This is a genomic window from Brevibacillus ginsengisoli (assembly GCF_050113715.1).
Classification (GTDB): domain Bacteria; phylum Bacillota; class Bacilli; order Brevibacillales; family Brevibacillaceae; genus Brevibacillus_H; species Brevibacillus_H ginsengisoli.
The window spans coordinates 288,357-403,699 of sequence record NZ_JBNJQR010000004.1; the positions used below are offsets into that span (position 1 = coordinate 288,357).

The 115,343-nt window shown below is 42.6% G+C and carries 116 protein-coding genes, 1 pseudogene and 1 riboswitch (2 of these 118 cut by a window edge); of the genes and pseudogenes, 30 read left to right on the forward strand and 87 right to left on the reverse strand.

Annotated features, from left to right (window positions below):
- The 10 genes from ACQCN2_RS10775 to ACQCN2_RS10820 all read right to left on the reverse strand — a co-directional run.
- A protein-coding gene (locus ACQCN2_RS10775) for an MATE family efflux transporter (RefSeq protein WP_426928910.1) crosses the window boundary here: on the reverse strand, positions 1-754 show its 5' portion. The gene continues 602 nt to the left of window position 1, outside the view; only the first 754 of its 1,356 coding nucleotides appear in the window; it begins with the start codon at positions 752-754; its stop codon lies beyond the left edge, outside the window.
- Between the two features lie 200 nt (positions 755-954).
- A complete protein-coding gene (locus ACQCN2_RS10780) occupies positions 955-1,467 on the reverse strand; it encodes a ferritin (protein WP_426929052.1) in 513 nt (170 codons plus the stop codon).
- Between the two features lie 103 nt (positions 1,468-1,570).
- Positions 1,571-2,074: a TlpA family protein disulfide reductase gene (locus ACQCN2_RS10785; RefSeq protein ID WP_426928911.1), complete on the reverse strand. Its 504-nt coding sequence runs from the start codon at positions 2,072-2,074 to the stop codon at positions 1,571-1,573.
- Positions 2,075-2,088: 14 nt separating this feature from the next.
- Entirely contained in the window at positions 2,089-2,217 is a 129-nt protein-coding gene (locus ACQCN2_RS10790) for a CcmD family protein (RefSeq protein WP_426928912.1), read from the reverse strand.
- 32 nt (positions 2,218-2,249) lie between these two features.
- A complete protein-coding gene (locus ACQCN2_RS10795) occupies positions 2,250-2,963 on the reverse strand; it encodes a cytochrome c biogenesis protein (RefSeq protein ID WP_426928913.1) in 714 nt (237 codons plus the stop codon).
- Between the two features lie 2 nt (positions 2,964-2,965).
- Complete coding sequence (locus tag ACQCN2_RS10800; protein ID WP_426928914.1) at positions 2,966-3,646, reverse strand: heme exporter protein CcmB; 681 nt, start codon at positions 3,644-3,646, stop codon at positions 2,966-2,968.
- On the reverse strand, positions 3,643-4,347 hold the full coding sequence (gene ccmA / locus ACQCN2_RS10805; RefSeq protein ID WP_426928915.1) for a heme ABC exporter ATP-binding protein CcmA: 705 nt from the start codon (positions 4,345-4,347) through the stop codon (positions 3,643-3,645). Before ccmA ends, ACQCN2_RS10800 begins: the two co-directional genes overlap by 4 nt.
- Entirely contained in the window at positions 4,344-5,312 is a 969-nt protein-coding gene (locus tag ACQCN2_RS10810; protein WP_426928916.1) for a hypothetical protein, read from the reverse strand. The genes ccmA and ACQCN2_RS10810 overlap by 4 nt, the downstream gene beginning before the upstream one ends.
- A complete protein-coding gene (locus ACQCN2_RS10815; protein WP_426928917.1) occupies positions 5,309-7,375 on the reverse strand; it encodes a heme lyase CcmF/NrfE family subunit in 2,067 nt (688 codons plus the stop codon). The genes ACQCN2_RS10810 and ACQCN2_RS10815 overlap by 4 nt, the downstream gene beginning before the upstream one ends.
- Before the next feature lie 26 nt (positions 7,376-7,401).
- The gene (locus ACQCN2_RS10820; RefSeq protein ID WP_426928918.1) at positions 7,402-7,854 is read right to left on the reverse strand and encodes a cytochrome c maturation protein CcmE; all 453 of its coding nucleotides are present in this window, start codon (positions 7,852-7,854) and stop codon (positions 7,402-7,404) included.
- A 231-nt stretch (positions 7,855-8,085) separates the two neighbouring features.
- On the opposite strand from ACQCN2_RS10820, the gene ACQCN2_RS10825 reads away from it, so the two are divergent.
- The 4 genes from ACQCN2_RS10825 to ACQCN2_RS10840 all read left to right on the forward strand — a co-directional run bounded on the left by ACQCN2_RS10825 (position 8,086) and on the right by ACQCN2_RS10840 (position 10,768).
- On the forward strand, positions 8,086-8,580 hold the full coding sequence (locus tag ACQCN2_RS10825; protein WP_426928919.1) for a cytochrome c3 family protein: 495 nt from the start codon (positions 8,086-8,088) through the stop codon (positions 8,578-8,580).
- A 30-nt stretch (positions 8,581-8,610) separates the two neighbouring features.
- Positions 8,611-9,900 (forward strand): ammonia-forming cytochrome c nitrite reductase subunit c552, encoded by a 1,290-nt coding sequence (locus ACQCN2_RS10830; protein ID WP_426928920.1) that lies wholly within the window; start codon positions 8,611-8,613, stop codon positions 9,898-9,900.
- Between the two features lie 155 nt (positions 9,901-10,055).
- A complete protein-coding gene (locus ACQCN2_RS10835) occupies positions 10,056-10,478 on the forward strand; it encodes a hypothetical protein (RefSeq protein WP_426928921.1) in 423 nt (140 codons plus the stop codon).
- A complete protein-coding gene (locus tag ACQCN2_RS10840; RefSeq protein WP_426928922.1) occupies positions 10,466-10,768 on the forward strand; it encodes a YxcD family protein in 303 nt (100 codons plus the stop codon). The genes ACQCN2_RS10835 and ACQCN2_RS10840 overlap by 13 nt, the downstream gene beginning before the upstream one ends.
- A gap of 64 nt (positions 10,769-10,832) precedes the next feature.
- Here the strand turns inward: ACQCN2_RS10840 and ACQCN2_RS10845 are convergent, their stop codons facing one another.
- Positions 10,833-11,510 (reverse strand): MgtC/SapB family protein, encoded by a 678-nt coding sequence (locus tag ACQCN2_RS10845; RefSeq protein WP_426928923.1) that lies wholly within the window; start codon positions 11,508-11,510, stop codon positions 10,833-10,835.
- 181 nt (positions 11,511-11,691) lie between these two features.
- On the opposite strand from ACQCN2_RS10845, the gene ACQCN2_RS10850 reads away from it, so the two are divergent.
- Positions 11,692-12,495 (forward strand): formate/nitrite transporter family protein, encoded by an 804-nt coding sequence (locus tag ACQCN2_RS10850; RefSeq protein WP_426928924.1) that lies wholly within the window; start codon positions 11,692-11,694, stop codon positions 12,493-12,495.
- Between the two features lie 38 nt (positions 12,496-12,533).
- The gene (locus ACQCN2_RS10855; RefSeq protein WP_426928925.1) at positions 12,534-14,684 is read left to right on the forward strand and encodes a YhgE/Pip domain-containing protein; all 2,151 of its coding nucleotides are present in this window, start codon (positions 12,534-12,536) and stop codon (positions 14,682-14,684) included.
- 79 nt (positions 14,685-14,763) lie between these two features.
- Here ACQCN2_RS10855 and ACQCN2_RS10860 read toward each other — a convergent pair whose 3' ends face one another.
- From ACQCN2_RS10860 to ACQCN2_RS10905, 10 genes are all read right to left on the reverse strand, one after another.
- Positions 14,764-15,552 carry an energy-coupling factor ABC transporter ATP-binding protein gene (locus tag ACQCN2_RS10860; RefSeq protein WP_426928926.1) on the reverse strand — a complete coding sequence of 263 codons (789 nt, stop codon included), beginning with the start codon at positions 15,550-15,552 and terminating at the stop codon, positions 14,764-14,766.
- A 2-nt stretch (positions 15,553-15,554) separates the two neighbouring features.
- A complete protein-coding gene (locus ACQCN2_RS10865; RefSeq protein ID WP_426928927.1) occupies positions 15,555-16,394 on the reverse strand; it encodes an energy-coupling factor ABC transporter ATP-binding protein in 840 nt (279 codons plus the stop codon).
- Positions 16,391-17,158 carry an energy-coupling factor transporter transmembrane component T family protein gene (locus ACQCN2_RS10870; RefSeq protein ID WP_426928928.1) on the reverse strand — a complete coding sequence of 256 codons (768 nt, stop codon included), beginning with the start codon at positions 17,156-17,158 and terminating at the stop codon, positions 16,391-16,393. Before ACQCN2_RS10870 ends, ACQCN2_RS10865 begins: the two co-directional genes overlap by 4 nt.
- Positions 17,159-17,193: 35 nt before the next feature.
- Positions 17,194-17,799: an ECF transporter S component gene (locus ACQCN2_RS10875; protein ID WP_426928929.1), complete on the reverse strand. Its 606-nt coding sequence runs from the start codon at positions 17,797-17,799 to the stop codon at positions 17,194-17,196.
- Positions 17,800-17,814: 15 nt separating this feature from the next.
- Positions 17,815-18,567 (reverse strand): nucleoside phosphorylase, encoded by a 753-nt coding sequence (locus ACQCN2_RS10880; RefSeq protein WP_426928930.1) that lies wholly within the window; start codon positions 18,565-18,567, stop codon positions 17,815-17,817.
- A 22-nt stretch (positions 18,568-18,589) separates the two neighbouring features.
- Positions 18,590-19,300, reverse strand: a complete 711-nt coding sequence (locus tag ACQCN2_RS10885) for a Crp/Fnr family transcriptional regulator (protein WP_426928931.1) — start codon at positions 19,298-19,300, stop codon at positions 18,590-18,592.
- A 181-nt stretch (positions 19,301-19,481) separates the two neighbouring features.
- A complete protein-coding gene (locus tag ACQCN2_RS10890) occupies positions 19,482-20,387 on the reverse strand; it encodes a hypothetical protein (RefSeq protein ID WP_426928932.1) in 906 nt (301 codons plus the stop codon).
- Positions 20,362-20,943 carry an RNA polymerase sigma factor gene (locus tag ACQCN2_RS10895; protein ID WP_426928933.1) on the reverse strand — a complete coding sequence of 194 codons (582 nt, stop codon included), beginning with the start codon at positions 20,941-20,943 and terminating at the stop codon, positions 20,362-20,364. Before ACQCN2_RS10895 ends, ACQCN2_RS10890 begins: the two co-directional genes overlap by 26 nt.
- 78 nt (positions 20,944-21,021) lie before the next feature.
- Positions 21,022-21,978, reverse strand: a complete 957-nt coding sequence (locus tag ACQCN2_RS10900; protein ID WP_426928934.1) for a bile acid:sodium symporter family protein — start codon at positions 21,976-21,978, stop codon at positions 21,022-21,024.
- Between the two features lie 211 nt (positions 21,979-22,189).
- Positions 22,190-24,385 carry a DNA topoisomerase III gene (locus tag ACQCN2_RS10905; protein WP_426928935.1) on the reverse strand — a complete coding sequence of 732 codons (2,196 nt, stop codon included), beginning with the start codon at positions 24,383-24,385 and terminating at the stop codon, positions 22,190-22,192.
- A gap of 212 nt (positions 24,386-24,597) precedes the next feature.
- On the opposite strand from ACQCN2_RS10905, the gene ACQCN2_RS10910 reads away from it, so the two are divergent.
- A complete protein-coding gene (locus tag ACQCN2_RS10910) occupies positions 24,598-26,238 on the forward strand; it encodes a family 10 glycosylhydrolase (RefSeq protein ID WP_426928936.1) in 1,641 nt (546 codons plus the stop codon).
- 97 nt (positions 26,239-26,335) lie between these two features.
- Here the strand turns inward: ACQCN2_RS10910 and ACQCN2_RS10915 are convergent, their stop codons facing one another.
- Positions 26,336-27,763, reverse strand: a complete 1,428-nt coding sequence (locus ACQCN2_RS10915; protein WP_426928937.1) for an alanine/glycine:cation symporter family protein — start codon at positions 27,761-27,763, stop codon at positions 26,336-26,338.
- Positions 27,764-28,269: 506 nt separating this feature from the next.
- Between ACQCN2_RS10915 and ACQCN2_RS10920 the strand changes: the two genes are divergently transcribed.
- Positions 28,270-28,614, forward strand: coding sequence for an MmcQ/YjbR family DNA-binding protein (locus tag ACQCN2_RS10920; RefSeq protein WP_426928938.1), 345 nt, complete (start codon positions 28,270-28,272; stop codon positions 28,612-28,614).
- Positions 28,615-28,630: 16 nt separating this feature from the next.
- On the opposite strand, the gene ACQCN2_RS10925 is transcribed toward ACQCN2_RS10920, so the two are convergent.
- The gene (locus tag ACQCN2_RS10925; RefSeq protein WP_426928939.1) at positions 28,631-29,284 is read right to left on the reverse strand and encodes a glycosyltransferase; all 654 of its coding nucleotides are present in this window, start codon (positions 29,282-29,284) and stop codon (positions 28,631-28,633) included.
- Between the two features lie 119 nt (positions 29,285-29,403).
- Between ACQCN2_RS10925 and ACQCN2_RS10930 the strand changes: the two genes are divergently transcribed.
- On the forward strand, positions 29,404-29,775 hold the full coding sequence (locus tag ACQCN2_RS10930; protein ID WP_426928940.1) for a hypothetical protein: 372 nt from the start codon (positions 29,404-29,406) through the stop codon (positions 29,773-29,775).
- Positions 29,762-31,060, forward strand: a complete 1,299-nt coding sequence (locus tag ACQCN2_RS10935) for a hypothetical protein (RefSeq protein ID WP_426928941.1) — start codon at positions 29,762-29,764, stop codon at positions 31,058-31,060. Before ACQCN2_RS10930 ends, ACQCN2_RS10935 begins: the two co-directional genes overlap by 14 nt.
- On the opposite strand, the gene ACQCN2_RS10940 is transcribed toward ACQCN2_RS10935, so the two are convergent.
- From ACQCN2_RS10940 to ACQCN2_RS10980, 9 genes are all read right to left on the reverse strand, one after another.
- Positions 31,057-31,440 (reverse strand): response regulator, encoded by a 384-nt coding sequence (locus tag ACQCN2_RS10940; RefSeq protein WP_426928942.1) that lies wholly within the window; start codon positions 31,438-31,440, stop codon positions 31,057-31,059. The genes ACQCN2_RS10935 and ACQCN2_RS10940 overlap by 4 nt on opposite strands.
- Before the next feature lie 167 nt (positions 31,441-31,607).
- Positions 31,608-32,612 (reverse strand): HD-GYP domain-containing protein, encoded by a 1,005-nt coding sequence (locus tag ACQCN2_RS10945; RefSeq protein WP_426928943.1) that lies wholly within the window; start codon positions 32,610-32,612, stop codon positions 31,608-31,610.
- A 169-nt stretch (positions 32,613-32,781) separates the two neighbouring features.
- Positions 32,782-33,351: a glycerol-3-phosphate responsive antiterminator gene (locus ACQCN2_RS10950; RefSeq protein WP_426928944.1), complete on the reverse strand. Its 570-nt coding sequence runs from the start codon at positions 33,349-33,351 to the stop codon at positions 32,782-32,784.
- Between the two features lie 61 nt (positions 33,352-33,412).
- Positions 33,413-34,630 carry an anaerobic glycerol-3-phosphate dehydrogenase subunit C gene (locus ACQCN2_RS10955; RefSeq protein ID WP_426928945.1) on the reverse strand — a complete coding sequence of 406 codons (1,218 nt, stop codon included), beginning with the start codon at positions 34,628-34,630 and terminating at the stop codon, positions 33,413-33,415.
- Entirely contained in the window at positions 34,623-35,774 is a 1,152-nt protein-coding gene (locus ACQCN2_RS10960; RefSeq protein WP_426928946.1) for an FAD-binding protein, read from the reverse strand. Before ACQCN2_RS10960 ends, ACQCN2_RS10955 begins: the two co-directional genes overlap by 8 nt.
- Entirely contained in the window at positions 35,767-37,386 is a 1,620-nt protein-coding gene (gene glpA / locus ACQCN2_RS10965; RefSeq protein WP_426928947.1) for an anaerobic glycerol-3-phosphate dehydrogenase subunit GlpA, read from the reverse strand. Before glpA ends, ACQCN2_RS10960 begins: the two co-directional genes overlap by 8 nt.
- A gap of 275 nt (positions 37,387-37,661) precedes the next feature.
- Positions 37,662-38,783 carry a serine hydrolase domain-containing protein gene (locus ACQCN2_RS10970; protein ID WP_426928948.1) on the reverse strand — a complete coding sequence of 374 codons (1,122 nt, stop codon included), beginning with the start codon at positions 38,781-38,783 and terminating at the stop codon, positions 37,662-37,664.
- A gap of 97 nt (positions 38,784-38,880) precedes the next feature.
- A complete protein-coding gene (locus ACQCN2_RS10975) occupies positions 38,881-39,549 on the reverse strand; it encodes a response regulator transcription factor (RefSeq protein WP_426928949.1) in 669 nt (222 codons plus the stop codon).
- Between the two features lie 4 nt (positions 39,550-39,553).
- Positions 39,554-40,765 (reverse strand): sensor histidine kinase, encoded by a 1,212-nt coding sequence (locus ACQCN2_RS10980; RefSeq protein WP_426928950.1) that lies wholly within the window; start codon positions 40,763-40,765, stop codon positions 39,554-39,556.
- A 226-nt stretch (positions 40,766-40,991) separates the two neighbouring features.
- On the opposite strand from ACQCN2_RS10980, the gene ACQCN2_RS10985 reads away from it, so the two are divergent.
- Together ACQCN2_RS10985 and ACQCN2_RS10990 are read left to right on the forward strand one after the other, a co-directional pair.
- Complete coding sequence (locus ACQCN2_RS10985; protein WP_426928951.1) at positions 40,992-41,912, forward strand: ABC transporter ATP-binding protein; 921 nt, start codon at positions 40,992-40,994, stop codon at positions 41,910-41,912.
- The gene (locus ACQCN2_RS10990) at positions 41,913-42,854 is read left to right on the forward strand and encodes an ABC transporter permease subunit (RefSeq protein ID WP_426928952.1); all 942 of its coding nucleotides are present in this window, start codon (positions 41,913-41,915) and stop codon (positions 42,852-42,854) included. It begins immediately after the preceding gene.
- A gap of 68 nt (positions 42,855-42,922) precedes the next feature.
- Here ACQCN2_RS10990 and ACQCN2_RS10995 read toward each other — a convergent pair whose 3' ends face one another.
- The 10 genes from ACQCN2_RS10995 to ACQCN2_RS11040 are packed head-to-tail and all read right to left on the reverse strand — an operon-like array spanning position 42,923 to position 51,954.
- On the reverse strand, positions 42,923-43,705 hold the full coding sequence (locus ACQCN2_RS10995) for an HAD family hydrolase (protein ID WP_426928953.1): 783 nt from the start codon (positions 43,703-43,705) through the stop codon (positions 42,923-42,925).
- Positions 43,706-43,762: 57 nt separating this feature from the next.
- Positions 43,763-45,106, reverse strand: coding sequence for a nitrous oxide reductase family maturation protein NosD (gene nosD, locus ACQCN2_RS11000; protein WP_426928954.1), 1,344 nt, complete (start codon positions 45,104-45,106; stop codon positions 43,763-43,765).
- A gap of 42 nt (positions 45,107-45,148) precedes the next feature.
- A complete protein-coding gene (locus tag ACQCN2_RS11005) occupies positions 45,149-45,826 on the reverse strand; it encodes a hypothetical protein (RefSeq protein WP_426928955.1) in 678 nt (225 codons plus the stop codon).
- A gap of 10 nt (positions 45,827-45,836) precedes the next feature.
- On the reverse strand, positions 45,837-46,196 hold the full coding sequence (locus tag ACQCN2_RS11010) for a FixH family protein (protein ID WP_426928956.1): 360 nt from the start codon (positions 46,194-46,196) through the stop codon (positions 45,837-45,839).
- Between the two features lies 1 nt (position 46,197).
- Positions 46,198-46,863, reverse strand: a complete 666-nt coding sequence (locus ACQCN2_RS11015; protein ID WP_426928957.1) for an ABC transporter ATP-binding protein — start codon at positions 46,861-46,863, stop codon at positions 46,198-46,200.
- Entirely contained in the window at positions 46,860-47,657 is a 798-nt protein-coding gene (locus ACQCN2_RS11020) for an ABC transporter permease (protein ID WP_426928958.1), read from the reverse strand. The genes ACQCN2_RS11015 and ACQCN2_RS11020 overlap by 4 nt, the downstream gene beginning before the upstream one ends.
- The gene (gene nosD, locus ACQCN2_RS11025; RefSeq protein WP_426928959.1) at positions 47,654-48,961 is read right to left on the reverse strand and encodes a nitrous oxide reductase family maturation protein NosD; all 1,308 of its coding nucleotides are present in this window, start codon (positions 48,959-48,961) and stop codon (positions 47,654-47,656) included. Before nosD (ACQCN2_RS11025) ends, ACQCN2_RS11020 begins: the two co-directional genes overlap by 4 nt.
- Positions 48,961-49,521 carry a hypothetical protein gene (locus ACQCN2_RS11030; RefSeq protein ID WP_426928960.1) on the reverse strand — a complete coding sequence of 187 codons (561 nt, stop codon included), beginning with the start codon at positions 49,519-49,521 and terminating at the stop codon, positions 48,961-48,963. Before ACQCN2_RS11030 ends, nosD (ACQCN2_RS11025) begins: the two co-directional genes overlap by 1 nt.
- 60 nt (positions 49,522-49,581) lie before the next feature.
- Positions 49,582-51,453 carry a Sec-dependent nitrous-oxide reductase gene (nosZ, locus tag ACQCN2_RS11035; protein WP_426928961.1) on the reverse strand — a complete coding sequence of 624 codons (1,872 nt, stop codon included), beginning with the start codon at positions 51,451-51,453 and terminating at the stop codon, positions 49,582-49,584.
- 30 nt (positions 51,454-51,483) lie between these two features.
- A complete protein-coding gene (locus tag ACQCN2_RS11040; RefSeq protein WP_426928962.1) occupies positions 51,484-51,954 on the reverse strand; it encodes a c-type cytochrome in 471 nt (156 codons plus the stop codon).
- A gap of 690 nt (positions 51,955-52,644) precedes the next feature.
- Between ACQCN2_RS11040 and ACQCN2_RS11045 the strand changes: the two genes are divergently transcribed.
- The 7 genes from ACQCN2_RS11045 (at position 52,645) to ACQCN2_RS11075 (ending at position 59,218) form a co-directional block, all read left to right on the forward strand.
- Positions 52,645-53,391 carry an AAA family ATPase gene (locus ACQCN2_RS11045; RefSeq protein WP_426928963.1) on the forward strand — a complete coding sequence of 249 codons (747 nt, stop codon included), beginning with the start codon at positions 52,645-52,647 and terminating at the stop codon, positions 53,389-53,391.
- Positions 53,392-53,436: 45 nt separating this feature from the next.
- On the forward strand, positions 53,437-54,645 hold the full coding sequence (locus tag ACQCN2_RS11050) for a polysaccharide deacetylase family protein (RefSeq protein WP_426928964.1): 1,209 nt from the start codon (positions 53,437-53,439) through the stop codon (positions 54,643-54,645).
- Between the two features lie 267 nt (positions 54,646-54,912).
- Positions 54,913-55,239 (forward strand): TM2 domain-containing protein, encoded by a 327-nt coding sequence (locus ACQCN2_RS11055; RefSeq protein WP_426928965.1) that lies wholly within the window; start codon positions 54,913-54,915, stop codon positions 55,237-55,239.
- Positions 55,240-55,257: 18 nt separating this feature from the next.
- Positions 55,258-55,671, forward strand: coding sequence for a TM2 domain-containing protein (locus tag ACQCN2_RS11060; RefSeq protein ID WP_426928966.1), 414 nt, complete (start codon positions 55,258-55,260; stop codon positions 55,669-55,671).
- Positions 55,672-55,854: 183 nt separating this feature from the next.
- A complete protein-coding gene (locus ACQCN2_RS11065) occupies positions 55,855-56,595 on the forward strand; it encodes a GntR family transcriptional regulator (protein ID WP_426928967.1) in 741 nt (246 codons plus the stop codon).
- A gap of 449 nt (positions 56,596-57,044) precedes the next feature.
- Positions 57,045-57,779, forward strand: a complete 735-nt coding sequence (deoD, locus tag ACQCN2_RS11070; protein ID WP_426928968.1) for a purine-nucleoside phosphorylase — start codon at positions 57,045-57,047, stop codon at positions 57,777-57,779.
- A gap of 53 nt (positions 57,780-57,832) precedes the next feature.
- Positions 57,833-59,218 (forward strand): MFS transporter, encoded by a 1,386-nt coding sequence (locus ACQCN2_RS11075; protein WP_426928969.1) that lies wholly within the window; start codon positions 57,833-57,835, stop codon positions 59,216-59,218.
- Positions 59,219-59,267: 49 nt separating this feature from the next.
- Here ACQCN2_RS11075 and ACQCN2_RS11080 read toward each other — a convergent pair whose 3' ends face one another.
- Entirely contained in the window at positions 59,268-59,996 is a 729-nt protein-coding gene (locus tag ACQCN2_RS11080) for a DUF4885 family protein (RefSeq protein WP_426928970.1), read from the reverse strand.
- A gap of 245 nt (positions 59,997-60,241) precedes the next feature.
- On the opposite strand from ACQCN2_RS11080, the pseudogene ACQCN2_RS11085 reads away from it, so the two are divergent.
- A pseudogene (locus ACQCN2_RS11085) lies at positions 60,242-60,487 on the forward strand (MATE family efflux transporter); the annotation flags it as partial.
- Positions 60,488-60,751: 264 nt separating this feature from the next.
- Here the strand turns inward: ACQCN2_RS11085 and ACQCN2_RS11090 are convergent.
- The 13 genes from ACQCN2_RS11090 to ACQCN2_RS11150 form a co-directional block, all read right to left on the reverse strand.
- Entirely contained in the window at positions 60,752-61,747 is a 996-nt protein-coding gene (locus ACQCN2_RS11090; protein WP_426928971.1) for a hypothetical protein, read from the reverse strand.
- Between the two features lie 152 nt (positions 61,748-61,899).
- Positions 61,900-62,931 carry a hypothetical protein gene (locus tag ACQCN2_RS11095; protein WP_426928972.1) on the reverse strand — a complete coding sequence of 344 codons (1,032 nt, stop codon included), beginning with the start codon at positions 62,929-62,931 and terminating at the stop codon, positions 61,900-61,902.
- A gap of 90 nt (positions 62,932-63,021) precedes the next feature.
- On the reverse strand, positions 63,022-64,863 hold the full coding sequence (locus ACQCN2_RS11100; RefSeq protein WP_426928973.1) for an ATP-dependent nuclease: 1,842 nt from the start codon (positions 64,861-64,863) through the stop codon (positions 63,022-63,024).
- A 134-nt stretch (positions 64,864-64,997) separates the two neighbouring features.
- A complete protein-coding gene (locus ACQCN2_RS11105) occupies positions 64,998-66,596 on the reverse strand; it encodes a hypothetical protein (protein WP_426928974.1) in 1,599 nt (532 codons plus the stop codon).
- 479 nt (positions 66,597-67,075) lie between these two features.
- A complete protein-coding gene (gene rlmH, locus ACQCN2_RS11110) occupies positions 67,076-67,555 on the reverse strand; it encodes a 23S rRNA (pseudouridine(1915)-N(3))-methyltransferase RlmH (RefSeq protein ID WP_426928975.1) in 480 nt (159 codons plus the stop codon).
- Positions 67,556-67,561: 6 nt separating this feature from the next.
- A complete protein-coding gene (locus tag ACQCN2_RS11115; protein ID WP_426928976.1) occupies positions 67,562-67,813 on the reverse strand; it encodes a CxxH/CxxC protein in 252 nt (83 codons plus the stop codon).
- 189 nt (positions 67,814-68,002) lie between these two features.
- A complete protein-coding gene (locus ACQCN2_RS11120) occupies positions 68,003-69,223 on the reverse strand; it encodes a S1C family serine protease (RefSeq protein WP_426928977.1) in 1,221 nt (406 codons plus the stop codon).
- A gap of 190 nt (positions 69,224-69,413) precedes the next feature.
- Complete coding sequence (locus ACQCN2_RS11125) at positions 69,414-70,202, reverse strand: MBL fold metallo-hydrolase (RefSeq protein WP_426929053.1); 789 nt, start codon at positions 70,200-70,202, stop codon at positions 69,414-69,416.
- Positions 70,203-70,225: 23 nt separating this feature from the next.
- The gene (locus tag ACQCN2_RS11130; RefSeq protein WP_426928978.1) at positions 70,226-71,002 is read right to left on the reverse strand and encodes a two-component system regulatory protein YycI; all 777 of its coding nucleotides are present in this window, start codon (positions 71,000-71,002) and stop codon (positions 70,226-70,228) included.
- Entirely contained in the window at positions 70,989-72,368 is a 1,380-nt protein-coding gene (locus ACQCN2_RS11135; RefSeq protein WP_426928979.1) for a YycH family regulatory protein, read from the reverse strand. The genes ACQCN2_RS11130 and ACQCN2_RS11135 overlap by 14 nt, the downstream gene beginning before the upstream one ends.
- Positions 72,361-74,193 carry a cell wall metabolism sensor histidine kinase WalK gene (gene walK / locus ACQCN2_RS11140; RefSeq protein WP_426928980.1) on the reverse strand — a complete coding sequence of 611 codons (1,833 nt, stop codon included), beginning with the start codon at positions 74,191-74,193 and terminating at the stop codon, positions 72,361-72,363. The genes ACQCN2_RS11135 and walK overlap by 8 nt, the downstream gene beginning before the upstream one ends.
- Positions 74,193-74,897, reverse strand: coding sequence for a response regulator YycF (gene yycF / locus ACQCN2_RS11145; protein WP_426928981.1), 705 nt, complete (start codon positions 74,895-74,897; stop codon positions 74,193-74,195). The genes walK and yycF overlap by 1 nt, the downstream gene beginning before the upstream one ends.
- 133 nt (positions 74,898-75,030) lie before the next feature.
- A complete protein-coding gene (locus tag ACQCN2_RS11150; protein ID WP_426928982.1) occupies positions 75,031-76,533 on the reverse strand; it encodes a peptidoglycan DD-metalloendopeptidase family protein in 1,503 nt (500 codons plus the stop codon).
- A 270-nt stretch (positions 76,534-76,803) separates the two neighbouring features.
- Here ACQCN2_RS11150 and ACQCN2_RS11155 point away from each other — a divergent pair, with 270 nt between their 5' ends.
- Positions 76,804-77,178 (forward strand): hypothetical protein, encoded by a 375-nt coding sequence (locus ACQCN2_RS11155; RefSeq protein WP_426928983.1) that lies wholly within the window; start codon positions 76,804-76,806, stop codon positions 77,176-77,178.
- 54 nt (positions 77,179-77,232) lie between these two features.
- On the opposite strand, the gene ACQCN2_RS11160 is transcribed toward ACQCN2_RS11155, so the two are convergent.
- From ACQCN2_RS11160 to ACQCN2_RS11215, 12 genes are all read right to left on the reverse strand, one after another.
- Positions 77,233-77,448, reverse strand: a complete 216-nt coding sequence (locus ACQCN2_RS11160; RefSeq protein WP_426928984.1) for a hypothetical protein — start codon at positions 77,446-77,448, stop codon at positions 77,233-77,235.
- A 207-nt stretch (positions 77,449-77,655) separates the two neighbouring features.
- Positions 77,656-78,942, reverse strand: a complete 1,287-nt coding sequence (locus ACQCN2_RS11165; protein WP_426928985.1) for an adenylosuccinate synthase — start codon at positions 78,940-78,942, stop codon at positions 77,656-77,658.
- Positions 78,943-79,110: 168 nt separating this feature from the next.
- The gene (gene dnaB, locus ACQCN2_RS11170) at positions 79,111-80,460 is read right to left on the reverse strand and encodes a replicative DNA helicase (protein ID WP_426928986.1); all 1,350 of its coding nucleotides are present in this window, start codon (positions 80,458-80,460) and stop codon (positions 79,111-79,113) included.
- Positions 80,461-80,499: 39 nt separating this feature from the next.
- A complete protein-coding gene (rplI, locus tag ACQCN2_RS11175; RefSeq protein WP_426928987.1) occupies positions 80,500-80,943 on the reverse strand; it encodes a 50S ribosomal protein L9 in 444 nt (147 codons plus the stop codon).
- A gap of 24 nt (positions 80,944-80,967) precedes the next feature.
- A complete protein-coding gene (locus ACQCN2_RS11180) occupies positions 80,968-82,902 on the reverse strand; it encodes a DHH family phosphoesterase (protein WP_426928988.1) in 1,935 nt (644 codons plus the stop codon).
- Positions 82,903-82,918: 16 nt separating this feature from the next.
- On the reverse strand, positions 82,919-83,848 hold the full coding sequence (locus tag ACQCN2_RS11185; protein WP_426928989.1) for a YybS family protein: 930 nt from the start codon (positions 83,846-83,848) through the stop codon (positions 82,919-82,921).
- A gap of 143 nt (positions 83,849-83,991) precedes the next feature.
- Positions 83,992-84,222 carry a 30S ribosomal protein S18 gene (gene rpsR, locus ACQCN2_RS11190; protein ID WP_426928990.1) on the reverse strand — a complete coding sequence of 77 codons (231 nt, stop codon included), beginning with the start codon at positions 84,220-84,222 and terminating at the stop codon, positions 83,992-83,994.
- A 63-nt stretch (positions 84,223-84,285) separates the two neighbouring features.
- On the reverse strand, positions 84,286-84,744 hold the full coding sequence (locus ACQCN2_RS11195) for a single-stranded DNA-binding protein (RefSeq protein ID WP_426928991.1): 459 nt from the start codon (positions 84,742-84,744) through the stop codon (positions 84,286-84,288).
- A 24-nt stretch (positions 84,745-84,768) separates the two neighbouring features.
- On the reverse strand, positions 84,769-85,056 hold the full coding sequence (gene rpsF / locus ACQCN2_RS11200) for a 30S ribosomal protein S6 (RefSeq protein ID WP_426928992.1): 288 nt from the start codon (positions 85,054-85,056) through the stop codon (positions 84,769-84,771).
- A gap of 142 nt (positions 85,057-85,198) precedes the next feature.
- Positions 85,199-86,299, reverse strand: a complete 1,101-nt coding sequence (ychF, locus tag ACQCN2_RS11205) for a redox-regulated ATPase YchF (protein ID WP_426928993.1) — start codon at positions 86,297-86,299, stop codon at positions 85,199-85,201.
- Positions 86,300-86,414: 115 nt separating this feature from the next.
- Positions 86,415-87,110, reverse strand: a complete 696-nt coding sequence (locus ACQCN2_RS11210) for a response regulator (RefSeq protein WP_426928994.1) — start codon at positions 87,108-87,110, stop codon at positions 86,415-86,417.
- Positions 87,103-88,701, reverse strand: a complete 1,599-nt coding sequence (locus tag ACQCN2_RS11215; RefSeq protein ID WP_426929054.1) for an ATP-binding protein — start codon at positions 88,699-88,701, stop codon at positions 87,103-87,105. Before ACQCN2_RS11215 ends, ACQCN2_RS11210 begins: the two co-directional genes overlap by 8 nt.
- Positions 88,702-88,805: 104 nt before the next feature.
- On the opposite strand from ACQCN2_RS11215, the gene ACQCN2_RS11220 reads away from it, so the two are divergent.
- The 3 genes from ACQCN2_RS11220 (at position 88,806) to ACQCN2_RS11230 (ending at position 92,829) form a co-directional block, all read left to right on the forward strand.
- The gene (locus ACQCN2_RS11220; protein WP_426928995.1) at positions 88,806-89,876 is read left to right on the forward strand and encodes a DctP family TRAP transporter solute-binding subunit; all 1,071 of its coding nucleotides are present in this window, start codon (positions 88,806-88,808) and stop codon (positions 89,874-89,876) included.
- A 155-nt stretch (positions 89,877-90,031) separates the two neighbouring features.
- The gene (locus tag ACQCN2_RS11225; RefSeq protein WP_426928996.1) at positions 90,032-91,318 is read left to right on the forward strand and encodes a dicarboxylate/amino acid:cation symporter; all 1,287 of its coding nucleotides are present in this window, start codon (positions 90,032-90,034) and stop codon (positions 91,316-91,318) included.
- A gap of 148 nt (positions 91,319-91,466) precedes the next feature.
- A riboswitch (cyclic di-GMP riboswitch) is annotated at positions 91,467-91,550 on the forward strand.
- 103 nt (positions 91,551-91,653) lie between these two features.
- Entirely contained in the window at positions 91,654-92,829 is a 1,176-nt protein-coding gene (locus ACQCN2_RS11230; protein ID WP_426928997.1) for an ATP-grasp domain-containing protein, read from the forward strand.
- A 53-nt stretch (positions 92,830-92,882) separates the two neighbouring features.
- Here the strand turns inward: ACQCN2_RS11230 and pepF are convergent, their stop codons facing one another.
- Positions 92,883-94,799, reverse strand: coding sequence for an oligoendopeptidase F (gene pepF / locus ACQCN2_RS11235; protein ID WP_426928998.1), 1,917 nt, complete (start codon positions 94,797-94,799; stop codon positions 92,883-92,885).
- A gap of 389 nt (positions 94,800-95,188) precedes the next feature.
- Between pepF and ACQCN2_RS11240 the strand changes: the two genes are divergently transcribed.
- Complete coding sequence (locus ACQCN2_RS11240) at positions 95,189-95,284, forward strand: YjcZ family sporulation protein (RefSeq protein WP_426928999.1); 96 nt, start codon at positions 95,189-95,191, stop codon at positions 95,282-95,284.
- Between the two features lie 178 nt (positions 95,285-95,462).
- On the opposite strand, the gene ACQCN2_RS11245 is transcribed toward ACQCN2_RS11240, so the two are convergent.
- From ACQCN2_RS11245 to ACQCN2_RS11260, 4 genes are all read right to left on the reverse strand, one after another.
- Positions 95,463-96,599 (reverse strand): Ig-like domain-containing domain, encoded by a 1,137-nt coding sequence (locus ACQCN2_RS11245; protein WP_426929000.1) that lies wholly within the window; start codon positions 96,597-96,599, stop codon positions 95,463-95,465.
- Between the two features lie 89 nt (positions 96,600-96,688).
- Positions 96,689-96,904, reverse strand: a complete 216-nt coding sequence (locus tag ACQCN2_RS11250) for a DUF951 domain-containing protein (protein WP_426929001.1) — start codon at positions 96,902-96,904, stop codon at positions 96,689-96,691.
- Positions 96,905-96,922: 18 nt separating this feature from the next.
- Positions 96,923-97,795 carry a mechanosensitive ion channel family protein gene (locus ACQCN2_RS11255; RefSeq protein WP_426929002.1) on the reverse strand — a complete coding sequence of 291 codons (873 nt, stop codon included), beginning with the start codon at positions 97,793-97,795 and terminating at the stop codon, positions 96,923-96,925.
- Between the two features lie 18 nt (positions 97,796-97,813).
- The gene (locus tag ACQCN2_RS11260) at positions 97,814-98,071 is read right to left on the reverse strand and encodes a putative Se/S carrier protein (protein WP_426929003.1); all 258 of its coding nucleotides are present in this window, start codon (positions 98,069-98,071) and stop codon (positions 97,814-97,816) included.
- A gap of 157 nt (positions 98,072-98,228) precedes the next feature.
- Here ACQCN2_RS11260 and yyaC point away from each other — a divergent pair, with 157 nt between their 5' ends.
- Positions 98,229-98,852, forward strand: coding sequence for a spore protease YyaC (gene yyaC, locus ACQCN2_RS11265; protein WP_426929004.1), 624 nt, complete (start codon positions 98,229-98,231; stop codon positions 98,850-98,852).
- Positions 98,853-98,970: 118 nt separating this feature from the next.
- Here the strand turns inward: yyaC and ACQCN2_RS11270 are convergent, their stop codons facing one another.
- The 14 genes from ACQCN2_RS11270 to rpmH form a co-directional block, all read right to left on the reverse strand.
- Positions 98,971-99,690 (reverse strand): DUF554 domain-containing protein, encoded by a 720-nt coding sequence (locus ACQCN2_RS11270; RefSeq protein WP_426929005.1) that lies wholly within the window; start codon positions 99,688-99,690, stop codon positions 98,971-98,973.
- A 35-nt stretch (positions 99,691-99,725) separates the two neighbouring features.
- The gene (locus ACQCN2_RS11275) at positions 99,726-100,883 is read right to left on the reverse strand and encodes an aminotransferase class V-fold PLP-dependent enzyme (RefSeq protein ID WP_426929006.1); all 1,158 of its coding nucleotides are present in this window, start codon (positions 100,881-100,883) and stop codon (positions 99,726-99,728) included.
- 32 nt (positions 100,884-100,915) lie between these two features.
- Entirely contained in the window at positions 100,916-101,758 is an 843-nt protein-coding gene (locus ACQCN2_RS11280) for a ParB/RepB/Spo0J family partition protein (protein WP_426929007.1), read from the reverse strand.
- Positions 101,755-102,513 carry a ParA family protein gene (locus ACQCN2_RS11285; protein WP_426929008.1) on the reverse strand — a complete coding sequence of 253 codons (759 nt, stop codon included), beginning with the start codon at positions 102,511-102,513 and terminating at the stop codon, positions 101,755-101,757. The genes ACQCN2_RS11280 and ACQCN2_RS11285 overlap by 4 nt, the downstream gene beginning before the upstream one ends.
- Before the next feature lie 348 nt (positions 102,514-102,861).
- Entirely contained in the window at positions 102,862-103,710 is an 849-nt protein-coding gene (gene noc / locus ACQCN2_RS11290; protein ID WP_426929009.1) for a nucleoid occlusion protein, read from the reverse strand.
- Between the two features lie 136 nt (positions 103,711-103,846).
- Complete coding sequence (locus tag ACQCN2_RS11295; protein ID WP_426929010.1) at positions 103,847-104,386, reverse strand: MgtC/SapB family protein; 540 nt, start codon at positions 104,384-104,386, stop codon at positions 103,847-103,849.
- Positions 104,387-104,609: 223 nt separating this feature from the next.
- Positions 104,610-105,326, reverse strand: coding sequence for a 16S rRNA (guanine(527)-N(7))-methyltransferase RsmG (gene rsmG / locus ACQCN2_RS11300; RefSeq protein ID WP_426929011.1), 717 nt, complete (start codon positions 105,324-105,326; stop codon positions 104,610-104,612).
- Positions 105,326-107,245 carry a tRNA uridine-5-carboxymethylaminomethyl(34) synthesis enzyme MnmG gene (gene mnmG, locus ACQCN2_RS11305; protein ID WP_426929012.1) on the reverse strand — a complete coding sequence of 640 codons (1,920 nt, stop codon included), beginning with the start codon at positions 107,243-107,245 and terminating at the stop codon, positions 105,326-105,328. Before mnmG ends, rsmG begins: the two co-directional genes overlap by 1 nt.
- A gap of 17 nt (positions 107,246-107,262) precedes the next feature.
- Positions 107,263-108,639, reverse strand: coding sequence for a tRNA uridine-5-carboxymethylaminomethyl(34) synthesis GTPase MnmE (gene mnmE / locus ACQCN2_RS11310; RefSeq protein WP_426929013.1), 1,377 nt, complete (start codon positions 108,637-108,639; stop codon positions 107,263-107,265).
- Positions 108,640-108,930: 291 nt separating this feature from the next.
- Complete coding sequence (gene jag, locus ACQCN2_RS11315) at positions 108,931-109,554, reverse strand: RNA-binding cell elongation regulator Jag/EloR (RefSeq protein WP_426929014.1); 624 nt, start codon at positions 109,552-109,554, stop codon at positions 108,931-108,933.
- Positions 109,551-110,324, reverse strand: coding sequence for a membrane protein insertase YidC (gene yidC / locus ACQCN2_RS11320; RefSeq protein ID WP_426929015.1), 774 nt, complete (start codon positions 110,322-110,324; stop codon positions 109,551-109,553). Before yidC ends, jag begins: the two co-directional genes overlap by 4 nt.
- Before the next feature lie 25 nt (positions 110,325-110,349).
- Positions 110,350-110,571, reverse strand: a complete 222-nt coding sequence (gene yidD / locus ACQCN2_RS11325) for a membrane protein insertion efficiency factor YidD (protein ID WP_426929016.1) — start codon at positions 110,569-110,571, stop codon at positions 110,350-110,352.
- Positions 110,572-110,946, reverse strand: coding sequence for a ribonuclease P protein component (rnpA, locus tag ACQCN2_RS11330; RefSeq protein WP_426929017.1), 375 nt, complete (start codon positions 110,944-110,946; stop codon positions 110,572-110,574). It lies immediately after the preceding gene.
- A gap of 135 nt (positions 110,947-111,081) precedes the next feature.
- Positions 111,082-111,216, reverse strand: coding sequence for a 50S ribosomal protein L34 (gene rpmH / locus ACQCN2_RS11335; protein WP_426929018.1), 135 nt, complete (start codon positions 111,214-111,216; stop codon positions 111,082-111,084).
- Positions 111,217-111,719: 503 nt separating this feature from the next.
- On the opposite strand from rpmH, the gene dnaA reads away from it, so the two are divergent.
- From dnaA to recF, 4 genes are all read left to right on the forward strand, one after another.
- On the forward strand, positions 111,720-113,081 hold the full coding sequence (gene dnaA / locus ACQCN2_RS11340) for a chromosomal replication initiator protein DnaA (RefSeq protein ID WP_426929019.1): 1,362 nt from the start codon (positions 111,720-111,722) through the stop codon (positions 113,079-113,081).
- A 191-nt stretch (positions 113,082-113,272) separates the two neighbouring features.
- Positions 113,273-114,412, forward strand: a complete 1,140-nt coding sequence (gene dnaN, locus ACQCN2_RS11345) for a DNA polymerase III subunit beta (RefSeq protein ID WP_426929020.1) — start codon at positions 113,273-113,275, stop codon at positions 114,410-114,412.
- Between the two features lie 23 nt (positions 114,413-114,435).
- The gene (gene yaaA, locus ACQCN2_RS11350) at positions 114,436-114,654 is read left to right on the forward strand and encodes a S4 domain-containing protein YaaA (RefSeq protein ID WP_426929021.1); all 219 of its coding nucleotides are present in this window, start codon (positions 114,436-114,438) and stop codon (positions 114,652-114,654) included.
- A gap of 15 nt (positions 114,655-114,669) precedes the next feature.
- Positions 114,670-115,343 carry the 5' portion of a DNA replication/repair protein RecF gene (recF, locus tag ACQCN2_RS11355; protein ID WP_426929022.1) on the forward strand. 445 nt of this gene lie beyond the right edge of the window, so 674 of the gene's 1,119 nt are visible here — the first part of the coding sequence; it begins with the start codon at positions 114,670-114,672; the stop codon falls past the right edge of the window.

The following is a 115,343-nucleotide window of genomic DNA, read 5'->3' on the forward strand; positions in this document are numbered from 1 at the left end:
TGGAGAAACCAATTGGCACTCCCAGTGAGAGCAGCTCTTTCCAACCAGCAAAGGAAATGCGATAAAACTTGCGGAAAATTCCAAAGTCAACGAATGGTTGGACTCGTTGAACCACAAACAAACTGATTAAGGTAATACACCAATACGTGATCGCGGAAGCATACCCGGCTCCGACACCGCCCAGACGTGGCATCCCCATATTCCCGAAGATGAGCAAATAATTCAGGAACACGTTAATTGGTAAAGAAATCAAGGTAATCACCATCGTTACCCTTGTCTGACCCAACGCGTCAATGAAACACCGAATGACCGTATAAATAAAAAGCGGAATAATCCCAATCGCCAGAGCATGCAAGAAGTCTCTGGCGATTTCTCTTACATGGGGCTCTAGCTTCATCATTTGCAAAATTGGCTCAAGCGCCAAGCCTCCAATGATCATCACCGTAATGGCTATCGCTACGGCCAAATACAGCGCTTGAATCACAGTAAACGGCACTTGATCCTTGCGCTTGGCCCCAACCATCTGGGCTACTGTCGGAGTGACGGCCATTAGAATCCCTGTCAAACCAGCTTGAATCGGAACCCAAAGACTTGCCCCGATCGCCACTCCAGCCAAATCGGTCGGGCTTGCATGGCCAGACATGACGGTATCAAAAAAAGTCATCGAAAAAAGGGCAAGTTGAGAAATGAGAATTGGCAATAAAACAGAGAGCAACTGGCGTATTTTTTCTTGAATTGAATGGGTTTCATACATAATCCATTATCCATCCTTGAATGTTCGTCTTCATCATTCAAGGAACCATTATAACATTAGAAAACTTGGCTGTCGCCAAGCATTTGGTGCAGGCGAAGCTTAGTTGCACTTATGTAGATAGGAATTTTTATAAATTACTATCTACCAAAAAGCACTGAACCTCTTACAGTCCAGTGCTTTCTTCATATCCTTTATTGCAGTTATGCGTTGTCAGCGGGAGGAGTAAACACGCGTGTTGCCAATTCAGCATCGAGCATGTAGAACGCGTTGCTGTCATGATCAATTCTTCTTAGCTTTTGAATGATCGTATCAAAAGTGGACTCTTCCTCCACCTGCTCATCGATGAACCATTTAAGGAAATTGATCGTAGCATGCTCACGTTCACTTAAGGCCGCATCCGACAAATCGTAGATACGTTGCGTAACCGTTTTTTCATGCTCATATCCATGTTCAAACGCATCCAAAATAGAGCTGTATTCGTTCACCGGATTTTCCATACCGCTGACGAGCGCGCGTTTCCCCATGCGGTTAATGAAATTAAAAATTTTCATCGCGTGAAACTTCTCTTCTTCTGCTTGTACAATAAAGAAGTTGGCAAATCCATCGTAGCTTTCTGACGAACAATACGCCGCCATTGCCAGATATACTTGAGAGGAATAAAACTCATAATTCATTTGATCGTTTAGCTTGTCCAGCAATTGTTGACTTAGCATCATCCACACGCCCTTTATCTATGTCCTCTTGATTTCAACATATTGTACCATGTCGAACATAGTGTAACCAGTTTGTAGATGTGAGCAGTTTGGTAATTTTCCTTTATTGATACTTTTCCACTTTCTCTTCCAGCACCTTGCTTGTCGTCGGTCCAATCAAATGCTCTCGTATCACACCAGCCTTATCAAGAATGAAGGTTTCAGGCTGTCCGCTTACCTGATAACGTTTGGATACTTTGTCATCTGTGTCAAAAAGATAAGTGGAGTGAGTATTAAACTTCTTTTGAAAGGCAATGACTTGTTCCTTGGCTTCTCCCCTGTTGATTAAGAGCAGTTTGGCCTTATCTGACTTCCCGAACTTCTCTAGCTCCGGAGTTTCTTGAATGCAGGGTTCACACCATGTCGTAAAAAAGTTAACGACTACCACGTTCCCTTTGTAGTCTGCCAGAGATTGAACCTTCCCATCTAGCCCTTCTAATTGAAACACGTATCCTGGTTCACCTGGAACTGCCCTCGTCATATTTTCCCTCGTACTGAACGCTACAAGCACGGCAATACCAATGGCCAGAAAAAACAACAGCGGCTTCGCAATATTTCGAGTACCCATGAATTATTCCTCCGCTATTGTTTATTCCATTCTTCCAACATCTCAATCTCTTTTTGCAATTGTCGTTGGCGCTTACCAATCAACAGAATGTATCCTGCAAGCAATACCCAGATGACACTGTAGGCTGCAAATAAGTACCCCATGTATTCCCTCTCCTTTTTCGTGCAGATCTTATCTACGAGGTCATTTTTTCCTGAGAAATCTCTTTACACTTGGCTAATTGAATTTTCATCTTCTCCAGAACGATTCCTTTTTGCAGGAACACAACATAAACGACAGTCATTGTGACAACACAGAAAAGCAGAGTAAACAGCATGCTTGGCTCGATACCGCCGCCAGTTTGGTTCACTCCGTTCCCAAACACAACGGGATGAAACTTGGTTCTCCACCAGCGAATCGCCATGAACACAATCGGTACATCAAGAAAACCCACAATGCCGAATACGGCAGCAAGTCGAGCCTTCTTCTCCCATGTACCCTCCATCTTGCGGACCATTAAATAAGCGACATAGATGAACCAGAGGATGAGCGTTGTTGTCAGGCGCGGTTCCCAAGACCACCATGTATTCCAAGCGGAACGTCCCCAGATCGGTCCTGTAATCAATACGATCGTCGTAAAAAGCACACCGATTTCGGCGGATACACCTGCTACGATGTCATAGGAACGCTTTCGAGTCTTCAGAAACAATACACTGCACACACATACAACTAGAAATGCAAGAAACGCATTCCACGCAGATCCCACGTGAAAATAGAAGATTTTTTGTACGACTCCCATTCTGACCTCAATGGGTGACCAAATGAGTGCCAGGTACAACGCTATGATAACGAGCGGAATCGAGAGGACTGTAAGCGTTTGGTAAAGCCCAAACCGCGAATGAGTATTCATGGTTATACCTCCAACACGTATTCGAACAACAAGAAACAGGCCGTAAAAATAATCACGTCATACACTGCGATGAGTTGCAGCCATGATAATACATTGGCCATGTCCCCTGATGATGCCAACAGAATTTTGGTTGCTTGCACGGCAGCGAGAAGCACTGGACTCACGACCGGAAACAAAAGGATGGGCAAAAGCATTTCGCTGCTCCGGGAATGGGAAGATAATGCGGCGAGAAACGTGCCGATCGCAATAAAACCGAAACTCCCCGACAATAAAATGCAGATAAAGAGCACCCAATCCGTAGACCAACGAAAATCAAACAAGATAAACACAAGCGGAATCGTTACGATCTCAATGATGATGAGATTCACCAGATTGGCCAGCACCTTCCCGACGTATATGCCGGAAGGATCAATCGGAGACATGATCAGCGCATGCAGATTGTCATTCTTCATTTCGGATAGGAAGGACCGGTTTAAACCGAGAATGCCGGAAAAGACGATCAATGCCCAGATGATCCCAGGAATGACGTTTTTCACTACCAGGTTGGTCGGGTCAAACGCAAAGCTGAACACCACGATGACTAACCCTGAGAAGATCAGCATCGTTGAAATGGTCTGCCGTGTCTTCCATTCGGTATATAAATCCTTCCCCGCGATCAAAAGCGCAGCTTTCCAAAGATTCATGGATTGATCGCCACCCGCTTCCCGTATTTTTGCGCTAAGGCAGCCTGATCCTTCTCCTCAAGGTAAAAGTCATCGCTAATTATACCCTGGCTCATGATCAAAGCCCGATCACACACCGCGGCAGCCTGAACGAAATCATGGGTAACCATCATACAGGTTGTCCCCTCATTCTTTAGCCTGGCCATTACCTGATTCAAAGTGACGACTGCCTGCTGATCCAAACCCGTATGCGGTTCATCCAGCAATAGAATTTCTGGTGAGGCCAGCAGTGCTTTGGCGATGGAGGTTCTTTGCAACATTCCCCGAGAGAATGAACGAACCGGCTCATGCATAAACTTCCTCATTCCTACTTCATCTAGCATTCGTTTCGCTTTGGCTTCACAATCTGACACCCCGTATAATTTACCGTGAAAGATCAAATTCTCCATCGGGGAGAAGTGGTCGTACAGCATGCTGTTGTGAGATACGAACCCTATTTTGGCCTTCAATTGATCCGGACTTTTTTTGGTGTTTACCCCCATCAGTTCGATTTCTCCCGAAGTGGGCTTGGTCAGTAAGGAGAGCAATCGAAGCAAGGTGCTCTTGCCTACTCCGTTAGAGCCCAACACAGCCACTGATTCCCCGCGCTCGATCTTAAACGTGACCCCGCGCAAAATGGCCTTATCCCCAACTGTTTTGGTTATTGAATGGACTTGAATCATAGCATTTTTTGTCCTGTCGATGGGGTATCCGCTTGTTCCCGCAAGCTTTGCTTTAATTGGACGAGAACTTGTTTGTACGCTTCTCGTCTCTTGGTGAATTCATCTTCTGAAATTTTATTTTCTTGATAAGACTTTTCTAATTCAATGATCTTGTCCATAAGGATTGATTGCTTGTCGAGGAGTCCCTGTTCATAAAATTCTTCTTCCGTATGATGGGTAGCTTTCCGCTTCTTCTGCCATTTAGAGAAAGCAAAGATAAGCGACATGACGATCAGGGATGCCGCAATCGCCACGAAGATACGCGGCGGAATGGTTCGAAGCGGGGTTTGCTCATACATCCGGAGCCACGCTGATTGCTCCGTTGGTGTGGTAATATGCTCCTTCTCCCCTTCAGGATTCGTCGCCATTGAATAGCTAATCGTAATCGGTTGTCTGGCTTGCTGATCTTTTAAGGTGTATCCTATGTAATCCTGACCATTAAACGAGAATGTACTCTTCTGCGAATTCCCCGCATTCTCAATGTTGATGTCGCCTCGCTTATCGGGGATCAGAACGTGAACCTCATCAGATGGGTAGTTGAAAGGCAATGTTAGCTTTCCAGTACCTGTGCCAGCCAAACGAAATGAGTACGGAAGGTCGATAATTTGTCCCGCCTGTATGGGTTTCGTCGTATAAATGGTTTCTTTATCGACAATGACTGACTTATCCTTTTCATCAAATAGCATGATATGTTCCGCGCCTATGGGAAGATGAAGCGTAAGCACGTGCCCGTCTGCGTCCGCTTTAAGCTGTTCTGTTCCCGTATTGCGAAAACTAACCATGCTAACAACCTCGACCCCATCTTGGAAAGGTCGAATTATACAGTAGTTCATCTCTGTTTTCACAGGAGAAACAGGGGCGGCTGATACAAGAAAGGGTGGGAAAATGAATAGACAGGCCATTAAAGCAATCCATATTCGTCTCATGGTGATACCTCCCTCTGAGCCTCTCGCTTCTTCTCCAGCTCTTGCTCTATTTCCAATTGAATTTGTTTCAGGAAATCTTCTGAATCCGTACGCTGCACTTTTCCTTTGTCTTGAGGTCTATTCGGTGTTGACCGGTATGATGCAGACATCGCAAACAAGGTACCTATCGTCACGATAATTCCCCCGATCCATAACCAATTCATCATCGGGTTTACCTTGATCGTGAAGGTGGCTTTGCCATCTGGTTCCCAAGCGCTCAACACAACATATAAATCCTCTTTCCAGAAGCTAAGGAGCGCCACCTCAGTGGAAGGCTGTTCCCAATTGTCATAAAAAACAACTTCTGGCTGCACCGTCCCAATTGGTTCATTGTTCTTCGTCACAGTCATATCAGCAAACACTACATCCTGGTGCCCAACTGGCTTCTCACGCAAATTCTCATAAGTAAGCGTGTAGTCGTTAATTGTAATGGATTTGCCGATTTCGATTGTCTGCATCGTTTGAACGGAGAAATTGCTTGAACCAATGATCCCAAGCGCCATTGCAGCAATTCCTAGGTGAACGATATACCCGCCATAACGACGACGATTTTTGTTGATCATTACACCAAGTGAACGGACGAATGCTTCCCCTGTTGATTGCTGTCTCGATTTGGCATCTTGATAGAAAGCGACACCGTGATTACTGATCATAAAGATCACCACAAGATCCGCAAACAATGGGTACAACTGGCGAATACCGTACACATACAACAGGACACCAATGACAGTACTAACAACCGCCGTAAGTATCAGGGAGCGCCGGATTTTCCGGTTATTTCCACTGTTCCAGGCAAGTAACGGACATACGGACATCAACGCCATTAATCCCAAAAGAATGGGAGCTTCAACAGTATTAAAAAACGACGTATCCAACGTTATTTTATTGCCTGTCAAGAATTCAGAGGTGAGCGGAAAGACTGTCCCCCAGAGCACGGCAATCGCTGCGCCTACCAACAGAAGATTGTTTACAAGAAAACTGCTCTCTTTGGATAGATAGGAGTGGAATTGACCCGCTCCGCCTTTCAACACGTTGATACGGTTCATCATCATGTAAACCGCGAAAATGATAGCAAGTCCCATAAAAACCAGGAAGTAATTGCCCAAGCTTGAGTTCGGAAACGCATGAACAGACGTGAGCACACCGCTTCGCGCAATATATGTACCAAACAGAGTTAAGGCATAAGTTACGGTAATTAATGAAAGGTTCCAGACACGGAGCATGTTTTTGCGCTCTTGTACCATTACCGAGTGCATGAATGCCGTTGCGGTCAACCAAGGCATAAACGACGCGTTCTCTACTGCGTCCCAGGCCCAATAACCACCCCACCCAAGCTCCACATAGGCCCATTGTCCACCTAGAATGTTCCCCAAGGTGAGGAATAACCACGCCGCAAGCGTCCACCTGCGCGTCATCTGAATCCACTCAGACTTCACACTTTTCATCAAAAGAGAACCCATTCCAAAAGCGAAAGGAATCGCCATACCCACATATCCCAAGTACAAGGTAACCGGATGGATCACCATTCCGGGATTTTGCAGCAGCGGATTCAGACCGGAACCGTCTACCGGTACCTTATCCAGCAGAGCGAATGGTCTTGTAATGAAGCCAAGCATAAACAAGAAGAAAATGCTATTTACAAGCAGAATGGCTGTGGCATAAGGCACGACTGGATGATCTTTTAGCTTTTTACCGCAGAAGACGACTGTCGTATAAAGCGCTAACAAAAAAGTCCACAGCAATAAGGAGCCCGCATTACCAGCCCACAAAGCAGAAAGCTTATACATCATCGGTAAATCTGCGTTCGTATAATGGCTGACATACTCGTACTGGAATTGACTGCTTCCCAATAAATACAACATGATTCCGATAGCCACTGCGGTAGAAGCAAACATACCCATCGTCGCTATTCTGGCATGCTTATGTACAGCGTCCTTCTTTCGGATACCGATAACTGATGCGACAAATGCGTACACAGCAAACCCTAAGGCTGCATATATAACCCCGTTCCCTATCCAATACATGAAGAATCAATCCTCTCTGCTTCCGACTATTTTCCCGAAGATTGCGACTGGTTCAATTTCTTATGAAGCTCGGGATCATAACTCTTGGGATCTTGGCCTTCATACTTGGACGGACAACGTGTTTTTACATGCTCGGCCGTAAACTGACCATCTGTCGTCATCGTTCCGTCTACCACAACGATAATTTGATCGGTAAAATTATCAGGTTTGACACCATGATGGGTCACATGAAATTTATTTCCCTGTTCATCTTGAATATCGAATTGAAGTTCAATTTTATCAGCATTCCATTTAATTGATTTGGCAATAAGATTCCCTTGGGTTGTCACATAACTCCCACTATATTTGGAAGGGTTGCTTACTAATTGACTAACCGTTGCCTCCGCCCCGCTAGCCCCAGGAGTAGCTGCAATTAGCAGAGAGACGATGGATGCGGCAATGATAATACCTCCTACATACACCTTTTTGTTCTTATTCATACACGATAGCTCCCCCTTCACAACTGTTCATATAAGACAGGAAGTAATTCTTATCACATACCTACGTTACGTGAGCAAAAATACACATGATGTGAAGATAATCACTTTTAGGAGAAAGTTTGGAAAGTTGACTAAAATTCTCCATTTTCTCTCCATAAACATTAGATGATCGAACAACTATAATTTAAGATGCAACAGTATGTCTGATAAAAAAGGAAAGGAGGGGGATATATGAGTGGTCGCTGGAAGGAAAAGCTTGGTACAATTCTGAGAAACAAATATTTAGTGATTGGATTACTGGTATTTGGGTTGGTCTATGTTGCTTACGACCAGGGAATGGCCGCTACAAGCTCTAAGGAGTTTTGTACAAGCTGCCATGTCATGAAAGACGTCGGAGACTCATTAGCGAAATCTACGCATAAAAACTTATCTTGTGGTGATTGCCACGTGCCGCACGATGCTGTAAACAAAGTCGTATACAAGGCGAAATCAGGTATTTCTCACATTTATCACAACACGTTTGATGATAAGCTGCCAGCCGATTTTGTTGCGAACGATTCATCCAAAAAAGTAATCCAACAACGTTGTATTGATTGCCACAGTAGTACAGTTTCAAAGATCAACCATGATACAGGTGCTAGCTGCATTAGCTGTCATAGGGATTTGCCGCATAACACAGGGCGATTGCAGATGGAAAACAAAGATGTCCCCGCACATAAACAATAAGTGTTCGTTTAAGAAAGGAACGTGTTTGGTATGAAGACGAGACACAAATGGATGGCCGTTCTCGCCCTCGTTCTCTGCTTCGGTTTAATCGCCGTTGGCTGCAGCAGCAACCGGGAAGCATCGGCTCCCCCTATTCAAACCAATATTCCGGATGGCGAATCTGATTCTGCCGTTTGGGGTAAAGAATTTCCCCTTCAATATCAAAGCTATCTGGAAAACAAAGAAGACCAAATTTCCACCAAGTTCGGCGGGTCTAAACCTGTATCCCACTACATACAACAACCGCTTCTTCCTCAATTATTCAAAGGATATGGTTTTGCCAAAGAATATAACGAAGAACGGGGTCACGTGTATGCGATAGAAGACGTGCTCCACATCAAGCGGATCGACGAGAAATCCCCTTCCTCCTGTTGGAACTGTAAATCTCCCGATGTTCCAAAATTGGTTGAAAAAGAAGGCGTCGCATTCTTCAAGGTTCCGTTTAATCAACGGAAGGACCAAATTACTCACCCGATTGGCTGCGCCAACTGTCACGATGCGAAAACAACAGAATTGAAAGTGACGAACAAGAACTTCAAAGATGCAATGCAGCGTTTGAATGTTGATCTCTCCAAAGCATCCAAGCAAGATATGCGCACCTATGTATGTGCCCAGTGCCACAATGAATACTACATGAAGAAAGACACGAAAGAAGTCGTAAACCCATGGGATAAGGGTAAAAATCCTGACGAGATCATTGCTTATTATGACGAAAAAGGGTTCAAAGATTGGGAACATCCAGATTCCAAAACACCTATGCTCAAAGCTCAACATCCTGAGTTTGAAATGTTTTCTTCCAGTATGCATGGTCAGAATGGCGTAAGCTGCGCAGATTGCCATATGCCTTACCAACGGGATGGCGACAAAAACAAATATTCTTCCCACCACTGGCAAAGCCCCATCAAAACTCCTGAGACCATCGAACAATCTTGCCGTACTTGCCACCGTGAAAAAACAACAGACGAGCTGAAAGACCGTGTATTGTACACACAAGTTAAAACGTATGACCTGATGCTCAAAGCTCAAGAAGCTTCCAATGAAGCACACCAAGCTGTGAAGAAAGCGTTAGAAAGTCCAAAAGCCAACAAAGACCTCATCGCCAAAGCACAAAAATTAATCCGTAATGGCCAATTTGAATGGGATTATGTCGCCGCTGAAAACAGCATGGGCTTCCATAACCCACAGCTAGCGCTTGAAACTCTCGGAAAATCGATTGATAACAGTCGTCAAGCACAACTTCTCGCATTCCAAGCGATTTCTCAACCAACTGCAGCAAAATAGCAAATTGGAAAACCTGATTCGCTAAGAGAATCAGGTTTTTATTATTGATAAACATTAAGTTGGAATTCACAAGTTTGATCTACTTTGAAATTAGTATATAATTATATTTAAATAAACGGTTTGTGGTTCAACAAGAAAGGAGACATGGAATACTCATGAAGAGGTTTTTAATGGTTCTTGTCGCTTTAACATTGCTGATTGCTCCCTTTGGATTAAACGCAGATCACGCTGACGCCAAAGGCTATAAATCCGGAAAAAAATCTTTTAACTCTACAACAACTCCAAACAAGGCAGACTCAACGTACAATTCAAGCACCAACAAAAGTCCTGACGCTCCAGCAAAAGCTCCAGCCACAACATCCCCTAGTAAAGGCGGATTGATGAAGGGTCTGCTAATGGGCGGTTTGGCTGGATTGCTATTCGGCAGCTTATTCGGCAATCTCGGAATTCTTGGCTCCATGCTAGGATTCTTGATTAATATCCTGGCGATTATCGCTGTCATTGCACTGATTCGCAAAGCGTATCACTACTTTAAAAATCAACGACCGAAACAAGGAATGGACACATGGAAACGATAAAATTCTCGGAACAAGATTTAATTAATGCCATATGTATTCACGTAGCTAGCAAAAGACAGATTCAACCTGATCAGGTCGTGGTTGAATTAGTGTGGGATGATGATCATGGCTTCTCCGCTGATATTGAAGTTTCTCAAAGGCAACAAATTCTCATCGAAGCCAATTTAATTGAAGCTGTGCGCTTTTACTTGCAGACACAGCTTCAGCGTGACCCCTACGCTGCTTCTATTGAACTTAAGCTAGAGGATGAAGAAGGAATCATTGCCCTCGCCAGCTATACCAGCTACTAATGTCCTACGACTCAATAAAAACAAGCCCATTGAAACTCATCGTGGTTTCAGTGGGCTTGTTCTTTTATCGACTCTCTACCTCAACGGAAATCACATGATCCACTGATTTCAATGAAGAATAAATATCCGTAGTGTAGACTTTTTCCGGCGCCAGAATCAACATTTCCAGGACTTGATGTTCTTGGTCCTTGTCTCTCACTTTTACTCGTTTGACATTCAGGTCCAGGTGCTTAATCTCCTTGAATAAAGGATTTAGCTCTTTCTGGCCTTCTACTACGATCTTGATCGCAAGGTCTCTTTTGCGTAACGTACTGGGTCCAATCCCTTTGATCACAAATGGCAGCACGTTAATGGCACATATAATCATAACACTAGTGACCGTAGCTTCTGTGTAAAACCCTGCTCCAACGGCTATCCCTAAGCCTGATGCGGCCCAAACCATAGATGCTGTCGTCAATCCGGATATCACATCATTGCTTCTGCGCAAAATAACCCCAGCTCCGAGAAAGCCGACACCACTCACAATTTGCGCCGCCAAACGCATTGGATCCATATTCGTATGCCCTGGAACGGAGTAGCGATGAACCGATTCGATAGATACGATCGTGATCAAACAACTAACAACCGAGATGACCATGCTTGTTTTAACGCCCAAAGGTTTGCTTTTCAATTGCCTGTCGATACCAATTAGAAGGCCAAGCAACAAGGCAATCGCCAGCTTTATCAATAATTCGTAGTCCATTGTTTCTCCCTCCTAATCAATATCTATACATAATACCAAGGATTCAAGAGATTGCAACACTGTGAAGGAACAAAGTAATGTTCTTTAAACAACTATGTATAAAAAGGTGCTGTTGAATAAGACTTACGTCACAGGGTACAATACGATGACACAAGTTTTATAGATTGGTGGTAGAGGAAGTATGGAAATAACACCCTTACAGAAAGTAGAAGAATTAGCTTTAAAAAAGTACAAGGTATTTAAGCAGAGTCGCTTACGCTATCTAGCTCGGTCCGTATTAGCGAGTATGTTCATCGGATTTGGAGTAATCGTCGCCTTTAAGACAGGGAACTACTTCTATATGGTACATTCACCCTTTACTTATCCCATCGCCGCGGCCACATTTGGCGTTGCGATTATCTTAATTTTATACGGTGGAGGAGATTTGTTTACGGGTAACACGTTTTATCATACCTATGCAGCACTTCGCAGAAAGCTCCGCTGGAGTGATGTGATCAAGCTATGGATCATGAGCTACGTGGGCAATATCATCGGAGCCGCTTTTTTCGCCTTATTGATTTATACAACAGGACTGTTCAATGATGCTTCCGTCAATAGCTTCTTACTTAGTGTCGTGGTAAAAAAAATGCATGCTCCAACTTCCGAGCTGTTTTTTCGAGCCATCCTTTGTAATTGGCTGGTGTGTCTCGCCTTCTTTGTTCCGATGTGGTTTAAAGACGATTTTGCAAAAATGTTCGCTATGATGCTGTTAGTCTTCTGTTTCTTTATTTCCGGCTATGAGCATAGTATCGCCAATATGTGTACCTTCGCCATCGCATTGGTTCTGAATCATCCTGGAACCATCTCCTATTACGGAGTTATTCATAATCTCGTGCCTGTTACAATTGGGAATCTGATCGGTGGTGCTGGGCTTATGGGTTATATGTATTACTACATGAATAAGCCTTATTTGGAAGAACTCGATGCAGAAGGTAAGACTCATTAGGAATAAAGCACTGGGATGATTCATTAGGGGATATCGATATGAAAACGATCCGTCAGATTTATACCCGAGATATGAAAAATATCGTCACGAACTGGGTGGCTTCTGTTGTCATTCTCGGACTCGTATTTCTTCCATCGCTCTATGCTTGGTTTAATATTGAATCCTCCTGGGATCCCTATGGAAGAACAAGCGGATTACCCATTGCAGTAGCGAACAACGATCAAGGTGCAGTGATTGGCGGCAAACACCTGAACATCGGGAATGAAATTATTGCTTCTCTTAGAGAAAACCATAATATCGGCTGGGTGTTTACAGACGAGGCTCAGGCTTTCCATGGGGTTCAGCATGGGAATTATTATGCAAGCATCACGATTCCAGCAGACTTCTCGGCCAAGATTGCTACCGTGTTGACCAAAAGCCCGCAAAAAGCGGAGATCTTATACGACGTGAATGAAAAGATTAATGCCGTCTCCCCAAAAATCTCTGCAGCAGGAGCCAGTGGAATCATTGAAGAAGTGAACCGGAACTTTATCAAAACGGCTAACGGGGCCATTTTTCAGATCTTCAACGAGATTGGAATTGCGTTACAAAGCGACCTTCCAACCATTATGAAAGTAAGAGATATGATCTTCAAATTGGAAACCATGATTCCTACCATTAATCAAGCGGTTGCTATCGGTTCCCAGGATATTCACAAAACGAATGAAATCATTCAGAGAGCACAAGCTGATCTTCCTACCATAGCGAAACTCGCCACAGACGGGCAGGATTTCTCCAATCATCTAGGACTCCTGCTCGATCACAGCTCCGCGATACTTGACACCGTCGCACCCAACGTGAAGCAGGATCTACTCTTGCTTCAACAAGCTACCATCATCATGAAACAAATAACAGATATGCTGCAGGATCCTCTGATTGATCCGAACTTGGTGAAAACTCAACTGGATCGAATCGCCAATCGACTCGCAACAGCTGCCCAAGTCACTCAAGATCTGTCCGTGTTATTCGATCGACTAAACCAACTGACTGGAGGGAGCGGGCATACCAACCTGACCGACAAGCTCCTGCAAATTACGTCCAACCTGCAACAGCAAGCATCGACAGTGACCAGAATCAGAGAGGCACTTGACAGAGGAGAAAAACCAGCTGCTGAGCTGATTACCCGGTTAAACCAGTTATCACAAGAGAGCTCTGCATTCATCGGTGACATTCTCGGACGCTATGATCGCGAAATCGTGCCAAAGATCCAACAGGGAGTAGAGAAAGCCAAAAAAACAACCAATGATGCAAAAGCCATCCTCGCCGATGTAACCAAGAGTATCCCCGATGTCGAAAAGATCCTTCAGGATGTTGCTACCGGCTTGGCCCTTGGGAATCAGGAGCTTCTGACTCTTCAAAAAGAACTTCCCCTGTTTGAAACCAAGCTCGTAGCACTGGCTAATCGGATCCGCGACTTTGAAAAAAAAGGGAATATCAACGAAATCATTGATTTGCTCCAGAATAACGTGGCCAAACGAAGCGAATTTTTTGCTGAACCAGTGGTACTGAAGGAACATAAGCTTTTCCCCATTCCTAATTATGGCTCCGCGATGTCACCCTTTTTTACCACTCTCTCGCTGTGGGTCGGTGCCTTGCTGCTGGTTTCCTTATTAAGTGTGGAAGTGCACCATCCTAACACTGAGTATAAAAGCTATGAGATCTACTTCGGGCGTTTTTTGACCTTCCTGACGCTGGCACTCCTGCAATCCTTGATGGTCACGATGGGAGACATCTTCATACTAGGCACTTACGTAGTAAACAAGCTATGGTTTGTGCTATTCGGGCTTGTGTTAAGCGGTGTGTTCATGCTGATCGTCTACACACTGGTATCTGTATTCGGCAACGTTGGCAAGGCGATGGCCATTGTTCTGCTCGTCCTTCAGCTTGCGGGGTCTGGCGGCACGTTTCCGATTCAGGTTACACCACCGTTTTTTCAAGCCATTCATCCTTATTTGCCTTTCACTTATGGGATTAGCATGATGCGGGAAGCGGTAGGGGGAATACTCCGGGATATTGTCTCTCGAGATTTACTAATGATGGCGGTTTTTGTCGGCATTTTTCTTGTCATCGGCTTGGCGTTGAAGAAGCGAATTAACCGCTCAACTGCTCATTTGGTTGTCAAAGCCAAGGAAAGCAAGCTGATACATTAAGTGTGCTGTCACAAGAAAAAAGCGTGGGGATCCCCACGCTTTTTAAATTTGGAAACTGCGGTCACAGTCTCCCCATCCGTTATTGTTTGGATGTAATAAACTCATCTATTGTTAGAAAGGTATCCGTATACCCTAACTTCTCACCCAACTGGGTAATAGAAGGAGTCTCTACATGCGCCTTTTCCAAAATGTCCGCTTGAGCAAACACATGGCGTGTATCGCTGTCGAGGATGACTTTGCCTTGACTCATGACGATTGTTCTTTCAAAGTTCTCCGCTACAAAATCCATGTCATGAATGATCGTCATCACCAGTTTATTGCGCGCTTTCAAGGTCTGCATAATTTGTTTGATCTTCTCTTTGCCCTCATAATCTTGCGCAATGGTCGGTTCATCAAAAATGATAATGTCCGTATCCATTGCGATAATTGAGGCAATACAAAGGAGTTTTTTCTCGGATAAGCTGAGGTCCTGGGGATTGACGTCCAGCTTGTTTGATAACCCGACCATTTCGATGGCGATTAGCGCATTTTTCTTTGCGGTTTGTTCATCGAGCTTAATATTGATTGGACCAAACATCACTTCATCCAATACTTTTCCCTTAAAAATCTGGTCGTTCGGATTTTGAAATACCAAGCCAATTTTTGAGGAGATAGCCGCTGCTGTTGTATCCTTCAGGTTCTGACCTTGAATGATGATGTCTCCCTGACTAGGCTTCAGCAGTCCTTTCAACAATTTGACCAAGGTCGTCTTTCCTGCCCCATTCTGGCCTATGATTGCAGTGGATCGCTGATCGAAATCCAGATTGACACCGGTCAAAATTTCGGTTCCTGGCGTATAGGAAAAGGATAGATTTTTTACTTGGATCATCGTCATTTTCTCCCCAATGCTTCAACTGCCTCATTTAACGTAACCGGGTAAGATGAGGAATTGACTTTTTTGATCTGCAATGCCTTGCACACCTTCGTATAGACAGGCTCCGTGACGCCATAACCACCTAAATCTTCTCGCGAGAAAATCTTTTCTGGCGTGTCAAAATCAATCAGTTTCCCGTGATCCAAGAGCATCACGCGATTACAGTACTGCGCAATTTTCTCCATTTTGTGCTCCACCATGATGACGGTCATGCCTTGGTGGCTTAAGCTTTGAATCGCTCGGAAAACCTCTTCCGAACCTTGTGGATCAAGCTGAGATGTCGGTTCATCCAACACGATAATATCTGGCTTCATGGCAATGATGCTGGCAATCGCCATTCTCTGCATCTGACCCCCTGATAAATCGAACGGATGACGATCCCGATACGGATAGATATTCAACAGATGAAGAGCGGAATCGATGCGCTCCATCATTTCTTTGCGCGGAACTCCAATATTCTCTAGACCAAAAGCAATTTCCTCATACACCGTCAGCTTGGAACCCGTTACCTGCGTAAAGGGGTTTTGAAATACGATGCCTACTTTGAGAGACAAGTCACTAATCGTACTGGTTTTCACTTCTAACCCATCAATGAGGACTTTACCACCGTAAGCGCCTTGATAGAAATGAGGGACAAGTCCTACTAGCGCTTGGCATAACGTAGACTTGCCCGATAAATTACGACCGATGATTCCGATGAATTCCCCTTGCTCCACATCGAAGGACAGATCATCGATGGCTAGTTTCTCTGTTAACGGATATTTGTATTTAAGATTCTCGACCGTAATTTTCTTCATCCCAGTATCCTCCATACAATGGCCAGTACCACCAAGAGCATAAGCCCCCATTGGATTACTGTGCTGTAGGAATGTTTCTTTTCTTCGTATAAATAGGTTTTATTTCCCCGTGCGTTAAATCCTCGGACTTCCAGGGCCATCGCTCTCTCTTTGGTATTAATCAGCGAGTTCAGAACGACTGGGCCGAGCAAAGGCAAGAATGCCTTCACGCGTACACTCAGCTTTCCTTCCGTTTCCATCCCTCTTGAACGCTGTGCGTCTGTAATGGTTCCCATAGTTGCTATCATCTGGGGAATAATTTGGAAGACCGAAACCAGCACATATCCAATTCGCGGGGAAAGACCTCGGCGAACCAAGGCTTCCACCAGATCAGAGGGCTTCGTGGTCAAGACAAGAATCATGAAAGCCCCTACGATGTTGATCACGCGCATGGTAATGAGCATTCCATATACAAAGCCTTCCTTGTAGAAGGTGAACGACCCAAGATGGAACAAAGCGGTTTCATTCTCCGCTTTAAAAAACCCCTGGATAAGTACAACAGTCACCAGAACCAAGAGCGCAAACCCAAAAACGGGCAGCGCTTTTCTTATCACTTTGGCCATCAAAAGCAGGATAATGCTTACTAGCATGCAGATAAAGGTGACTTTCATCGATGGAAGAATAATGGGAACTGCGATTGCAAAGAAAATATAAAATAGCTTACTAATTGGATCGATGTCGTGAATAAACGATTGTTTTTCTACATATAAGCTAATCGACTTCAAGTTGATCTCACCATCTTCCTCTGAAAAAAGCTCTCTTAATCAATGGATTCCAATTTATTATTGCTTTTATAAAGATGGATCAGATTCTTCGGAAGACCTCTATAGATAGCGTAGCTGATAAGAACCGCAATGACTTTATCGGGAAGGTCAACCACCATTTCATCTAAAAAGGACGCTAACCATATGGAGCCCGTATTGGCCATCACTGTGGCAAATAGAGCGTCTCCCCACAAGTTGCCTGTCTGTCCTCCCCAGAAGCCTATGTTAATAGGAGTTGAGATCACAATCGCTGTAAGTCCAACGGCTAAACCAACCACGATGGCTTTGCTCCAGCTGGCAATCCAGCCTTTGTAGGCCAAAATACCTGCTATTAAACCAATGAACAAGCTGGAGATACCATATACGAATGAGATCGGATCAACGGTGAGTCCATAAATAATATTATTAATTGCACCTGCGATTGCACCAATGATCGGACCTGCAAGCATACTCGCCAAAATGGTACCGATAGAATCAAGCCATAAAGGCAGCTTCAATACTCCGGCAAATAATTTCCCAATGTAGTTAATACCAACAGCAGCTGGAATCAACACAAGTGCAGCAGTAGAAAAACGAAAGGACCACATGTTTGGTTTTTGCATAGATAAAAGCCTCCTTTAGTTAATTGACCAGTTCCTGTAAGCTACAAAAGCTTCTAACGCGGTAATGATCTCACTCTCTTCACCTTGGGTACTTGCATGGGTTTGGTCTACGTAGTCATTAATCCCCCCCTCCAGGTTGCCGTCTGCTTCTACCACCACATTCAGAATGGAGGCAACTTTCAATTTCCTCAATCCGCCAATCACGAATAGTGCCGCGGTTTCCATATCAGCTGCCAGGACTCCTTTTTTCGCCCAGAAGCTGTCAATCTCCTGTTCTTCGTCCGTGTAGAAACTGTCATGACTCCGAATGGGACCATAATGGTAGGCGTTACCCAACCGTTTGGCTGACCCTATTAGATGAAATAGTAATTCAGCATCTGGAATCGCCGGGTATCCTCGCTCCACATAGGCGTCAGATGCCCCGTCATTACGTACGGCACCCGTCGCAATGATTAAATTGCCTAAGCGAATATGATCTTGCATGGCTCCACAGCTTCCGATTCGGATCATGGCTTTGATTCCGATGTTTTTTAACTCTTCGACAGCAATGCCGGTGGATGCGCCCCCAATTCCTGTGGAGGTGACGAGTACATTGACTCCCTTATAAGAACCTAATATGGTCCGGTACTCACGATTATTCGCTAACTCCCTTGGATGATCCAAAAATTGGGCAACTCTTAGAACACGTTGGGGATCCCCAGGTAAAAGCGCATATTCGACATCTAGCCCCTGTCCAAGTCTGATATGTGGCTGCAGGTTATTGGTCACTTTCTCTATACCCCTTTCGAGATTAATCTAGTCTACTTAGTTGTTCTTCTTCTTTTAGTCTTGTACTATTCCGAATAATCAGGGTATGACTGTTGATTTCAATAATCTCTTTTTCTTTCAACACTTGAAGAATTCGATTAATACTCCGATGAGTTACCGCAAATTGCTGGCTCAACATGTGTTTGTTCACGTTGATTTCCGTACCCTGCCGCTTTTTGACACCTTGCTCCAGATAATCAATTAAATAGCGACAGACTCGGTGATATAACGAATAAAGATTGTCATCGCCTGCCTTTCGCGATAATCGATAAAATTGGCTGGACAACGATCTTGTAATATATTGATGAAAATTCTGATCCAGCTTCAACCATTGAAAAAAGATTTCACGCTTCAGTTCTATCAATTTCACATTTGTAAGCGCTTCCACATTACAAACAAATGGCTTCTGATCAAATATCTCGAGTTCCCCGATCATGTAGCCTGAATGATATGTCGCTTGGGAGTATTTTTTTCCGTTCTCCGCCATGATATTGATATCAACGGAACCGTCTACAATAATGTAGAAACTTTCTTGTACGTCCCCTTGATGAAAAATGATCGTCCCGCTCGGATATTCACTCAGATGCCAATGCCTTAATATCTCGTAAGGGCAGTGCTTCAGCATTTGATAGATTGTTTGGTTGTTCTCGATGATGTCTGCAATTGTCTGAACATTCATTTGTTTACACCTCAACTATACAATCTCCTTGGTGGACAAGAACAGGACATGTGTCCGACTTTACTCACATAGTAACACGGATTTTATGGATTTTACTTATAATTGCTGGATATATGTCTTTCTGTTCATATATTTCTGGAAAAACAAGAAAAGGAGCCCCCTATATTCTTAGAGGCGCTCCTTTTTTTAATCGAGCTTATTTTAAAGCCTTCGCGATTTCGACCAAATCGTCTTTGGTGATTTGGGGTGAAGCAGTGTGTATTGTTACTGATACATGCGTATCTTCCTTAATCATTTCCAAATACTTCACTACCTCGTTGTCCTCTGGGATTTGCATCTCATGATACAACGCATCTATATTATGAATTTTTACCTTCTCCACTTTATCATTTGGTCCCGCATTAGAGCTCATGCTGGTTATTCCATCAAGTTTGTGGAACATGATCGAAAATTCACCCTTACTACCAGCGTAGCTTGCCCTCATGCTCTCTACTTTAGAGTCAACGGTTAGCTCCTTGATGATGACATCCTTCTTTGTCTTCTCCGCTTCGTCGTAGAAGACATTCTCGTTATACTGTCGATCATTATAGTGATGATAGACATAACCCTCTTTAAAGGTATAACCACCGACTAACTCTGAAGGGTAGGAAAATCGATTTCCTGCTTCTTGTTGAATAACTTTAAGGTCCGTCGATATCAATGGTTTGGTAATATAACTAATCCTTTTATCTGGATTTTCCTTACTCACTACATATACTGCGGCAGCCGTGTTGGGCTCCAAAGCTTCTCGCGCTTGGTTTATTTTATCTCTATAACTGTTAGAGTGGCTGGCAGAAGGTTGATCTGTTTCTTTTACTTGTACGACAAAATCACTGTTGTTACTTTTTATTTCATACACTTTAATAGCAGCAAATGCGGTCGTCGCCACAAATATAAGAACAGCTGCGGTGATTAGACTCACTTTTATTTTCATTGGATAGACCTCCTTTTGATTCGCTCTTTCATATATTTTCTGAAGTACACGATCCTTTACATCGACTTCTGGCAACTGAGTATCTTGAAACAGATCTCTTAGTTCATCGGATTGCTGAGTAGTGTTCATTCACTCCCCCTCCTTCCACTGCATGCAAGAAATGCTTGCACTTTTTCAGTGCACGCTCATATTGCTTACGTAATGTCGCCGTTTTTTTGTTTAATAATATGGAGAGTTCTTCGTATCCCTTTTCCTCTACTACTCGCAAGATAATAAGATTTCGTTCCTCTGCAGAAAGATTGGATAAAGCAATATGGAGTGGTTCACTAAGATACTCGCTATCCACTTTCAGCTCTCCCTCGTTCCTACTCATGAATGGTGTCCCGATCCTCAAGAAAGAGGCCACCCGAAGAGACTTTGCTCTTTTGATAAGATTTAAACAGTGATGGTAAGCGATTTTGTACACCCAAGAGGAAAAGGATACCGTATGTGAGTATTTATCGAGGTTTTCATACGCTTTAATAAATACCTCTTGAACCGCATCCTCAGCCTCCTCACGCTGCCCAAGCATATGGTAGCAGTACTTAAATATGGGTTGCTGCAGCATTTCAATAATGATTCCGTATTTCTCTATAGAACCTGCCTTCGCTTCCTCTACCAACTGTTCAATCTGCTCTTGATCCAACTCTTTCACCTCCCTTTATTTGTATAACAAACAAGAAACCCAGTTTGTGACATTTCAGTAAAATAATAAAGCGACCTTTTAAAGGCCGCTTTTCGTAACGGGTAGGGATTCTTCTGTTCTTTTCGAAAACCATGTAGCTAAAATCGATCCTGAGATATTGTGCCAGACACTGAAGATGGCACTAGGCACAGCCGCAATCGGGTTAAAATGGGCAGCGGCTAAAGCAGCACCCAGACCTGAATTCTGCATCCCGGTTTCCAGCGTAACCGCTTTTCGTTTCGCCAGATTCATTTTGAACAACTTGGCGAATAAGTAGCCTAGTAAAAATCCAAGACAGTTATGAAGAATAACGACTGCAAAGATCATCGGACCAGTCTCTAAAATCTTGCCCTTATTCACTGCTACGACTATCGCGACAATCAATACAATAGCGATGGTAGATACCAGCGGCAAGGCTTTGGTGCTGGCTTCCGCCTGTTTTTTGAACAGTGCCTTCACCACGACACCAAGAATAATCGGGATAATGACAACCTTCATGATGTCCACAAAGAGCGAGCTCGCGTTAATATCCATCCATTTGTGTGCTAAAAGGGAAATGATCCCCGGAGTTGCAAGCGGTGCAATTAACGTAGAGACGGAAGCAATCGATACCCCCAGAGCCACGTCTCCTTTGGCAAGGAAGGTCATCACGTTCGAAGCCGTACCGCTCGGACAGCATCCTACCAAAATCACCCCGACAGCGATATCAGGCGGAAGGTCCAAGGCAATAGCCAATCCAAACGCAAGCATGGGCATAATCAGATAATGGCCTACTACACCGATAGCCACATCCATTGGTCGACGAAAAACCTCACGAAAATCTGCCGAGGAAAGTGTAAGCCCCATACCAAACATAACGATCCCAAGAAACAAGGAAATGTTACCTTTTAGTCCAACAAAAACTCCGGGTGCAAAAAAACCAAGACTGGCAAACAAAATGACCCAAACAGAAAATGTACTGCCAACAAAATTACTGATTCTCTCTACTGTTTTCATTTCTCCCTCTCCTCTAACTGTATTCTCCTTCCAATTGGATTAAACTATTTTATAATAACTAAACATTAATTTCCAGACTTTTTATAAGATTAATTCTATTCAATAAAAAAAGCAGACTAAACAGCCGCTATAATCTCTGATAGATTATTCACGGTCATCTAGCCTGCTTTTCAGTAAGCATACGGATGTCTATTTTTCAAAAGAATCGATTTTAATCGAACTTCAATTTGGATAGCGCATCTTTAAGCGCTGTATTCATACCGTCGCCATCCTGTTGATTTTGCTGCTTCAGGTACTTGGAGACTTCTTTTTTGGAGACCTGGCTGTTTTTTTCTTTACTCCGTCTTTCATTAAAAGAGGTCAGCTTTTCCCTGTGACCACAGACGCACACAAATGTCTGGCCTTCACCTTCTCCTCGCAGCTCCAGCCTCTTGTGGCATTGCGGGCATCTTGCATTGGTTACTTTGGCAATACCTTTTCGATACCCACACTCTCGATCCTGACAGACAAGCATCTTGCCCTTTTTACCGTTGACCTCAAGCAAAAACTTCCCACACTCCGGACACTTGGTTCTGGTTACATTATCATGCTTGAACTTCTTCTCGCTGCTTTTGATCTCTTGGACAACCGTCTTGGCGTAGCTTTTCATTTCGGTGATAAAGGACTGTTTATTCAGTGTGCCTTTTGCAATCCTCCCCAGCTTCTGCTCCCACTCTGCGGTCAACGCCGGGGATTGCAACTCGGCTGGCACCAGTTCAAGAAGCTGCTTTCCTTTTGAAGTGATGGTAATGCTTCGACCCTTCTTTTCGATCAGGAAACTATTGAACAGCTTCTCAATAATATCCGCGCGAGTAGCTACCGTTCCTAGTCCGCCTGTTTCTCCGATGGTCTTCTGCAGCTCCTTGTCGTCACTCGCCATGTATTTCACGGGATTCTCCATAGCGGAAAGCAGGCTTGCTTCATTAAAAAGCTCGGGTGGTTTGGTCTCCCCTTTACTCTGGGTAATGGACGTGATCGTGAGTCGATCGCCTTTATTGATCGTTGGGAGGAGTTGCTCCATTACGCCATCTTTGCTGTCCTCTTCCTCCACGTCTTGATCGTAGACTTCTTTCCAGCCTGAAGTAAGCACCCGTTTTCCCTTGGCAACGAAGGTCTCTTCTCCAATCTTGGCCCGGATTGTTGTCTGCTCATATTCAAACGGCGGATAAAGAACAGCCAAGAACCGCTTCACAACCAAGTCGTGAATCTTTCGTTCCTTTTCACTCAACGCCCCGAGGAAAGCCGGTTGTTCTGTCGGGATAATCGCGTGATGGTCCGTCACCTTGCTGTCATCCACGAAAAATTTGTTTGCATGGATAGGTGCTCGCAAGACTTTGGCAACCAGCTGACTATATGGCTTTACTTGAATGGCCTTAAGACGATCTGGCAACGTGTCCACGATGTCCGACGACAGATGACGAGAGTCTGTTCGCGGATAGGTCAACACCTTGTGATTTTCATAGAGGCCCTGCATGATGGAAAGCGTCTCTTTTGCCGAATAGCCAAAGAATTTATTGGCGTCCCGTTGCAGCTCGGTCAAATCGTACAGTTGGGGGGCAAAGCTTTTCTTATTCGTTTTGCTTACGTCGGCAATCTCCGCGCTTTTATTTTTAAGAGACGACAGGATTTGGTCGCTCTTTTCCTTGGAAAACGTCCGTACATCTTTGGTTTGTCCATCCTGCCATTGCAGCTTCAGGTTATTCGCCGCAACCGCTACTAGTCCGTAATATGATTTAGGCGTGAAATTGCGAATTTCTTCTTCCCGCTTGGCGATCATCGCAAGCGTAGGCGTCTGCACTCGCCCACAGGAAAGCTGAGCGTTATTTTTGCACGTCAACGCTCGGGTGGCATTAATTCCAACCACCCAATCCGCTTCGGCACGAGCTTCGGCGGAGGCATACAGATTTTCATACTCCTTACCAGGTTTAAGATTGCGGAAACCATCCTTAATGGCTTTATCTGTCACCGAGGACGTCCATAGGCGTTTGATTGGCTTTTTGACATGGGCCATTTCAAGTATCCATCTAGCTACCAACTCACCTTCGCGCCCTGCATCGGTTGCGATGACGATCTCTCCCACGTCTTGTCGGTTCAATTGTTTCTTGACGATCTGGAATTGTTTGCTGCTCTCTTTAATCACAACCAGCTTCAAGGAAGCCGGAAGAATAGGCAGTTCCTCTATTCTCCACGAACGGTATTGCTCCCCATACACCTCGGGATCTGCGAGCGTAACCAAATGACCCAACGCCCAGGTGACGATGTACTTATCCCCTTCGAAGTATCCATTTCCTTTTTGATTGCAATGCAAGACTTTTGCTATATCGCGTCCAACCGATGGCTTTTCAGTCAGGACTAGTGTTTTACTCATGTGTAGTCTTCCTTTCAAATGGACGGAACCCATCCATCAACTTAATACTTCAAGCTTCTCAGTGTTTATCTCTCCTGTCAAATCGAGTGATGACACATCGTTTTTCCCCTTGATTGTCGATTCCTCCAATTCAGTGCAACAAACCTGCCAAAAAATCGTCTACAATAGTAGACATTGACAGAACCTATCAATCATTCTGGAGGATTAGAAGAATGCAACTTCGTAAATGGATCACCTTGTTTCTCTTGATTGTATTGTGTATTCCCGCGGCCGGGATGCAGGTTAATGCCCAGACCGCTCAAGGAATCAGCATCTATTTAAACGGTGCTCAAATCAATAGTGATGTCGCTCCTTACATCATTCCCAAAGTAAACGTGACAATGGTTCCCCTGGGAGTCATCAGCGAAAACCTCGGCGCTAAGGTCTCTTGGGATCAAAGCAGCCAAACCGCGTCGGTCAGTACATCCAGTACTTCCATCATGATGACTGCGGGTGAGAAACATGCTTACGTGAATGGTACCACGGTCGCTCTGGATGCGTCCGTTCAAATCAAGCAGGGGCGTACCATGGTTCCGCTGCGCTTTGTAAGTGAGAAGTTAGGACTGCGTGTAACCTGGAAACAAGAGACTCAAACGATTCTTCTAGAGTCCAAGTCAACACAGCCCGCTCCTCAACCGATTGACCCACCCAGTCAGGTTCCCCCTGCAGATATTATTGGGAATCAAAATGACTCTCAAAATGGCTCAGCCAGTTCCAGTTCTTCTTTAAAAGGTGTCTGGGTTTCCACCGTCTACAATCTGGATTGGCCGTCTACCGCTTCCGTAGCCAATCAGACCAAGCAGAAGCAGGAATTCATTCAATTGCTGCAAGATCTTCAAGGCATGGGAATAAATGCGGTGTTCGTGCAAGTACGTCCATCGGCTGACGCAATTTACCCGTCTTCTTTGGTCCCTTGGTCGAAATATTTGACAGGCAAGCAAGGACAATACCCGGGGTACGACCCGCTCGCTTTTATGATTGAAGAGACTCACAAACGAGGCATGCAATTCCACGCGTGGTTTAATCCTTTCCGCGCCAACCCTGATGCCAAAACGGATCAGCTTGCTCCCAATCATGTCGCCAAACTTCATCCCGATTGGATCGTGAACGCGAAAAGCAAGCTGTACATCAACCCAGGCATCCCGCAGGCTCGTCAGGAGATTATTGACGAGATTATGGAGGTTGTGAATCGTTACCAAATAGACGGCGTGCATCTGGATGACTATTTCTATCCATCAGATGGCGTGTTCCCTGATGATGAAACCTTCAAGAATTATAACAGTGGCCAATTTGCCACCAAAGCTGAGTGGCGCCGTGACAACATTAATCAGTTCGTGAAGCAGCTGGGAGAGTCGATTCACAGCGTCAAGCCTGAGGTTCAATTCGGAATTAGTCCATTTGGCGTGTGGCGCAACAAAACAGTCGACCCAACTGGCTCTGATACCAAAGCTGGTGTAACCGCCTATGACAACATGTATGCCGATGTGCGTACCTGGATTCAACAAGGATGGATCGATTATATATGCCCACAAATCTATTGGAGCCTTTCGTTCACCCCAGCCAAGTACGACAAGCTCGTAGCATGGTGGGCCAACGAAGTGAAGGATACAAATGTCAAACTCTACATCGGGCATTCGCCTTACAAGCTCGGAACGTCTGAAGCCGGTTGGCAGTCTTCTCAGGAAATCATTAACCAGTTGAAGTATAATGAGCAGTTCCCGCAAGTGCAAGGAGACGTGTTCTTCAGTGCCAAGGATCTGCGTAAAAATCCACTTGGCATTGTCCAAGCGTTAAGCAGCTACTATCACCAGTAAGAAGATGCTAGAAAAAGGGACCCCATTCATTATGGAGTCCCTTTTCGTATTGAATCGTTATCTTTCGTAGGGCTCCGGAGGGCCTGCGCGGTTTACATTAGACGGCTTTCTCTTTTTTTGAAGCGGAAGGAGAAAGATCCCAACATTCAACATCCTCTACACCCGGAATACTGTCTTTATAGAAAACAGGTTCTTTTCCGGCTCTTCTCTGCTTGATATAGTCATTCAAAGCCGCAAAGGCAATCTTGGATAACATGAAGATTGCAATCAAGTTTACAATCACCATGAAGCCCATGAACAAATCAGCCATGTCCCACACCACTTGGAGTTGTGCCACTGAACCAAATAGAATCATTGCCATCACGGCCACTCGATAGACGAACAGCCACACCTTACTGCCATGCAAGAAACGAATATTGGTTTCTCCATAGTAGTAGTTCCCGATTAATGACCCAAATCCAAACAGTAAGACAAAGATAGCAAGACTGCCTGATGCCCAAGAACCCAAGTGTTCACTTAAGGATGCTTGTGTTAGAGCAACACCGCTTAACCCAGGTGTTTTGTAGGATTCAGAGAACAAAATGATAAAGGCAGTGCTTGTACAGATGATGAATGTATCCGTCAATACGCCAAATGCTTGAATCAGTCCTTGTTTGACCGGGTGACTGGTAACTGCTGTTGCGGCAGCGTTAGGCGCACTACCCATCCCTGCTTCATTGGAGAACAATCCGCGTTTAACCCCTTGCATCAGAGCTGCACCGACTGTACCACCGATCACCTGATGAATACCAAATGCATTCGTTACGATAAGCGAAAGAACTTCAGGCATTTTGGTAATGTTGGTTAAAACAATATACAAGGCAACACCAATGTACAATACGGCAAGGAACATTACCTTGTATTCTGCTAATGCCGCAATACGCTTCACACCGCCGAAGATAATGAAGGCAAAAATAACCGTCAAGATGATCCCTACTGTTAAGCGATCAGTACCAAAGGAGTTCTCAAACGCAATGGTAATGGTGTTGGAGTGTACCGAGTTAAATATAAGACCAAAAGAAATCGTAATCAGTACGGAGAATAAAACACCCATCCAGCGTTTGTTTAACCCTTTTTCCATATAGTAGGAGGGGCCGCCACGAAAACCATCATGATCTTTTACTTTATAAACTTGTGCTAACGTACTTTCTACAAAACTGGAAGCTGAGCTAATAAGAGCAATTACCCACATCCAGAAGACGGAGCCTGGTCCCCCTAAAGCAATCGCTAGAGCAATACCGGTGATGTTCCCTGTTCCAACGCGAGCGGCCATCCCGATACAAAATGCTTGAAACGGAGTAATACTGTCCTTCGAGCCTGATTTCCCTTCTTTTAAGACCCGAACCATTTCACCCAACATGCGGATTTGCAAAAACTTCCCTTTAAACGTAAAATAAAGCCCCAATGATACAAGCATTGCAATTAATACATAAGACCAAAGTACATCATTTACTTTACCAATTGCATCTAATAGTAATTGTTCCATGTCTTCACCTCTTGTTAGTTCAATTTCTAATGCATCCATGTAAAAGGATCCGTCTCCAGTGCAAGACATCCTACCTACCTGCCATCTTCCGTTTTGCTTTACAATTCTACTAAATAAATCACGGACAATGACTAATGTATATATGCTTTTTTGGCATAGACACTTTATCTATTATACATATTTGTGATCAACCTTTGAACAAATCTAATTAATTTTACTGATATTTCAATACTTTCTATCTCGATAATGGAAAAAATACGTTTATCCATCAATATTTTTCCAATATAAAAAGCCTGCTTTTATCGGGCAGACTTTTAATGAATCAACAAATTTTGGATATCGGGTTACGGATAGGGTCACCTATTTTGATGCCGTGATTGCTTTAGTGCTTGTCGCTTATTCATGGTTTCCATTATATTTTCAATATACACAGTTTTGGAAGACGACTTCCGCCCACACGTTATGGAAACGATGTCTTTACTTTCGCCACTAGGAGTTGAACAACAATGAAAGCTTACATTGAATACGGTCTCAGCAAAAAAGGGGCGCAAGAAACCTATCCGTTTGGCGATGACGTACTAGTCATCAAGGTAAGTTCCAAGATGTTCGCGCTGTTTGGCGTGAAAGAAAATGTAGGGACTGTCAGTCTAAAATGCGAGCCGGAAGTGGCTGAACTCTTACGCATGCAATATCCAGCGGTCACGCCAGGTTATCATCTGAACAAACGGCATTGGAATACCATTCTGCTAGACGGCAGCATTCCGAAAGAAGAAGTTCTTTCGATGATTGATGATTCGTATCGGCTTGTCTATAAGAGTTTGACAAAAGCGGAAAAAGAAACCCTCGAATAAACAAGCCAATCGGTTATCACTTTTTAAATCGGTCCGGGAATTGCTTAACAATCCCTTCCGTAAGAGTGTCAGCCAATTTTAAAATATGATCTTCCCCTTTATCAAAGGCCAAAATCTCGGCATCATAATCCTTCTTAAGTCTAGCTACAATTTGATCTGTAAGTAATTTCAAATGTGTGTATAACAAGTCTTTTAATACGTTAGTTGACCAGTTGGGATTGGCGCTACTGAGGAATTGGGCAATGTCATCAGCATTTCGATGCCATTCCTTATGGAGCTTGTTAAATTCAGCCTGATTTCCGCTTTTTGCCGCGTCAATAATTTTCGCCGCGATCACGATGTGTTCTTTAAACAGTTCAGTCAGCTTATTGCCTGCTGCCTCTCCATAATACGGTTTTATCGCATTTCCAATATCCTCTTGATTTTTCAATAGTCTTGCTTCTACCTGCTTTTGATCTTTAAGACCTTCTATTGCACTTATCATGTAGTTTCTTGTCCAAATAAGGTGGTCAGTTAACACTCTCCTTAAGTCACCCTTTAGCTGTACCTCCGCTTGGCTAATGCACGGTTTAGGCGCGCCTGGATTTCCTTGTGCTTGAACTTGTAAAGGTGCAAAAATCAATGCAAGCGACATCACCAACAATGTTAACTTTAAGAAATTTTTTGTCATGGGTGCTTACTCCTTTTTGATTCAATAATGGAACCCATGTTATTTTTTACTTTTCTCTTCTTTTCATTCTTCCAATTAATAAAAGAGGGCTTTCATAACCCTCTTAATAGGAGATCCATATGAATTTGATATCTCAAAAATCCTCACCAAACCTCGAACCAAAAGAAGAATCCTACAAAATCTGGCTTACTTCCTCAGAAGCTATCGAAATCCATATCAATAATCTGACTCATCCGTCTTCTAACATCGAAATCTTTGACTCTCATGGAACCAAGCTTGCCAAATCCATATTTACACCCAACTCACCCATCGTTCTTCCGTTCTTTCCGATGAAATACGGATTGTACTTGATCAAACTCACAGTCGGGCCAGATCCTGATCCCAAGAACGTTTACCAGTTGCACATCGACAAGTACACCCGATTATCTGGTACGATCACAGGGTCTTGTTTTCTGACTGCCCAAAAAGGCCCCCTACATGATCGGACCTGAAGACTTAACCATTCCTTCAGGCAGCTGTGTAACCGTTGAAGCCGGTTCAGTGATCAATGTTCGAAGCCGCAACAAGATGATAGTTCAAGACGCCGGATCCTTGTATTTCAATGGAGAAGCCGAGAAGCCTATCACAATTATTGGAGCAACAGGAGATTCAACCAAACAACAATGGAATCAGCTCTTTGTATCATCCCGGGCAAAATCAACTCTCTCGCACGTCATCGTCCAGTACGACACAGACCAAAACGGGATAGAATTCCTTACTCCGGCATCCCCATATATTGCTGCAGCTTCATCAACTGAAAAATTCACAGCAGACCTGGAGGAGACCTCTTACTTGAAAAGAGCGAGCTTCCTACCTCCGTCAACTCGGTTGGATTACATTAAGTCCTGGTTCCAGCAGGCAAGTCCGTATCGCTTCAGCTTTATAAACGATCTTATGCCCTTTGAACTCTACTTCGGAAACGATGTCTTTACTTTCGCCGATTGGGAAGTTGCCAGCATGCGAGTAAATGAAAAACGACTGCAAGCAGGCCTTATGAATTACTGGGATTTTGTCAATGGCAATTTCGCTGCCGATCTGTTGGAGGCAGCCCACCTGTTAGCCGGCAATCAAAGCAGTCTTGATCTCCGCATTCAACGATTGATTGATTTTCTTGTATTGGGTCAAAACTGGCGCCAAAAGCATGGATGCTTCAAGTGGTATGACCTGTTGAATCCGTTCAAAGATGACGAAGAAGAATTCTTTCAAACGTTGGAACAGATGACAACCACCTTCTGGCTGGCGCACAATTCCTCGATTATCTACTGGGATAAAAAAGCGAGGGATTTAGGAATTTGGCAAAAAGAAACTCGATTTGAACAACAATTTATCAACTCGGTCATCATTCGTGTTCATTTTGCGGCGGATTTACCGTTTACCATTCCGGGCTTCGGAAACAATATTCCGCCCATTGGCTTCCTCGGCATCTCCATTAACCATGGCCCATTGCGTTATCCTAAGATGTACCCAGCTCCAAAGCCTGAACGAGATGTGAACTACGGATCGTTGTCCCTTGCGTCTTACTTGAAGTTTGTGTTCGAATTCCTGCTCAAGGGACAAACCAACCCCATCTACACCTGGTGGCTCCCAACTCAAGCTGATAAAAAATTATATCGTTTGCTGAATGAAAAGGGCATCTCCCTTGATTCACCCCCGGAAGATTGGGATCGGGAATTCATACAGCCTTCTCAAAAAACATTGGAAGAGATTCAGAAGTATTACCTGGCTTCTTCCGGTTAGTGATTTAATACCTTTTCAATCGCTTTTAGTACATTCTCTCGTTGAATAGGCTTTACTAAAAAATCGTCTGCCCCGCATCTAATTGCATGAATCACGATTGGGCGTTGGGCCATGGTCGTGCACATGATGACTCTCGCTGTAGGGTCAACCTTCTTGATTTCCAACATAGCTTTTATCCCATCCAGCTTCGGCATCGTAATGTCCATGATGATCAAGTCAGGGCTGTACTGTTTGAACTTGCGGACAGCTTCCTCCCCATTGTTCGCTTCCGCTACCACCAAATAACCGGCGTCCTCCAATACGTTCTTAAGCATTAATCTCATAAACGATACATCATCCGCCACGATTATCTTTGCAAAATATCCAATTTTACTATTCATCCTCTTGATCAATCCTTTGATTTCCATTTAGAGAATGTCCCTAAGTCACTTTGTTCAATGTAAAATTCTACTAAACGGTTCTCACAAAATTCTCACAAACCGAAATGACACAAAAAATGCCTTATCCTCCCTTAGGAGAATCGGGCAAGTGGAATATGTATTACCCTTCAGCCTACAAGCTGATCGATATGAATGGTGGGATATTTTCGTAAATCCAAATACTTGTTGCCAAGCTGTATCAATGGACTAATCGGGTCCTCCTGATGAATCATAGTAATTCGTCCTTGCTGTCCATCCGTTAAAATCACTTGGCTGCCGATTGCCATCTCCATCATTCGTTGAACAAACTGATGGGTAATGACCGGGTCCAGCTTGCCAAAACGATCGGCCATCATCTGCTGCAGCACCTTAAAGAACGGCTGTGCTTCCTTATACACCCGATGTGAAGTCATGGCATGGAATACATCTGCAACCGCAACAATTTTGCTAAAAAAATCGATCTGCTCCCCCTTAACCTTATGTGGATATCCGCACCCATCCTCCCGTTCATGATGCTGCAGGGCAACTAGTGCTACACGTGGGTGCAAGTTCGGTGTTTGCCGAATGAGCTCATACCCGAAAATGGCATGCTGCTTCATGATGTCGTATTCCTCATCCGTATATTTGCCAGGCTTGTTTAGGATGGCATCGCTGATTTTGATTTTACCTACATCATGAAGCGTAGCAGCCAAAGTTAATAGGTCCAGGTCCTCTTTATTCAATCGTATCCATTTGCCTATCAACGTAGAAATCACCGCTACTCCAATATTGTGGCGATAGGTATAATCATCTTTTGCCTGTAAACCCGATAATACACTGTATAAATTGGGAAATTCCGTCGCGTGATGGATAGTGGGGATGATATTGGTTTGCAGTTCTTCCATGGGCAAATCCCCCGTGGAACGTATATGTTGAAAGACTTCCCTTATCTCTTCCGTCGCCCGATATACCAAACCTCCATTTGTCTTTTCCGATGCAAGTTCTACATCTTGCTCCGAAACAACCATGCCATAATTGTTGATAGCTTGGACATGTGATTCTGTCAAAATGGTATTCTCAGCTACCAACAATAATCCCCCTCTCGTAAATAGATCCCTTTTCAACCTGTATCCAATCAGGTCTACTGCTTTCATCTTCCATCCTCCGTATGAAGCTAAAATACAATACAGTTTCGTTTTAGAATGTTATTTCCAACCGAGTAGCAGCTACTTGTCTTTAACAGGAATTCTATCGCATCGTTCTCACAAAATTCTCACACAAAAAAAGACAGCCCCTTAAGAGCTGTCCTTGCTGCCTATCACTTTAGTTTCCTTTTGCAGGATCATAGTATTTCCATAGGTCTTTATTGGAGGTTGTGATCGTAATGGCCCCCGCGACATGGGCCTGTTCTACCTCTTCAATCGTATCGATTAGACCTCCAGCAAAAACATCTTTATTCGTCCGGTTCCGAATTTCCTTAATGATTTTGGGCATTATGCCTGGCAGCACTTCGATATAATCCGGCTGTGTGCGTTCCATTAACGCAACACTCTTCTCGATCGAGCTTGTATCCAATAAAAACATACGCTGAATCGATTTTATCCCCTTTTGTCTTGCTTTCTGAATAACGCTTCCTTTTGTTGAGATCACTCCGAATGGCCGGTATTCCTGACAAATGAATTCGGTGGAGTATTCATCGCTTCTCAAACCTTGAATTAAATCCATATGAATGATCAACTTTTTTTGATTGGCTTTAGCCATTTGAAAAATGGGCTTCAATCTGGACACATGCAAATCCAGAATTACAATATACTCATAGTTGCTAGACATCATTTTTTCGATATCTTCAATTTTTCGAATTGCTGGTAACACCTTTTGTCCAAAAAAGCTCATCCCCATTGTTCACCTTTCATTTCCAGTTTCATTCACTAGAGTTGATCTTTCCGTTCATGGATTAAACCATAGCTTTCGCTTGTTCGTATGATTCTGCCAGGATTTGCATTGGATGTTTAACGGGTCGATCAGTCAGCTGGTCGAGTTGGTTTTTACACATGCCGCATTCTGTCACCGTGTAATCAGCATCCACTTCCTTGACCGCATCTGCCATTTTGTGGCCAATTTTCATCGACACATCATATTTTTCTGTTTTGAATCCAAAGGTTCCGCATTGCCCACAGCACCCGGCCCCTACGTCTTGAATTTGGAAGCCTGGAATCAGCTCTAACACGTCCATGGCGGGATTTCCGATGCCTTGGGCTTTCATATGACACGGAGAGTAGTATCCAGCCTTGTCTTTCATTGCCCCCAAATTCATGTTAAGCTCGCCTGCGTCTTTCAGCATTCGCAAATATTCATCCGCATCGTATACGTGATGAGCCAGTTCCTTGGCTTCCTCCGTCCCAATAAAGGACACATACTCCTTTTTAAAAGCAAGGGTACAGCTCGTGCAGGTTAACACCACGTCATAACCCTGGCGAGTATACGCTAACAAACTTTGAATATTGTATTGGGCATTATCCAACGCTTGCTTCATTTGCCCGTTGGCGAACATGGGAACGCCGCAGCATTTTTGATCATGTTTGGCGACTTCAATGCCGTTATTCTCCATTACCTTGATAAAGCTTTGGGCTACTTCAGGAGCGTTATAGGTTGCATAGCAACCCACAAAATAGGCTACTTTCCGTTTCGTATTGGCTGTTTTCTTTTTGTACGTCCGGTTAAAATTTTGAAAACGATAGGCTGGGAATTGACGATCCGCTGATATTCCCAAGACCTTTTCCATTACGTTTCTTACCGGTTTTATTCTCATTGTCATATTCGTAATAGGGGCAAAGGCCGAAGCAAGCTTGCCAAGCATTTCAGCGTTGCTTAACATGATGTCGCGAAATTTGGTCCCTGATACGTCTGAATGTATGGCTTTTGCATAAGCAATCAATGTCGAAACATGGACGTTTTCGGGGCAAGACATGTCGCAATTGCCGCATAGTGTGCATAACTCGAGTCGTTTATCATCGATGATTTGCTGATTATCTACTAATCTCTTTAGCTCTGGTCCCAAATGTTTAGGGCCACCAAAATCCAATGTTGCGTTTGTGACGGGACAACTTGCGACACAAGCGTTACATTTCAGGCAATTTTCGTAGGTGTTTGTATTGAATGCCAGCTCAAGCACTACAAGTCACTCCCATCATCGGTTGTTGGTGAAGTTTGGCTACGAGTTCATGGGCTGAGAAAATGGAATAAACTCCACCTGTAACCCCATGATGTGTCACCTTCGTAGATTTACTTGCACCTGCCGGTAAGAGGTTGGAAGGACAATGAATCAATTGCCCAAATTCATCTGTCTCAAGCCGCAGCGCTGTCTCTTTCACCCCGTCGGGAGTTGCTTCCAACCCGCCGCCTAAAATTCCGCCTGTAGCCAAAATAAATTGTTTCCCGCCTAGCTCTGTTACTTTATTCGCTAATTGGATGGTTAATGATTTTATTTGATCTTCGTCCATTGTACAGCCCACAACAGTGGTGTCAGTATAAAACCTCACACCTGATTTAACCGCTTCTTTTTTCAACCGTTCATTGAGGCGAATCGCCGTTGTGTTCGGCGGCATTCCAGGTGCTTCTGTCACCCTTCCTTTTAATTCAAAAGAGAACTGCTCGATCGTTTCCTTCCATTCATCCACCCCAAGGGAAGCAGGGAAAATAAACAGGTCGGGCTGACTCATTTTCTTAGTAGCCATCTGAGCCTTGATTTGTGTGATACAGTGATTCCGCACCTCTTTCTGATCCAGAAGCCGCGCTGCATCCAACTGCGTCATTGTCCGTTGAGAGTGGTTGCCCAGCTCAATCTTCATAGTATCAATCGATAACTCGGGACGAGCTTTTTGTAAATTCCCTTTAATATAGGCCGGCTGAAAATCGATCAATTCCTGGAAGCCAACAATCACAACATGTCCTTGTTCTGGGAGCGGAGAAATGGTCTCTGGATAGAAAGCGGTCTTTTTGATATGACCTGAGCCCGTCACAATCGAAATCAGATCATCGATTTCTCCTTTGTACCGATATCCTACTTTTTTCGTGAGTGCTTTGAATTGGTCGATTGCCCCTGCGAGTTGTGATTTGTTCAAGGTAGTCAGTTGATTAAGCCGAGCCCACTCTTGTAATCCCCCATCTGAGCCTGGAATTAGATCCATCACGCCAGAGGATTGCATGACTTTTCCCGTCCCAGCCGCAACTAACGCTGTTCTCAACCCAAGTTCTCTCGCCCAAATAGCGGAAAGCATTCCGGATAAACCCTGACCTATAACAACAACATCATACATGGTGATGATCCTCCTCTCCGATTCCCAACGAAACCCGATAAATGGCCTCCATTAACTGCAATTGCTTGGCTGTTTCGCCAGTGGCAACCACATCCATCCCTTTTTTTCTTTCGCCGAGTGCATGATGAAGTGCCCATTCCGCTTCTTCAGTAGATGCCTTACCATTCTCAACCGCCAGAGCAGCGACCCGATGATTGCAGAAGGTTCCTTGACAAGGGCCCATCCCTAAGCGGGTTCTGCGGCGAATATCACCTAGATGCAAGCGTCCTTCTTCAGGGATAACCGCTTCAATTTCTGCCCACGTTACCTGCTCGCACTCGCAAACAACAACGTTTGAATCTTTCTCTTGAATTGATGATTTGATTTTCTCAGCATTCGTGCCAGCCCAATGCGTTAACTTATGCTTAGCTGCCGGGGCCATGTCCACTTCTTTAAAAAACTCCCCCGCATTTCGGTGTGGGACCATTTCCTGATCGGTCGTACATGTTGCGTGTACTCCGAGCTTTTCGCAGACCAAATCCACCGTTTTTTCCGCCATAAATCGGAAGGTGGTTAATTTTCCGCCTGTAATCGTGATAAGTCCGGCTAAACCATCCCGTCGCTGATGGTCTAACAATGCGATTCCACGGGTCACATTTCTTCCGCTTGCATCGGACACGGTAGATTCCTGATAGAGTGGACGACTGCCACTAAAAGCGCGAATCATGCGCATTCCATGAATCGACGGAACTAGCTTTTCTCCTTCAACCAACATTCCTTCAAGTTCTTCTCTGTGTAAGGAAAAATCATTCGGATCTTCCACATTGATTCCGGTTGTACCGAATATCGTGACGTTATGGGCCGGGACAAAAATGTCCGCATCTCCCGGCAAACGCAGACGATTTATGACTTGCCTGTTAAAGCGATGACTAAATATCGCGAGCATCCCTTTGTTGTTAATCAAGCGCAATGGAACGTCGGCTAACTCAGCAATCCTCGATCCCCACGGTCCTGCGGCATTGATCACCAGATTGGCGAAAATCTCCTTGAGCTCCCCTGTAAAAACATCACGAACGCGTACACCGATGACCTGATTCTGCACCGTTAATACGTCCACAACCTCATGATAGGTAAGCGCTTTTGCTCCACGAGCTACAGCATCCGCCACGACATCGACGACCATCGTAAAGCAATCCACAGCACCATCTGGCACACGATAAACGGCTTGCACTTTTTTATTCAGAAAAGGCTCTTCCCTCAAAGCTTGCTCGATCGGAACTTCTTCGGCAGGTATCCCTACTTTTTCACAAGCTGCAAGCCATTTGGACACATAACCATCATCGTCTTCCTGTACTTTCGCAAATAAACCGCCTGTTTGCTCGACAGAACCTGGAACCGTTTTTTTCAGGATAAGGTTCTCACGATAGCTTTCAATCGCGGCTTCTTCATCACGAACCGCATACCGCGCACCAGAATGTAGCAACCCATGATTGCGTGTTGAAGTTCCATGTCCTAAGTCTTGCTGCTCGACTAATATCGCTTTGATACCACGCAAAGTTAAATCACGAAGTACGCCCGCTCCTGTCATACCGCCGCCGATTACAACTACTTCGGTTACTATTTTTTGTCCCATATCGATTACCTCCGAATCGCCATACACCAAGGCTTTTTTCAAATGAAACGTCGGGGGACTGAATAGAAAAAAGCCATAAAAACACACAGGAAGAATACTCATCTTTCCCATTTGTTTTTATGGCTTTCTCCGAATCTCCAAGCCTTGTATTATGTTTTCTGATTTAACCATAACAGATAGTTGGCTTTTGTGCGGGGATGTACCGTGACAGAATGATGAACGAATAACTCCCTTCCACCCAGTCGTGTAAAGGGAGTTATTTCTACCAACTGATTCTATTGAATTTTTTGATAGAACCAGAACCGTTTATTGAAAATGATTGATGCGATTTCTTTGCCAAGAGCTTCATAATTCCATGAATATCCAGTGTTGTTGAAGATAACAATCGTCAAATCCTGATCCTTGAACCTCATGACCCCAGTTCGCAATCCCGGTAATGAACCACCATGATAATAAAGATTTTCGTCCAAGGAGTAAAAATTATTCGCGATGTACCAGCCATATCCATATCCAATCAGCTTTGATTTCACGGAAGGATTGAGCATCTTATTGGTTTCTGATTCAGACAACAGCTTGTGAGATTCGATGGCTTGAATATAAGCCGCTAAATCCTCTTTTGTAGAAAGAACACCTCCGACAGCAAACAGGAGAGAAGGATGGAAATTTTTTGTGTAGCTGTCTTGTTCATATCCCTTCACTTCGATGTTTTTCATATTTTCCTCGTCCATAACCAGCGTATGAGTCATGTTCGCCTTGTCGAAGATGTGATTTTTCAAGTAACTCGCATAATTCTCCCCTGACACTTTTTCAATGATTTTGCCAAGCAAGTAGTAGCCCGAACTAATATAGTTAAAGGTTTCCCCTGGCTCTGACTTCAGAGGTTTAGATGTGATGAGATTCATGATTTCCTTGTCAGAGTAAGGCTGTGTCCAATCTTTCGTTTCTACGTCGTCAAGGTAATCAACAAGTCCGGAGCTATGATTCAATAAGTGGTGAAGCTTAATTTTGTCGCCATTCGGAAAATCAGGGAAATATTTCGAGAGTGAATCCTGGGTAGATATTTTCCCTTGCTCTTCAAGCTGTAAAATAGCAATCGCCGTCATCGATTTTGATACTGAACCAATCGGGTATAAAGTGTCCTTCTTAAAGGGGAGCTTCTTTTCACGATCAGCCAACCCACACTCTTCATTAAGGACAACTTTCCCGTTATGCATGACCAGTACAGAGCCATTAAAATTCTTCTCTTTAACAAAGTCATTCATAAACTCCTGGACCTTCTCTGTCTCGGTGCCTTTTAAATTGGAATGCGTGGTACTTCCAAATACAAATGCTGCAGGTGCCGAAAAAATAATGATACAACCTAGTAAGATCGCCAAAACTCTCAGTACTCTTTTCACATCGATTCCTCCATGTTCATTGTCTGTTTTAATTTTAGGAAACAGACGTCACATGAGGTAGTGCAGAAAAGTCACATTCTCGATGAAAAAAGTTATATTAGACGATCCCTTCATTCCGAGCCTTTTGGGCAGCCTCCAACCTCCCCTTTACCTCCAGCTTTCCATAAAGGTTGGAAATATAATTTTTCACAGTGCCTTCACTTAAAAAGAGGCGTTGTGAAATTTCTGAGTTTTTTAATCCTTTTGCAAGCAATTGTAGAACTTCCACTTCCCGTTCGCTTAATCCATACTGCTTGATTAGGATCGTTCGCTGCTCCGAAACCTCCTGCTGCTGTTCTCCCTCTTGATGCTTACTGTTAATTAAGCTAGCAGCCATTTCTTTCGTTATGAGCGTCCCTCCGTTATAGACCAAACGGATACTGCTCGCAAGACTGCGGGGATGTATGGATTTCAATAAATAGCCCTCTGCCCCATTCGCTAAAGCGCTGATCACATAATCCACTTCCTGATAGGAGGTAAGAATGATCACTTTAACGTGTGGCCATTTCTGTTTTATACGCTCTGTCGCACTTACCCCATCCATTTTGGGCATGTTGATATCCATAAGAACAACGTCTGGAGATACATTTTCACATAGTTGAATCGCTGCTTCTCCATCCTGTGCCAGCCCTACCACCGTTATCTGCTCTTCCATATTGAGCACAATGTTCAGACTTTCTCTGATCAATTCTTGATCGTCCGCAATTATAACCCGGATATCCTCCATTTGCTCACCTCCTGTAAGGAATACTGCACTTGATCCTTGTTCCTTCCTGTAAGACTGACGTTATAAGCAATTCTCCGTTTAAAGTTTCCACCCGTTCTCTCATCGAAGTTAATCCGAATCCAAACTCCACCTGATCCGTTCCTTTACCATTATCCTGTATGGTTACTTGTATCTCATTGTCTAAAAAAGCAAGTGTAACGTGAATATGGGTTGCCTGCCCATGTTTTTTGGCATTGGTCAATGATTCCTGTAGGCATCGAAGCAAAGCCATTCTCATGGAATGATGTAAATAATACTCATCACCCGTCACATGAAAAGTTACCTCGGTGCTCGTATAATTGGAAAACTCCTGAATGATCGTAGAAAAACTGTCAGTTATTTGAATGTCGGTTTGGATTCCAATTTGATGAATGGTGCTGCGGATTTTCTCCAGATTGAGCGTCGCAAGATTCCGAAGCTCCTCTATTTTTGTTTTGGCCAGGTCTGGCTTCGAATCCACCAAATACATGATCGCATCCAGTCCCATAATAAATGAGATAAAGGAATGCCCTAGGGTATCATGTAAATCTCTGGACATTCGATCTCGCTCTTCAACTAGCGTTAGGGTTTCAATTTGCTTCGCATGTTGAATCAATGCTTGATTTTGTGCGGCAATGATTCCATTCAACTCTTCTGTTTTTTTATAGGATTTTATAATGAGATTTAATCCTAGTCCTACACAAAGAATGAACCAATTATCAAACAGATAGAAATACAAGTCCCCCTTGCTATCAAAGATAAACCCTTTCATGAAAAGCTGAACAATAGGAAAAGCAGCCAGAACGATAATGAGCCAATAAACCCGTTTCTCCAACAAAAACGAAATGGATAAGGCCGACATACTAAACACATTGGTGTAGCTATGCGAATATTGAACGATATGGATCGCCAAAGACCCGCTTAACAGCATCTCTACCACACAAAAAAGGCTTCGTTTTTGAATCAGATAGGGGACCCAGAAACAAAGTGGAAGAAACATGGCAGCCAATATCCATATAAGGTTGAGATAAAAATCGGGAACCGTATCCTTCTCGATATACAAATCAAATATGATATACACAAAAAACAACAGACGAAAGCTAAACATCGCGATTTCCACAAACGATGCTAATAGCCTCTCAATACCTTTTGATTTCCCCATCTCCACGTCTCTTTCCCCATTTAGAGTATATTTCATGAGTTGAACTCTTTAATTGTAAATGTTACAGGAATATTTTAATAGGAAAATAGTTAAACTATTCATTATTATCGAACAGTTGTGATTCAACAAGTGTCTCCATCCTAAGACGGAAAAGACGATCAATCTCAGGGTCGTTTTTCAGGCAAAACTTTTCAAATATGATAGTAAAAGTGAATACGAGTCAGACTAACTGGTTATGAGAGAACGAAAGATGGAGGAAACGATGATAAAAGAGCCCATTGTACAACTGAGGAATATTACCAAAAAAATCGGCATGAAAACGATCATCCAGAACGTTAGCTTAGATATTTCGAGAGGGAAAGTATTTGGACTCTTAGGCCCAAATGGAGCGGGGAAAACCACACTCATCCGAATGATGGTTGGCTTATCTTCCATTACTTCCGGCCAGATTACCATACAAGGGGCCAACGTAAAACAGGAGTTTGAAAAGGCGATTCAACATGTTGGCGCCATCGTTGAGAACCCTGAAATGTACAAGTTTTTGTCAGGATACAAGAATCTTGTCCATACCGCCAATATGCTTCACCAGGTTGACCGCAAGCGAATAAAAGAAGTGATTGCACTTGTTGGATTGGAAAAGAGCATTCATCAAAAGGTGAAAACTTATTCCTTAGGCATGAAACAGCGGCTTGGGATTGCGCAAGCGTTGCTCCACCGGCCTTCTGTCCTTATTTTAGATGAACCGACGAACGGTCTTGATCCGGCAGGAATTCGAGAGCTGCGCGATCATCTCCGGAGATTAGCGGAAGTGGAAGGAACAGCAGTGATTGTTTCTAGCCATCTGCTCTCGGAAATGGAGCTCATGTGCGACGAGATTGCGATTATCCAAGAGGGAAAACTGGTCGATGTGAAATCGTTACAAGAAATGATCAAGAACGATACAACGAACGTAACCATTGCTCTTGACGTTGATCAGCTGCAGCACGCCTATGCGATTTTAACAAGTACAGCCATGGCAGTATCATGCACAGTTATTGATGATTCGCTGATTGTGAACCTAGGTAGAGAACAGATTCCCGCAGTGATCTCCGCTTTGGTATATGCCGGAATCAATTTGTTTGAAGTGAAGATCTTGACGCAGACACTTGAAGAAAAATTCTTAGAAATTACGGGGGTCAGTTAGGTGATTAAATTACTGCGCAATGAAAATATGAAAATCTATTCCCGATTCGGCACTTGGGTGATGATCTCGATGTTGTTATTGGTCATAGCACTAGGCGGCATCCTTAGTAAATATGATCAACCAGCTCCGGATGTAACCAAATGGCGAACTCAAGCCGAACAAAATATAAGCCAATTAAAGGGTAATCTGCAAAAAGAGCAGGATCCCCTTGCCATCAAGCAGCTGGAAGAGACTATCAAGATCAATGAATACGCTTTGGCACACAACATCGTACCAATTGATTATTCCGCTTGGAGCTATACCCAAAAAGGGATAAACGAGATTCCTTTCATTAGTCTACTTGTTATTGTTGTAGCTGCAGGCATTGTTGCCAATGAATTTACTTGGGGAACAGTCAAATCCCTTCTCGTAAAACCGTATAGCCGTTCAAAGATTCTTCTGGCCAAATACTTGGCTGTCCTGCAGTTTGCTGTGGTTATGCTTACGATTCTGTTTGTTGGAACGTTTCTGTGCAAAGGAATTTTGTTTGGATTTACCTATATAGACACTCCCTATCTATCCGTTGATGCCTACGGCAACGTCCTGGAAGGGAATATGATTGTCCATCTGCTCTCATTGTACGGTCTGGCTTCGGTGAACTTGCTATTTGTGGCAACGATTTCGTTTATGATTTCCAGCCTATTCCGCATTTCTTCATTAGCTATTGGTATATCCTTCCTGCTTCAATTGTTTGGTGGAGTAGCGACCAGTCTGTTGGCTACCAAATACAATTGGATTAAATATACACTGTTTGCCAATACCCAGTTATCGATGTACCAGGAGGGCAAGCCGCTGATCGAAGGCATGACACTGAACTTCTCTCTTATCGTTCTGTTGATTTATTTTGTTCTGTTCGTTGCGACCACTTGGACTGTGTTTAATAGACGCGATATTGCGGGATAAAGGGAAGTAAAAAAGAGACATTTAAACCCACCTACCACGGAGGGAAAAATGTCTCTTACTTCTATCATCTACAGTAATTTTTCTAAAACCAATGCTACTCCATCGTTGTCATTCGTGGCAGTTACTTCTTTAGCTAATGCTTTTAGTTCATCGATAGCATTCCCCATAGCAATAGGGTATCCGCTTATCTCGAATAGCCCTAAGTCATTAAAATCATCACCAAACGCCATTACATTTTGGATCGGGATGTTAAGATGACGACAAACTCTTTGGACAGCATATTCTTTGGAAGCCTTCTTTGACATGATTTGAATAAGCTCACCTTGGTCTGTACTGATGATGTTTAGCTGTTCATTAAACTGATTGAATAAAGCTTGTGCGGATTTAAAATTGGTAATCAGCACTTTGGAAGCGTGTAATAGTTGAATTTGATCAAAATCAATGATCTCAGGATTTTCTGTAACTTTCATTGTTACTTGATAGTCAAGGTTCTTATTGCTATACCAGCGATCCTCTACTTCAATGGATAGGTGAGGATCATTTTCCAGCTCCATGATGCATTTGACTAAATCAGATAATAACGTCGATTCTATGGGAAAATGTTCTCTGATCTGTTGTTCTTCGTTAACAATTAGAGCTCCATTATAATAAACAATTACACCTAACTTCAGCAGCTCTTCGGGAACTAATTGCTTAACTGATCTGGGTGGACGTGCGGTTGCAATGATGATAGGTACACCTTTTTCATAACAATTCATCACGGCTTCCATGTTTCTAGGAGTCACTTCTTTTTTAGAATTTAATAAGGTTCCATCTAAATCCAATATGACACCTGAGATATCATAATTCACCAAAGATCACTCTTTCTAAATAAATGATTCTAACATATATACTATTAATCGTTGCATTCACCTCTTTTTTTCTTTTGAAAATTTTGACACGAAGTAAAGGGCATTTGCTCGGAATAACAGATTCATCCCCAAAATCAATAGAATCACAAACACCAAATCACGTAACAGGGACTTTTTTGGCGCGTTGTCCACCAATGGATAGTGATCAATAAAAACGATCTCATTTTTATTTAAAAACTCATTGATCTTCTCGTAAATCTGAACACCCGGACTATGTAAAAACAGAAAGATTAGTTCATTCTTTTGGATTAGATTACTTAAGGAAGAATTATATTCTACAGGGATATCCCCATATCCATCTTGATTCAAATCAAAAACGGGCTTTGTTTCTCCCCAATAGTTTCCTCTTTTATTTTTACTCCACTCGTTTTTCCCTATGCCGCCAATAGTAGCGACTGGCATGGTATTATGCTCAAATTTATTTTGCGAAAAAACTTGTTTGTTCGAGCTCGCCCACAATTCTATACCAACCTGGTTTCGAATAAACTGATTGTTTTCGATGTTGCCCTCCAAAGATTGATCGATATAAAGTCCTCGAACATTCTCATAAAAGCGATTCCCTTTTATTTGTACCACGCTGCTCGATTGTATGACGAGGCCAAATGCTTTTGTACCCCTGTGAAATGAAAATTCATTATCGCTAATCGTGGTATTCTTGGAATAAGTAATGACCACTCCGCTATCATTATTCGTAAATGTATTGCCCGTAAATTCGTTGTTTTTAGTGTAATAAGAGTTGAACCCATAACGAGTACGCATAATCAAATTTTTATCAATCTTATTTCCGTTCGATTGGTAAAAATAGATCCCGTCTCTCGTTTCATGGATCTTATTATTTACTAACTGATTGTTGTGAGCGTTTAACAACTGAATGCCATTTCCTTGTCCACCTATCTCAAACTTCCCAATCCCTGTTATTTCTACGTTGTTCACTTCATTGTCATTGGCATTATACAAATAGACGCCATTAAAGGACTCCGAAATTCGCAAATCCTTCAGACTATTATGATTGGACTCCACACGAACTCCTGAAAATTCTTCAAATCCATTCAAGTCATAACTACTGTGCTGAATGATAAGGTTTTCTAAATGCACTTGAGGAGCGGTAATTCTGATTACATTTCCGGTGCCGTCTCCTTGAATAATGGTTTGTCCTGAACCAATAATCGTCATTGGCTTATCGATCACTAGATTACCGATATAGAGCCCATCAGGAATTTTTAATACACCATTCACTGAGGTAGAATCTATTTGCTCCTGAAGGGAATCCTGAGCCAAGGCGGGAAGATTACCGGCTAGATAGAATATGAGAAAAGCCCCGATCATTGCTACGATCTTCATCTACCCGACTCCTCCATTTACTTGCAAGTTATTCCTTTCGGGTCAATTCTTATGAGAGAACGTAATCTTTAACGTACCCATTTGTGATACAAGAAGATCCTCATATTTCTTTTCCGCATCGTAAGCAATCTGTTTTTCACTTGCTTTCGGATTTTCTTTTTTTGTTTGTTCAATCATGTCCTTTTGCACCTTTGCAGCAAGGTACAGCTGTTCTTGCCGTTTCTCTTCATGCTTCCAAAAGTCAGCTTCACCGAAGTCCTCCATTATTTTCGCGACGTTCGGTTGAGATTGATAGAGATTCTTTTGCTTTGTCATCTCTTGTTGAACATCTTTCTCGGAAACGGAATATCCCTTTTCCTTGGCCAGTAAACTGATGCCAATCAGGCGAATACTCTGGGTTAAAACCGTATTATTGTCTGTTGCTCCTTTAATATTTGTATCTAAATACTCTAGTTCTCTCTTCAATTCATCCCCATGATACTTCTTCTTCAATTCTTCCTTTTTTATTTCAAGTTGAATAAGATTTGTCTGTTTAAAAAACTCCAGATCTTTTGCTGTAATCTGTTCATTATTTACCGTTGCAATCACATCAGACTTCACTTGCTGTGAAGCAGCACTTTGGGAAGTCGAGTTTTGGTTTCCTTGCAAAGGAGTACAGCCGGTAAGCAGAGACAGACCCACCAAAGAGACAACTGCTAGTCTTACAATCATTTTCCTCATATCTTTCAACCTACTCTACCTTTAATTTTAAGGATTTCTCTTCTGAATCTTTTCCATTGCTAATTGTGGCAGTAGCTACCCATTCCCCTTTCATCGGGATAACTACTTCCTTTTCATATGTTCCATTTCCTTGATCCTCCAAGTCTACCTCCACTTTGCCATGATCCATATTCATCATTTCTAAGGTAGTATGAACCTTCAAACCTGGTGCGGATTTTTCTGCTTCTTTCACATCCATTACGATCTTGATAGGCTTTCCTTCCGTAAATGCAGAAGCGCTATTAATTGTTGCACTCCATTTATCACCTGATCCGCATCCACCCAAAAGCAACAGACTCAAAACAGCAAGGAAGATGATTACCTTTTTCAACTTAATAACCCCCTGTTGAATATTTCTCGCAAAACTCGTTTACGGTATATTTATCGATTGTCCCATCATGCAAATAAGCGACATGTGTACAGACTTGGCGAATCTCGTCAATATGGTGGGAAGATAACAGGATCGTCATGTTATCTAACGATTTCAGGATAGACAGGATATCGACACGTCCCATGGGATCTAATCCGCTTGTCGGTTCATCCAGAATCAGAATCTCTGGTTCAAAATAAAACATGATTGCAAGACCCAGACGCTGCAGCATCCCTTTTGAGTAACCCTTAACCTTTTGCGAACGACTATCCCAAAGTCGAACAAGACTAAGCTTTTCTTCTATCTTTTTTTCATTTACTTGTTTGTCTGCCAGAGAAGCAAAAAAACGCATATTCTCTTCACCGGTTAATTGCGGATAAAGCATAAATTTTTCGGGCAAATAGGCCACGTGTTTTTTCCATTCTTCCTTTGTATGCGGAATGCCCGCAAGCATAATTTGGCCTTTCTTAACGGGGATTAAATCTAGCATGGAATGAATCAACGTGGATTTTCCTGCTCCGTTATGACCGACAAGTGCGCAAACCTCATTTTGGTTAACCGTCAGATTGACACTGTGCAACACTTCTTTGTCTTGATAAGCTTGTGTGACCTCTTTGATCTCTATCATACTTTTTCTCCTTTCACACGAAACCACACGGAAAATTCAAAGATAATACCAAACCAAATCACAATATCGATTAGTAAGAATTTAACTGGAGACAAAAACACCATCTTTTGCATTAGCCTTGACATGTGGTCAATCGGGAATAATCCCAAGGCGGACTCCAAGTAAAAATGAACCGTGTGCAGTGGATCCAGGAAAAACAATATAGAAAACGTTTTGATATTTTGGTCTGTTACCACAGGGATGTAATAGAGGAAGGCAAGATCAATCAGGAAAACAAACAAAAACCAGGTAAAAATGTTGGCCCCAACTAGCTGCATACGAGTGCTGCATATACTTCCCAAAAATATCCCCAACTGATTAAAAATAAAGAGAACGATCGTAATGGATAGTATAAATGGAAGAAAGCTTCCTGGGCTATAGGGCAGAAACGCTTTCATCGGGAGAGAAAAAATACAGTACCAGCCTACGAAAACAAGAATGGTGACCAGTTGTATGGCCATACTCTTTTTCAGGAGAAACGTGCGATACGACTCTTTTTTGGTTAACAAAATGGTTAATGTCTTCTGTTCTTTCTCCTGCATGATGGCAAAAGAAGCAATAAACAAGCTTAATAGAGGAATCAGAAAGACATTCATTTCATATAGGGAAAGTAGAAAAATCTCAAAGCCTTCATCAGAAGGGAAGGAACGGGATTGTTGCAAGATAAAAAAGGAGATCAGAATAACCATACACATCGCAAGCCATAATCCTTTTCCCCGAGATTGTTCCTTCCACTCTTTCCAAATATAAATCATACTTTTTTCCTCCTTATTCCCCTATACAAAGCTGCAATACCAATACCCGCAAATAGCGTAATCCAAAGTATATACGGATTTCTTTTCCCCGCTTCGATAAGCGGACGATTATCGATAAACATCGTATCCTGTTGATGAAGGACTTGACTTAATTTTTCATAAACGTTGATAGCAGGGCTGCTGAGAAAAAGGTAGATCAACTCGTTATCATTGATCAATTTATCAAGTGAGGACCGATACTCAACTGGATCGTCACCAACCCCGTCTCCATTCAAATCAAAAACCGGCAGTGTATCTCCCCAATAATTTCCTTTATCATCTAAACTCCATTTATTTTCATACTGTGCACCCGTTGAAATAACCGGAAATGTGTTCGAAAAAAAATGATTTTCCGTAAAAACCAAATCGCTAGTGTTTCGAATATTGATTCCTATACGGTTATGAACAAAATGATTTCCTTGTACTAGATTTGAATTGGTATCATCACAAAACAAACCTTTCTGATTTTGGAAGAAGCGGTTTTCGATAACTTTGACGTTACTAGCTGAGAGAATTAGAAGCCCAAACCCTTGCATGCCTTCACTTAAGGAAAACTCATTTTCCTTTAATTCGATCCGGCTAGACATCATCAGCGCAGCGCCGCCTGTATTGTTGGTAAACTGATTTCGGTAAAATAGATTGTCATCGGAATACATATAATGTAAGCCATATCGTGTATTCGTTATTTTGTTATTCTCAGAAATAGTTTCAGTACCGTAGTAAAAATAGATCCCATCACGATTTCCGTCGATCACATTATTGAATAGCTTTGTTCTTTTAGCATGAATGAGCTGTATTCCATTCCCCTGACCGGCAATTTCCTGCTTTCCCAATCCTTTAATCGTACAGTTTTCAATCAAATTATCATTTGCGTTTTTCAAAAAAATACCATGAAAAGAATCCGAAATTTGAATATGACGCAGAACATTATGATGAGAAGTCACTTTAATCGCGGAGTATTCCTCAGCTGAATTTCGATCCATGCTCCCATGTTCAACCGTTACATTTTCAATGTGAACATTGGATGCTTCTATTGAGATGACATTTCCTCGCCCATCCCCACGGATAACGGTATGACCATTGCCTTTAATAGTTAATGGCTTTGTGATCCTAATGTTACCCGTATAGACTTCTCCCGATAAGACAAGTACGCCTTTCTCGGGAGTAGCATCAATCTGATGTTGTAATGAAGTTTCTGCCATCGCTAACGATGCGCCTATCATCCAGATCAGGATACTAGCACACAAAGCCATTAACTTTTTCATTACTTGCGTTCCCTCCAGATCGCAACCGCAACAAGTAAAAACGCTGCACCTAATAGAAATGAACCCGTAGTAAAGTAACTGTGAGTAATAAAGTTGGCTAATTTATTATCTCCTATCATTGGTGCGACAAATGGCGGAACTTTAATCGGTGCTTTCGGATCCAGATCTGTACAAAAGTGATACAGCCAACGATGAATGTCGTATAACCCTAAAGCTCCCCCAAAACTGAACATAACTGCCAGAACAAAAAGGTAGACTCTTCTACCAATTGCCGCAACAGCAAGCGTAAGTGCCGCAAGCCCCACAATCAGATAGGTTAGATAGCCCAATTCAGGGAAGTTTTCATCACTGAATTCTTTCATTCCGATATAATGGTTCAAACTGTTAATGGCATCGAGATTGCCTTCCATATGATTAGGATAAACAATAATATTAAGTCCTTCGGGATACTGAGGTGCAAAAAACTCCATTCCCCACCATGGGAAAAAGATGGTACAAACAACTAAAGCTGCCGAGAGAATCAACAGTACTCTTGAAATACCCGACATTTTTTTCATCATTTCTCTTCACTCCAGTTTGTAAATTTGAAAGGGCATCATACGATACCCTTTCAAAATTTCTTATTTAGGCTCGACCAATAAGTAACCGTTCATTTCTTGGTGAAGCGCAGAGCAGAAGTTTGTGCAATAGATTGGGAATGTTCCTGCTTTATTCGCAACAAATTCTAGCGTTTTGGTTTCACCCGGCTGCATTTCCATATTGAGATCGTACTCAATAATACCGAAGCCGTGCGTGATATCCTCGTCAAGGTCGATGTTGGTCATATGGAAGAATACATGATCTCCTTCTTTAACAGTGACCGCATCTGGACGCTTCGCCTTCGCATCGAAAATAAACTTAGAACGCATCGCGATTCCGTACACGTGTACTTCATTGCCTTTCCGTTCGATACGCGTTTGGTCTTGTTTATGAACTGCCAACGGGTTATTAGCATCTTTCGGATAAACATTAATGGTTTTAATCTTGTCTGCTTTGATCATCTGTGCATAGTGCGGCTCTGGATCGATTGGAGCAGAGTCTACAACTTGCATTTTATCTCCCGAAATGTCAATTAACTGCATCGACTCAGGGTGAGAAGGTCCTACACTCAGATACGTATCTTTAGCCAGTTTGTTCAACGCTACTACCCAATGTCCTTTAGGAGCTGCGGTATCCCCTTCAGCTGCAGACAAATGTCCTGGCGAGTATTGTACTGGAACACGGTCTACAACTTCCCCGGTGTCATACTTCCATTTCACTACTTCAGAAGAGATGAACATGGTTGTGTAAGCGAATCCTTTGTCGTCAAATTGTGTATGAAGTGGTCCAAGGGCATTTTCCGGGTTTACTTCATATTCCATTACAGACTTATAATCTAACACCGGCATTCCATTCTTTTCTCCGGAAAACTTCTTGTTTTTGATCGCATCAAAAGTTTTTTCCCATGAGAATTCTGTCATGAGCGGTGCCAATTTTCCGGAAGCGATGTAGTGTTTACCATCAGGAGTAACGTCTACACCGTGTGGAGATTTTGCAACCGGTACCAAATAAATACTGCCCTTATGCTTCAGTGGGTCAATCATCTTCACGCCGTCAACCACATCGCACTCGCCGTTTTTAACTTTTTGTTCGAGTTCTTTCCAGTTGACGAGTACAAGATAATCACGGTCATTTTGGGAAGCGTTGATTTCCATGTTTGTCGTTGCTTCCTCGGTGTTGTATGTAGTCATTACAATCCAATCACCAGATACTTTCTTCCCAGCGTCGGACAAGTCAAAAGACCATGGTGGAAGAACTACCTGATAAGCGAGATTCAGTTTCTTTTGTTTTTGGTCAAAAGTCACTGCACTCAAAATGCCTTTATATTTTTGAGAATAGTCATCTAAAGATTCATATTTACGTCCTAATGGAACCGAGAAACGGGTAGGAGCAAAAATATATTCCGAGTTTTGGGTAACAAACACACTAGCATGCGGACCGCTCGTATTAGGCAAGTGGATCATATCTTTAGTGGTAAACGTAGATAAATCTAATGCGGCAATGCGGTTATTCCCTACATCATTGGCAAACAGGAATTTACCATCATATTCACCATTTGTCTCAGATAAAGATGGATGGTGGAAGTCACCCCATGTGTAACCGCCGAGCATCGCCTTACTTTCTTTATCGTAGCCATAACCAGTCGCTGGATCTGGGCTAAAAATCGGAACCGTACGAATTCTGCGTAAAGATGGAACTCCTATAACAAACAATTGTCCGGAATGTCCACCAGATGACATCAAGTAAAACTCATCTTTTTGTCCAAAAGGAACATACACTTTTTCGGCGTTGTTTTTCGCTTTGCCATCATCCGCAACTGTCTTAGGACCAACATTTGGGGAGCTGGCAAAAAATACACTTGCTGCCAAGAATCCTGCTAAGATACCTGTTGCTACAGGAATAATTCTCTTCATCAATATCCCTCCTAAGGTTACCCTTATTTTTTATTTCTTTTCTGAAGCAATTTTTAATGCATCAAGAACTGCTTTTCTCTCTTCATCCGTTAATGGTTTGCTACTCAGAACCCCTGACATAACAGCTGAATTTGGTTTTTTCAAGAACTCCTCAAGCTTCATCCCGTGTTTTCCTTCTGCTTCAACGTAAGCCTGGGAAAGATCAGGACCTACTTGCCCTGCATGAATGTTAAGTGCTGAGACAGAGTGGCAAGACACGCACCCTCGTTTTGTGAATATTTCCCCTTCAGGCGCCGCAGCAGTAGCCGAATCAGTAGTCTTCGCTGGCGCTGGGGCTTCTGCCTTACCGCTATCTGCTGGAGTTGGGGCTGGGGCTGGAGCTTGGGCAGTGGTTGATTCGCTTGCCACTTCTTTAGGCTGCTGTTTCGAGTGGTAGAAAGCATATCCGCCGCCAAAAGCGATGATAAAACTTAGTAAAAAGATTAGAACGTTTTTACCCATACTAAACCTCCCTTTCCTTCATATTCCATAAATTCATTACCACTATAGAACTTGATTTTTGACCCTATTGTGATTCGACGCACATTTCACATATTTGTCAAGTGTTGTCAAAATCACTCGAAATTACCTCTCAAATAGCTCCTTCGAGCTATTTATTCTGTGGTTTTTATGTCGCTTGGAGAATAAGACCACTTACAATCGCTGTCACAATTTTGTGATATAATCCATGTTAAAGACTGTAAAACTTGACTTCACCTTCCTGTTCCTTTCAAAAAATAGAGCTACCTGAAAAGCTGGATTGAAAATAAAAAAACCTTACAACGATTGGATAACCGTTGTAAGGTTTTTCAAATAGGTATTAATACCTATTCACCATGCTAAACATCCTGGTTTTCGAAAATTATCGTCCTTCCAGACATCATTCACTTGATTTCAACCTCGTTTTTTACATCTAAACATGATAAAGAATGCCTCGTTTCTCACTCTTATCAGATAAAATTGAACGCAGTATACCTGAAACTCCATCGTAACAACTTTTTCATAAGATAATTATCCATTTGGCTACACAACTCGACACTAAAATATGACAAAATTAGGCCTTTCTTAATATTTTATACTTTTTGGTGTGTGTTAATATTTTAACAGGGATAGGTCTTTAATCTTAAATATATACATATTGGGGATGATATTTTGGCCGGTGAAACAGATAAAAAAGGAATGGGTTGGTTTAAAGGCATCCTGTCTAATCAAAACCAACCGGAAAAAAATAGAGTAGAACATCAAGAGGTTGTGACTGAAATGATTGAAGAAGTGCCGTCTATTACTATGAAAGAGTCTGAACCACCAATGACAGACAGCCATAAACACATTTTTCCGAAAGAGAACCAGGATAAAATTACATTGGACGTCATTGTTTCTATCGAAAACATGCTGAAAGAACGCCAATTGCTCGCTTATAAAAATAAAGGGCTCGAGGATCAACTCTTTTCAGCTAATGAAACGATTACTCGTCTTAAGCACGATCAAATTAAAAAAGACCAACTTTTCCAAGAGAAAATGAAGGAAATCCGTGAATTAGAGAATAGCCTGACCAACAAACAAATGCGGTACGATCAGCTCCTCGAAGATTATAAGGAATATCAACTGAAATCAAACATGGAATATGAAAAGATCACAAATCAACTTGAAACAGAAACGGCTAAATACAACAAACTTTATGAGGAATCCGCAAATGCTCAATATCAAAGCATGTCAAAAATCAATGAGCTTGAAGATAAAATTAGAAGCTTAGAAATAGAAAACCAAAAACTCGCCGAACAATATCAAAAGATTGTTAATGAAAAGGCTGCATTAATGCAGACCATTAATGATTTTACCGATAGAATGTCCCTTTCTTTCTTACCAAAGGCAACTTCTACTCAATCACAATCAGAATAAACAGCTAGCTATTCGTCTATTTACAACTAGGGAGGGGAGGGCAACATGGCAGTCTACCACGAAAAGGTACTTGAACTAGTAGCTATTGAAACGATTAACGAAAAATCATATTTACGTATTAAGTTTTTCCTTGAACAAGAAGTGGAACTGTTTTGGGAAACGGACAGTGATACTGCTGCGAATTTAATGACAGTAACCGAATTTGATGAAAATCATAGGTATCGATTATCGCTACATACAACATTCGACGAAACCAAACAGCAATGGATGAGTTTCATTACAAGAACATACCGTGATAAAGGTGACCGAATTTATTTTACTTGTTCAGTTCATTACAAGAACGATTTAGAGGCAATTAAAAACACCCAAAGTATAAACGATTTAAATCGTTTACCGTTTTTATCCGTCAATCTATCGGAAACTGATGACAATAAGATTAAACAGAATTATGAGCTAAAAGAGCCAGTGATTTCAAAAGCAAACAAGAATACACCTAAATGGGTAATTGTTGCCATGATTAGTGTTATTCTTGTGATACTGTTTGGACATTTCAATAATCCATATTTTAATAAAAAATCTAACAATACAATTGTCGCAAAAGCAGAAGTTACAACTGCTTCCGCAACAGTGACCAAGTTAGTAAAAGATCATTCTACACAGGATAGTCTGCCTTATCTAAAACTGGATAACCCTATTACATTTAGCCTTCCCAAAGGCTACGTATCCCTTACATTCGATGATGGCCCTTCCAAATATACAGAGAAGATCACGGATATATTAAAAAAATACAAGGTTGGCGGCACTTTTTTCTTCATCGGATATAATGTAAAAAAACATCCTGACTCTGTTCGGTATGTTCATTCAAATGGATATTCGATTGGAAGCCATTCTATGAACCATGTAAAAATGTCGAACCTTTCCTATGAACAACAGGCAAATGAACTTGTACAATCTTCTCATGCAATTAAGGATCTTACGAATGAAGACGTAGTCCTCTTACGGCCACCTTATGGAGCGATAAATGAACAGACAAAAGCTTTAGTCCACGATTATCGGGACAAAATGGTACTTTGGGATCGAGATCCGAGAGATTGGAAAACTCATGATGCAACTAAAATATTTCATTATGTTTGCAGCACGGAAGCATCCGGTTCCATCATCCTTTTACATGAATCTCAAGCCACTATTGATGCTTTACCTAAAATAATTGAGCACTTGCAAGAACAAAATCTAAAGATTGTCAGTTTGAAGTAGTAAACATCCATTCAATTCAAACTAAATCTATCTTAAAAAAGATCCGTTAGATCGATGGAATTCCGTCGTCTGAGGATCTTTTTTAGTTTCCTACGAAAATTTATACCCTCTGTAACGATTACATTCGAAGTATCATTCTCTATCCAACCTAAAACAACCATTTTTTTGCAAAAAACACGTAATTTTTCCACAAATACCTACATTTTATGGTAAAATATTGTCGTAATCTATCATCTATAAATTTATTAAAGGGTTGGAGGTTTCTACATGTCTCTTATTCACAAACAGGATCTTTCTTCAGAAGAATTACAAATGCTTAGCTCAGAAATGCTCAAAAAACAAAAATCAACAGGTACCACTTGGCTTCTTTGGATTTTTACTGGAGGATTCGGTGGACATCGCTTTTATCTTGGGAAAACAGGTTCAGGTGTCGCGATGTTATTGACACTTGGCGGGTTAGGGATCTGGACCTTCATTGACCTCTTCCTGCTTAACGGTATGATCAAAGACACCAACGATAGAATCGAAAATGAGATTCTCTCCGAAATCCGTTTACTGAAAAATGCTAAAAAGAACTCTACGGCAACTAATTAATTGGTAGTGGTAAATACGATGAACAATTCTTTCTCAAAGATGGACCTTACATTAGAAGAACTGGCTATTCTTGAAACTGAAATGTTAAAGAAGAAAAAAAGCAAAGAAGCCGCTTGGGGATTATGGGCGGGACTTCACTTTTTTGGAGCTCATCGCTTTTATACGGAGAATTATCGATATGCTTCAGCCATGTTTTTATCCAGTAGTATTCCGACAATCTTCATTATTTATATGTTGTTCACAACGGAATACTACGACAGCTTTAATAAGTTTCTCATGGGCTTCTTAATTTTTCTTTTATCAGGATCTGTGATTTGGTCCTGGATTGATGCTTTTTTCATAAATAAACGAATTGAAGAGTTGAATGAGGTCGAGGAAAATCGTATCCTCAAGTCAATCAGAGAACAACGAAACTTGAGAAAACCAGAATGATAGTCATTCTGGTTTTTATTTAAGGATAAACTATTTCGGCATTTCGTCGAAAATGGGTGAATTTTTGAAAGCGTATTAATTTCCTTAGGAAAGTAAGTTACAATAGACCAATAGGAACACTCCGCTAAGCGATAAGGAGTGGGATTACAAATACGAATTTGAAAAACTATGGGTGTATAAAAAATGAACAATAAACTACTTGAACTCAATAAAACGAAAAAACCGTTATTTGTCACCGTGTATGACGAACTGTATAAACTGATCATGGATGGAACGTTTCCTCCTGACAGTCAGCTTCCAACAGAACCGGAATTGGCCAAGATATTTGGTGTCAGTAGAATGACATTAAGACATGCTTTGGCGCTTTTGCAGGAAGATGGATTAGTTAAGAATATCCACGGAAAAGGGAACTTCATTACCAAATTCCATCAGAATGAAAATAGTGCTGGCTTGGAGAAATTGGGGAACCCATTATATAAATGCTATACGGAAAAAATAGAGGAAGTGGAACTAAATTTTCGGATTGATTTAGTAACGGACTATGCCATGCAAGTTTTAAAACGCGAAATGACTGCGGTTGTTGCGGTGGAACGCTGGTATAGAAGTGAGGGTAGGGTAGTAGCTTATGCTTTTACCATGATGCCCATAGAAGCGGTTTCCAAGTTGAAACTTGACTTGCAGAATGAGAAGCAGCTATTAGAGATGTTGGAAGAGAAAGTATATGAGCTGGCTAATTCCTCTACCATTGAAATCAAACGCTCCAATTCGCTTCATACCCCATCCCTGAAATATCAAATTTTCGGCGGAGAGGAATGTGATCTGATTTTAGAAAGTGTTTATATCAGCGATAAATACCCTGTGGTTTATAATAAGTACTATATACCAATAGAATTTAGTCAAATACGAGTCAACGCATCCAAATGACTGAACAAGCAAGTGCCTTGTTTGGAGAATTTCAATAGGTTCTATTTCATTCGAAGCAGCGTATTTCCTACGGGAGATACACTGCTTTTTTCTATGAACAGCGTTGTTACGATTCCCGACGTTTAGTCCCCCTAGGTTTCGGTCCCTCGACGTTTCAGTCCCCCGATGAGAGGGGAGGAGAGGGGATGAGAGGAGAGGGGAGTAATAGTGGAAAATGTTTCTCACCTTATTGTTACAAAAAAGACAAATATCCAAAGAAAGATGCGTTGTGAGCAAATAGCAGATATGATATTCTTTCATTGCTTGGATGTATACAAGTATTTATACAACCATACAACACCGTATATATCTTAAAGCGAAATGAAAGCGCACACAAGGACGTCATGAATGGCTGGAGTCAATCATGTAAATACTTCCTTGTAAACAATTATGAGAAGGAGAGATCAAAGGTGAGTACAACAAAGGCAGGTTCAACTGATCTCAAGGAAACCCCACATATCAAACCAAATGGAGTGGAAATTGCTGAAACCATCCTTTTGCCGGGGGATCCTCTAAGAGCAAAATTTATTGCCGAAACCTATTTAGAAAACGCAGTTCAATTCAATTCCGTGCGTAATATGTTCGGGTATACGGGAACTTATAAGGGAAAGAAAATATCTGTTATGGGAACAGGCATGGGGATGCCGAGCATCAGTCTTTATTCTTGGGAGCTCATTCATGTCTTTGGTGTGAAGAACTTGATTCGCATAGGTACCTGTGGCGCTCTCCAGGAAAATATGAATTTATATGATCTTGTTTTTGCCATGGGAGCTTCTACGGATTCCCGCTATGTTCATCAATACAATCTTCCTGGACAATTCTCTAATATCGCCTCCTTTACCTTATTAGAAAAGGCGAAGAAAGTCGCGGATCAAAAAGGGTTGCCAGTACACGTCGGAAATGTTCTAACCAGCGATATTTTCTATAATGCGGATGCAACAGCATTGGACAAGTGGCGCAAAATGGGAATTCTAAGTGTAGAAATGGAAACTGCCGGACTCTATATGAATGCTGCTAATGCGGGAGTAAATGCCCTTACGATTCTAACCGTAAGTGATCACATTCTCACACATGAACAAACCACGCCTGAAGAAAGACAATTAGCCTTTACCAATATGATGGAAATTGCCTTGGAACTTGCATAATCAACCTCAGGAGACGTCGTCTTCCTAAATGACAAAAGGAGAGGAATATAGTAATGGCAACTAGGCGTACAGATGCGAACATGACCGAAGCCGGGAACTATAGTGCCAAGAAAGCGGTACCGATTATCCTGCTGCTATTTCTATTATGCTTGGTAATCGACAACTCGTTTAAGATTGTTTCTGTTGATATGGCAAAGGATTTTAATATTTCTGCGACAACTGTTAGCTGGCAAGCTACTCTGGCTGGACTGGTCATTGGAATTGGGGCAGTGGTTTACGCAGCCTTGGCGGACTCCATAAGCCTACGAAAGCTTTTTAGCGTCGGGATCATTTTAATCTGTATTGGTTCCGTTATGGGGTATATCTTCCAACATTCGTTTTTCATGGTTGTAATCTCACGCATCATTCAGACTGCCGGTTTGGCATCAGCCGAAACCTTATATGTTATTTTCGTAACGAAACACTTGCCTGCCAATGAACAAAAGAAATTTTTAGGATTAAGTACAAGCAGTTTTGCCCTTTCACAAGTTATCGGTGCAATAACTGGGGGCTATGTTTCCACATACTTCAATTGGGCTACACTGTTTCTGGTTCCATTAGTAACCATTTTCACCCTTCCATTTATTTTGAAATACCTTCCAAAAGAAGAGAGAAACAACAGCCATATCGATGTGCTTGGTTTATTTCTTGTTGGTGCGATTGCGGCATCGCTTCTGCTTTATATTACCGACTTTAACTGGATTTATCTGCTTGTGTTTATTGTCGCTATTGTCGCGTTCCTTGCCTATATCAGTAAGAACTCTAAAGCTTTTATCGGGATATCATTCTTTCAAAATAGACAGTTTATCTCCTTGCTTGGGGTAGCATTTGTTATCTATTCCGTACAGTTAGCCTATATTTTCTTGTTTCCGTTCTTGCTTGAAAAGCTTTATGGCTTGAAGCTCGACACTATTTCTCTATTATTGATCCCAGCCTATGTATTAGCTGCGGCGGTGGGAGCACTATCTGGGAAAGTTGCGAAGGTCATGGGAAGCAGACAATGTATTACGATTGCCATGATTACCATTATGGCTAGCTTATTGTTAGCCGGGTTCTTTGTAAAAACTTCGATTGTTGTATTCGTCTTCTCCATGATTTTGTTCTCTTGCTCATTCGCGTTCATGTATGCGCCATTGCTTTCTTCCTGTATCGGTAATATTCCAAAAGAAAACTCCGGAACAGCCGTAGGATTTTATAATCTGACGCTTAATGTCGCCATGTCGATCGGAATTGCCTATACAGCAGCCATGATGGACCATCCCGCAATGCGTAGAAGTTTCCTTGGATTTAGCAATCCGGATGTTTCCATGTTTAGTAACACCCTTTTCATGATCGCTCTGGTTGCCCTTTTCAGCTTGATCCTGTACTGGGGATTAGTAGGCAGGAAAATGGCGAAGTAGGGTACTCCAAAGAACCCTTAGACTCTGAGTCTAGGGTTCTTTTTGCTTATTACGCTTTCAATTTCTTAATCCAATCCGTTTTTCCTGTTCCGTAGCTTTCCTTTTGTCCAATGTCATGCAAGGAGCCGTTTTCATAGTCGATTGATAAGAATAAGTCTGGGATGGAGTCAAAACCTCTCTTTGCAAGTTCATACAGTTGAGAACCATAATGAGCGGTCATCACTCGAAAATCCTCTTGATGGACGTAAGGATTTTTGAGAAGGGCATTTTTATACACTTCAAATATATCCGTTCCGTCTTCTGTGACAAACTTTCCATCTACTACTTTCAAATCCCCAAGGTTATAGCCTGTCGCGTTTTTAATTACACGAACCAGATTATATTTATCATACTTCTCGTTCGTAAATTGGTTGGAATCGTGAGAGCGGCTTTGGATAATATGGATAAACAACTCGTTGGCATTCTGAGCTGAATTAAGCGCATCCTCCAGCAATCGGGTCAGTTCCGCATCATCAGTCCCAGTTACGGTCAGTTTGTAATTGTTTGGATTGATGGTAAACGTTAATTTCAAATCATTTGGTATGTTGATTCCATATTTCTCGAGGAGCTGCTTGAACTGCTCGTTAACCTTTTGACGATTATATGCCTTTCTTTCTGCAACCTCTACCTCACCCTGAATGGGCGCGTCCTCACGGAAAAGTGAATCCCGCATGTCATAAGAATAGGCTTTACCATTATGTAGCCAGGATAACTCCGCACTATAGGAAGCACTCAGCACCAACCGGATTGCGGTTAATGGGGAGCTCTTAGGGTAATTTCAGATATACGCTACCTCGTAAGGCTGGTTTGGGCACGGAGTTGGTCAAAAAGATGGAAGCGATCATCGACGCCTCGTTGCCCTACGCAAGTCCTTCACGTAAATTCAACTCTATTCGCTGGTTACACGCTATAAAATGCAACACCTTAAGTATCAGAATTTCAACCATATATTCATTCCATAAGCTCCTTTTCAAAGGAGCTTATGGAATGACCATGTTGTTCACAGGAATCTTCCGAGCAACAGCGCAAGTAACGGCTACGTTTATTATGTCAGCTATTCAAGGAATTACTCTGATTCCTGTGCTCTATATCGCCAATCATATGAACGGCTTCCACGCGGTGGTTTGGTCGATCGTCATCGCAGATGCCGTCGCTTTGATTGTCAGTGCCATCATGCTGTATGTTCTACGATCCAAATTACAGCCGGATTTGGATCGTATAGTACAGTAAAGAAACCTATAACACGCAAAAAGGACGGGGAGTATGATTACTTCTTATGCTCGTCAGCATCTTCAAATGTCTTCTGAAAAACTCGCCGTTACTACTTATGATACGGTTCACCGTAACGGGTCGGACGGTCAATTTACATAAAAAAAAAGTGGTCGAAGGATAATCTAACCACTTATCCATTTATAAGCACTCATTCGTTACGCAACTATTTTTCGATTTTCTTAAGGAGATGGAGCATTTTAACTATAATTTTCAATTTTACAGTTATCCTGCTTTTACAACCCAAATGTCATTTCTTACTTTCTCTTCGGCAAGTTTAGCATCCTTAAGTAGCCTATAATAATATTCTCTCCCAAACCAGAGTGAATACTGAGTCATTAATGTTTCTTGTTTACTATTTATTTTTCCTAAGCAGTAATAATACGCAAACTTCACGTCAGCATCATTAATACTCTCTGGAATTTCTACAGGATAATCAACACTTGTAAATTCTGAGTTTAGAATAGTATTCGTATCATGAACTGTTCTTAAAATATCATTCATTTTTTTATAGCCGTTATATTCTATTTCATATTCCCCGTGTTCCGGTTTTTTTATATCTACTGAGTATTCTTTTATATACTTATTCTCATCATCACAATAGATTTGCACCGTCATTTTACATTTATCAATTTGCCTAGAACTCTCAAGACTATTATTAATATGTGCCTGTCCTTCTAATGGGAGATAAGGCAGATCGACACTTTCCCCAGGCAATAATAAATTGATTTCATCATAAATAAGCCCTTGGTATCCTCCTATCCCTCTCTGATGATTACTCAATGTAAATTCATATATATATTCATTTTCAAAAGAGATATTATCAAAGATGAGTTTTACAATGACATTCTTCGCAGAGCGCTCTCCAGTATTTGTGATATTCAATTTCCAAGTAGTTGGAACTGAAAAACCATATCGCATTTCATTGTTTGAGTATTTTTCTAAGAATATGTTCCCCCCCATTGTTTCTGAATACTCACCTTGTTCATTGACTATAGTTACCTTAAACTCAGGTTTTTTTACGGATTGATTATAAGCAGCTAATGCTATACAAGTACCTAGAACTGCCACTAATACAGAAACATATACAAAAAAATTGCTATGGTCAGCTAATCTACTCTTCATAGTAATAAAGTCAAATTTACTCCCGTACCATAACCATACAATATAGATTATGAACAAACCCAATATACCCCAAGAAAATATCTCTAGTATTTTCATAATTACTCCTAATCATTTTATTGTCTATCGTAAAACTGTTTTTGGTAGTTAAAAAATGTAATAAATAGAAAATAAGTTTATGTAATATGGCTCACTGCACACTCTGCAACAGCAAATTTCTAAGACTGTTACGCCACATTGCTCAGAAATGTTCACCAATCATTACATGGATCGAATACATCCTGGATTAATAATGCATAGAATTCATTTGCCGATATCTTGGGATCTAGCAATTTCCCTACTAACTCATTATCTACCTTTATTAATCCTAAATTTGTATCATTATATGAATATGTGCCGATTTCCACTGTATAAAGGTACTCGTCGTAGACTTCCTGTCTATAATCAACAAAATCAAAATATTCAAGTTGATAACTTGAGAGGATTGAGATGATTTTTTGTAATAATCTTATCGGTACTCCCATACCAAAGCTTAGAACTAACCTTTTTGGAATCTCAATTTCGTGAGAATCTAATTCGAATCCCTTTAAGTTAGTTATACCTGCTGTCCCTAATGCATTATTGATATCATAAAAATCTAACAATAACTCATTAACTAATACTCTTGTTTTTGAAAGATCCAAATTATCAAACTCAGTGAGTTGTTTAAATAATTCAGTCTGACCATAGTGGTTCTCTATCATGAATATCTCACTAATAAATTTCTTTTTATCGTCGTTTCTACTATCACCAATATCAAAATTTGGAGTATCCTTCTCTTCTTTCTTTTTATCGTTATCAATTTCAATCTGCAAATACTTGCTTGCAAGTTGTGGGTATTTTTCCTCCAATATTATCCTAAGCCATTCACGTTCAAATAATTTAAATTCCCATCCGTATTTTTGAAAGATGATCTCTTTATAATAATCCATTCTACTTCCTGTGACTCTCTGTGAAGTAACAAAGACATATTCATGAAATACGTGTTGTTTTTCTTGAAGTTTAAGTATTTCTCTTTTCAACTTTTTCTCCCAAGAGCTTTCAAGAGTAAACTGAAAGAAAACAATTTTCATTCTATTATTTTCATCGTAAAAAATTTGTTGCGCATCCCTTCCATTGTCGTAGTTTCCTCCTAATGGAATGATATTCTTATACCCTTCATGAAAGAAAATATCCGCGCACATTCTCTCAAAATTTTTAGGATCTATTTCATTATCTATACTCCACAAAACCTTACTCTGCATATTTCACCTCAAAACGTGTTTTCTTTAATCTTCTCACATTCTTCTAAGTAACGACAAGTAATAAGGGCACCCACATAGGTGCCCTTTCGCTCATTCTTCTTCCTCCATATCCTCGTGCTCATCATCAGAATAAGCAGCAGGTGCAGATTCAGCCAATGCCGTTACTATTGGTAACAATTGATCTTCTTCATTCCACACTACACTACCAACTGGAGTATCTATCGTAAAGTCTAGTAAGCAGTTTAGTAAATTCTCTACTAATCGATATGCATCGGGATTATTTTGTAATTGAATTAGAGCGTTATATGGCTTTCCTGAACTAATGTATTGATTGAAGTAGGCTCCCTCAAAGTGTGGTATCGAAGCAACTAATCGCACCTTTTCAGGGGTCAAAGAAGCTTTCAATGTATTAAGTATCGCATTGTTTTGACTCCACGCTGGATTTTTCCTTTTTCCATTACTTGTCCGAGGAAAGTCACTATCATGAAGAACAGAATAGCCAGAACCAAAATGATTTAAAATTTTACAGAGGGAAACGATTGTTGCTTTCCCACGTGCACGAATGATATGTACGTTCTTATATCTCTCTGGGTTTCTTGAAATGACGTACTTAAACGCTGTATACTCCGTATCACCCTCGACAATAATCGATTGTCCACCAAAGAAGAACTCAGCAACATGAGGATCAAACAAATTAAGCAGTTTCAAATTTTCTCGATCATTATCGTCTAATTGAACTTTCTCGGGACGGAATACAGTTGTACCAAATATTTCCCCTTGGTCAGATCGCTCAACACGAACGATAGTTGTGTTGTCTCTAGACACATCAATAAAAGAGGGAGAATGAGTTGTTACCATTACCTGCCAATTACCTTTAGTAGGAAGATCATATAGTACTTTGCATGCTTCCCGAACTGCATTTGGATGCAAACATAACTCAGGTTCGTCTAGTAAGAGAACATGAGGTCTCGTAGATCCAACTTTTTTTGCACTCTCTGCTTGAGCAATCAAACGAAGTGCAGACCATAACAACGTACGTCTTGCACCACTACCTTGTTTCTCTATTGCACTTTGATAGCCAACTTCAGGACCCATTAGAAGTTTGGCAGGATTTTTAAACAATGACACGTCGTTCTCAATGTTTTCATCTACTCTGGGATCAAATTTTACAACATAACCAGGAAAAATATCAGAAATTGCCCCTGAAAGTTCATTTTCAATTGACTCTATTTCTGTTTTTGATTCGTCTAATATTTTCTTCCTAAGATCAGTTAGCTGTGCTAACAGTTTTGAATACTCTGTCTCACATTCACCATCTGCTGTTGTCTGCTGTTGCAAGCCTTTAATCCTATCCTTCACAATAGCAGTTAGTAAGTCTACAATCTGCTTCTCCTGCTCATTTGGTTGGGCAAATGCCTCTACCATGTGCGGTTGTGGTCGTTTTTCTTTTGCAACATTCGGAGCTCCCCAAGGAACCTGATCATCCCAATCCTTTTTCTCAACATTAAAGCCTTGGCGTTTAGGTTCAGCATTAGGAGAGTTCCATGTCCAACGCTCTCTTACAATTGCGTTCCCTGTTTCCCCATCTCTTTCAACCCATCTTACCGCTGGTGAGGTATCACCGTTAACAATAGTATGGAGTTCAATCTCAGGCAGATTGTTAGAATCAACCACTCCGTTGGGGAAGTCTGCTTCCGTGAGATGGCATTTTTTTGATCCATGACTCATAACCACTTCATAGGCTTTTAAAATAGAACTTTTCCCAGCATTATTAGGACCGACCAAAACTACAATATCATCCAAGTCAATTGTCACTGGTTGATTTCCAATACATCTAAAATTTTTGATGATCATACGACGAAGTTTTGGTTGACTAGACTCAAACCAAGGAAATAGGTCATTCGACTCTTCTTGTGCTTTTTTCCTTGCCACCTTCACCACTCCTATTGGTTATTTTTCTGATTTTACTGATAGTTTACGCTAGAATTGTGGCAATTTTCTACAAATTTTATTACTTTACTAAAGGGCATTAGTTTATCACTATCTTCCAATTAAACTCTCAACTCTCATTCCTCAGTATGAGTTGTTTTGCTTTTTTTGTGATCACGAAAGAACTCTTTTAGAACCTTTCTATGTTCTGTATATATCTGCTTATTTCCAAATAAATCAAACAGTTCTGTACGATCCAAATAAGTACTCTTAGGGAAATTGCGTTGTTCTAAGAGTTCTTTAATTCGCTTTGTTTTACTTTTAGCCATCATATATTCTACTGCTTCTGGAGTAAAATCACTTGAAGTAATAAATATTGGTAGAACTCTTTTTCCTGTTTCCGATTCTACAATTTTACATGTTCTTTCAAAGAATTTTTTTACCGTATCAGGTTCTTTTTCAGTTTTGCCAAGTTCAACAAGAATTCCCTCATTATATCCCTTTGTCTCACACACGATAAGATGATCATCAACTGGGATAACAATATCACATTCACATTTATTTCCATCCCTTCCGTATTTAATTCCAATTTTCAAGCTACTATATCCTAAATTACTAAAGATTGAGGCAATGAGAAAATTAAATACGTAGCCTTTCAAAGATCCGAACTTGCCATCATGCCCGCTTTCGTCAGCAGCAGATAGTATATCAGCTAAAGCTTCTGCATCTATTTTTCTTGGGTCTAAATTACGAACGGTTTTTAACGCTTCAGCAATTCTTGTACCGAAAACTTCTGAGATCGAAATCACCATTAATCCACGTTTTCTAGCCAGTTTCAAGGCATCTTCCTCAATAGACCGAACAAAACAAATTGGAATAATCCTGAAATTATCTTTAGTTCTCAACTTTCCATAAAGCACTGAAACACGTGCAATAAACCCAGCAACGTCATACATTCTCATTTCTCGATGAAGTACCGATTCCACGACAATTAGTGATCCTTTCTTTTCTTCTGAAGGATTAAAAGGGTTGTCTTTTTCGGAATTGTACAATCCCCATAGATATGAAAAACCATATGCATCCCAATAGAACCCATTGAGTCCTTTCCTTTCATCATCATCTGCTAAATGGGTAGTGTCCCATCCGGCAATATTCATTCTCTCAATCCAGTGCAGAAGATCTTCAGTGAATTGCTTCCCAAAAGCTAAATCTCGTAACCTCTGATCCATATTCGATTCAGATGCATTTATTGATGGCACCCAATCTTGGTGAGCAATTATAAACTCACTTTGATTGTAGGATTTTTGTGTTTGTACAAGACCAAGTAAATGCATTTCGTGATAAATCGCTTCTACAGACTTGTGCTTTTTATTAGGTTCCTGTTCTCGATTGACGACCCCTGCGGATATTTTCTCGAATTCAGACCAGTGTAAAAAACCATCTTGTTCAACTAAGGCTTGATACAACCGATGAATTGTTTTTGCGTGATCCGGTAAAACCTCCTTGAGTTTTTTTCGAATACTTTGCTTAGGAAGAAAGTAAACAACTTGGTTCCGGACAAATTTTACTGGCTCTGTAGTTAATAGAATCTTTTCATTTTTTAAACGATATACTATTTGCCTGGCATTCGTTGCAGTTACTCCCGTTCTAACGATTAAATGCTCCTGTAATTCACTTCCAAGCAACGGCCCTTCATCGCGTAGTATTTTTTTACACACTTCTTCGTAACTAGCCATTATTTCCTTAATACCTCCAAAGATGCTTTTGTAACACTGTCCTTAATATATTTAGTTGATTAATAAGGGGCTTGTCATTAAAAGCGATTAACCTCTTTAGTACCAAGGTTTTTCGCCATATCCAATTTACTTTTTTATGTAACAGTCAATTTTAGATTAATAATGATTGATACGGACCGTCGAACTGAGCTCTAGTGCTAGCCGTACTGACGCAGTTCCACACCCTGTTGAAGGCATCTCCACACAACATGCAGAAGACCCTCCTTCAAACGGTGATCAAGCAAATGGCCTGTCAAAGAAATAGAAGGAAGCAAAAAACTATTTTTTTAACTTAGCCCCCTACACTCTCGTAATCTAGTAAAAATACGGCCGAATTTCCCCAAAAAACAAAGGTATCTTGTAAAAGTGAAGGAGGATATACTCATGACACATAAACAGTTTGTAGAAGTATCTGCCCGCTCCCCCAAAAAAATTATCCGTCACTTATGATAAGGTTCCCCCCGCTGAATCCGAAACGCCCGATAAACCTGCTCCACCAAGATCAGCCTCATCAACTGGTGCGGAAAAGTCATCTTGGAAAACGACAGCTGCGCATCTGATCGCTTCAGCACCTGATCAGACAAGCCCAAAGAGCCCCCAATGACAAAAGCAATCTGGCTTTTGCCGTAGGTGGCGAGGCGGTCGAGCTCAGCGGATAGCTTCTCGGAAGACCACATGCTTCCTTCGATTGCGAGAGCGATGACATATGTATCTTGCTTGATTTGAGACAGGATGCGCTCACCTTCCTTGCGCTTCACCTGCTCCATCTCAGTTGCACTCAATTCTTCGGGAGCTTTCTCGTCGGCTACTTCCACGATCTGCAGCTTGCAGTAGGAGGATAGCCGCTTCGCATACTCCTCTATTCCTTCTTTTAAATACTTCTCTTTTAGCTTGCCTACCGTCACAATGGTGATTTGCACGTCTCGCTACATTCCTTTCACATGCAGTAGGGCGATTGTTCCTTCAGCATCGCATACCATACATTTGTGTGTTAGTTCATTTTCTTCGACATCTTCTCTTCGAAACATATCGGGCGCCACTTCGTACTTGTCCACATAATCGTCCAACTCCCGGTCCATATGCTCCATGCAGGATACGCGTATTGGGTGTTCTGCGTATATTTCTGTTTCTTTTCCTTGAATTTTTACTGTTTTGTAGGTATGTTCGTTTTTGCTCATATTCGATACTTCCCTTCTGTCCTAATCGATAGTCGTAAGTGATTCCGATCAACTTTACTCGCCCTTTATTCTACCCAACTTCTGCAGATAAAACTAGAAGAAGAGATGCTGGGGGGAGCATCTCTTCTTCTGAGTCGTTAGTCGTTTTTTGTTCCTGATTTTTTAAAAATGTAACTTGGTACTGCTCATCTATTGTTGATCGCCCAATTTTACCGTAGCGGTTTTCTTAAAGCCGTCTTGATAGTAGGTGACTACTACGGTATCTCCTGGTTTCTTGTTGAGGGTTAAATACTTACGCAATTGGGCGCTATTTTCAATCTCTTGATTATCCAATTTGGTAATGACATCGTACTGACGCAGACCTGCTTTATAGGCTGGAGACAATTCATTCAGATCCATTACAACTACGCCGGCATTCACTTCATCCGGAAGGTGCAAGGTCTCTTTCCAGTGGTAGCGAGGTACGGTGGTCAAATCGCGTGGGGCGATACCGATATAAGCGCGTTTTAGCTTGCCGTCACGCATCAATTGATCGGTAATCTTTTTCACATCGTTGATCGGAATGGCAAACCCTAAGCCTTCCACACCTTCGGAAGAAATCTTCATAGAGTTGATTCCGATTACTTGCCCATAGATGTTGACTAATGCTCCACCACTATTCCCTGGGTTGATTGCCGCGTCTGTTTGCAATACGTCCAATTCCCAGTCAGGTTGACCGTCGTTGTTAATGTCGATTGGCATGGATCGGTTGAGTGAGCTAATGATCCCTTGAGTTACTGTGCGAGAGAATTTGAGTCCCAATGGATTACCAATCGCGATCGCTGGCTCACCTACTTTTAAGGTAGAGGAGTCGCCTAGTTCCGCTACTTGTGTCACTTTGGAACCATCAATCTCAAGAACGGCGAGGTCTGTCAATTGGTCCGCACCTAGAACCTTGGCATTTACTTTCTCTCCGCTTGGCAGAGATACTTGAAGCTGTTCAGCACCATCGATTACGTGATAGTTGGTAATAATGTGGGCTTTTCCATTCTTCTTCTCAAAGATAACGCCTGAGCCTTCTCCTTTTTCTTCTGAGGTAGTTGTATCTGCCCAGACATTGTTCACACGTTGAATGTTAATGATTCCAACTACAGCATTCTCTACTTTGGATACAGCACGAACGGTAGCCGTATCAACATTAAGAGACACAGGCTGTAGAGTAGTAGGAGTTCCATTCGTCTCATCCGACGCTAGCACGGGATTCGGCTGAATTGCTGACAAATACCCGGAGCTAGACAGTGTTGGAAGCATCAGCAGAACTACCAAACCTCCGATAACAGCAGAGGTGACGGAGGTAAGAATTAGACGACCGGCTCCCTTTTGTTTTTCCTTTTTCGTTTCTACTTGGTACATATCATCATAAAAACCCATTTTCATACGCTCCTTCCATCTCTTTATTAGGGTTACAGGTTTGGGATTTTCATATACTTCCTGTTTACAGCTTTAGTATACGATGTCAATGTAGAGAAATCTCGTGAGAAATATGGAAAGGTTGTGGAATGAAAAAAGCGCGCTTCGTCAAGAAGAATTCTCGAGAAGCACGCATGATGAAAGACTCAGCCTACAAAATCTCCAATTTCGTAGGTCGATCCGGATACGTTTCTTTCAAATGGATATCATCCCCTACACGCAGACCCTTCTCTTCCAGAATGCCTTTTACCGTGAGCTTGGCCAAATCCATCATATTATTCTCTTTACTCAAGTGAGCCAGATAGACTCGCTCCGCTTGTCCACCCAAGATATCGCTCAACGCGATCCCAGCTGTCTCATTGGATAAATGTCCGACATCACTTAGAATTCGTTGTTTAATGCTCCACGGGTAACGGGACATTCGCAGCAATTCCACATCATGGTTCGATTCGAATACGTACGCATCGGCTCCGCGAATCGTTTCTTTTATTCGATCACTGACATATCCCAAATCAGTTGCCACACTTAGCTTTTTACTGCCGTGATAGAAGCAATAACCCATTGGCTCCGCTGCGTCATGGGAGATTCCAAACGATTGAATACCGAGATCGCCTAACTCCCGCTTTTCTCCCGTCTCAAAAATCTGCTGTTGTTCGACCTTCACCGTGCCAATCTGCGTTTCAAGCTCTGACCAGGTTTTGGCGTTGGCAAAGATCGGAATGTTATACCGACGAGCCATGATACCGATTCCCTTGATATGATCGGAATGCTCATGGGTTACGAGAATCGCGTCGAGCTCTTCTGGCTTTACCCCGATCCCTTGCAAAGAGGCCTCCGCTTGTTTCCCGGATATCCCCACATCGATCAATACGGAATATTTCTCTGTCCCCACATAGATGCAGTTACCTGTACTTCCACTGGCGAGCACACTAAACTTCAACATGATTCCTTCTCTCCAAACTGCTATCTTTTTTCGGTTAGTGGCTGCTCAATTGCGCCTGTAAATCCGTTCACGAAATGAATCTTTCCATTATGAATGAAACGCCACACCGGAGCTAGTACTTGTAAATCGGCATCGTACTCATGTCCGAAGTAGCCCAACTCCACATCCGTAATTTTCTCGCCGCTTTGAATCAACTCTTTATCCACTAGTGACCGTAATGCCGTATACGCGGAAATCACTTGTCTCCCCGCTCCTTGATTGCGTATCTGTACATAGGTCTGTCGGTATCCGATGGCCATGTCGTTCTTCAAGTATATTTCCAGCGGAGCCACATAGACCGGAATTCCGTCGTAGATTTGCCAGAACAACATCTTGTTCCCTTGCAACAAACGGATGTCCTGCCGGTATTGATTGGAGTACATGATCTTTTGATTAATCTGTCTAAGAAACTCATCAGGATTCTTCCGGTCAGGCGCGGGAATGGGTGGGACAAATTTGGAGACCAAACCATTCTTCTCCAAGGTGATCTGTTGTCCCGGCATCTCTTTCGCCATCAAAGAATCAAAACCGAGGTACTCTACATTAATATAGTTCATTTCTCTGGTCTCTTGGGGAACTTCTACCTGTAACGTAATCTGCTTCGAGGCAAGATAGGATTCCACGTCCGAGGCTTGCCCTGAATTCACCTCATGATCCATCCAATGCTGGGTCCTGGAGGCATATACCTGATAACCGAGAAACATATCGAGAAGCAGAAAGGCCCAGATCAGGACGGTTTTGGCTTTACTCCAATCCACGTACCTTTCCACCTCCTGCTTTAGATTTGGCTGGGATTATCTTAGAGGAGCCATTCGCCAGTTCTACCACCCATGTCGGCGAGAGCTCCACGTACCCTTGATAACTGACGTTTTCATACGCCAAGTATGCTCTTGTAATCATATTGACGTCAACATTCTGCGCTCGTAGCACTTGGTATAACTCTGGCCCAGACATAATCGTCCACTCTTTAAAATTGATGTAGCGGTCCAAATCAATAATCGGTTGTTTAAGTGAAACAATCTGGCCTTGCTCTGAATTAACAACAACTTCATCAAAAGAGGAATTATCTTTGGAGATCATCGGATAGGCCCCAAGATACTGCCTGAACGAAATGACATCGCCGTCTCCCGCATGTTCTTCAATTCGTTCAAAGCGGAATGTATCCGTCCAACCAAGATGCTGGTTAATGAAGTTGACGGCGCCGCGTAGTTTGTCTTCTGTGGTCAGGTTCTCTTTTTGTTGCGGTAAAACAGGATCGGTATACGTCATCATCGGCTGGCCTGGCCGGATTTGAATCGATCTGGTTCCGTCCGTAAAAATAACGGTTCCGTCCCGCTCTACTACTTGTCTTACCAATGAAGGGTCTAAGAAGAACGCCTGAATCAGCCCTTCGTTCGGGATCGGCTTGATTGAATACAAGAATTGACGCATTTTGAACGACTCTTTTGGCAGATAGTAGATTTTCCAATAATCCGTGAGCTGGGTATTCGGAACTAGTGAATTATGTGTTCGCGCCGCCTTTAAAATTTGTTCTGGAAGGTGTTTGCCCAAAGGCAAGAACGACTCCCGTAAATCTTTGGAACTTACAACCGTCCGCGCCCGAATAATTCGCTGGTCATCATCTGACAGAAACAACGCATACACCATATCTTCCCGTTCTTCATAATACAGCCAAATCCGATTAATTCCTTTGAGATCCCCTTCAATCTCCCCGCGGAACGTAAAGAACTGACTGATCAGCGAAAGCGGAACCGTTGAACGAAACTGAATTTCTATTCCCTGCTTGTCCTTGGTTAGTGACTGCCACTTCTCGCCAGTCAGCGGAAAGTAGGCAAAATCATAAAAGTACCACTTACTCATCAACGAACTTAATACACGAAATTGAGCGTCATTTGCGTTGGCTCTGGTATGATGGTCATTTCCATAATGGAAGACAATCGATTCTGGTTCAATTAGTTCCTCCAGCTGTTTCGATTGCCCCACAGTCTTGGAGTCAACATACGTCGTTGGCGCAATCAGCTCAAACTTCGGTTGGTTCTGCCAAAGCAACCAGGTTAAAACGAAACTGGTCAGCACCAAAACATTAAGTAGCACAGATTTTGTTGTTTCTCTCCAATTATTCAACCTGCCCACCCCGATCCGCAAATGGCAACCAGAAAGCAACCGTTGTCCCTTCATTTAACTCACTGGTAATTTCAATATCCGATCCGTGGGACTGGACTAATTCCCGGGCAATAGCCAGCCCTAGTCCGGTTCCCCCCTGACTGCGTGATCGTGCCTTATCTACTCGGTAAAAGCGCTCGAATATCCGGCGGAGATCCCGCTTTGGAATACCAATCCCCGTATCCATAATCCATACGTTCACTCTTCTGGTCTCGGGATTGGCTTCGGCCTGAATGACGACTGAGCCGCCGCTGGTCGTATATTTAATCGCATTCGAGATTAGGTTGTCCAATACTTGGGTAATGGCATCCTGATCCGCGTAGACTTCTGGCAGAGAATCTGGAACCTCCAACCGCAACTGGATTCCGCCCTGTTCCGCTTGCATCGAAAAGCGATCCGCGGCATAGTGAATCAGCTGCCTGAAATCGATTACTCTAGGTTTGATTTGGCTGCCTTGTGAATCCAGTCTGGACAGTTGAAGCAAATCATTCACGAGACGAATCATCCGCTCCGTTTCATTCATTGTAACACCAAGAAACCGCTGAGATATCTCAGGGTCGGAATTGGCTCCATCCAATAAGGCCTCCACATAGCTTTTAATGGTCGTTAAAGGAGTCCTCAACTCGTGTGAAACATTGGCGACAAACTCACGTCTCTGTTGTTCCAGACGAGCTTGCTCGGTTACGTCTTGCAGAACGGCAATCAGGCCACCTTTTTTCCCGCTATCCTGTTGGAGCGGTGTAAATGTGACACGAAGGAGAATGGTTTCTCGATTCGCCAGCATCATCTCGAGTAGAAGCGGGGCAGATTCCGCAAACAGCGGCATTTCTTCTTCAGGTGGAAGGCGCAGTACATCGTAGAGCGTTTGACTGTGCGAAAGGGCGTCACCCACCTTCACTTCCAGCATTTCCTCGGCCGAACGGTTCATGAGAATAATTCGTCCCTCCCGATCGGTCGCAATCACGCCATCGCTCATATTGGCCAGCACCTGTGACAGCTTCTCCCGTTCTTCTTCCTGTTCCACAATCGCTTCTTGCAGTCGTCTGGTCATATAGTTAAAGGCCATGCCTAACTGCCCGATCTCGTCCTCGTTGTACACCTGAACGGTTCGGTTAAAATCTCCGTTAGCCACTGCCTTCGCTTGTCGGGTCATCTCTTTTACTGGAGTTGTGATGGTTCGCGCCAGCACCACGCCCAAACCAGCAGTCAAAATCAAGGCAATCCCTGTACCAACTGCTAGAATGTTGGTGATCTTGCTGATCGTCGTGTACATATCCTCCATCGTGGCCACCATGTAGACAACACCGTAGACGACATTACCCTTTTTGACAGGAATGACTAACATCTTCACCCGATGGCCTGTTTGAGGATCAATACGCAGCGCCTCATTACGTGTACCCATCAAGGCAATCGTAACTTCGCTTTGCGCCGTTTTTTGACCAATGATCCCCTTGTTGTCTTCATTCGTACTAATGATCGTTCCATTCTGATCGATGATGCGGACGTTCGCTTTCAAGCCGACCAGATTGTGAACCAGATTATCAATATCTGCTTTGACGCTGGCATCATCATGCTTCTCATCGATGGGTGTACTTAGGTACTTGCCCAAATGTGTAGCCAACAAAGATGCCTGTGCGTTCAATGTCTCGTTAAAGTTGTTCGTGTAATAGCTCTCTACCTCGCGGGCAAAGTACGCTCCAATAAACTGCATCGCAATGAGAATCAACAGCATATAAATGACGACTAACTTCCATTGAATCGTCTTGAATAATTTGGAGCGAGTCATTACAACGTTCCTCCAAGACTCGGATTACGCAGTGTATAACCCAACCCCCGTCTTGTAATGATATATTTCGGCTGGCTGGGATCATCCTCAATTTTCTCACGCAAGCGACGAACCGTTACATCCACAGTACGAACATCGCCAAAGTAATCAAATCCCCAAACCGCTTGCAATAAATGCTCCCGGGTCAGCACTTGCCCCTGGTGCCTTGCAAGATATACCAGCAGCTCGAACTCCCGATGAGTTAATTCCAGTGTCTCTCCAAACTTGGACACCGTATAGGAATGAGAATCAATCTCTAATTCATGAATACGTAGGAGATGGCTTCCACGATCAGCTGTTTTGGGCTTTTGCCTCCGCAAATGGGCTTTTACCCTCGCTAAAAGCTCTCTTGCACTAAATGGCTTCGTCACATAATCATCCGCGCCAAGTTCTAGACCTAGCACCTTATCCAGCTCAGAATCCTTGGCCGTCAGCATAATAATTGGCATCTCATACTCCTGGCGAACGATTCGGCAGACGTCCATTCCGTCTCGTCCAGGCAACATGACATCCAGTAGAATCAAATCAGGTTTCTCCGCGTGTACCAATTCGATTACACTCTCTCCATCATAAGCGCAAATTACCTGATAGCCTTCCTTTTCCAAGGTAAACTTCAGAATGTCCGCAATTGGTCTTTCATCATCCACCACGAGAAGCTTTGCCATAAACGTTCACCTCTTTTCTAACTACTCCAATTCCACTCATTTTGTTTAAATTCCTGCCATTTATGCCTTTATCAAAATAAGGAAGGCCGCTCCCCAACGGAACCGGCCCCTATGTTTCAGTTATTTTATTATACTATTTTCTCAGGTAAGTAGCTGGATTCTGGAGTGCACCGTTCTTGTGAATCTCAAAGTGTACGTGTACACCTGTTGAGTCACCCGTAGAGCCCATTATTCCCAGCGCTTTCCCTTGAGGGACAACTTCTCCTACTTGCACGTCAATTGAACGCATATGCCCATACAAAGTGACTAAGCCATTGCCGTGATCAATTGTAACCGAATTCCCATAATCTCCATTCCAGCCTGCCTGAATGACACGACCATTATCGGCTGCACGGATTGTTCCCGAACCAGCAATGTCGATCCCTTTATGCAGTCTGCCCCAACGCATGCCAAATCCGCTGCTGACATAGCCTCTGGCAGGCCAAATAAATCTGCCTGTACCACGGGAAGGAATTACTTTGGTTCCACGTTCTACGACTTTCGCTACCGGGTTAGAGACAATTTGTTGATTCACTACTTCACGACTTACAACTTGTCCATTTTCCTTGGTAACTTTATAGGTTACTCTTTTGGTGCCCTCTTTGCCTTCCTGAACGACTTTGGTTTCGCCTTTTGGCATCGAGCTGTTGGCTTTGGTTTGTTCTGTATACTGAATCGTTTCGTCTTGCGCCTTTTCTTCTGTTACCTGAACAGTTACCAAAGGTCGCTGTGCTGTTACGTTAATCTCTTGTCCTAATTTCAATACGGTGTTCTCCGTGATCCCTGGATTGTTGGCATAAATATCCTTTGATCGGATACCGTATTTGGCTGCAATGCAACCGATACAGTCGCCTGGCTGTACGACGTGTACAACCTGCTTAAATGTCCCTTTGCGAAGCAGCTCCTCCAGCTTGTCCGCATCAAGAACCTGAGCGGCTGGAGCGGAATCGGTCTTGGTATCGACTGTTTCCTTAAACTTCACTTGTTTCTTAGCATCCTTGACTGCGTCATTAATGGAAGCAGCAACCGCTGATTTTTTCTTCGATTCTGTCGGGACTACACCGCCAAAGCTTTGCTTGATATCCGCGAGTACCTTATCGGCTGTCGCTTGATCAGGCGCATACCCAACAGCTTGTCCATTCACGATAATTTTAACCGCTTCCACCTTTATGTTTGATTCCTGTGATAAAGCGGCAATCGCGGCATTGTTATCAAAGTTAGGCTTAAAGCCTTTCTCTTCCGTATACGTAATATAATCGGACATTTTTAGGCTCAACCCATTATGCTTCGCTTGTTCTTCTTTTAGTTTGGCTTCTGCCCATTTATTGACGACATCTGGGTTATCAACAACACCCATTTCCTTGCCGTTCACGTTCACATGGTAAACTGTATGTACATTGGATTGATAGTAATATGTAGACAAGCCTCCGATTGAAGCCGTTAGGAATAGAACTGCGGAGATAATACTTGCTTGTTTCTTGTTGTTTTCTACGTAAGACCAAGCTTTCTTTGTGAAATCTTTGGCCCTCTGACTGTTGCTTCGAAGGAACGTACCCGTTCGTTGCGTAAGCCAGATCTTCCAATCAACCGACTGCATTATATCCCTCCCCGAAAAAATTTTGAGTTCTAGGTCTAACAGAATATTCTCATAAATTCGGTATTTGGTTTTTTCTACCTAATTCAACAGTGAAATTCTTCCAAAATACCTATGAAAATCACTATTACGACTTTACCATAAGAAAGATTACCTCATCAAGTGTTAAATCTCGTCGAATAACCTCGAACCATAAGTATCATAATATGTACATAGTTTTGTAAAAAATGGTTTACAATTGTCCAAAATTGTAAAAAAAGGAGATTGTTCCTCATGGATGTAACCCGTAACATTCTTGCTGGGTTTAAATCGTTAGATGCGGCAGATCGTGCGTCTAAAGCCCTACAACAAGCTGGCTTTGAAACCGTTCAAGTCGATAGTGTGGGTCAATATCCCGGTGAAGGCGTTGAGAAAGTCATGAATCCAATCACAGGCGAGATTCCAGGCTTAGGGAATCTGACCTTGGATGCTGATTTCCAAAATGGACGCGACGCCAGTGTGTTAGCCGCAGCCGATCCTAGTGCGAGTGGAATGTCGGATGGCGGCCAGGATGCAATCGGCTCCAGTGTATTACTTACCGCAGTTGTCCCTGAGAATAGAGGAAACGAAGCAACCGAACTCATCCGCTCGTTCGGCGGAAAAGTATAACAGGCGCCACCTTTCCCTCTTATATAAGGAAAGGTGGCTATTTTCGTTGAATCATTAGCGTCTGACCTCAACCATAGAGGTTACATCTCGAAGCGCAAGTCGACGGAAAGATGTCATTTCTGTATTTTCTTTCTCATACGTTGTAATGAAGCAGATATATCCTTTGCTTACATGAGACATGGTGCCATTAATCACAATGCCGTTATACATTTTCACTTCAACCTTTTTGCCGATCAACTTCATCGCTTTGGAATCAAATCCGAATTTCATTACTCAACACCTCATTTTGTTGTGGTATGGGATACCATATGCCCAGAAGGCTGTAACTGGTGACTGTCCTCTTGATCATTTTTGGAAAAAACTTTTAACAGCTTGACCATGTGTATTGAAACTGTAAGGAGCAACTGGCGAAAAACAGATGAACATAAAAAAGACCGTCTATTGAGACGGTCTTTTCGCTTGATACGCAATTATTTGTTACGCGTAAATTCCTCGAACCACAACAGTTTGCTCACGGTCAGGACCAACTGAGAAGATCGAGAGCGGAATTCCTGTTAATTGGGTAATACGCTCGATATAGTGACGAGCATTCTCAGGGAGATCGTTAATGTTAGTAACACCCGTAATATCTTCAGTCCAACCTGGTAGGTCTTCATAAACTGGCTCACACTTCGCCAGAATACGCAAGTTAGCCGGGAACTCTTCAATGATCTCACCATTGTATTTATAAGCGGTACAAATACGCAGCGTCTCAATTCCAGTCAATGTATCTAGCTTGGTAACAGCCAATCCGGTGATTCCACTAACGCGACGTGCGTGACGTACAACCACACTGTCAAACCACCCAATTCGACGTGGGCGGCCTGTTACTGTTCCAAATTCTGCTCCAACTTCGCGGATATGGTCACCTGTTTCATCCAACAATTCAGTTGCGAATGGGCCATCACCCACGCGTGTTGTATACGCTTTGGCTACACCAATTACTTGGTGAATTTTCGATGGTCCTACACCAGAGCCAATGGTTACACCACCAGCAATCGGGTTGGAAGAAGTGACATAAGGATAGGTTCCTTGGTCAATATCAAGCATAACGCCTTGAGCACCTTCAAACAGGACACGATTCCCTTTATCAATCACATCATTCAATATAACTGATGTATCTGTCACATATTGACGTATAATTTCAGCGTATCCAAGGTATTCTTCCAAGATATCTTTTAATTCAAATCCAGTCGTGTTATACAGTTTCTCAAGAACACGGTTTTTCTCAACAAGATTCTGAGTTAACTTACGCTCGAATTCTTCTGGATCCATTAAATCAGCGATACGAATACCGCTGCGCGCAGCTTTATCCATGTAAGCAGGTCCAATCCCTTTACGGGTGGTACCAATTTTATTTTCACCCTTATTATCTTCTTCAACGCTATCCAGTTTGATATGGTAAGGCATGATAACATGAGCACGATTGCTGATTTTCAAATTCTTAGTGGAGAATCCGAAGCTATGAATGTACTCCAATTCTTTTACGAGTGCTTTCGGATCAATAACCATCCCGTTACCGATCACGCAAACCTTGTCTTTATAAAAGATTCCAGATGGAATCAAATTCAACTTGTACTTATTTCCACCAAAAATAATGGTGTGGCCTGCGTTATTCCCCCCTTGATAGCGAGCAACAACCTCAGCTGATTCTGCTAAGTAATCTGTAATTTTACCTTTACCTTCATCGCCCCATTGGCTCCCGACGACAACTACAGTTGACATGGAAAAAACCTCCCGATTCTAGTCATATCATACGTTGGGCACAAACAAACTTAGTTTACTAAAGTAAAGTGCGAATGTCAACGTAAACACGAACAATTATAAAAATAAACTCTTAGTATGTTCGGATGTAGCGAAATATATAATCAAAACAAAAAAATGTGGCAGTTATTATCCTGCCACATCTCGATAGCGATGATCCAAACTAACAAATTTATTATATTCTTTTAGGAACGCCAACTCGACTGTCCCGGTTGGGCCGTTACGTTGCTTGGCGATAATAACCTCAATTACGTTTTTGGCTTCGGATTCCTTATCGTAGTAGTCATCGCGATACAAGAAAGCGACGATATCAGCATCCTGCTCGATGGAACCTGATTCACGAATATCGGACATCATCGGTCGTTTATCCTGCCGTTGTTCAACGGAACGACTCAGCTGAGACAAGGCGATAACCGGAACATTCAGCTCACGCGCAATTCCTTTTAGCGTACGAGAAATCTCGGATACTTCCTGCTGTCGGTTATCTCCCTTACCACGGCCATGAATTAACTGCAAGTAGTCGATCAGGATCATTCCCAACCCTCGTTCCTGCTGCAGTCTTCTGCACTTGGCGCGGATATCCTGTACGGTAACACCTGGTGAGTCATCAATATAAACCGGTGCCTTGGCCAACGTTCCAATCGCCATCGTCAGCTTCTGCCAATCATCTTCTTCCAGCCAGCCTGTCCGCATTCGTTGCGCATCCAGGTTGCCCTCGGCACAAATCATACGTTGCACCAGCTGGGAAGCCGCCATCTCTAATGAAAAAATAGCGACTGTCTCGCCTGCACGGGCCGCAACATTCTGAGCGACGTTAAGGGCAAAAGCCGTTTTCCCTACTGAAGGACGTGCAGCCAATATGATTAAGTCGGAACGCTGAAATCCGGAGGTCATCTTATCCAGATCAGGATAACCGGACGGAATGCCCGTCACATCACCGCGGCGCTGGCTTAAGAATTCGATCCGATCATACGTCTCCATCAAAGCATCGCGTATTGGTGTAAACCCGCCGCTGTTGCGATTCTGAGCAATCTCTAAAATATATTTTTCCGCATCGGCAATAATCTCTCCAACTTCATCTTCCCGTGAATACCCATCGTTGGCGATCTTCGTAGCCGTCAGAATCAAACGACGGAGCAACGCCTTCTCTTCTACAATACGGGCGTAGTATTCAATATTGGCAGCTGTCGGAACTGAACTCGCCAGATCGGTTAAATAGGCGACTCCCCCGATTTCCTCCAATAGCTTGGCATCCTGTAGCTCTGCCGTTACCGTAACGAGATCGACTGGCTCTCCCTTTTCGTAAAGATCCATCATGACCTTAAAGATTCGCTGATGAGAGGAGCGATAAAAGTTTTCGGGGCGAAGGATTTCGATAGCGGTAATCAGAGCTTCCTTGGCTAGGAACACGGCACCAAGAACGGATTGCTCAGCTTCTATATTTTGCGGTGGCACACGATCCATGAACAGCTCGCTCACATCTTATCCCTCACTTACTGCCTGTTATTTGACTCGTATTTATTCCTCTACTACGTGTACCTTCAAAGTAGCTGTCACATCGTGGTGAAGTTTTACTTTTACTTGAGTTACACCTAGTGAACGGATCGCTTCCATGTCTAATTTGCGTTTATCCAACTTAATTTTAAACTGTTTCTCTAAAGCTTCAACTACTTGTTTACTGGAAATTGCCCCAAACAAACGACCGCCTTGGCCAGCTTTTCCAGTTAATTTAACTGTCATCTCATCCATCTTGGCTGCAAGCTCTTGTGCTTCCAGCTTTTCTTGCTCTTTGCGCTTCTCCATGCTTTTTTGTTGCGCTTCATGAGTTTTGACATTACCTTCTGTCGCTTCTTTTACCAAACCTCTTGGCAGCAAGAAGTTGCGTACATAACCTTCAGAGAGATCCTTGATATCGCCTTTTTTTCCTTGTCCTTTTACATCTTTAAGAAAAATAACTCGCATCTTATATTCCTCCTCTTTACAACCCTAACGATCTAATACTTCCTTGAGTTGTTGGACGGCTTCCTCTATTGTGATATCACTGAGTTGACAAGCTGCGCCTGTCAAGTGACCTCCACCGCCTAGCTGCTCCATAATCGATTGAACGTTCATATCACCCAGTGAACGGGCGCTAATCAAAACGGTGTTATCCGCACGCTTGGCAACCACAAATGATGCTTGTATACCAGAAAGCGTTAACAAAAGCTCTGCCGCTTGGGCTACTTCTACCTGTGTATAGGATTCATCCTGACTGCCAGTCGAAATCGCTAAACTGCCACGGTATATCTCCGTATTCATGACAATCCGTGCCCGCTTCACAAAATGCTGCAGATCTTCTTTAAGGAAGCGCTGAACCATCGCGGTATCGGCCCCGTTACGTCGCAAGAATGACGCAGCCTCAAAGGTCCTCGACCCTGTACGGAAAGCAAAGCTCTTCGTATCCACCACGATACCAGACAACAAAGATGTCGCGATCAGGTTGTCGATATTAATTCGGTCACTCTGATACTGCAAAAGCTCTGTGACAAGCTCCGATGTCGAGGATGCGTACGGTTCCAAATAAATCAGTACCGGATCATTCACAAATTCTTCAGCCCGTCTGTGGTGATCGATTACGACGATCCGGTTCGTCTCTTGTAATAATCTCGGCTCAATTGTAAGAGACGGACGATGAGTATCGACAATCACGAGCAAAGTACGGCCCGAGATGAGGTGCATGGATTGCTCTGGTGTTACAAACGATTCCGAAAGCGACTCATGCTCGGCTACTTCCTTCATCAGCCGCTCAATAGACTGATTCACTTCATCCAAAACAATATAGCCGACTTTGTTATGAATCTGCACAGATTTCAAGACACCTAACGAAGCCCCGATGGAGTCCATATCCGGGTGCTTATGGCCCATGATAATCACGTGATCCGCTTCGTGAATAAGGTCACGCAAGGCATGCGCGATAACCCTTGCCCTTACACGAGTTCGCTTTTCTACCGCATTGGATTTTCCGCCGTAGAACGATAGCTTGTTACCCACCTTGACTGCCGCCTGGTCTCCACCGCGTCCAAGTGCGATATCCAAGCTGGATTGCGCAATTTGCCCCAGCTCAATATACGATGAAACACCTGCCGCTACCCCAATACTTAATGTAATCGGGATTTTGTTATCCGCGGTCATTTCCCTTACGACGTCAAGAATATCGAAGCGGCTTTCCTCCAGCTTATCCAGCGTCTGACGGTCGAATAACGCCAAGAACTTATCTGCTGTAAAGCGACGCAAATAGATGCCATTCTTGGTTGCCCATTCATTAATGACACCAGCCACACTAGTGGAGAGAAGTGTACGGCTTTGATCATCCATGACCTGCCCCACTTCATCCAGATTGTCCAGATGAATAATGGCAATAACGGACTTCTCATAGTTATAGCGAAGTAGTAGTTCCTTATGTTCACTGATATCAGTAAAATACAGCAGTCGTTCTTCTGGACGAACCAGGACCTCATAGATCCGATCGTTGTAGGTGAGTTCCAGACGTTTTTGATCAGGTTTAAGCTCAAGTCCAGGAAACACATCCGCCAAGCTTTTACTAATCAATCCTTCTTCGCCTGTAATCTCCTGCATATATGGATTGGTCCATTCAATATCCTTGTCCTCGTTGTAGAGCAAAATGCCAAGAGGCATCTCTTGAATGACGCTTTCACCAGCTTTTTTTACCCTGTGACTGATGGTTGCCAAATACAGACGAAGCTCTCGTTGAAACGTTCTCTCCATCTGCACAGTATAAAAGACCAAACCGATTACACACACAATGCCAAGTGCTCCATACATCCAGTGGTATATGGTTAGAATCGCTAACAGCATCATAATGAAGCTGAGAGCTAAGACCATATGTAGCCCATACCAGCGCTTTAAAAGGAACTTGGGCATTTCCTCAGCTCCTCTTTTACATTCTTCTTTCTATCCGGTTCCGCAAACCAATTCCTAAATCAAAGATGCCTAGTAAACTTAGTATAGTATTTAGGGGAGTAAAAATAAATACAATAAGCAACCATGTGAATTTATTCCATCCCTTGATGTGAAACCAAAAGAAACAAAAACTTAACCCTTGAATCGTAAAAAGTATCTCTAACACAAATCGAAGGTTCAGGATTGCCTTCCCGTAAAAAGTCCCGGAAACGGACTGATAGAAAAGCATCATAAACAGTAACGTTAAGAAGTAATAGTAAATCAACGAACGAGGTAAACTCCACTCCCTAAATGGCTTCAACGCAGGAATAGGAGAGCCCAACCGCTTAGTGATGATTCGAGACATCCAGTGATTCAAGCCACTGACCATAAAGCTCGTCATCATAATAGATGCCGGGAACAAAGAAATCATCATTTCAAAATTCTTCTCGATAAAATCCCGATACTGTGCTTCTGTCATATTTGCGGGCAAGCTGGGAATCGGCATTGCCTCCACTTCTGTAATCACTTGTTTTAGCTGTCCCACGATATCAACATTCAATCCGTAAATGGAGATTACCAGGAAGCTGATAATGGTCAGGAGCATAGCACCCGCTCCGCCCAACACTGCAGGGATGGCTGTCTTCTTCTTTTGGTATAGATAACCCATAACCAATCCTACAGTAGCCAACATAACAGCAGGCAAAATCATAAACGGTCCACTGATGATCAGACTCAGTAATCCAAAAGTCGCAATAATAAACAACATATCGCGGAGTGCTCTTTGTCGGGCCAGCAAAATAAACGGAATCGGAATGATCATTAAGACTAAACCACCTAATAATGTATAGGTAGCCAATAGCAGAAACACTGTTGCGATTCCCAGCATAATGGCGTTTTCCGCTAGTTGTCTTGTCCGATTGAACATGTATAAGCTACCCCCTCTCTAGTGGTAATTCCAAACTTGCTACTATGTAAACAATTGGTCGCTTTCATTATCATATCATATGTCAGTAGATAGTAAAAAAGAGGGTCACTCAATCGTGCCCCTCTTCTTTATATGGTTCAAACTTATTCAGCAGTATATGGTAACAATGCTACTTGACGAGCACGTTTGATCGCGATTGTCAAAGCACGTTGATACTTCGCGGAAGTACCAGTAACACGGCGAGGTAAGATTTTACCGCGCTCGCTGATGAACTTTCTCAGCAAATCGATATCTTTATAATCGATCTTTTTGATCTTGTTCACTGTGAAGAAGCAAACTTTACGACGTTTATTCGGACGTCCTTTGCGTGCCATGAAAAGTCCCTCCCTTTCTTAAGGAATGTGATAATTTCTTAATGACTTCTAGCTACTACTTCGTTAGAACGGCAGGTCATCGTCAGAAATATTGATCGGTTTCCCTGCATCAGCGAAAGGATCGTTAAACGGATCGAAGTCATTACCTTTGCTAGCTGGCTTGGAACCTCCACCAAATCCGGGATCGAATCCGTTCCCTTCTTCTTTAGAGCCTAAGAACTGAACATTTTCCGCCACGACTTCTGTTACGTATACTTTTTTACCCTCTTTATTATCATAGGATCTGGATTGAATACGACCTTCTACTGCAGCTTGTCTACCTTTTCTCAGATAGTTGGCGCATAAGTCGGCTAATTTACTCCAAGCCACGATGTTAATGAAGTCAGCTTCACGCTCGCCAGTTTGACTGGTACGGGCACGACTCACTGCCAGAGTAAAAGTGGTAACAGCGGTGCCATTTGGTGTGTAACGCAGTTCTGGATCCTTCGTAAGCCTGCCGATAAGAATAACTCGATTCAGCATGAACAAAACCTCCGCAGACGACTATTACTGTTCTTCTCTTACGAAGAGGAAGCGAATAACGTCGTCGTTAATTTTCATCAGACGCTCAGCTTCTGCTACTGCATCAGCATTCGCTTTGAAGTTCATCAAAACATAGAAACCATCACGGAACTTTTTGATTTCATAAGCAAGACGACGCTTACCCATTTCTTGAAGTTTGGTGATTTCTCCACCGAAGCTAGTAACGACTTCGCTGTAACGAGCTACGTTCGCTTTCACTTTCTCTTCTTCAAGGTCTGGACGTAATACGTACATTACTTCGTATTGACGCATACCTTTTTCACCTCCTTTTGGACTAAACGGCCCTGTACGGGCAAGGAGCGAGTGCTAGTTGGAAACATAACAGTGATGCACCCAATAAAATACTCGCATTCTTGTATTGTATCAAATTACTCCTTGCTAGGCAAGGTGGAAATTATACGTTAAAACGGAAGTGAATAACATCGCCGTCTTTCACGATGTATTCTTTTCCTTCAAGACGGTACTTACCTTTTTCACGAGCAGCATTCACTGAACCTGCTTCCACCAAGTCATCATATGCTACTAATTCTGCACGAATAAATCCGCGTTCAAAGTCAGTATGAATGACACCAGCAGCCTGTGGAGCTTTCATGCCTTGTTTGATCGTCCAGGCACGAACTTCTTGCACCCCAGCCGTGAAGTAGGTAACCAAACCAAGCAAGTTGTACGCTGCGCGGATCAAACGATCAAGACCCGACTCCTGCAAACCAAGCTCTTCTAGGAACATATCCTTGTCTTCTCCTTCAAGCTCGGCAATCTCGGATTCTACTTTGGCGCTAATGACAACAATCTCAGCGCCTTCAGTAGCGGCATGAGCCTTAACCGCTTGCACATGAGGATTGCTCTCATAGTTGGTAATCTCATCTTCCGCCACATTGCATACGTACATCATTGGTTTGATCGTGAGCAAATGCAGATCACGAACCAGCTTTTGCTCTTCTTCGTCCAACGCAACAGCACGAGCCGCATGGCCTTCTTCAAAAGCAGCTTGCAGCTTTTCCAATACATCCAGCTCTTGTTTCGCTTCTTTATCGCCCGCTTTTACTTTGCGGCCAATGCGCTCAATACGACGAGTAACCGAATCCAGGTCAGCGAAGACAAGCTCCAGGTTGATGGTTTCAATATCGCTTAAAGGATCTACTTTACCCGCTACGTGTGTGATGTTCTCGTCCTCGAAGCAGCGAACAACCTGAGCGATCGCATCTACTTCACGGATGTGAGCCAAGAACTGGTTACCCAAACCTTCGCCTTTGCTTGCTCCTTTTACCAGACCGGCAATATCAACAAATTCAAAAGCGGTAGGAACCACTTTGTTCGGCACAACGATTTCGGTCAATTTAGTCAAACGAGGATCTGGAACTTCTACAATCCCTACGTTTGGATCAATCGTACAAAACGGATAATTGGCAGATTCCGCCCCCGCTTGGGTAATCGCGTTAAACAGGGTCGATTTTCCTACGTTCGGCAACCCTACGATCCCACATGACATTCCCATCTATAAACAACTCCTTATTATCCGATAATATAGGCATCCTTTTCAGTATAAAGATTTGCCCACAAGATTACAATTGAATTAAAAACCACTCCACTAAGCCCCACATTGGTCCCATTTATCTCTGCGACAGGCGATAACGATTAACAGGGCGCCCAATCCCACCGTATTGAATGTCGCGTGTCAGCTTTCCTGTTTTCTCAAGGAATTCCAGGTACCGTCTAGCCGTTACCCTAGCGATTCCGACTTGGTCGGCAACCTCATCAGCGGACAGCGCTGTCTGTTGTTCCATCATAAAGTAGACCACTTGCTTAAGTGTCAGTGAATTGAGTCCTTTGGGCAGATTATCCTGTTCAATATCTGTGGAAACCCGTCTACCTGCGATAATATGATCAAGTTCCGACTGCGTAACCGTCCTCTTTTCAGTGAAATTCGCTCGAAAATGCCTGTATTTCTCCAGCGCCTGTTTCATGCGTTCAAACTTGAATGGCTTGATGATGTAATCAATCGCACCGTTGCGTAATGTCTCTTGAATAGTCGTCATCTCTTTGGCAGCCGAAATAATGATGACGTCCACCGGGTAAGACGCAGAACGTATCTCGTGCAAGGTCTCAATTCCATCCAAAAGCGGCATGAAAATATCCATAATCACTAAATCAGGTTTCAATTCCTTCAAAAGCTCCAAGCCTTCCCGCCCATTTCCAGCAATCCCGCAAACGATAAAACCTTCTACCCGTTCGACGAATTGACGGTTCACTTCCTGTACCATTGGATCATCTTCAATCAGCAAAACGGAAAACCGCTCATTATCCATGCGTATTTCCTTCCTTCATCGGGAATGTGAGAACAAAGCTTGTCCCCATACCTGGAGTCGAGTCACATCGCAGCTCTCCATTGGTTCTGGAAATAATCTGATGTACTAGATTAAGTCCAATCCCGCGATGAACCTGTTGTTTCGTCGAAAAGCCCCGCTCCATCATTAGTTGTTGAACTTCCGGTTCCATGCCGCAGCCATTATCTTCTACCAACAAAGAGAGGATTTCCTCGTCTTGTTCCATGCTGATGATGACCTCTTTATTCTCCCGTTCTACTTGTTGTAGAGCATCAAACGCATTCTCTATGAGATTTCCAATTATAATGACAAAATCATGTCGATCCATCTGATTCGGAAAGCGATCCAAGTTGCTTCTTCGGTCAATGGTGACTGTAATGCCCAGCTCTTTCCCTCTGCTTACCTTGCTTAGCAATAATCCGGAAATACTGGTGTCTTGGATTTGTTGTGTTAAAAAATCAGTCATTTCCTTTTGCTGTTCGGATATTTGAAACAGATATTCCAATGCTTTATCAACCGCTCCGAGTTGTAACAAGCCCGCTATCGTATGCAGCTTGTTCATATGTTCGTGGTTTTGCACCCGCAGTGCGTCGACAAACTTACGAACTCCAGTCAGCTCCTCCGCCAGATTGGTTACCTCCGTCAAATCCTGAAAGATGGCCAGAGCTCCGACCGTTTGCTGATTGACCTTAATCGGTACCCGGTTGGACATGATAATCGTATTTCCCACATTTAATTCCTGGTTGTAAATGGGCTGCTGCAGCTCAAGAATCTCGGGCAATCGGGAATCTGGTATTACTTCCCAAATATTCTGGCCGATTACCTCACCCGTTATCCCAAAGATTTCCTTGGCCTTCTCATTAAATATCGTGATGTTCTCCTGATTATCGATCGCGATAACACCCTCATGCATGGCATGAAAAGTATCTGTCCGCTCGCGCAAAATCCGAGCGATCTCATGAGGTTCCAAGTTATACATCTGCTTCTTCATGTGTTTGGCCAACTGCCAAGAGCCCCAAATTCCAAACAGGACCGATAACAGGAAGGTTATCATGATATAGCCTTGTTTATCGTAGAGGATCTCACTGATACTTGGCAGAAGGTGTCCAGCCATGACTACGCCGATCTGCCGATGCTCTTCATCCATTATGGGAACGTAGGCGCGTATTGCTGTGCCTAATTCACCCTCAACCTTGGAAGTGTAAGTATGTTCGGCAAAAGCCAAATCTTCATCCCTGCCAATCGACTTAGTCCCAATCCGCTCTTGAATTGGATCAGACAGCCTAACTCGATTCATATCCATGACGACAATGTAGGTGGCATCATTAATCATGCGTAGTCGTCTAGTGATCGGGTTAATGGTTTTCCAGCCGTCCGGTTTATTTATCGATTCCTTGATCATAGGGATCTCCGCAACCGAACGCGCTGTAATAAGCAAACGCTGACCAACCTCATCTTCCTTCATTTTAATAAATCCGCCTAAAACAATAATGCCTCCGATAAGTAAAGAGAACAGCACAATGCCAAAGGAAAGCAGAGTGATCTTCCAGTGGATTTTTACGTTCTTTAACAGAAGAATATCCCCTTTGTCTCTTTGAATGGATGAATTTACTCGCTACAAATATTGTGAAATAATAAAGAGAATTTATCAACTTTAATAAATGGAGATCCTCGCTTATGAGATCAATCATCGGAATCAGCATCATTATTATTGGAATTTTGATAACAGCTGTCGTCATTGGGTTTCGTTCTGAATTAGGCTCGAATAACTTATCCTACGACGATGAACAGAAAGGACTTAATCAACGAATCATCATCAAATTCAGTCACGTCGTTGCCGAAAACACACCGAAAGGATTAGCTGTTGATCAATTTGCTAACCTTGTTTCTGAAAAAACCAACGGAAAAGTTGAAGTACAGGTTTACCCTAATGGCATCCTTTATTCCGATAAGGACGAGTTCCAGGCGTTATGGCAGGGGAATATCCAGATGATCGCACCAGCCTATTCCAAAATTTCTACGCTATACCCAAGCTGGATGGTGCTAGATCTTCCGTTCGCTTTCCCCAACCAACAAGCAGTAGATGAATCGCTCCACGGAGAGATCGGACAGATTCTGTTTCATACCCTTGAGTCAAAAAATATGAAAGGACTGGCCTTCTGGAGCAACGGTTTCAAGCAAGTAACCAGCAACCAACATCCCATCCTTACACCCAAAGACTTCCGTGAACAAAAAATTCGGATCATGCCAAGCAAAGTCCTTGAAGATCAATATCGGCTGCTCGGCGCCCAGCCAGTTCCAATTCCTTTTAATGAAGTCTATCAAAACATTGAGAACGGAACAGTTGATGGGCAGGAAAATACTATCTCAAATATATTTACTAAAAGACTGTATCTTGGACAAAAATATTTAACCTTAAGTAACCATGGCTATTTGGGATATGCCGTGATTGTGAACAAATCATTCTGGGACAAACTCCCCTCTGACATTCAAGACAAGATTCAGGAAGCTTTACAAGAAACGAGTGTTTGGAATAACCAGAAGGCCGTTTCTATGAATGAAAAGCAATTAAATGAGCTTCGCACGATGTCGGTCCTCCAGATCCATGAACTAACGAATGAACAGCGTAATCAATGGATTCAAGCAACAGATCCACTGTATAACAAATATGCAGACACCATTGGCTATGGTTTGGTGAATAAGGTAAAACAAATTCGAAATAAATACGCGTATCCTCAACCGCGATGAAGCCTGGAGAACACTCTCCAGGCTTATTTTTTTCGTAGACCAAAACGACCAAAAAGAACAATATGACCATATTCTTTTAAATTCATTCGGGTGAACTTACAATTCTTATTAAGCGCTTTCATATTTCTGAAAAATTAGTATAAGGGAGTGACGGGATGAAGTTCAACTTTCGTAATCTGACTGTTCAAGTTATCATTGCAATTATTCTCGGTATCCTCGTAGGTCAATTCTTTCCTAAGTTCGCGGTAGATCTTAAGATTTTAGCGGATGTATTTATTAAAATGATTAAGATGGTCATTGGTCCAATCATCTTCTTTACGATTGTAAGCGGTATTGCAAGCATGGGAGATGTAAAAAAAGTTGGCCGGATCGGCGGAAAAGCCATTCTCTACTTCGAGATCGTAACAACGGTTGCCTTAGCGATCGGTATCCTGATCGTAAATCTGGTTCAACCTGGTGCGGGAATCGATACGAGCAAGGTGCATGGAGACATTAGCAAATATACATCTGCCGCCAAAGAAAGCAGTGGAGTCGTTGACTTCTTAGCTGGCATTGTACCAGACAACGTAATGGCTGCTTTCGCCAAAGGGGAAATGCTTCCGATTCTGTTCTTTGCCGTTTTGTTCGGAGTGTCCTTAGCTGCAATGGGCAAAAACGGAAAGCCAATCTTGCAATTATTTGATAAGTTTGCGCACGTATTTTTCGGTATTGTAAACATGATCATGAAGCTTTCGCCTATTGCTGCTTTTGGTGCCATGTCTTATACCATCGGGAAATTCGGGATCTCCTCTCTTACCTCGCTTGGCAAGTTAATGGGTTCCGTCTATATCACAATGTTCCTGTTCATTGTTGTTATTCTTGGTTCAATTGCGCGCTACTATGGATTTAACATTTTTAGCTTCTTAAAATATATTAAAGATGAGATTCTACTGGTTCTAGGAACTTCTTCTTCTGAATCGGCATTGCCTCCAATTATGAAAAAGCTCGAAAGATACGGCTGTTCCAAATCTGTTGTCGGACTTGTTATTCCTACAGGTTATTCGTTTAACCTGGATGGTACTTCTATCTACTTGTCTATGGCTTCGCTCTTTATCGCACAAGCGTACGGCATACACTTATCGCTGGTACAACAACTCACACTTCTTGGAGTCCTGATGCTCACTTCCAAAGGAGCTGCTGGTGTAACTGGTTCCGGATTTGTTACCTTAGCTGCCACACTTTCCGCTTTTCCAATGGTCCCAGTCGAAGGAATTGCCCTTCTAATCGGTGTAGACCGATTTATGTCGGAAGCTCGCGCCATTACAAACCTGATTGGCAATAGTGTTGCAACTGTGGTCGTATCCAAAATGGAAAATGAATTCAACCCGAATGCTGTTTCTATCGATGAAGAAACAGATGATGTTCCTGTATCACCTGCTTTCCCTACTACTTTATCTAGTTAATATAGACCGAACCCAAAGGTATAGCCCCAATGACTCACTCGGGCTATACCTTTTTTAATAATATTAGGACTATTTACCTTAACCTTGTAATTACTCCCAACCTCATTTATACTTCGTTCGTAGTGTAATCTACCAATTGTATATGTATTTCGATAAATGGCAAACTCATTGAAAAGTGAGGACGCAAAGCTACGGGTCTAAGGTTATCAACTATGACAGCCGAGCTGCCGAATGGCTCCAAAGTTTTATCTTTGGTCTTATAGCTATTCCACCTGGAGTAGCTTTTTATTTTGTCGTTTCATACAGAGATATTGAAGGTAAGGGAGAGAGAAATCTTGTTTATTTTGGACAAGCCCTATGTTTCCCCGTTTCTGGCTAGCACTTTAGTAGATACACAGATGCCCGTCATGATCATGGGAGATGTAGCAGTACCAGAGCGTCACCGTTTAAATCTTTTGACACAACAGGATTTTATTCAGAATCTGATGAGACAAAATCATTATCCGGTCCTTACAAATTCAGAAAACGCGTTTTCTCAACTTGAAAAACATCTTCCAGACTCTTCGCTCGTTAGAAACATCTCTTTATTTAAAAACAAAGTGACGTTTCGCCGCTGGTTAAGCCAAATCTACCCTTCTTTTTTCTTCCGAGAAGTATCCATTACTGAACTTGCTACCATTAACCCCGCCACTTTACCTTACCCGATCATTATTAAACCAGCAGTTGGTTACGCAAGCTTAGGTGTTTATCGCGTAGTGAATCAAGATGAATGGTATGCGGTTAGCAAATTAATTAAGGCTGAGGTTCAGCTATCGAATAAGCTTTACTCTAACACTGTTTACGATTCGAGTACGTTCATCATCGAAGAATGGATTCAAGGTAGTGAATATGCAATCGATGCCTATTACAACGAGTCTGGTGAGCCAGTTGTGTTAAACGTATTCAAACGTATGTTTTTCCATGACGGAGACACCTCAGATCGTATCTACTACACAAGCAAGGAAGTATTAAATGAAGCTTTGGCAAGCGTTCAATCTTTTCTTCATACAATCGGTCAAAAGGCTAAATTAAACAACTTTCCGCTTCATGTTGAAATTCGAATGAAAGAGAATGGAGAGTTGGTTCCGATTGAAGTGAATCCCCTGAGATTCTCGGGAATCGGTACAAACGAACTAGGTTTCTATGCTTATGGCGTGAACACATATGAGTCATTTATTAAACAAACGAAGCCGGATTGGGACTCAATCCTTGCCTCGATGGATGATTCTCTCTACAGCTTTTTTTGCGCAGGTATTCCCAACTCGATTGATCCAGACATAATCTCTTCGGTAGACGAGGAAGGATTGCGTCGTCAATTCGCCCATGTTCTTCATTCCTACTCCCTATTCCCGAAAGATCCAGCTACTTTTGCGGTATTGTTTTATAAAAGTGAATCTTCGGAAGAAAACAAAAGACTGCTGACACTAGATTTAAGCCAGTTTCTTCGCTGTCTTGAACCAGTTACTACATAAGATTTGTTTGTGCCACGCAAGAAGCCTCCTGAATTCAGGAGGCTTCTTCGTGTTTACTTCTCATCTACCAGCTTTTCTAATTCTGTTAGGTTTTCTTCAAATACCTTCATCGCTTGTTCAATAGGCTTAGAACTGGACATGTCAACACCCGCTGCCTTCAGTACCTCAATAGGCGGTGCCGAATTCCCGGCGGCCAGGAAGTTGTTTTTAATCCGATCTACGGCAGGTTTGCCCTCATCAAGGACTTGTTTAGCTAAAGCGACAGAAGCGGCAAAGCTTGTTGCATACTGATACACGTAAAAATTGTAATAGAAATGAGGAACTCTCGCCCATTCCATTGCAATTTCTTCATCCGATACGACTGCTTTTCCATAGTATTTCTTGTTAATATCCAGATAGATCTTCTTCAGGGCTTCCGCATTCAGCGATTCTCCAGCCTGTTCTTTTTCATGAATGACTTTCTCGAACTCAGCGAATTGTGTCTGTCGGAATAAAGTAGTTCGGAAGTTTTCCAAGTATTGATTCAGCAGAAACATTTTCTCCTGCTTCGTTTTGGCTTTCGCGTACAAACTCTTAAATAGCAGCGTTTCATTCATTGTAGAGGCTACTTCTGCCGTAAAAATAGGATAGCCCGAATTAAGGTACGTCTGTTTCTGATTGGTATAGTACGACTGCATGGCATGACCCAACTCGTGCGCGATCGTGGACACATCACTTGCTGTTCCTTGGTAATTCAACAGTAGATATGGATGTGTGTCGTAAGCTCCCCATTGGTAAGCTCCCGTCCGTTTATCATCGGTTGAATAAACGTCCACCCAGCCTTTGTCAAACGCATCTTTTAATACATTGGTATAGTCATCACCAAGCGGCTTTAATCCATCAAGCACAATTCCCTTCGCTTCTTCAAACGGGATATAACGATTTTCTGCTGGTTGTGCAGGAGACATATAAAGATCATACATGTGCATCTCTTTAAGGCCCAGCATCTTCTTCTTCACTTCCAGATAGCGATGAAGCAGTGGAAGGTTAGCGTTGACTGTTTGAATTAATTCATCATAGACTTTGGTCGGTACATTATTCGCTGTTAAACTTGCCTCCAAGGCACTTGGATATTTACGTACTTTCGCATAAAAATTGGTCGCTTTCACTTTCCCCGACAAGGCCTGCGCAAAAGAATCTTGATAATTCTGCAAGGTTGAATAGTACGTTTTAAAGGTTGATCGGCGAACATCTTGGTTTTTATTATCCATTAAGGCAACAAAATTCGATCGGGTCAGCTGTATTTCTTCCCCTTTTTCATTTTTGTAAGAAGGGAATTTCACGTCTTTAGAAATCATCCGATAGATATCTTCCGGTGTGCTTGCCAAAGGGCTAGACTGTGCCAGCATCTCTTCCATGTCTTTGGACAAGGTGTGCTTCTTGGTGCGCAATTGGTCTTGAATAAAAGCTTTATAGGGAGCAAGCTCCGGAAGTTTTAAATATTTATTCCAAGTTTGTTCCGGTATATCAATTAACTCGGGGGTGAACCAGGCGGTTTTTTCTTTCACATACGTGCTCATTTTTTCCGCGCGATCCGCTTGTGCCTGTAAATCAGGATTCGCCGTATTCACATCCATCGCCAACTTGGCATAGATATAAGCTTTATCATGATTGCGCATCAAATCGGAATATAGTTGAAGCGCTTTTACCAAATTCTTTTCGGAAGCACCCAGTTTTCCTTGGAAAGTTGCAAAGGAACCCGCTTGTGACTCCACTTTTTTTACATCCTTTAACCATGCTTCCTGTGTAGGATAAATATGCTCAAGCTTCCATCTGTACTGTTCGGGGATCTCCGAACGAGACTTGTATACCGGGGCCTTTTCCACTGTAGTGGCTGCGTGCACAATATGTTGATAAGGGAAAAATGGACCGGATAATGATGAAATGGTTACAGCCACTGCCGTTAATGAAGTCAGCACAATCTTTTTCAAAGATGATCCTCCTCGAATTGACCTTAAGCTCAACGTTTGCAGTAAAGTTGCAAATATGCCTTTTTCTGTTAAACTTTACTTCTCCTATAATAATTATCCGTTCCTAATAAATTTCCTTCAAATATTATCGACTATTCTGAATATTTAAGTATATCATATTGCTACTCTCTTTGTTTTGTGGATAACTCTGTGGAAAACACATTAACGGATTCATCCACAATGTTGAAATTCTCCTTATCTCATCAGCGTTTGGAACACTTTAAATTTATCCACACTCTACCGCCAATTTTGTTTTAGATCGCCCAAAAAATTTCCCTTCTGTATAGGCTATAGCCCAAACGTCTCCATCTTCCCCGTCATAGCATAGTTATTGAATCTAGGATACGGAGGTGTTAGCTTTGGGTATTTTTCACGGTTGTGATGATTTTGCTTTAATCTTGGTACTCTTCATCCTCCTCGTAATTATTGGCACTTCTGAAAACTAATTCGTCTCTATTCGATCAACAGGCTGTTTGTAGCAAGAGAAATACCGGCTCTAACGTTGGCGCCCCGGAGAACGTTGAGTCTTTTGTCAATCACATATGTCGAAAAGAATTGTTGATAGTGCGTCTATTAACACAAGAAGGATGCAGCCATGTGAGCTGCATCCTTTTACTTATCTACTCATTTTCCCTTGGTTGTGAAAGTAGCGATAACTTCGCCATTCGGATTGCCTGCCAAATCCTTTACTACTCCTGAAGGTATTCGAATCGTATACGCAGTGTAAGGCTTTAAATTATCCTTCACGTGCAATGTAATGATACGTTTGCTTTTGTTCCATGTAGCATAATACTTGACGGTTGCTTGTTGACGATCTTGCAACATCACCAAATCGCTGAATGTCTTGCTGTTTAACTCCTCTCCAGTAGACAAGACAATCTCCTCCGCAAACTGAATCGTTACTGTTGCGGACAAGGGGATATTCTTGGCACCATGTGCTGGTAAAACCGTTACAGTTGGAGCAATCACGTCCACTGGTACCTCAGTAGTAAACGTTGAACTGAAGCTTTCTTCATTCATTAATCCCTGACGATCTTTTAGCTTCTTTTCGATTACGGTCATGGTATATGTCGTCCCCGGAGCCAGATTTCCAACCGGATCTATGATCGCCGTTTGACTAGAATCATCCCAATGTCCTGTAAATGCTAGTTTCTTTTGCTTAGCGTCCCTTATGATGATGAACGTCGGGATCGTGGCGTCAGTAATCTGTTTCTTGTTGGCTAGAAGCATCGGTTTATTCAACACCACTCTGATTTTCGTGTCGATCGGAACACCTACTGCCTGATTCTTCGGCTCAAAAACTACAGCTAGTGGCGGCTCTTTGCGTTCTGTAGTGAATACGGAGGAAACTTCTTCATTTAACACACCGGCCTGATTTTTCACTTGTCCCTTTTTAAATCCTACACGATACTTCGTTCCAAACAGTAACGGATTTTTAGGTTGTATCGTTAACTTTTTATTCGTCGGACTCCACTTCATCTCAATCTCGATGTTGGGATTTTTATCTACTGCTTGCAGAGTAACGATCTTGCCGGCATTTTTGGACGTGAGTGGGTCACCGTTCGCTAATTTGATCGATTCACCAAATTGAATCGTAATCGGAGCACTCACTTCCACTCCAGTTTGTCCATTCGACGGCGAAACTGTAATAGTCGGGGAAGCACTCTTCGCCATCGCTAAGATTGATTGATCACTTCCCAAACCGAAAAACAATAAGAGTACAAATACTAGCACCGAAATCTTGCTTTTACCAAGGTACATGAAACGAATCCCCCCTTTTCTAGTGCCAGTATAGAAAAAGAAAAAGGGTACCTACAATTTTTTTTAGGTACCCGCCTTTTATTCTACTCCTACTCCGTCTTCTCTTCTGATGACACCGCAGGAATAATCACTTTTTTTAACTTCCGCTCAAACTCTAAACGGGGGATCATTACACTATGTTGACACCCGGTGCACTTGATTCGAATGTCCATTCCCATGCGAATGATTTTCCACGCATTTGCTCCACATGGATGAGCTTTCTTCATCTCTACAACATCACCCAAGGCAAACTGTTTTCTCTCCATACCGCATCTCCTGTTCTCTTACATTTTGGTACCTGGCATTGTCACCATTTTAGGATAAGGAATTTCAATTCCTTTTTCATCAAAATCCGCTTTGATCATCTCGCGTAATTTTCTAGCAACCGCGTGGTGCTTGTTAGGCAAACATTCTGCCACGACCCGAATTGTTACCTCATGTGGGCCTAAGGCTTGAACCCCAAGTACGTCCGGTTCTTTTACCACATCTTCAGATTCAGCGGCCAGTTTCTGGGCCACCTGAGCGATAACCTCTTGCACACGTGTAAGGTCTTCTTCATACGCAACGGAAACATCTACGACAGCTATCGTGTTTTGGACAGAAAAATTCGTTACTTCCTTTATAGAACCGTTCGGAATGATGTGTAACTCTCCGGTAAAACTTCTAATCCTCGTAATTCGAAGTCCAATCGCTTGTACCGTCCCCGAAAAATTATTGATGGTTACTGAATCCCCAACAGCAAATTGATCTTCAAAAATAATAAAAAATCCGGTAATCACATCCCGAACCAAGCTTTGTGCTCCAAACCCTACCGCTAGCCCAAGGACTCCCGCACTGACCAATATCGGCTGCAAGTCAATTCCCAACTGCTTCAGCACCAGTAAAATCGCCAGAAAATATATGGTATAGGTCGTTACGTTATTCATCAGCACTCGTAACGTATCTACCCTTCTCTGATCAAATTGAAGCTTGCTTCCCTCACGATTTTGAAAGACCCGATTCACTGCCGCATGAATGAGCGAGACTGCAATGCGAGCGGCAACGATAATAACAATAATTTTCAAACTGCCGACTGCTAGATTCATCCATAGTTTCTCATCTAATAAATTCGCATACAATTGTTCAAATACATTATTTGTCCAACTCATTACATTCATCTGTTCTTCTCCCTCCACCTACTCACTGATCTCCAAGTAGGTTCCTTGCATCCATCGAAAAAAACCTCTGATCTCTACTTTTTCGTTGGTCACTATTTTCTTGACTTGCGGATAATTTGCAAATGGAAATTCAATTGATAAAGCACAACCTGCCGTAATCTCTTTCGGGGTTGGTCTGGTGTCAATCTCAATATCGGCGTACTCTAGCAACATCTCTGCTCTGAGCGCTTGCTGTGTAGAATCGAACGCCAGGATCACCGTTTCTTGTTCTGTCACCTTACTCCCTCCCTCCTTTGTTCTATTGTATCGGTTTCTGCAACCCCTTGCCAGTTTCCAACTTCCTGATCTCCATTTTTCTAGTAAAACCAGTGCACAGGTATAAAAGTAATTTTCCAGCCATATACTGTGAATACTTACTTTTGTGGAGGTACTCATGAATAAATTCGGCGGTCAGTTAAATTTTTCTTATCCTCCGTTCAAGGTTGATTATCAAAATGATAATGCCGTCGACCATTTATCCCAGCACTTGGTTCAGCGTCTGCGCATGAAGCCTTATTCTCAAGAACTTGTCATTCTTTGTATAGGCACTGATCGCTCAACTGGTGATTCCCTCGGTCCGCTCGTCGGCAGCAAACTCCATTCGTACTACTCACCAAAATTGCAGGTATATGGTTCATTGGACGAACCTGTACATGCCGTCAATCTTGCAGATAAAATTGAACTCATTCAACGCAAACATCATCATCCATTCATTGTTGCTATTGACGCATGTCTTGGACAATTTAGCAATGTCGGGTCAATCAATGTTGCCGATGGTCCGGTTAAGCCGGGAGCTGGTGTCAAGAAGGAATTGCCTCCTGTTGGGGACTTTCATGTAACAGGAATTGTGAACGTTGGAGGATTTATGGAGTATTTTGTTTTACAGAATACGCGCCTACATGTTGTCTTTAGTATGGCCGAAGTCATTGCTAATGGCATCTTCAAAGCTTCCAACCAGTATTTTTCGCCGAGTTCTTATCGTACATCATGGGGTTACATCTCAACGGAAAAAACATAAAACCGTCGAGACGTTTTTCACAGAAAAAGGCAAAAGTTAAACCCACATCGACTCGCTCGTCTTGTGGGTTTACAGTGATTTATTTTGTTCTTCCATTACGGGCCATTTTGGGCTCGTTTTATTTTGTCATCAGATGCGTGGCCCATTGAATGAATGGAACGCCAACCGCCGCTACGACCAATGCGGGAAGCATATTGGCTACATTGATCTTGCGAATCTCCATGATATTAATCCCGATTGCCATGATCATCAGTCCACCGACTGCCGTCACTTCTATAAGAATGGCATCCAGCATTTCTTTGCTAACAATGGAATAAATCTGCGTGGACAGTAATGCGATTGCTCCTTGATAGAGAAATACCGGAATGGCCGCAAATGCTACCCCTATTCCCATCGTTGACGTAAAGATAATCGCTGAGAATCCATCCAGCAAGGATTTGGTGTACAAAATATCGTGATTGTTGCGAAGTCCGCTATCCATAGCACCAAGAACCGCCATAGCTCCTATACAGTATACAAGAGTAGCTGTAACAAATCCTGTTGCGATACTGCCTTGTTTACTGCCTCCGACTTTTCTTTCGAGCCAATCCCCTAATTGATTTAAGCGCGTTTCAATTTTGAGAGCTTCTCCAATAACTGAACCTAGTACCATGCTAAAAATCAGTAACAGGAAGTTTTTCGTTCCAAATCCCATGGTTAATCCAAGGACAAAAACTGATAATCCAATCGCCTGCAACACCGTCTGACGCATCCCCTCAGGTATTCCCGAAAGTAATTTACCAAGAAGTGATCCAATGATGATAGCTAAGGCGTTGACCAGTGTTCCTAGTAAAATCACGTGCTTTCCCCCAAGTCGAAATGTTCTTTTTTGAATTAGTTGACAAATGCTTCGGCCATTTCTCTTACAGCTTTCAGCAAGAAATCAACATCTTCCTCTGTATTATAGAATCCAAAACTTGCTCGAACCGCTCCTGTTGAGTCTGTTCCCGCCGTATGATGACCAAGTGGCGTGCAGTGGTATCCTGCCCTTGTCGCAATTCCATATTGCTGGTCTAATATGTAGGACACTTCTGAGGCATCCGCTCCTTGAATATTAAAAGCGACTACTCCTACCCTTTCAAATTCAACAGCTGGTCCATATACTGACACTCCCGGAATCCTCTGAAGCTCTTCAATCGTCTTGCGGGCCAAGCCCCATTCATGCCGATGAATCTCTTCTACCTCTTTTTCCATGACAAATGTAACGCCCGCTAATAAACCAGCTAGTCCCACCGTATTTGCCGTTCCGCTCTCATATCGGTCAGGTCTGGTGGTTGGTTGATCAATTGCTTCTGATTGGCTCCCTGTTCCTCCATGAATCAGCGGTTCCAAATCAATTGGATTGCGTACATATAATCCGCCAGTACCTTGAGGTCCATATAACCCTTTGTGGCCAGGAAAAGCCAGCATATCAATTCCCATTTCCTCTACATCAATCGGCAATACCCCAGCAGATTGAGATGCGTCCACCAGAAACGTGATCATTCGCTCTTTAGCCAATTTACCAATTTCCTTGATTGGCAGTATAACTCCGGTTAAATTCGAAGCATGGCTGACCACAATTAACCGAGTCTGTTCTGTAATCGCCTGCTGAAAATCCTCCGCATAAAACCGTTGATCCTCTCTCGGTTCTACGTATGTAATCTCAATATTTTTGGTTCGGCGTAAATACTCCAGTGGTCTTCTTACGGAGTTATGCTCAATGCTTGACGTAATCACATGGTCTCCCTCTCGCAAGTAGCCCTTTATAGCTTGATTCAGCGCCTGAGTAGCATTTAAGTAAAAAAAGAGGTCATTCGGGTTCTTGATCCCAAATAACCGCGATAGCTGCATACGGGTACGAAATAATACCTTGCTCGCTTTTATGGCTAAGGTATGTCCACCTCTCCCAGGATTCGCCGCAAAATCGTCAATCACTTCCGCCATTGCTTCCTTCACACCAGGTGGTTTCGGCCAGGATGATGCCGCATTATCTAGATATCGGATGTCCATGCAGACAAATCCTCCTCTGTGCTCCTTGCAAACTACTGCATGTCCAACAGTTCCAGGAGTCTTTGCAGATCTTCGTTGGAATAAAACTCAATTTCTATTTTACCCTTTTTGCCGCCTTTTTTAATCTGAACAGCTGTACCGAATCTACTGCGTAGTCTTTCTTCCATTTGCACTAATCCAGCCTCTTTTTTAATCGGCTTTTTTGTTTTTGTTTCACGTGAAACACGTAAATTTTTGACTAATTCCTCTAATTGTCGAACACTCAAATCTTTATTTACAACATCATTAGCCAACTGCCATTGAACTTTAGCATTTTCAACGGACAGCAATGCTCTCGCGTGCCCCATGGATAACTTAGAATCTGCAACTAACCGTCTAATATCATCCGACAATTGAAGTAATCGAAGCATATTCGCTACATGTGGTCGACTTTTCCCAACCTTTTGAGCGAGTTGTTCTTGTGTAAAAGAACAATGCTCCAGCAGCTTGTGATACGCCTCAGCTTCTTCCAATGGATTAAGATCTTCTCTTTGAAGGTTCTCAATTAGAGCAATTTCCATTATTTGCTGATCGGTATAGCTTTTGACGATGACTGGAACGCTAGTTAGACCTGCCTTCTCTGCAGCTCTTAAGCGACGTTCTCCAGCTACTAGTTCATATCCTTTAATACTTTTGCGAACAATCAAAGGTTGAATGATTCCATGCTCTTTTATGGAGTCAGCCAGCTCAGCTAATGCCTCAGCATTAAATTCCTTACGAGGCTGATAAGGATTAGGGCGAATCTCCAGTAACTCAGCGTCAGTCACTTGTTCCCCTTCCTCTACTAGGTTGGAAGTAATCAAAGCGTTAAGGCCCTTTCCAAGGCTTTTTTTCATAATCCAATCACTTCCTTCGCTAAGTCGGTATAAACCTCCGCTCCACGCGATCTTGGATCATACGTAATAATGGATTGACCATGAGAAGGTGCTTCACTTAAACGAACATTTCGTGGAATAATTGTTCGGTATACTTTATCTTGGAAATACTTCTTCACTTCTTCAATCACTTGAATCCCCAAATTAGTTCTCGCATCCAACATGGTTAATAGAACACCCTCGATAGCTAAATGTGAATTCAAATGTTTCTGAACGAGACGGATGGTATTTAGCAACTGACTTAATCCTTCTAATGCATAGTACTCACACTGAATCGGGATCAAAACCGAATCGGCGGCAGTAAGTGAGTTAACCGTCAGAATCCCCAAAGAAGGAGGACAATCAATAATGACATAGTCAAACTTGTCCTTTACGACTTCTAGTGCCTTCTTCAATCTTACTTCCCGAGAAATCGTAGGAACTAATTCAATCTCTGCCCCCGCCAGTTGAATAGTTGCGGGAATAATAGAAAGACCCTCAATCTCGGTAGGTAATATTGTGTCTACTGGATTAATGTCATTGATTAACACATCATAAACACAATAACGGACATCTGCCTTGTTAATCCCCAAACCACTAGTGGCATTTCCTTGGGGATCAATGTCAACCATCAATACTTTTTTACCCAAGGTTGCGAGGCATGCACTTAAGTTGACAGAAGTCGTTGTTTTTCCCACGCCACCTTTCTGATTGGCTACTGCAATCACTTTCCCCAACGTCTCCACCTCATTTTTTATTACCTAAACTCGCCGGGAGCTTACGAATACCCAATATCTTATTTTACCTCAACCTACTGTAAAAAAATAGAATGAAACTTTGGGTAATCATTTCCAACCCCTAGTAAACCTGAGTTACCCTAGCTTTAGAAGCCGGCAAAAGTTTTACAAAAACGTACCTCTAGTATAGAAAAAGAAAGGCGGCTTCTCACGGCCGCTTGTGTTCAACATATCAGAAAGCAAATACCTTCATAGCAAAGCTTTCCGAAATGTCGGAAAAGCTACCGCTAAAAAAGGATTAACGACATCTTTGAATTGGCTTCGATTAGAAGCTTTTTATGCGTTCTTTTACGATTCTTTCTTCTTCGGAATTCGAATAGTAAATTGGTAGAATTCATCATGTTCTTCCTCGTCTGTCTCAACTGGAAGACCAGTTTGCTGAACCATTTGAATGGATTGTCGCACGGTATTAATCGCAATCCGTGAGTCTCGCGAGAAAGACTTCCATTTCGATTTCTTTTCCTTCTCCGCGGGCGGATTTTCTGCCGCTTCCAGCAATTGTTTGACCCGAGTTTCGGTTTGTTTTACATTCCAATCCCGTTCTAATAGCTCTTGCAATACCTTTAACTGCAAATCCCTATCCTTTAATGGAATCAATGCACGCGCGTGACGCTCGGTTATTTTTCGGGATAGAAGCTCATCTTGAATCTCTTGTGGTAAATGTAATAACCGTAGTTTGTTTGCGATCGTTGATTGACCTTTACCCATACGTTGGGCCAAACTCTCTTGGGTCAAATTATGTAATTCAATTAGTTTCTGATAAGCAATCGCTTCTTCAATTGAAGTAAGGCCTTCACGTTGCAGGTTCTCAATTAACGCGATAGAAGCCGTCTGCGAATCATTAAATTCTTTGATAATCGCAGGAATTCGTTCCAATCCAAGCTTTTTAGAAGCACGGAGTCTGCGTTCACCCGCAATTAATTCATACCGATCATCTCGAATCCGTACGACAATCGGTTGGATTAATCCATGGGTTCGAATGGTTTGGCATAATTCATCGATTTTTTCATCATCAAAAACCGTTCTCGGCTGATATGGATTGGGGACAATCTCATCCACTGGTATTTGACGAATCTCTTCATTTTCCGTCTTATCCGAGAACCCGAATAATCTTGAAAACTGATCTTTTACTGCCATTCCGATATCCCCCACTTCTAAACATTGCACCTCACATTGTATTCTGCATCAGTTCTGTAAAATCCTGCTGAAAAATTGGATTTCCTAAGGGAAGTTTTATATCAATTAGATGTTTCACGTGAAACAAGGCAATGCGTTAGTCATCATCCTGAACAGTCCCATTTTCAGGCTTAGTTCTCTCTTGTTCGCACAATTCGTCATCTACTCTGCCTTTAAACAAACGAGGAAAAATTCGATGAAAGTCGAGTGTCAAATAGGCAAAAAGCGCGGCAACAATTGCTGTTATATACATCCCTGCGCTAAACAATAAGCCGATTGCGGAAGCTACCCACATTCCTGCCGCGGTAGTCAATCCTTTAACTTCCCCATTGAATTTGAGTATTGCACCTGCTCCTAAGAAACCCATACCCGTTACAACCTGTGCCGCTACACGACCAGGATCATTATTTACACCATTTGAGCTGAAACCATATATCGATGCTAGTCCAAATAGACAGGAACCAAAGCAGACTAAACTATAAGTCCGAAACCCGGCAGCTTTCTGTCTATGGACATCCCGATAAAACCATTCCCGTTCCAATCCCATAACAGCGCCCGCTATAAAAGCAAGGGTAAGTCTTAACAAAATGATCGGTAATTCTGGAGGGAATATCGAGCCTATTAGTGAGGTGTGCATCTCTTTCAGTCAACTCCTCAATCACTTCTGCCGTTGTTAGTAGTGTATGCTTCAGCTTCAGCATTGTCTCAATTCATATTGCCCTATTATAACTTTATTTACCAGAATAATCGATGAGGTTCCTGTCCGCCGAAATCCAACATACATTTTAGCTGAAACAAAAACGCTTCCGTCGCTGAAAACGAACGGAAGCGTCTCTTTTTTCCTACGAGGAGGACATGTCTTAGATTAATGGTTTCTTGACAGGTGTTCCTGCTTTTCGAGGATACGCTTTGGGAGTTGAGTCGTGTTTTTCGATTATGATGATATTTCGTTCCCCCGCATCATCTGGTAAAGAGAAACTCTCCACTTTTTTGGTTTTACCCCCGAGCAATTTAATCCCCTTTTTCGCCTCATTCAGTTCCAAAGAGACATCAGAGCCTTTCATTGCTACAAAATGCCCTCCCACACGGGCAAGCGGCATACAAAACTCAGCAAGGATGTTAAGTCTCGCAACGGCCCGTGCCGTCACAACATCAAATGTCTCTCGATACTTAGGATTCTGTCCGGCGTCCTCTGCGCGACTATGAACAGGAGTGAGTCCATTCAGCTTCAACTCTTTTGAAACAAGATCAAGGAAGTTGATTCTCTTCGCCAGCGAATCAATAATCGTCATGTTCAAATGAGGAAAACAAATTTTGATTGGGACGCTGGGGAATCCCGCTCCTCCACCGATGTCCGCAATTGTTTTGATGCTGTCCATTGGAAAATAGAAAGCTGCCGAGATGGAATCGTAAAAGTGCTTCGTGTACACTTCATCTTCATCCGTAATGGCGGTTAAATTGATTTTTTCATTCCATTCAATCAGCAAACGGTAATAGTGATCAAATTGTGCAAGCTGTTCTTCTGTCAGATGAATACCTTTTTCAGCTAATCTAGCCGCAAACTGCGCTTTCCCCATCACTTGGCCTCTCCTTGTTCAGACGAACTGGCACCTACACGATAGTAGTGCTCTAGATATACCATTAACACCGAGATATCCGCTGGATTGACCCCAGAAATTCTGGATGCTTGCCCGATATTAAGTGGACGGATTTTACCCAGCTTCTGTCTGGATTCAATCGCCATCCCCTTGATCTGGGAGTAATCAATGTCTGCTGGTATTCGCTTCTCTTCAACTTTTTGCATTTTTTCTACTTGTTGAAGCGATTTGCGGATGTATCCGTCATATTTGATTTGAATTTCTACCTGTTCCGCTACATCAGGCGTAATCTCATCCGGTGAAGGAGAAATCTCGGAGATATCCTCGTAGTTCATCTCAGGACGACGCAACAACTGCGCCAGGTCAATGACTTCTGTTAATTCCGGTGAGTTAGCCGAACGAAGTCGTTCCTGAACAATTTCCTGATCAGGACGGACGCGAGTGTTCTCCAGGCGAGACTTTTCTTTTTCAATCAGCTCTCTCTTCGCTAGGAAACCTTGGTATCGTTCTTCACTAATTAAGCCAATTTCATAGCCGATATCCGTCAGACGCAAATCAGCATTATCGTTACGCAGCAAGAGGCGATATTCTGCACGTGAAGTCAATAAGCGATACGGCTCATTCGTACCTTTGGTCACCAGGTCATCGATCAACACGCCAATGTATGCCTGTTCCCGACCGAGAACCACTGGTGGTTTGTCCTGTACTTTGCGGGCTGCGTTAATACCCGCCATCAAACCTTGTCCAGCTGCTTCCTCGTATCCAGAAGTACCGTTGATTTGTCCAGCTGTAAATAAGCCCTCAATTAATTTGGTTTCCAAAGACGGCCAAAGCTGTGTAGGCACAATCGCGTCATACTCGATGGCATAGCCAGGACGCATCATTTTTACTTCTTCCAAGCCTGTAATGGAACGAAGCATTTCCAACTGTACATCTTCAGGCAAGCTTGTAGACAAGCCTTGTACGTACATCTCTTCCGTGTTGCGTCCCTCTGGCTCCAAGAAAATCTGATGTCGTGGCTTATCACTAAATCGTACAACCTTATCTTCAATAGACGGGCAATAGCGTGGCCCGGTTCCTTCAATTGCACCCGAATACATTGGAGCGCGATGCAGATTATTGTTGATAATCTCATGGGTTTCGGTTTGTGTATAGGTTAACCAGCAAGGAAGCTGATCCTCTTTAAATGTAGTTGTTTCATAAGAGAATGCGCGAGGTTCCTTATCCCCCGGTTGAATTTCCATACGGTCAAAATTGACACTGCTTTTGTGTACCCGTGGCGGTGTACCTGTTTTAAAACGTACCATTTCCAAGCCTAATTCCTTCAAATGCAACGCCAGCTGAACAGATGGGCGCATATTGTTTGGTCCGCTCTCGTATTGCAAGTCACCAATGATAATTTTGCCGCGCAGATAAGTTCCTGTTGTCAATACAACAGCCTTCGCTCTATGCGTGGCTCCTGTTTGGGTAATAACCCCTTCACACACCCCATTGTTTACGACTAATCGTTCTACCATTGCCTGACGCAAGATCAGATTCGGTGTGTTCTCAATGGTTTTTTTCATTTCAAACTGGTAGTCGATCTTGTCGGCTTGAGCGCGCAAAGCATGGACAGCAGGACCTTTACCAGTATTTAATAAACGCATTTGGATATAGGTTTTATCCGTGTTTTTCCCCATTTCGCCGCCAAGAGCGTCAATTTCCCGGACAACGTGTCCCTTGGCTGGTCCTCCAACAGAAGGATTACATGGCATATAAGCCAATGCATCCAAATTAATGGTTAACAACAGGGTTTTACAGCCCATACGCGCAGCTGCCAAAGCTGATTCACAGCCCGCGTGACCAGCCCCGATGACAATAACATCAAATTCTTCACCCTGATATGTCGTGGTGATCATAAACTCCTTCTCCCTCCCTATTTCCCAAGACAAAATTGAGAGAAAATCTGGTCAATTAAATCCTCGCCCACACTTTCACCAATTACCTCTCCAAGCAGCTCCCAGGATCGCTTAATATCGATTTGAACCATATCGATTGGCATCCGGTCTTCTATTCCACTAATAGCATCATCCATCGCGTGTTTGGCCTGACGCAACAAATCAATGTGTCTGGCGTTGCTCACATACGTAAGATCCTCTTGTTGGACTCGCCCGGTAAAGAACAGGTGGGAAATGGCCTCCTCCAGAAGCTCGATTCCCTTCTCCTCCTTCACGGATGTCAGGATAAACGGTTGTGAGGAAAAATGGCTTTTGACCTCGTTCAAGTCGATCTGTTGCGGCAAATCTGTCTTGTTGATGATGACAATGACATTCATGCCTTTTACCGATTCAAAAATGGCATGGTCCTCTGGCGTAATCTTCTCATTGTAGTTTAACACCAAAAGAATTAAATCAGCCTGCTGAAGAACCTGATGTGATCTTTCTACACCGATCTTCTCAACAATATCCTCTGTTTCACGGATCCCTGCCGTATCGATCAATCGCAAAGGAACTCCGCGAACATTCACATACTCCTCAATCACATCGCGTGTTGTTCCCGCCACATCTGTTACAATGGCCTTTTCCTCCTGCACCAAGCTGTTAAGCAAGGAAGATTTCCCTACATTCGGCCGGCCAACTATTGCAGTGGATAGTCCTTCCCGCAGGATTTTTCCTTGTTTCGCGGTCTGCAAGAGCCTCGCAATTTCCTTTTGAACCTCTTGGCACTTCACCATCAGCAGGTTTTGCGTGAAATCCTCTACATCATGCTCCGGATAATCCAACGTTACCTCTATATGAGCCATCGCTTCAATGAGATTTTGACGCAGGGCACGGATCAGCTTGGACAGCTTCCCTTCTACTTGAGAAAGCGCCACTTTCATGGCTCGATCTGTTTTGGCTCGAATCAAGTCAATAACTGCCTCCGCCTGGGACAAATCGATCCTTCCATTTAAAAATGCCCGCTTCGTAAATTCACCGGGTTCCGCAAGCCTTGCTCCATATTCCAAAACCAAATCCAATACCCGCTCCACTGACACGATTCCGCCGTGGCAATTGATCTCCACTACATCATCTCGCGTAAATGTACGCGGTGCGCGCATCACAGAAACCAGCACTTCCTCTACAAGGTCCCCTGTCTTGGGATCTCGCAGCGTTCCATAATGAATCGTATGGGAATCAACTGTTGATAACTTTTGTTTTCCTCGAAAAATTTTATCCACAATCTCAATTGCTTCTTTCCCACTTACCCGGATGATTGCGACTCCACCTTCTCCTAAAGCAGTGGCACAAGCAGCAATAGTGTCCATTTTCACAAGCCTTCACCTCTAAACTCCATGTATTGGAGCCATCTTTCTTGAAAACTCGGCGATCTCTTACTTTTAAAATCACTAAGCCTTATTCTCTACTAAACACTTAGGATACCATACAATATCCACAATTAACAGCGAACAGAAAAGCAACCTGCACTTTATCAGGTTGCTTTATCTTTTTATCCACAGTATAGTCTTTCTCTTACGAATCAAAACATCTCCCTAAGTTATCCACAGGTTGAACAAAGTACAAAAAAGAGGCTTACAAACGTGTAAGCCTCTTGTACGTATTATTTAAGCTTCCTTGGGTGCCACAATCAGATAGCGGTGAGGTTCTTCTCCTTCACTGAAGGTAACCACATCCGGTCTCTTCTGTAAAAAGGCGTGTATCACTTTACGCTCAGCAGCTGACATTGGCTCCAGTCGTACATTGCGATTCGATTGAACAGCCTTTTTCGCAATCCGATCGGCTAATTGCTCCAGGGTTTCTTTTCTACGCAAACGATAACTTTCAGCATCGAGAATAATGCGAACGTGCTTGTCAGCGTGACGATTCGCCACCACGTTAACAAGATACTGCAAAGCGTCCAAGGTTTGTCCTCGACGGCCGATGATCATACCGAGATTGCTGCCCAAAATATCAAACAAGATACCTTCTTCATGTTGTCGAGTCTCCATTCTGGCATCAACCTTCATGTTTGCCAAAACATCAGTCAGGAATTTCTTCCCCTCTTCAATTGGATCATAATGAAACTCTACTTCAACTTTGGCGTCGCGTGTTCCGATTAAACCGAATAACCCTTTGCTCGGTTCCTCAAGAATACGAACATTTACTCGTTCACGTGGTACTTGCAACTCTAGTATGGCTTTTTCAATCGCATCATCAATCGTTTTCGCCGTGGCCACCACCTTTTTCACTTGGCGGTTCCTCCCTTAGGACTTATCTTCGCGTCCTTATCTCGATATAAGAAATACGTTTGTACAATAGTAAACAAGTTACCATACACCCAGTACAGCGATAATGCGGATGGCAATGATATACCGATCGCAAAGATCATAATCGGCATCATATACAGCATCACTTGCATTTGTGGATTGCTTTGCATGGCACTGCCCATCATCTTCTGCTGTAGGAAAGTTGTAACGGCAGCTATAATTGGCAGAATATAGTATGGATCCGGATGTCCCAATTGCATCCAAAGGAATGAATTGGTTCGAATGATTTCCGTACGGCTGATTGCGTTATAGAACGCGATCAGAATCGGCATTTGGACAATCAACGGGAAACAGCCTGCAAGCGGATTGACGTTGTTCTTTTGGAACAACAGCATAGTTTCTTGCTGAGCTTTTTGCGGGTCATCCTTGTGTTTTTCACGAACTTTTTGGAGCTCTGGCTGCAACTCTTGCATCTTCTTGGAACTCTTAATCTGTTTCACCATCAATGGAAGAACAATTAAGCGGATGATAATCGTAGCTACAAGAATTCCCAAGCCATAGTTTCCACCCAGAATATGTGCAGCCTCTCGGATTAACCAAGAAAGTGGCCAGACAAAGTACTTGTCCCAAATCCCTGTAACGTTTTGCCAGTTGGGGTCGATTGGATGAATAGTTTGACTGCTCGTCCCGCATCCTGTGAGGAGAAGCATTACGAGTCCAAATAGGAGAACTGTAAGGATACGCTTACGCAAAGGAATATTCCTCCCTTTCATAAAATCATTGCTCTTTTTCTGGTACAGGGTCAACCCCCCCAGGATGAAAAGGATGACACTTCACTATCCGACAAATCGCTAACCATCCACCACGAACAGCACCGAAACGTTGAACGGCTTCGATAGCATAATGAGAACATGTGGGATAAAAACGACAAGTTGGCGGCTTTAATGGAGAAATAAACAATTGGTAACCCCGAAACAACCAAATCAGGATCCTCTTCATTTATCCTTCATCCTTGTAAAGCTTATGTATTTCTTTTGGTTTTAAGATAGAAGCTCGCTTCATAACATGTGCAAGAGAACTTTTATACATATCCAATGTCATCTCTATAGTAGCAGGTCTCGCAATGATTACAAAATCGATAGACTTCATAATCTGATCCTCTAGATCGGTCAATGCCTCTCGAATTAACCGCTTCACACGGTTTCTGGCAACAGCGTTTCCAATCTTTTTGCTAACGGAAATGCCTACACGAAACTTGTTTTGGTCTTTTTTGGGTAACACATAAACTACAAATTGTTTGTTGGCTGAAGACTTTCCTTGTTGAAACACAACCTGAAATTCCTCATTCTTTTTGAGGCGATGCGAGTGATGCAAGGCTTACAACCCCTAACATCAACATTATAGTAAAAAAAACAGAACCCATCCACTTAGTATACCCTGTATGTGGCCTTTTTTTTCTTTGAAATTTCGACAATATAATAGAAAAAAAAGGCCACTATATTTGGTGGCCTAAGCAGAAAGAACTTTTCTACCTTTTTGACGACGAGCTGCTAGCACTTTACGGCCATTTTTTGTGCTCATGCGCTTGCGGAACCCGTGATCTTTTTTACGCTTACGGTTATTTGGATTAAAAGAAGGTTTCATGTTGTATACACCTCCATCCCTTCAAAAGGCATTCCTTCGCATTATAAGTAGAGTTGCCAAAAAAGTCAAGGCAATAACCTTCCAATTGACTTTCCATTTTCATCTAAGAATTATCCCCACTTTTTTATTTCCCGAGCCTGTGGACAAAAAAATATCCACAATTTATTTATCTACAGAGCTGTCTAAAGCTTGTACACAAAATATAGATATGTGAATAGATTTAAGACACAACAAGTTGTGTTTGTGGATAACTCCTAAAAAACCATTGATATCACTCGTTTTATTTGATATCATGTTTTTGTTTTACATGGTGAATAAGTAAATTGACTATTTAGGTTTTCCACAGTGTGTGGATAAGGTTGTGGACAGTTTAATTCTCTTGTGCAAATTTTCATCCACAAGAGTTTGGATAACCGTCTGCTTTTTTTCGTCTGGCAATGGAAATGTTGATTTAACTAAATAGAAATATCCACAATTGTTTGTGATGAAAGGGGGGATTTTTGGTGGATGCTGCTATAAGTGAACTTTGGCGAAAAGTCCTCGCAAAAATAGAGAAAACACTTAGCAAACCAAGCTTTGATACCTGGCTGAAAGCTACCAAAGCAACCACATTAGAAGAAGACGCACTCATTGTTACCGCGCCTAATGAATTTGCCCGCGATTGGCTCGAAACTCGTTATTCACCTCTCATAACTGATACATTGTATGAAACAACCGGCATTAATATGAAAGTCAAATTCGTTGTTCCCCAAAATCCTGAATTACACCTGCAAGATGAATTTCCGGTAGCCCGGGTTAAAGAAACCGTTCAATCACCCGTGTCCGATGACCAACCGCCAAGTATATTAAATCCCAAATATACTTTCGATACGTTTGTTATTGGTTCAGGCAATCGTTTTGCTCACGCTGCTTCTCTTGCAGTTGCTGAGGCTCCGGCAAAAGCGTACAACCCGCTATTCATCTACGGGGGCGTAGGATTGGGCAAAACGCACTTAATGCATGGGATTGGTCATTATGTCATTCAACATAATCCTTCCGCTAAAGTGGTATACCTCTCGTCCGAAAAATTCACGAATGAGTTCATCAACTCCATTCGGGACAACAAAACCGTTGAATTCCGGAACAAATATCGAAGTGTAGACGTTCTTCTGATTGACGACATTCAATTTTTGGCTGGAAAAGAGCAAACCCAAGAGGAATTTTTCCATACATTTAATGCGTTGCATGAAGAAAGCAAACAAATTATTATCTCATCTGATCGTCCGCCAAAGGAGATTCCTACCCTCGAGGATCGTCTTCGCTCCCGCTTCGAATGGGGCTTGATTACCGATATTCAGCCACCAGATCTGGAAACCCGGATCGCCATCTTAAGAAAGAAGGCAAAAGCGGAGAATTTGGACATCCCGAATGAGGTCATGGTGTATATCGCCAACCAAATTGATAGCAATATTCGTGAGTTAGAAGGTGCACTTATCCGAGTTGTTGCTTTTTCATCCCTGATTAATCGCGATATTGATACAAGTTTGGCTGCCGAGGCACTTAAGGATATCATTCCGTCTTCTAAACCTCGCGTGATAACGATTATTGATATACAACGAGCTGTTGGAGAACTGTTTACTTTGAAGCTGGAAGATTTCAAAGCGAAAAAACGGACCAAATCCGTTGCCTTCCCTCGTCAAATTGCGATGTACTTGTCTCGTGAGTTAACCGACTCCTCCCTCCCTAAAATTGGAGATGAATTCGGTGGCCGAGACCATACAACTGTCATTCACGCTCATGAAAAAATCTCGACCTCTTTACTGACAGATACTCAATTGCAGCAGACCATTCAGACCTTGATTGAGAAATTAAAGAATGGCAGCTAGATGTGAATAAGTGAGCTTAGCCTATACACAACTTACCCACACGTGTATAGGCTCTCTTCGTTCTGTTGGAGTAGGTTATCCACAAATCCACAGCGCCTATTACTATTACTGTTTTAAAAATATATCCTTAAATAATTACTTATGAATAAAAATACCCTGTTATTTCACCCCATGCATGGAGGTACATGATTATGCAAATTACCGTTCAACGCGAAAAATTAGCGACTGCTGTTTCTCATGTAATGAAGGCGGTATCTACAAGAACTACGATTCCAATCCTAACCGGTATTAAATTAAAAGCGGATGAAGAAGGACTTACCTTAACAGCAAGTGATTCCGATATCTCCATCGAAGTGCACATTCCTTTGGAAGAATCTGACCAATGGGGAGTAACTGTTCATATTCCTGGAAGCATCGTCCTCCCTGCTCGTATTTTTAGCGAGATTGTTCGTAAATTACCGGGAAGCGAAGTTCATATGCTGGTTGATGAGCGACTCGTGACGCTCATTCAATCCGGGCATGCGGAATTCACCATTAACGGAATGAATGCAAGCGATTTTCCTCAGCTTCTCCAGATTGAGGAGGATAAAATTTTCAGCATTCCAAGTGATTTAATCAAAACAATGGTTCGCCAAACGGTGTTTGCGGTGTCTTCCTCAGAGATGCGTCCCATTCTTACCGGAATCATGTGGTCTCTGGAAAACGGCCAATTGAAATTTGTTTCCACGGATAGCCATCGTTTGGCAAGTCGAGAAGCTGTGGTAGAATGTTCCCATGATCTTCGCTTTAACAACATTGTTGTTCCAGGGAAAAGCTGCAATGAGTTGGTCAAAATCCTGGATGACGACCAAACGCCAATCGACATCATTGTAGGCGAAAACCAAATTCTCGTTCGTTCTAAAAACATCTTGTTCTACTCCCGTCTTCTCGAAGGTACTTACCCAGACACATCGAGAATCATTCCACAGGGCAGTAAAACCGAAATGACGCTAAACACCAAGGAATTCCTGCAATCCATTGAGCGCGCATCCCTCTTAAGCCGCGAAGGAAAATCCAACGTCGTCAAATTGGCTACGTTAGCGGATGGAAATGTGGAAATTTCCTCTAATGCCCCTGAAATTGGAAAAGTAATGGAAGTCGTTTACCCAGTAGTCCTTAACGGGGAAGAATTAAAAATTTCTTTTAACGCAAAATATATGATTGATGCACTTCGTTCCATTGACAGCAGTGAGATTCGAGCCAGTTTCACTGGAGCGATGAGTCCGTTTATTATTCGCCCAACGGATAATGACTGGATTCTCCATCTGATTCTCCCTGTGCGTACCTACTAGATTGAGAAAGGGGCAAATTCCCTATGAGCCAACAGGTATCGATTCATACCGAATATATACCCCTTGGTCAGTTCCTGAAGTTAGCTGGGATTATTCAGACAGGCGGTATGGCCAAGCCTTTTTTAGCTGAAGTCCCGATCAGAGTGAATGGCGAGGAAGACAACCGACGTGGCCGTAAGCTGTACCCAGGTGATAAAATAGAAGTTGAAGGCTATGGGATATACGTAGTGACTGGTCAGTGAGAGGGGATTGTTGTCTTGCTTTTACGTAACCTACAAGTCATGAACTACCGTAATTACTCTTCTCTGTCCCTCTCTTTTGATAAAAGAATTAACTTATTTATTGGCAATAACGCCCAAGGAAAAACGAATTTGCTTGAATCCATATATGTTTTAGCTCTAGCCAAATCGCATCGTACGACACGCGATAAGGAATTGATTGGTTGGAATGCTGATTATGCGACAATCCGTAGCGAGATCGAGCGGCGCTACGGATCTGTTCGTTTGGAGATCCAATTGACCAACAAGGGGAAAAAGGCTAAAGTTAATGGGTTAGAGCAAAGAAAACTGAGCGAATATATCGGGGCACTGAATGTTGTCATGTTCGCACCTGAGGATTTGGCGATCGTGAAGGGAGCTCCGGCCCAGAGGCGACGTTTTCTTGATATGGAGATTGGGCAGGTTTCCCCGATGTATTTGTATTATTTGAGCAACTACAACAAGGTTTTGCAGCAGCGAAATCAGTTGCTTAAAGATATCTCCATGAAAAAAGAACATTCCGCGGAAATGATGCCAATCTTTAATATCCAACTAGCGGATTTATCGGTGAAATTATTAAAAAAGCGCTTTGAGTTTTTACGGAAGTTAGAAGTGTGGGCACAGTCTATCCACGCTGGAATAACGAACGGTAATGAGACTCTGACCATCCATTA

Coding starts and splice junctions, on each gene's coding strand:
- ACQCN2_RS10780 (WP_426929052.1), bottom strand. CDS start 1,467: ATGCTAAGTCAACAATTGCTGGACAAGCTAAACGATCAAATGAATTAT.
- ACQCN2_RS10785 (WP_426928911.1), bottom strand. CDS start 2,074: ATGGGTACTCGAAATATTGCGAAGCCGCTGTTGTTTTTTCTGGCCATT.
- ACQCN2_RS10790 (WP_426928912.1), bottom strand. CDS start 2,217: ATGGGGTACTTATTTGCAGCCTACAGTGTCATCTGGGTATTGCTTGCA.
- ACQCN2_RS10795 (WP_426928913.1), bottom strand. CDS start 2,963: ATGAATACTCATTCGCGGTTTGGGCTTTACCAAACGCTTACAGTCCTC.
- ACQCN2_RS10800 (WP_426928914.1), bottom strand. CDS start 3,646: ATGAATCTTTGGAAAGCTGCGCTTTTGATCGCGGGGAAGGATTTATAT.
- ccmA (WP_426928915.1), bottom strand. CDS start 4,347: ATGATTCAAGTCCATTCAATAACCAAAACAGTTGGGGATAAGGCCATT.
- ACQCN2_RS10810 (WP_426928916.1), bottom strand. CDS start 5,312: ATGAGACGAATATGGATTGCTTTAATGGCCTGTCTATTCATTTTCCCA.
- ACQCN2_RS10815 (WP_426928917.1), bottom strand. CDS start 7,375: ATGTATTGGATAGGGAACGGGGTTATATATGCAGCCTTAGGGTTTGCT.
- ACQCN2_RS10820 (WP_426928918.1), bottom strand. CDS start 7,854: ATGAATAAGAACAAAAAGGTGTATGTAGGAGGTATTATCATTGCCGCA.
- ACQCN2_RS10825 (WP_426928919.1), top strand. CDS start 8,086: ATGAGTGGTCGCTGGAAGGAAAAGCTTGGTACAATTCTGAGAAACAAA.
- ACQCN2_RS10830 (WP_426928920.1), top strand. CDS start 8,611: ATGAAGACGAGACACAAATGGATGGCCGTTCTCGCCCTCGTTCTCTGC.
- ACQCN2_RS10835 (WP_426928921.1), top strand. CDS start 10,056: ATGAAGAGGTTTTTAATGGTTCTTGTCGCTTTAACATTGCTGATTGCT.
- ACQCN2_RS10840 (WP_426928922.1), top strand. CDS start 10,466: ATGGAAACGATAAAATTCTCGGAACAAGATTTAATTAATGCCATATGT.
- ACQCN2_RS10845 (WP_426928923.1), bottom strand. CDS start 11,510: ATGGACTACGAATTATTGATAAAGCTGGCGATTGCCTTGTTGCTTGGC.
- ACQCN2_RS10850 (WP_426928924.1), top strand. CDS start 11,692: ATGGAAATAACACCCTTACAGAAAGTAGAAGAATTAGCTTTAAAAAAG.
- ACQCN2_RS10855 (WP_426928925.1), top strand. CDS start 12,534: ATGAAAACGATCCGTCAGATTTATACCCGAGATATGAAAAATATCGTC.
- ACQCN2_RS10860 (WP_426928926.1), bottom strand. CDS start 15,552: ATGATCCAAGTAAAAAATCTATCCTTTTCCTATACGCCAGGAACCGAA.
- ACQCN2_RS10865 (WP_426928927.1), bottom strand. CDS start 16,394: ATGAAGAAAATTACGGTCGAGAATCTTAAATACAAATATCCGTTAACA.
- ACQCN2_RS10875 (WP_426928929.1), bottom strand. CDS start 17,799: ATGCAAAAACCAAACATGTGGTCCTTTCGTTTTTCTACTGCTGCACTT.
- ACQCN2_RS10890 (WP_426928932.1), bottom strand. CDS start 20,387: ATGAACACTACTCAGCAATCCGATGAACTAAGAGATCTGTTTCAAGAT.
- ACQCN2_RS10900 (WP_426928934.1), bottom strand. CDS start 21,978: ATGAAAACAGTAGAGAGAATCAGTAATTTTGTTGGCAGTACATTTTCT.
- ACQCN2_RS10905 (WP_426928935.1), bottom strand. CDS start 24,385: ATGAGTAAAACACTAGTCCTGACTGAAAAGCCATCGGTTGGACGCGAT.
- ACQCN2_RS10910 (WP_426928936.1), top strand. CDS start 24,598: ATGCAACTTCGTAAATGGATCACCTTGTTTCTCTTGATTGTATTGTGT.
- ACQCN2_RS10915 (WP_426928937.1), bottom strand. CDS start 27,763: ATGGAACAATTACTATTAGATGCAATTGGTAAAGTAAATGATGTACTT.
- ACQCN2_RS10920 (WP_426928938.1), top strand. CDS start 28,270: ATGAAAGCTTACATTGAATACGGTCTCAGCAAAAAAGGGGCGCAAGAA.
- ACQCN2_RS10925 (WP_426928939.1), bottom strand. CDS start 29,284: ATGACAAAAAATTTCTTAAAGTTAACATTGTTGGTGATGTCGCTTGCA.
- ACQCN2_RS10930 (WP_426928940.1), top strand. CDS start 29,404: ATGAATTTGATATCTCAAAAATCCTCACCAAACCTCGAACCAAAAGAA.
- ACQCN2_RS10935 (WP_426928941.1), top strand. CDS start 29,762: ATGATCGGACCTGAAGACTTAACCATTCCTTCAGGCAGCTGTGTAACC.
- ACQCN2_RS10940 (WP_426928942.1), bottom strand. CDS start 31,440: ATGAATAGTAAAATTGGATATTTTGCAAAGATAATCGTGGCGGATGAT.
- ACQCN2_RS10945 (WP_426928943.1), bottom strand. CDS start 32,612: ATGAAAGCAGTAGACCTGATTGGATACAGGTTGAAAAGGGATCTATTT.
- ACQCN2_RS10950 (WP_426928944.1), bottom strand. CDS start 33,351: ATGAGCTTTTTTGGACAAAAGGTGTTACCAGCAATTCGAAAAATTGAA.
- ACQCN2_RS10960 (WP_426928946.1), bottom strand. CDS start 35,774: ATGTATGATGTTGTTGTTATAGGTCAGGGTTTATCCGGAATGCTTTCC.
- glpA (WP_426928947.1), bottom strand. CDS start 37,386: ATGGGACAAAAAATAGTAACCGAAGTAGTTGTAATCGGCGGCGGTATG.
- ACQCN2_RS10975 (WP_426928949.1), bottom strand. CDS start 39,549: ATGGAGGATATCCGGGTTATAATTGCGGACGATCAAGAATTGATCAGA.
- ACQCN2_RS10980 (WP_426928950.1), bottom strand. CDS start 40,765: ATGAAATATACTCTAAATGGGGAAAGAGACGTGGAGATGGGGAAATCA.
- ACQCN2_RS10985 (WP_426928951.1), top strand. CDS start 40,992: ATGATAAAAGAGCCCATTGTACAACTGAGGAATATTACCAAAAAAATC.
- nosD (WP_426928954.1), bottom strand. CDS start 45,106: ATGAAGATCGTAGCAATGATCGGGGCTTTTCTCATATTCTATCTAGCC.
- ACQCN2_RS11005 (WP_426928955.1), bottom strand. CDS start 45,826: ATGAGGAAAATGATTGTAAGACTAGCAGTTGTCTCTTTGGTGGGTCTG.
- ACQCN2_RS11015 (WP_426928957.1), bottom strand. CDS start 46,863: ATGATAGAGATCAAAGAGGTCACACAAGCTTATCAAGACAAAGAAGTG.
- ACQCN2_RS11020 (WP_426928958.1), bottom strand. CDS start 47,657: ATGATTTATATTTGGAAAGAGTGGAAGGAACAATCTCGGGGAAAAGGA.
- nosD (WP_426928959.1), bottom strand. CDS start 48,961: ATGAAAAAGTTAATGGCTTTGTGTGCTAGTATCCTGATCTGGATGATA.
- ACQCN2_RS11030 (WP_426928960.1), bottom strand. CDS start 49,521: ATGATGAAAAAAATGTCGGGTATTTCAAGAGTACTGTTGATTCTCTCG.
- nosZ (WP_426928961.1), bottom strand. CDS start 51,453: ATGAAGAGAATTATTCCTGTAGCAACAGGTATCTTAGCAGGATTCTTG.
- ACQCN2_RS11040 (WP_426928962.1), bottom strand. CDS start 51,954: ATGGGTAAAAACGTTCTAATCTTTTTACTAAGTTTTATCATCGCTTTT.
- ACQCN2_RS11050 (WP_426928964.1), top strand. CDS start 53,437: ATGGCAGTCTACCACGAAAAGGTACTTGAACTAGTAGCTATTGAAACG.
- ACQCN2_RS11055 (WP_426928965.1), top strand. CDS start 54,913: ATGTCTCTTATTCACAAACAGGATCTTTCTTCAGAAGAATTACAAATG.
- ACQCN2_RS11060 (WP_426928966.1), top strand. CDS start 55,258: ATGAACAATTCTTTCTCAAAGATGGACCTTACATTAGAAGAACTGGCT.
- ACQCN2_RS11065 (WP_426928967.1), top strand. CDS start 55,855: ATGAACAATAAACTACTTGAACTCAATAAAACGAAAAAACCGTTATTT.
- ACQCN2_RS11075 (WP_426928969.1), top strand. CDS start 57,833: ATGGCAACTAGGCGTACAGATGCGAACATGACCGAAGCCGGGAACTAT.
- ACQCN2_RS11090 (WP_426928971.1), bottom strand. CDS start 61,747: ATGAAAATACTAGAGATATTTTCTTGGGGTATATTGGGTTTGTTCATA.
- ACQCN2_RS11095 (WP_426928972.1), bottom strand. CDS start 62,931: ATGCAGAGTAAGGTTTTGTGGAGTATAGATAATGAAATAGATCCTAAA.
- ACQCN2_RS11105 (WP_426928974.1), bottom strand. CDS start 66,596: ATGGCTAGTTACGAAGAAGTGTGTAAAAAAATACTACGCGATGAAGGG.
- ACQCN2_RS11115 (WP_426928976.1), bottom strand. CDS start 67,813: ATGAGCAAAAACGAACATACCTACAAAACAGTAAAAATTCAAGGAAAA.
- ACQCN2_RS11120 (WP_426928977.1), bottom strand. CDS start 69,223: ATGGGTTTTTATGATGATATGTACCAAGTAGAAACGAAAAAGGAAAAA.
- walK (WP_426928980.1), bottom strand. CDS start 74,193: ATGACTCGCTCCAAATTATTCAAGACGATTCAATGGAAGTTAGTCGTC.
- yycF (WP_426928981.1), bottom strand. CDS start 74,897: ATGGCAAAGCTTCTCGTGGTGGATGATGAAAGACCAATTGCGGACATT.
- ACQCN2_RS11150 (WP_426928982.1), bottom strand. CDS start 76,533: ATGCAGTCGGTTGATTGGAAGATCTGGCTTACGCAACGAACGGGTACG.
- ACQCN2_RS11155 (WP_426928983.1), top strand. CDS start 76,804: ATGGATGTAACCCGTAACATTCTTGCTGGGTTTAAATCGTTAGATGCG.
- ACQCN2_RS11160 (WP_426928984.1), bottom strand. CDS start 77,448: ATGAAATTCGGATTTGATTCCAAAGCGATGAAGTTGATCGGCAAAAAG.
- ACQCN2_RS11165 (WP_426928985.1), bottom strand. CDS start 78,942: ATGTCAACTGTAGTTGTCGTCGGGAGCCAATGGGGCGATGAAGGTAAA.
- rplI (WP_426928987.1), bottom strand. CDS start 80,943: ATGCGAGTTATTTTTCTTAAAGATGTAAAAGGACAAGGAAAAAAAGGC.
- ACQCN2_RS11180 (WP_426928988.1), bottom strand. CDS start 82,902: ATGCCCAAGTTCCTTTTAAAGCGCTGGTATGGGCTACATATGGTCTTA.
- ACQCN2_RS11185 (WP_426928989.1), bottom strand. CDS start 83,848: ATGTTCAATCGGACAAGACAACTAGCGGAAAACGCCATTATGCTGGGA.
- rpsR (WP_426928990.1), bottom strand. CDS start 84,222: ATGGCACGCAAAGGACGTCCGAATAAACGTCGTAAAGTTTGCTTCTTC.
- ACQCN2_RS11195 (WP_426928991.1), bottom strand. CDS start 84,744: ATGCTGAATCGAGTTATTCTTATCGGCAGGCTTACGAAGGATCCAGAA.
- rpsF (WP_426928992.1), bottom strand. CDS start 85,056: ATGCGTCAATACGAAGTAATGTACGTATTACGTCCAGACCTTGAAGAA.
- ychF (WP_426928993.1), bottom strand. CDS start 86,299: ATGGGAATGTCATGTGGGATCGTAGGGTTGCCGAACGTAGGAAAATCG.
- ACQCN2_RS11210 (WP_426928994.1), bottom strand. CDS start 87,110: ATGGATAATGAGCGGTTTTCCGTTTTGCTGATTGAAGATGATCCAATG.
- ACQCN2_RS11220 (WP_426928995.1), top strand. CDS start 88,806: ATGAGATCAATCATCGGAATCAGCATCATTATTATTGGAATTTTGATA.
- ACQCN2_RS11225 (WP_426928996.1), top strand. CDS start 90,032: ATGAAGTTCAACTTTCGTAATCTGACTGTTCAAGTTATCATTGCAATT.
- ACQCN2_RS11245 (WP_426929000.1), bottom strand. CDS start 96,599: ATGTACCTTGGTAAAAGCAAGATTTCGGTGCTAGTATTTGTACTCTTA.
- ACQCN2_RS11250 (WP_426929001.1), bottom strand. CDS start 96,904: ATGGAGAGAAAACAGTTTGCCTTGGGTGATGTTGTAGAGATGAAGAAA.
- ACQCN2_RS11255 (WP_426929002.1), bottom strand. CDS start 97,795: ATGAATGTAATGAGTTGGACAAATAATGTATTTGAACAATTGTATGCG.
- yyaC (WP_426929004.1), top strand. CDS start 98,229: ATGAATAAATTCGGCGGTCAGTTAAATTTTTCTTATCCTCCGTTCAAG.
- ACQCN2_RS11275 (WP_426929006.1), bottom strand. CDS start 100,883: ATGGACATCCGATATCTAGATAATGCGGCATCATCCTGGCCGAAACCA.
- ACQCN2_RS11280 (WP_426929007.1), bottom strand. CDS start 101,758: ATGAAAAAAAGCCTTGGAAAGGGCCTTAACGCTTTGATTACTTCCAAC.
- noc (WP_426929009.1), bottom strand. CDS start 103,710: ATGGCAGTAAAAGATCAGTTTTCAAGATTATTCGGGTTCTCGGATAAG.
- ACQCN2_RS11295 (WP_426929010.1), bottom strand. CDS start 104,386: ATGCACACCTCACTAATAGGCTCGATATTCCCTCCAGAATTACCGATC.
- rsmG (WP_426929011.1), bottom strand. CDS start 105,326: ATGGGGAAAGCGCAGTTTGCGGCTAGATTAGCTGAAAAAGGTATTCAT.
- mnmG (WP_426929012.1), bottom strand. CDS start 107,245: ATGATCACCACGACATATCAGGGTGAAGAATTTGATGTTATTGTCATC.
- yidD (WP_426929016.1), bottom strand. CDS start 110,571: ATGAAGAGGATCCTGATTTGGTTGTTTCGGGGTTACCAATTGTTTATT.
- rpmH (WP_426929018.1), bottom strand. CDS start 111,216: ATGAAACCTTCTTTTAATCCAAATAACCGTAAGCGTAAAAAAGATCAC.
- dnaN (WP_426929020.1), top strand. CDS start 113,273: ATGCAAATTACCGTTCAACGCGAAAAATTAGCGACTGCTGTTTCTCAT.
- yaaA (WP_426929021.1), top strand. CDS start 114,436: ATGAGCCAACAGGTATCGATTCATACCGAATATATACCCCTTGGTCAG.